Below are 115,343 nucleotides of genomic sequence, written 5' to 3'. Positions count from 1 at the left end.
GCTGGCGCAAGGGCGAAAGGCATGTGAAAGGCCGCGGACCTCGCGATACGTACGGCTGAGGAAAACTCAACCAGGACCTGGTTCTACCTATTACTTCGTGTTACAGTTAAAACTCGCTAGTGAGTGAACTGTGTCACAAGGCTGTCGTTCCATCCCGATCGGCAGGCATGAAGGAGTAGCTAGATGTCGCAGAAGATATCGACACCCGCTTCGTCGTTCGCCGAGCCGGATCACATCCTGTTGCAGGCTCGCAATGTCGAGTTCGACTGGTCCGATCTGCCCATGCACTGGATTCCGGGCGATCCGTTCAGCACACACGTTCTCAACGTGCTTCACCTCCTCCTCCCAGCCGGTGAGGAGTGGTTTGTCGAGACCTTCAAGGAAGCTCTTCCTCTGATCGAGGACGAGAAACTCCGTGAAGACGTCGTCGGATTCATCGGCCAAGAGGCGATGCACTCCAACGCGCACTCGGGCGTCCTCGTCCATCTGAAGGAAAACGGCCTGGATCCGACGCCGTACACCCAGCAGATGGAGTGGGCATTCTCGAAACTGCTCGGACCGCGCCCGATGACGGGACTGCGCGCCGAGAATCACCTGGTGGAGCGTCTGGCTATCATCGCGGCCATCGAACACATCACTGCTTTCCTCGGCGACTGGGTGCTCAACGCCAAGGGGCTCGACAAAGCCGGCATGCACCCGACCATGCTTGATCTTCTTCGCTGGCACGGCGCCGAAGAAGTCGAACACCGCGCCGTCGCGTACGACGTGATGCGCTACTTCGACAAGCGTGAGACCCGGCGGATCCGTACCCAGATCCTCGTCACGCCCGCAATCGTGTGGCTGTGGATTCGTGGAACCCGGTTCTTGATGCGCAACGATCCCGAGCTTGCCGCTCAGGCTCCCAGCCGTCGACGACCCCACCTGTCCGATTTCATCGCGGCCGGAAAGCGTGGCACAGTTCCCACGTCGTTCGAGCTGGTCAAGCGGATGTCGACGTACTTCAGCAAGTCCTATCACCCCAGTAACGAGGGCTCGACCGCCCAGGCGGTGCAGTACCTGGCGTCGTCACCCGCAGCTCAGGCGGCTGCACGGTGATTTCACTCTCGAGGGTCAAGGACGTCATCTCCGGGCACGACGGGTTGCCGCGTTTTCCGGCGCCACCCGATTTGTCCGGAAAGAACCGTCCCGACCGCGCCATGCGCATCACGGAGTTATTGGCGGACAAGTACCTTCGGGTGTTGACGGCCTACGACTACAACCCCGAGATCGCTGGCCACAACCCCGACACGGCCATGAACATGGTGGTCAGTACGCGTGAGGTGGTGGCGACCGACGAGAACGTCGTTCGCCTGCGCTTCGAATCCGCCGACGGTTCACCGATTCCGCCGTGGCATCCGGGTTCGCACCTGGACTTCCATCTACCTTCGGGTCTGCGGCGTCAGTATTCGCTGTGCGGCGACCCTGCCGATCGCACGGGATACAGCGTCGCGGTTCGTCGGATCCCCGACGGCGGTGGCGGTTCCATCGAGATGCACGCTCTCCAGCCGGGTGAGCACGTCACGGTACGCGGCCCTCGCAACGGATTTCCCTTTGTGGGTGAAGGCAGTGCACTGTTTGTTGCCGGCGGTATCGGTATCACGCCGATCATCGCAATGGTCCGTGCGGCAAGAGAATTGGGAATGGACTGGTACTTCGTGTACTCGGGCCGCTCTCGTGAATCCATGCCGTTCCTCGACGAGATCGCGAGCTGGGAACCTGAGCGTGTCTTCGTGCGCCCGGACGACGAGTTCGGATTGCCCACCACCGCAGACCTTCTCGGACGAGCGCCGGTCGGCGGCGCCGTGTACTGCTGCGGCCCGACGCCGATGCTCGACGCCGTTCGCCGCGGATTCCGCGATACACCCTCCACCGCTTTGCATTTCGAGCGGTTCGGGGCTCCGCCGGTGATCGACGGCAAGGAATTCGAAGTGCAGCTTGTCAATTCGGGACAGGTGCTCACCGTGCCCGCCGACGAGTCCGCGCTCGACGTCATCAAGAAGGCATTGCCCGGTGTCGGGTACTCGTGTCAGCAGGGTTTCTGCGGAACCTGTCGTGTGAAGGTACTCGCGGGCAAGCCCGATCACCGCGAAAGGCGTCTGACCGACACCGAACAGGAAACGGAGATGCTCATCTGCGTATCCCGTTCCGACGGTGGACGTCTCGTTCTCGATCTCTAGATATTCCCGACTCCGAAGGGTTCGACAATGTCGAAGCACTCTCCTGTCCATGCCGTGACCGCGCGTCGCGTGACCAACGGTTCCGTCAGCCTGGCAGTGTTCGAGCAGGGCAAGGCAGACGGCGAGACCATCGTCCTGGTGCATGGTTGGCCCGACACCCATGAATTGTGGAACCGCATCGTGCCTTTGCTGGCAGACGACTTCCGCGTCGTCAGCTACGACAGCCGCGGGGCCGGTGAGAGCACGATCCCCTCGAGGGTGCAGGACTACCAACTGAGCGCACTGGCCGGCGATCTTTTTGCCGTCATCGACGCGGTCAGCCCGGGCAAGCCGGTGCACGTCCTGGCACATGACTGGGGATCCGTGGAAACGTGGGAAGCGGTCTGCGAGCCGGGTGCCGAAGAGAAGATCGCGTCGTTCTCGTCCATCTCGGGCCCCAATCTCGATCATCTCGGCAAGTGGATCCGGGCGAGCGTGTCCAAGCGTCGTTTCCTCGGCCCAGCGGCGCAGGGAATTGCGTCGGCCTACACCGTTCTGTTCCAGATTCCCGGGCTGTGTACCCTCCCGTTGCGTCTGTGGTTCTCCAAGCACTGGCCGGCATTTCTGGGCTTCTTCGACGGTCTGGACCCCCGTGTGGTCAACACCGCGCCCACCATCGCCGACGACATGGTGAACGGACTCAAGCTTTATCGCGCGAACATCCGGCCGTCTCTCGGCAAGCCGCGGGATCGGTACACGGACGTGCCTGTTCAGCTCATTCTGAACAAGTACGACAAAGCCGTTCGTCCGGTGGGATACGAAGACACCGAAAAATGGGTCTCCGACCTGCAGCGACGTGAAATTGCCGCGGGACACTGGTCGCCGTTTTCACATCCGAGCGAGGTTGCCGAACATGCGCGGGCATTTATCGCGAGCCTGAGAGAGCGTCGCTCGGAGAAGCAAAGTTCCTAGCGTTTCACCTTCAGGGGATCGTAAAAATTCGTCTGCGGCGCAGCCAGGGGTGTCATTGGCCGCTTCTAGTCGGTGCTTACCAGTAAGATGGTCAACGGTAACTAGCGGCAACATTCTCGAACCCGCTCCGACGACACCCGCAAGGGCTTGCTGACGGCTGCGCTCGAGTATTGACGGAGAAGGAGAGCTACCCACCCGTGGCTGCCCAGAAGTCAGATACAAGCACTTCCAGCAAGGACTACAACGCGTCGTCCATCACCGTCCTCGAAGGACTCGAGGCGGTACGTAAGCGTCCAGGCATGTACATCGGTTCCACCGGTGAACGCGGCCTGCACCACCTCATTTGGGAGGTCGTCGACAACTCGGTCGACGAAGCGATGGCCGGACACGCCACCAAGGTCGAGGTCACCCTCCTCGAAGACGGCGGAATCCGCGTCATCGACGACGGCCGCGGCATCCCGGTCGGCATGCACGCCTCCGGAGTACCCACCGTCGAGGTCGTGCTGACCCAGCTGCACGCCGGCGGCAAGTTCGACTCCGACTCCTACGCCGTCTCAGGTGGTCTGCACGGCGTCGGTATCTCGGTGGTCAACGCGCTCTCCACCCGGCTCGACGTCGACATCAAGGTCGACGGCTACCGGTGGCAGCAGACGTACACCGATTCCAAGCCGGGAGAGCTCGTACAGGGCGACCCGACGAAGGAGACCGGCACCACCGTCAGTTTCTGGGCTGATCCCGAGATCTTCGAGACCACCCGCTACAACTTCGAGACCGTTGCGCGTCGTCTGCAGGAAATGGCCTTCCTCAACAAGGGCCTGACCATCACGCTGACCGACGAGCGCGCCGAGGTCATCGACGACGAAGCTGCCGAGGTAGCCGAGGCTCCCAAGTCTGCTGCCGAAGAAGCCGAAGAAGCTGCTCAGGCAGCGCCGCGTAAGTCCAAGACCCGTATCTACCACTACCCCGGTGGACTCGAGGACTACGTCCGGCACATCAACAAGAGCAAGACCCCGATCCACAACTCGGTCGTGGGATTCACCGCCAAGGGCACCGGCCACGAGCTCGAGGTCGCAATGCAGTGGAACTCCGGCTACTCGGAGTCCGTGCACACCTTCGCCAACACGATCAACACCCACGAGGGTGGTACCCACGAAGAGGGCTTCCGCGCCGCACTGACCGCAACGGTCAACAAGTACGCGCTCGAAAAGAAGCTGCTCAAGGACAAGGATCCCAAGCTCACCGGTGACGACATCCGTGAAGGACTCGCGGCCATCATCTCGGTGAAGGTCGGTGAACCCCAGTTCGAGGGTCAGACCAAGACCAAGCTCGGCAACACCGAGGTCAAGTCCTTCGTACAAAAGGCGTGCAACGAGCACCTCGCGCACTGGTTCGAGGCGAACCCCGCCGACGCGAAAACCATTGTGAACAAGGCTGTTTCGTCGGCGCAGGCCCGCGTTGCCGCACGTAAGGCGCGTGAGCTGGTCCGTCGCAAGAGTGCGACCGACCTCGGTGGCCTGCCAGGCAAGCTCGCCGATTGCCGCTCCAACGATCCGGAGAAGTCCGAGATCTACATCGTGGAGGGCGACTCCGCAGGCGGCTCGGCCAAGTCCGGCCGAGACTCGATGTACCAGGCGATCCTCCCGCTTCGCGGAAAGATCATCAACGTCGAGAAGGCGCGTATCGATCGCGTCCTCAAGAACACCGAAGTCCAGTCGATCATCACCGCGTTCGGCACGGGCATCCACGACGAGTTCGACATCGCCAAGCTGCGCTATCACAAGATCGTGCTCATGGCCGACGCCGACGTCGACGGTCAGCACATCGCAACGCTGCTGCTCACGCTGCTGTTCCGCTTCATGCGGCCGCTCGTCGAGCACGGCAAGGTCTACCTCGCGCAGCCGCCGCTGTACAAGCTCAAGTGGCAGAAGGGTGCGCAGCCGGAATTCGCGTACTCCGACCGCGAGCGCGACGCGATGGTCAAGGCAGGCCTCGAGTCCGGCAAGAAGATCAACAAGGACGACGGCATCCAGCGCTACAAAGGCCTCGGCGAGATGAACGCCAAGGAGCTGTGGGAAACCACGATGGACCCGACGGTGCGCGTTCTGCGTCTCGTCACGCTCGACGACGCGGCTGCTGCCGACGAGCTGTTCAGCGTGCTGATGGGCGAAGACGTCGAAGCACGACGCAGCTTCATCACCCGCAATGCCCGGGACGTTCGTTTCCTCGACGTGTAGGCCTGCGGCCCTGTGAGCGGTTGCGGAGTCCCCGGACTCCTTTTCCGCGCACAGGGGCTTGCCCCCTCTTTTAAGAAAGTGAGCTCATGACCGACACCACGTTGCCACCGGACGGTCCGCAACACGACCGGATCGAACCGGTCGACATCCAGCAGGAAATGCAGAACAGCTACATCGACTACGCCATGAGCGTCATCGTCGGTCGCGCTCTGCCGGATGTCCGCGACGGACTCAAGCCGGTGCACCGCCGCGTGCTCTACGCGATGTACGACAACGGATATCGCCCGGACCGCGGATACGTGAAGTCTGCCCGTCCGGTCGCCGAGACCATGGGTAACTACCACCCCCACGGCGACTCCTCGATCTACGACACGTTGGTCCGTATGGCCCAGCCGTGGTCACTGCGTTACCCGCTCGTCGACGGTCAGGGAAACTTCGGATCCCGCGGCAACGACGGCGCAGCCGCCATGCGTTACACCGAGTGCAGGCTCACGCCGCTCGCGATGGAAATGCTGCGCGAAATCGACCACGAGACAGTCGATTTCACCCCGAACTACGACGGCAAGACGCAGGAACCGACGGTTCTGCCCAGCCGTATCCCGAACCTTCTGATCAACGGTTCCAACGGCATCGCCGTCGGTATGGCCACCAACATTCCGCCGCACAACCTGCGTGAAGTTGCCGAGGCCATCTACTGGGCGCTCGAGAACTTCGAGGCGGACGAGGAAGCCACCCTCGCGGCCGTCATGGAGCGCATCAAGGGACCCGACTTCCCGACGCACGGGCTCATCGTCGGTGGACAGGGCATCCAGGATGCCTACACCACCGGCCGTGGCTCCGTCCGTATGCGCGGCGTCGTCGAGATCGAGGAAGATGCCAAGGGCCGCACCACGATCGTCATCACCGAGCTGCCCTACCAGGTCAACCCGGACAACCTGATCACCTCCATCGCGGAGCAGGTTCGTGACGCGAAGATCGGTGGCATCTCCGACATCCACGACGAGTCCTCGGACCGCGTCGGCATGCGCATCGTCGTCACCGTCAAGCGTGACGCCGTTGCCAAGGTCGTGCTGAACAACCTTTACAAGCACACCCAGCTGCAGACCAGCTTCGGCTGCAACATGCTCTCCATCGTCGACGGAGTGCCGCGCACGCTGCGCCTCGACCAGATGATCCGTCTGTACACGACGCATCAGCTCGAGGTCATCGTTCGTCGTACCAGGTACCTGCTTCGCAAGGCACAGGAGCGCGCCCACATCCTGCGCGGTCTGGTCAAGGCGCTCGACGCTCTGGACGAGGTCATCGCCTTGATCCGTGCGTCGCAGACCGTCGACATCGCTCGCGCCGGATTGATGGAACTCCTCGACGTCGACGAGATCCAGGCCGACGCCATCCTCGGCATGCAGCTGCGTCGTCTGGCCGCCCTCGAGCGTCAGAAGATCGTCGACGAGTTGGCCGAGATCGAACTCGAAATCGCGGACCTCGAAGACATTCTGGCTCGCCCGGAGCGTCAGCGCGCGATCGTTCGTGACGAGCTCAAGGAAATCGTCGACAAGTACGGCGACGACCGTCGTACCCGCATCATCGCCGCCGACGGAGACGTCAACGACGAGGATCTGATCGCCCGCGAAGACGTCGTCGTCACGATCACCGAGACCGGCTACGCCAAGCGCACCAAGACCGATCTCTACCGATCGCAGAAGCGCGGCGGCAAGGGTGTTCAGGGTGCCGGCCTCAAGCAGGACGACATCGTCTCGCACTTCTTCGTCACCTCGACGCACGACTGGCTGCTGTTCTTCACCACGAAGGGCCGCGTCTACCGCGCGAAGGCTTACGAGCTGCCCGAGGCGAGCCGTACCGCTCGCGGTCAGCACGTTGCCAACCTCCTGGCCTTCCAGCCGGACGAGCGCATCCAGTCCGTCATCCAGATCAAGACGTACGAAGACGCGCCATACCTGGTGCTCGCCACACGCAACGGTCTGGTCAAGAAGTCCAAGCTCACCGACTTCGACTCCAACCGCAGCGGTGGCATCGTCGCCATCAACCTGCGCGGTGAAGACGAACTGGTCGGCGCTGTTCTCTGCTCCGCCGACGACGACCTGCTCCTGGTCTCGGCACAGGGCCAGTCGATCCGCTTCTCGGCCACCGACGAGGCACTGCGTCCGATGGGCCGCGCCACTTCCGGTGTCCAGGGCATGCGTTTCAACGGTGACGACGAGCTGCTCTCGCTCAACGTCGTTCGTGAAGGAACGTTCCTCCTGGTCGCCACCTCGGGCGGTTACTCCAAGCGAACCGGCATGGAGGATTACCCGGTGCAGGGTCGCGGCGGCAAGGGCGTGCTCACGATTCAGTACGACAAGAAACGTGGCACTCTGGTCGGTGCGCTCATCGTCGACGACGACGACGAGCTGTACGCGATCACCTCGGGCGGCGGCGTCATCAGGACGGCTGCCAAGCAGGTTCGTAAGGCGGGACGCCAGACCAAGGGCGTGCGTCTGATGAACCTCGGCGAAGGCGACACACTGCTCGCGATTGCGCGCAACGCCGACGAGCCCGAAGAGCTCGCTGCAGAGACCACCGACAACGCAGACAATGCCGATGGAGCTAAGGAGTCCTAGTGAGCACTCCCAACCAGCCGGGCAGTGACCAGAAGAGTGAAAGCACTTCAGGTTCGACGCCACCGAAGCCGGAGCAGGCAACTGCTCCGGCGGGGCCGCAGACCTCGAAACCTGCAGCTCCAGCGGACGACGGACCCAAAGCTTCCGAGGCAGCTCCGGCGCCCAAGGCACCGGAGCCGCCTCGCGGCCCGTCGGATTCGGTCCAGAAACCGGCGGCTGCGGCTCCCGACGCCGCGGGTGCGGCCAAGGGTCAGGCTCCTTCCGTTCCTTCTGTGGCTCCGGCTGCGCCGGTAACTCCGGCGAAGGGTGATGGTCAGGCTCCGCCGCAACCGGTTGCCAATCAGGCTCGTGGCAGCCAGGCACCGCCGTGGCAACGGGGACCCCAGCCGTCAGGCCAGCCTCAGGGGCAGCCATCTCAGGCGCCGAAGGCTCCTGCTCAGAACCCGAGTGCTCAGAACCCCGCTGTTCAGAACCCGGGCAAGGCTCCGGCACCGCAGAATCAGGTTCCGCAAAGTCAGCCGCAGACCAACATCACGCGCCCGGCCGGCGCTGGTGCTCCTGCGGGTCGACCGGCAGCTCCTGCTGGGGGTAAGCCGCCTGCGGGTCCGCAGCGTCCTGCAGCGGCCGGCCCGGCACAGGGTGGTCCGGTACAGGGTGGTCCGGCCAAAAACCCAGCGCAGGGTGGTGCGCCGAAGGGACAGCCACAGGCGGGTCGCCCCGCTGCCGGTGCACAGACAGGTCGTCCTGCCGGCAACCCGTCGGCGCGTCCTGTCGTGACAGGAACGGCAGCTGCCGCAGCTACCGGTGGCGTCGCCGGCGCAGCGGCAGCCAAGGCTGTTGCACCCTCGGGCGCAAATCCCAAGGCTGCAAATGCCACGGTCGCCAATCCCACCGTCGCTAATCCGAAAGCAAAAGCCGCCGCGATCGACGGGCCGACTCGGCACATCGATCGCAAGGATCTGCCGAAGGACATGCCTGACCTCTCCGAGGCCAAGCATCCGTTGCCTGCTGCGGTGAAGGGTGAGAAAACTCACGCCGTATCGGCTTCGGTCGTGGACGGTGCGCCACTGCGCGCAACGGTCCAGATCCGTCGTATCGACCCGTGGTCCACGCTCAAGATCACGTCGGTGATCTCGGTGTCGCTGTTCTTCGTGTGGATGGTGGCCGTCGGACTGCTCTACGTCGTTCTCGACGGCATGGGCGTCTGGGATCGCCTGAACAACGCGTTCACCGACATCGTTGCCGACGGCGGCTCCGACGGTCTGGTGACGGCCGGCCAAGTGTTCGGCTACGCCGCGCTGATCGGTATCGCGAACATGGTGCTTTTCACGGCACTCGTCACGATCGGATCGTTCATCTACAACCTCTGCAGCGACCTGGTTGGTGGCGTCGAGGTAACTCTCGCCGACCGCGACTGACCTGCGAAAACATTGCTCCGCCGGGCCCGTTTTGGTGTCAGCGGCCCGGTGGGGTAATCTTTGGAATCGGTTCAGGGGCCTATAGCTCAGGTGGTTAGAGCGCTTTACTGATAATGAAGAGGTCGGAGGTTCAAGTCCTCCTAGGCCCACTCCCATGTGCCGAAGAAGGGTTGCTGGAATGAAGGTTTTCCTGCTTGTCGGGGCCGGAATTCTGGTAGCTCTCGGGGTCACCAAGCTGATCAAAAGTCAGCGCGGAGACAAGGTTTGGCACGATTTGGAAACAGGATAGAACCTAGGTACTCTGACTCCGGTCAGAAAACCGAACGGGGCCTTAGCTCAGTTGGTAGAGCGCTGCCTTTGCAAGGCAGATGTCAGGAGTTCGAATCTCCTAGGCTCCACAGTAAGAAAACACCCTCCCGGGATCCGGGAGGGTGTTTTTGTATGCCGATGTGCCGATGTCCGGCCAGCCGGTGCCCGACTCGTGGCCCTCCCCTTTTGAGCGAACGGCACTTTCGGCGCACTGAAGGCGATGAACATGCCGTTCGCTCGGAGTGGGGTGGCCAGAACAGCGCCCACTATGGACCGTTCGTCCCGAATTCTCCGGAAAGTCTAGTGGTCATAACCAGCCGGGCGTAGCGTGAGGAGAACCCAATTTCAGGAGGTTCGTAGTGCTTCACAACGACATTCCCAGCCACGGTGAAATTGCCGCACTCGCGGAGGTGGAAGGGCCCACCTGCATCACCATCGTGACTCCGACTGAAGATGCGCCGCAGGATCATGACAAAGCGCGCATCGCCTTCAAGGACCAGGTCCGCTCGGCACTCGCATCGGTGGAGGATCCGGCCGAGCGCAAGCTGTTCGAGGCCGAATACGCAGAGCTCGACGACGACGACGATTTCTGGCGCTTCCAGTCGCGCTCATTGGTCACGTACGCGACGCCGGAGCGTCTGGTGACCTTCCGCCTGCCCAACCGTCTGCAGGCGCTCGAAACGGTCAGCGATCGGTTTCATCTCAAGCCACTGCTCCGTTCGGTGACCTTCCCCCAGACGGCGTTTGTTCTCGCTCTCGCCGAAGGTTCGGTGCGATTGATCGAGATCGCCGCCGATCAACCGGCCGACGAGGTTCGTGTTCAGGGAATGCCGAAGAACGCTGCCGATCACGCGGGTAAGTCCTCGATCAACAGCCGAACTGAAGCCGGTCGGCTCTCGGGTTCGGACAGCCGAAAGCTGCGCGTCAATCAGTACGCCCGCGCAGTCGATCACGAGGTCCGTGGTGTCCTCGCCGGCCGTGACGTCCCCTTGATCCTGGCCGCTGCGGAACCCATCGCGTCGGTGTATCGCTCCGTGAATTCGTACCGCCACCTGGTCGACAAAACCGTCGAGGGAAACCCGGAAGCCTTGTCGACGCAGGAGGTGGCGGACGGTTCGCGTCCGGCGCTCGACGATTTCCACGCCGAGCAGTTGGCGGCGGTGCGGGACACCTTCAATGTGCGCACCGAACAGGGACGCACTCAAACCGACGTCGCCGACGTGGCAACGGCCGCGACGTACGGACAGGTCGACACCGTTTTCATCGACATCGATTCCGTAGTACCTGGAAGTCTCGATCCCCAGACGGGCGCTCTCACGACCGGTGAGTCGACCAACGGAAGCACATACGGGGTCGTCGACGAGATCGCTCGTCGCGCGCTCCTGACGGGTGCTCGGGTCCTCGCCGTTCGCGCCGAGGACATTCCGGGCGGCGGCGCAGTTGCCGCGATTTTGCGCTTCGCCCCGTAAACAGACTGGACGCGTGTGCGCTTCGTGACCTGATTCGGGCACGGGGCGCATACGATTCCGGCATGAAACGTGTGTGGGAACGGCTGCGCCTCTACTGCAAGACGCTGCACCCGGTCGGGCTTGCCTTTGCTCTGGTCTTCTTCACCTGGTCGATGAGTCCTTCCCTGTTGCCGCGCGCCTGGTACTTGCAGGGCGTTGCGACGGGCATCTCGCTCGCGATGGGATACGGCGTCGGCGTGACGGTTGCCTGGATGATCCGCAAGTGCGGCGTCGAACCGCAGTGGTCGGATCGCACCAAGAAGATCGGCTGGCGAGTCTTGTTGGCCGCGGCCGTCATTCTGGTTCCGACGTTCTTGGTCCTCGGTTCGTGGTGGCAGCAGATCGTTCGCGATCTTGTCGAAGCTCCTCGCACCAATCAGGCGAATTACCTTCTGGTGCTGCTGATTGCGCTCGGAATCTGGTTCATCCTGCTCGAGGCAGGCCGTGGTCTTCGTTTCACCACCAACAAGCTCACCGCCGTCGCACTTCGGTTCGTTCCCCTCGAAGCGGCGAAGGTCGGCAGCTTGATCGTCATCTTCGCCCTCGGCATCTTCATTGTGAACGGTGCGCTGTACAACGGGTTGATTGCCTTCGCGAACTGGAGTTTCTCCGGTGCGGATCACGAAACACCGGACGGCATCGAACAACCCTTGATCGCTGAGCGCAGTGGTTCACCGATGTCCGCGGAGGCCTGGGATTCGCTCGGCCAGGAGGGGCGCACCTTCATGGGCAGCGGTCCCACCGCGGCCGAGATCACCGCATTGACCGGACGTGAAGCGAAGCAACCGATCCGGGTGTACGCCGGACGCGAATCCTCGGACTCGATCAACGGTGTCGCACAGCGGGTCGTCGACGAGTTGGAGCGCACCGGCGGATTCGACCGCGGAACCCTCGCAGTTGTCACGACCACCGGCCGCGGTTGGGTGAACGAGGACGTCGCGTCGGCGTTCGAGTACGTCGAGGGCGGGGACACGGCGATCGCGTCGATGCAGTACTCGTTCCTTCCGAGTCCGTTGGCCTTCATCGCCGACCGTGAGACGCCGATGATTGCCGGTCGCGCACTCTTCAACGCGGTGTACGCCAAGTGGATCGACCTGCCCGTGGAGACGCGACCCGAGCTGGTTGTCTTCGGTGAGAGCCTCGGCTCCTACGGTGGCCAGGCCGCATTTGCCGGCGCTCAGGACATGATGACGCGCGTCGACGGCGCGCTGTGGGTCGGAACCCCCAACTTCACTGCTCAGTGGCAGGAAATCACGGACAGCCGCGACTCGGGCTCACCGGAGATCCTGCCGGTGATCGACGGTGGCCAGGCGATTCGGTTTGCCGGTGATCCGGAAGATCTGGAGCTGAAGTCCGACTGGGACGACGATCGCATCGTGTACTGGCAGCACGCCAGCGACCCGATCACATGGTGGTCCTTCGACCTGCTGCTCAACAAGCCGGATTGGCTCAAGGAACCGCTGGGTCGCGACGTGGATCCGGGAATGACGTGGGTACCTCTCGTGACCTTCTGGCAGGTAACCCTCGACATGGTCTTCTCGGCTGACGTCCCGTCCGGGCACGGTCACAATTACGGCGAGGATGCAGCGGACATGTGGGCCAAGATCCTGCACCCCGAGGCGTGGACCTCGGCTGATACCGACAAGCTTCGTTCGCTGCTGACCTCCAATCTGGAGCCCACGAAGTAGTCGTAAACGGTTGTAAGTCAGCCTGTTAAGGCGAAAACCTCACGAAAAAGTGTTACGTGAGGTATGTGTTACTCTGCGTTCGCTGTGTGCCAAGCCACAGCGCAAGCGAGCGTGGGGAGATCGAAACGTGAAGAGCAGAGCATGGTGGGCGGCCGGGGTTTCCGTCGCGGCACTGGTCATGGGTGCTGTGACGGCCCCTGCCGCAATGGCGGAGCCGGCGGATTTCTACACGCCGCCGTCGGAGCTTCCGGCAGGTGCCAACGGAGATCTCATCAAGAGTGAGCCGTCACCACTGCTGCTGAGCGTGCCCGGATCGAACGGTGCGTGGCCGGCAGCCGCCACCAAGATCATGTACCGAAGCGAGGACGCCAAGGGTGCTCCCGTTGCAGTGACGGGGACCTACCTCGAACCGTCGAACCCGTGGACCGGGCAGGGGGCGCGTCCACTGGTTGCCGCAGCGGTAGGAACGCATGGGCAGGGCGATCAATGCGCACCGTCCAAACTGTTCAACACCGGTATCGAGTACCAGTTCCCGACGGACGTCATGGTCGGCTACGAGTCCATCTGGGTGAACACGCTGCTGCTCAACGGCATCGCCGTCGTAGTCACCGATTACGAGGGCCTCGGAACTCCGGGCGATCACACCTACGTCAACCGCGAAGCCGAAGCGCACGCGGTTCTGGACTCGGTGCGTGCCGCTCAGCAGCTCCCGAACACGGGCATTCCCGCCGACGGCCCCGTCGGACTGTGGGGTTACTCGCAAGGTGGTGGAGCTGCCGCTGCCGCAACGGAATTGAAGCCGTCGTATGCTCCCGAGATTGATCTCAAGGGAACGTACGCAGGTGCACCGCCCGCCGATCTGGCGGCGACGCTGCAGCAGGTCGACGGCACGTTCCTCACCGGAGTGATCGGCTACGCGCTCAACGGGATCCTTGCGCAGTACCCCGAGGTTCAGCCGCTGCTCGACGCCGAGATCAACGATCGCGGCCGACAGATGTTGGCCGCCACCAAGAACCAGTGCGTCGCCGAAAGTGGATTGCAGTTCGGCTTCCAGCAGTCGTCGAGCTTCACCAATTCCGGTGAATCACTCTCCGCAGTTCTGGCGCGTCTACCCATGGCGCAGGCAATCCTCGACGAGCAGAAGATCGGCAAGCTGACGCCGGAGTCGCCCGTGCTCATTCAGCATGGCCGCTCCGATGACATCGTTCCGTTCGGCCAGGGACAGCAACTGGCGCGAGACTGGTGCGGCAAGGGTGCGACGGTGCAGTTCTCCGTCAACGAACTGCCCCCGATCATTCCGGGCATGGCAATCAATCATGCGACGCCGTACCTGGTGGGTACACCCGAATCCGTCGGGTACATGATCGATCGCTTCAACAACGTCCCGGCACCGTCCAACTGCTGAACGTGAACATCGAAAAGCCCCGGAACACAATCTGTTCCGGGGCTTTTCGTGTGTCGACTAAGCGGTCTTCTCGGCCGAGTTCTCTTCGAGCCGAGGGGGTGCGGAAGCGACCGGCGGATGCTCGCGTCGGCGGCTCTTGAAGAACACCGCGCCACCGATCACCGCAACACCGGCGATGACGAACACGGCGACGCGCTTGCGGCCGCGAGGCTTCTCGGTGCGTTCCGCGGACTTCGTGGGGATAGCCTTTGCGCGCTCGACGCCCTTCTTGGCGAGGACCTTGCCCTGACGACCCAGGAACAACCCGACCTGCCCGGCACCGCGAGCGACCGACGTCGCGACCACCGCGGCGATGCGGCGAGCGTTGTCGGCTGCCTCGGACTCCTTGATACGAGCCGCTGTCTCTTCGAGGTAGGCGGCAGTCTCGTCGAAGGTGTCCTCGACGCGGGCGCGCGCGTGATCGAAGGTGTCGGGCAACTGCGTGCTGAGGGACTCGGTCACTCGTGTCATGACTTCACTGTGCCATAACAGTGAGGCGGGGACAGGGAGAGTTTTGCGGGGCGACATCCGCGAGAACGCCGGCAATGGCACGATGGTGGTGTGACTTCAACTCATCAGACCGCAACCGCAACGCTGCACACGAACCGCGGCGACATCAAGATCGCTCTGTTCGGCAACCATGCGCCGAAGACCGTCGAGAACTTCGTCGGCCTCGCCGACGGCTCGAAGGAGTACACCACCGCAAACGCCGCCGGCACCAAGACCGGCCCGTTCTACGACGGTGCCATCTTCCACCGCGTCATCGACGGCTTCATGATCCAGGGTGGCGACCCCACCGGAACCGGCACCGGCGGCCCGGGCTACAAGTTCGGTGACGAGTTCCACCCGGAACTGCAGTTCGACCGCTCCTACCTGCTGGCCATGGCCAACGCAGGCCCGGGAACCAACGGCTCGCAGTTCTTCATCACCACCGGCCCGACGCCGCACCTGAACCGTCGCCACACCATCTTCGGTGAGGTTCTCGACGACGATTCCAAGAAGGTTGTCGACGCTATCTCCTCCACCGCCGTCGATCGTGGCGATCGTCCGGTCGAGCCCGTCGTGATCAACAGCATCACCATCTCCTGAACAGGTAAAACAAGCAGATGACGAACCCCGGTTGGGGCGGCGGTGCGAGTGAGGGCATCCCGCCCCAACCGCGGTGCGTCCGCCATCCAGATCGACCCACCGCACTTTCCTGCAATCGTTGTGGACGTCCGGCGTGCCCGGACTGCCTCCGCGAGGCGGCGGTGGGATACCAATGTGTTGACTGTGTAGCTGCCGGCCAACGCGATGTCCGCCCCGTTCGGGGCGTCGCCGGAAACACCGTGAGCCCCACCCGCGCGGTCCCGGTCGTGACGTACACCTTGATGGGGCTCAACGTCCTGGCGTTCCTCGCCACCTTCGCGCAGTCGCGAAGCATCATGAACAATCAGGTCGGCTCGTCGATCTTCGCGAACTGGGCACTCAATCCGGGTCTGGTCGCCAGCGGTGACTGGTTCCGGCTCATCGGCTCCGGGTTCTTGCACTTCGGCATCTTGCACCTCGCGGTCAACATGTACGCCCTCTACATCCTGGGGCGCGACACCGAAATCGTGATGGGCCGCTCCCGGTACATCGGCATCTACCTGGTTTCGCTCCTCGGCGGATCTGCATCCGTGATGGCGTTCCAGCCGGTGTTCTCCTCGCTCACGGCCCTGTCCTGGACCGCTGGAGCGTCGGGTGCAATCTTCGGCATCATGGGCGCACAGGCCGTCCTTCTACTGCGTTTGCGTCGAAGCCCGGTCCCGATCATCTCGGTGATCGCGATCAATGTGATCATCAGCATTTCGCTGCCCGGGATCTCGTTCTGGGGTCACGCGGGAGGTCTGGTGGCAGGTGCCGCAACGGCCGCTGCCTTCCTGTACGCCCCACAGTGGTTGGGCGCCGGTGAGAACCGCGTGAAAGCAGTGCGGATCGGCTGGATCGCTTTTGGTGCCGTCACTGTGGTGACAATCGGAGTCATCGTGCTCCGCGTCGTCCAACTGCGCGAACAGCTGGGAATCAGTTAGCAAGAATCAGCCGCCGATGATGGACTCGCAGGCGAACGTGATCTCGAAGCTCGACGTCTCCATCGGGTTGCCCTTGTCCCGGGCGCCGATTCCCTCGCCCGTCACCACGAAGGTATTGCCGTCCTGCTTGGCACTGGCAGATCCGCCAGGCAGACCCGGCGCGAATCCGGCGGTGTACGGCAGACCGTTCGATCCACCCTCGCTTCCGGCGATTCCAGCAGTCTGAACCGTGCCGGATTCATCGATGATGGCTGAGACGGTCAACATGCCGTAGGTGGCATTTTCCGCGTCGAGCAGTGTCATAACTGTCGTGCCGCCGTCCTTTGCGCACTTCGTTCCGAATTTGGCGTCGAGCGTCTTCCCGCCGACGGTGGCCGAGGAAGTAGCGGACGAGGCGCCGGCAGCGCTCTTGTCGGAGTCGGTCTTGTCGGAGTCGCTGCCGCAGGCGGAGGCGAATAGTGCGACCGCCGCGATGGTGGCAGCGACTGCGGTGGAGGACCGGCGGGTCATCGTGGTCCGAACCATCTTCGTCATGTTCTGTCCTTCATGTCACGCGGTGCGTCCGCACTTGCTCTGGCTATTTCGCCGATAACACTAGCCAGTGACTCGGTGCTCGTAGCGCTAAACCCCCAGCTCAGGCGGGTTTGTCGCCTTCGACTGTTCAGGGACGTTCGTCAGGCTGCTGCGGGTCATTCGCCGGATCGTTGGGAGTAAATGCACATGCAGGGACGGCTTCTGTAGAGATTGTCCACATAGGTTGGGCTCGGTGGTGCTTCTACTGTGGCTTGAGTCACTTCGTAGATAGCAACGCTGACCTTTTCCGAGGAGTACCCCTGCCATGACCTCCACCGATAGCACCACCACTGACGGTGGGGTTGCGCCGAGCGAGATCGAATCTCGCGTGGTGAAGAAGGTAGCGCGCCGGCTGATTCCCTTCCTGATCCTGCTCTATTTCGTGAACTATCTGGATCGTACGAACATCGCCTTCGCGAAGCTCACCATGAGCGCCGACCTCGGTATGACGGAGACAATGTTCGGGCTCGCCTCCGGACTCTTCTTTGTCGGCTATCTGCTGTTCGAGGTGCCGAGCAACCTGGCCCTGCACCGCTTCGGCGCCCGGCTGTGGATCGCGCGGATCATGCTCACCTGGGGAATCCTCGCCGCTGCGCTGGCATTCGTGCCCAACGTGGGCAGCCTCTATTTCCTGCGCATTCTGCTGGGAATCGCCGAGGCCGGCTTCTTCCCCGGAGTTCTTCTCTACCTGACCTTCTGGTTCCCGAAGAAGTACCGCGTACGCCTGATGGGCTTGTTCCTGCTGACACTTCCGCTCTCGTCGGCGCTCGGTGCCCCGCTCTCGGCTGCCATCATCCAGTACGGCGACGGCCTGTTCGGGTTGGCCGGATGGCGCGTGATGTACCTGATCGAGGGTCTGCCCGCCGTGATCTTGGCGTTTGTCGTCTGGTTCTACCTCACCGACCGTCCCGCCGACGCGAAGTGGTTGACCCTCGAGGAGCGCACCTGGCTGATGAAGTCCATGGCCGACGAGGAGAAAGAACTCGGCGACGCCGGTCACCAGTCCGCCGGCAAGACCCTGCGCGATCCCCGCGTCATCGGTTTCGGTCTGGTCTACTTCGGAATCACCTACGGCCTTTACGCTTTGAGCTTCTTCCTGCCCAGCATCGTCGCGGGATTCAAGCAGACGTTCAACACCGATTTCTCGCTCGTCGAGACAGGCCTGATCGTGGCCGTCCCCTACGCGATCGGCGCTGTCGCGATGGTGCTGTGGAGCCGCCATTCCGACAAGACCGGTGAACGGATGTGGCACGTTGCAGCCCCGACGCTCCTGGGTGCAGTATCCATTCCGATTGCGCTGTACCTGGATTCACCGTTCACCGTCATGATTGCGGTCTCGCTCACCGCCGTCGGCGTGCTCTGTGCGCTCCCCGTCTTCTGGTACCTGCCCACCACGTTCCTGACGGGTGCCAGTGCGGCCGCGGGCATCGCCATGATCAACTCGATCGGCAACGCGTCGGGCTTCGGTGCTCCGTACATCACCGGCTGGCTCACCGATGTGACCGGAAATGCCAAGGCAGGCCTGTGGGTGGTGGGCGCCGTGATGCTCTGTGCCGCAATTCTTGTGGTGTCGCTGGCCAAGCGATCGAGCAAGACCGCTCAGATCTGACCTAGTTTTCCCGCACTGGCACGAAGCCGGATCAGGAGCGCAAGATCGAGCGCCTGGTCCGGCTGACGCCACTGCGTACCGATCAATCGGTCGATCGATTCGAGGCGTTGGTACAGAGTGTTGGCGTGAATCGCGAGCGCGGTGGCGGTCGCAGAATGTTTGCAATTGTGCGACAGGTACGACGCGAGGGTGTCCAGAAGTGGAACGCCGCGTCGTTGCTCCTCCTCGAGGAGAGGACCGAGGGACCGCAGCGTCAGCGCTTCGAGTTCTTCGCGGCCGGTGCGGCTGAGGAGAATTCGGTAGATGCCGAGTGAACTTGCCGGTTCCACGTGCGAGGCCCGACCGAGAGTCTCGAGGACGTCGACGGTGTGCTGTGCCTCGACATAGGCTCGCGCCAGAGCTTCCGCTCCCACCGCGGGATCGGCGATTCCCACTGTCGGGTTCTCCGCCGGCTGCACCCACGTCGCCGCAACCTCTGCCGGTGACATTCCCGGAATCAAAGCGATGACCCGTGAACCATGCTCGGCAACAACAGTTCCTGACGGGAATGCAATTTCCTCGATACTGCGACGCGTACGGTCTACGGCGTCGGCCGGGCGGGCCACCACGACGGTGTACGAGCGGTCGGGGTTGAGTCCGGCCAGGCGGAACTGACCGGTGACTTCGGCCGGCGTCGGCGCTGGCCTGGTGATCAGATCGACCAGAAATGCATCGCGTGCCCGACGGGTAGCTTCCCTGGCCGCCCGTTCGCCCACCAGCGCAAGCGCAATGGCCGGGGCTGACCTTTCGAGTGCCAATCTCATGGCGGCGGTGGGTTCCTGGCGCGAGAGCAGGAACAGAACTCCGAGTTGGTCACCGGCACTGCGTACTTCGGTAGCGAACAGGAACTGCTCACCGACGATCAGCGTCACCTCCTGCTCGCGTCGGTCAGCGGCAAAGATGTCGAAGACCCGGTTGACGCTCTCGCTCACCCGTTGCAGTCCCGGTGGGATCTCCGACGTTCCGGTCACGAAAAACACCGGTGAACCCGTCGACGCGGAGGTTTCTTCCACGAGTTCGCGAACACCGCCGCCGCGCAGGACAACTTGTGTGAGCGATCGGTCCCAGGTCAGGGTCTGTTCGAGAAGTGCTGTGCGCTCGGCAAGTTCGGTGTTCGCTGCATTCACTTCTGCAACCGTCGCGCGATAGCGTTCGAGAGAGCGGGCATTCTCGATCGCCACCGAGGCATGAGCTGCGAGAGCGGACAGCAACGCAACTTCCTCGTTGCCGAATCGGCGCTCTTGACGTTTGCACGCGCACAGGGCACCCAGGATCTTGCCGTTCAATGTCAGCGGCACGGCCAACAGGCCGCGCATGTTCTCGGCTCGCGCTGCGTCGTCGGCGGGCCCGATGTGTGCAAACGAGGGATCGTTGCGGTAGTCGGGAGACCAAGCAGGAGAAGAATTCTCGACCACACGACCGATGAGGCCTTCTCGGAACGGAACCGTGAGGCCGAGCAGTTGCGAGGTGTACGCCCCGCTGGTGACTTCGATGATCAGGATGTCGTCGTGGATCAGTGCGAGGTACGAAAGATCTACGCCGAGTAGCCGTTTGGCCTGGTCCACGATCTCCTGCAGAAGGGCGTGGTGATCGTGCATCGTGGTCAGCAGCGACGCGATGTCGTTGAGTGCGCCCAGCTCGGTGGCACGTTGTCGGCGCTGAGCCAGGAGACTACGCAGTTGGAGTGCGGATCGGGCTTCTCGCTCGATTTCGGCAGCGGCCTCGGGGGCTGACCCGGCGGCCAACTGATCGCGGTGTTCGATCAGTTCCTCGGTGGATGCCTCGGCCAGGAGAAGCTGTAGCCAGTTCTCGTGCATCCGCACTCCCTTGTCAGGCCAACTTGTCAGGCCAACGATGAGTATGGAGAGAATGTCCATACGGTTTCCGGTTTCTCGGAGTAAATCTACATGGGGTGGTGTAGCCGCCGTCACTATCGTGGAGGCATGACACTCCTCGAGGCGCTCGGCTCGCAGATCGATGCGGATCGACTGATCACCGACCCCGACATCATGGCGAGCTACATCCACGACGACGCCGAGTGGGCTCCCTACGAGATGCCCGTAGCGGTGGTCCGTCCGCGCACAGCCGAGCAGGTACAGACAGTTGTGCAGGCGTGCATCGCCCACGGTGCGCCCGTCGTCACGCGCGGCGCAGGCACCGGTCTGTCGGGTGGAGCCAACGCAGTCGCCGGCGGCGTCGTGATCGCCTTCGACGCGATGAACGCCATCAAGGAGATCAACACCCTCGAGCGTTTGGCCGTGGTCGAACCCGGAGTGGTCAACGATCACCTCCGCGACGCGTGCGCCGAGCACGGCCTCTGGTATCCGCCCGATCCGGCGAGCGCACCCTGGTCGACGATCGGCGGCAACGTCGCGACCAATGCCGGGGGCCTGTGTTGCGTCAAGTACGGCGTCACCAAGGACTACGTGCTGGGCATGCAGGTGGTTACCGGAACCGGTGAGCTGGTTCGGCTCGGGCGTCGAACTGCCAAGGGAGTGGCTGGGTTTGATCTCTCCGCGCTCATGGTCGGCTCCGAAGGCACTCTCGGGGTGATCACCGAGGTGACCGTCAAGCTACGTCCTCAGCGCGATCCCGAGCGCACCATCGTCGGATACTTCGACTCCATCGTTGCTGCGGGCAAGGCCGTCGAGGCCGTCGCCGCAGACGGGCTCACGCCGTCTGCCCTCGAGCTGATCGATCGACAGTGTCTGCTTGCCGTCGACGCCTGGAAGAACATGGGCCTCTCGGCCGACGCCGAGGTGGTCCTGCTCGGCCGCATCGACACACCGGGTGAGATCGGTGACGCCGAAGCCGAGCGAATGTTGGCCTGTTTCAACCGGTCCGGGGCAACCTGGAGCGCCAGATCCACCGACCAGGAGGAAGCCGACGCCCTGTTCTCCGCCCGGCGTCTGGCATACCCCGCCCTCGAGCGGCTCGGCCCGGTGCTCACCGAGGACATCTGCGTCCCCAAGGCAGCCGTCCCGGAGATGTTGGCACGGATCGAGGCCATTTCGGCCCGTCACGACACGCACATCGCGAACATCGCGCACGCGGGTGACGGCAACCTGCATCCGCTGCTGATCACGCCACACGACGACGAAGCGGCGCGGAGGCGTGCTCAGGCGGCTTTTGCCGAGATCATCGACAATGCCCTCGAGTTGGGCGGAACCGTCACCGGTGAACACGGCGTCGGCCTACTGAAAATGGGTGGCCTGGCGCAAGAACTGTCACCGGCAGTCGTCGCGATGCATCATGCAATCAAGGGCGCACTCGACCCTCACGGAATCATGAACCCGGGCAAGGTGATTTGAAAGGCCGGGTGATCTGAAAGACTGGCTCCGTAACCGAATCGGTTTCCGGAGTTACGCCGTCGAAATGACGAGTTCCTACGCTCGAGTTGAACCGTTTGGCGAACTCGACGTATGGAGTGATGAATGTTCTCTTCCGATTTGACGCTGGCAAGTGTTGTTCCGCGGCGCGTGGACACGGTCGAGGCCGTCCGGGCGGCAATCGCGCTGGACGGCGCCGCGGTCTTCGGTGGGCTGCACACCGAGGAAGATGCCATTGCGTTCGCGTCGAAGTTGCTCGGTGAGAAGTGCATTCGCGTCGGCCGCCAGTTCGAGGCGAGCGCCAAAAGTCAGGATGCCGAAGCCGCTGTCGTCGACACCCAACCGGTGGACGAACGCGGGCGCAAGCGCTCGTTCGGTATCTCCGGCGAGCGGATGACCGCCCACAACGATGGTTTTGCTTTCGGCGATTACGCTCCCGATTACCTGTTTCTGTGGTGCAAGCGCCCGGCGTACCCGAGTGGCGGCGACTCGTTTCTCATCGACGCGGTCAAACTGACGCGAGTGCTCGCCTTCGATCCCGCAACAGCGGAGCTGGCCGAATTCTGTTGGAGCACAGACATCGACCATTCGGAACCGAACTTCCCGCAGAGCACATTTGCGCCGATCGCCCGGACGGTGCCGAGTGGACGCAACCAGGTTCGGTACCACCCGTACCTCGCGCCGATCGCCGGTGAATCGGAAGAAGCGCAGTGGCCGCTGGTGAAGCAGTGGAGTGAGGCCGTGATTTATGTGCGCGACAGCGGGCCGATGTTCCGTGCCGAAGCCGGCGAGATGATCTGCATCGACAACTACCGGGTGCTTCACGGCCGCGACGGGTACACCGACCCCGGCCGCGAGCTGTACTCGATCTGGGGATGGTCGAGCGACGCCGTCGCGGTGCCGCAGCAGGCTCTCGACATCGTGCAGCCGGACCTCGCGGCACTGGCCATGTAACCCGCGCTTACTTCTCGGGCGGCACCAAACCGTGGACGGTAAGCACGTCCAGGACGTCCTCCGGCGTCGTACCGAGATCCCAGCGTCCGAAGATCAACAGCTTCTCCGTGTCGGTGGGCCGGTCGACGATGTCGATCTCGAGCATCGGGACGCGTCGACCCAGACGCGGGTAGCGGACGAGACGCACGCGGTCGATCTGTTCGCGGGTGAACGTGTGCCGGGCGCGCAGTCGCTGTACCGCGATCGACTTGGTTCCCGCGTTGTCGATCACCGCCAGGCGGGGGCGCTGACGCAGGGCAAGGCCGCCCATCACGAACAGCCCGATCACCGCGAGGGCGAGCAGGAAGCGTCCGGCAGGCTCCGTGGGCGCGATTATCGAGGCGATCGCGAGGGCAATTCCGCCGCCGAACATCGCGTAGACAACACCCATCGGAGTGGCCCACGAGACGACCTCGGTGGCGTTGTCACGAGGCTGTGGATGAAATTCATCCTCGAGCATGTGGATAACTTCCTAGGTTGTCCACAGGAGTTATCCACAATGGGGATGAATGACACCCATGTAATTGAGAGACGGTCACGATCCGAGCCGAATTAGATAATCGCTGGTCAGCGCCATCTCATGGTCATCACAAGGCCCACAACCATGAAACCGAAGCCGACGAGGAAGTTATAGTTTCCCAAGTCGTTCATCCACGTGATCGAATCCGCGGCCAAGTAGTACACAATCAGCCACGCCAGGCCGAGAAGCATGAATCCGAGCATCACGGAGACGTACAACGTGCTCGACGGACCCATCTTCACCTTCACCGGAGTGCGGTTTGCTGGGTTGACTGTGTAGTCGTTCTTCTTACGGACCTTCGACTTGGGCATGGCGTCCTCGCTCTACGGTGTGACCTGCATGTGTTACCTACACGCTAACGTAGCTGTGTCCAGTTGGTCACCGGCCGACCTGCACAATCCGGGAGGAGCCACGTGTCTTCGGGTGAATCTTCACGAACCGTCTGGCACATCGGTGTTCTTGCCGTCTGCCTGGTAGCCGGTCTGATGGTCGCTACGGCGCAGAGATCCGCCGAGGAAAATCAGCTTCAGGTCACCGAAAGCACCAGGCTCTCGGATCTGGTCCGCAGCGCCCAGGCCAATGCCGAAAAAGTTTCGGCCGACCGGGACGAACTTGCCGCTCAGCTCGATTCGTTGCAGGAAGACGCCGCTCGGTCCGACGCCGGCGTGGCCGCCGCTCTCGGTGACATCAAGAACATCTCCGCCGACGCGGGACTGACGGAGATGACCGGCCCCGGCGTCGTGGTCACCATGACGGACGCCCCGCGCAACGCCGACGGCAAGTATCCGGTCGACGCCACCCCGGACGACCTCGTCGTGCATCAGCAGGACGTCCAGAGCGTGCTGAACGCACTGTGGGCCGGCGGGGCCGAAGCGGTGGGCATGCAGGACCAACGGATCATCAGTACGTCGGCGCCGCGGTGCATCGGAAACACCCTCCTTCTTCACGGCCGTACATACAGCCCGCCGTACGTGATGAGTGCGATCGGCGATGTTGCGCGCCTCGAGGCGGCACTCGCTGCCGAACCGGGCATTCGGATCTACAAGCAGTACGCGACCCGCTTCGGCCTCGGGTACACGCAGGCGACGCCGTCGCAGATCACGGTCCCCGCCTATACCGGCGGATAGCACGGGCGTTTACCCTGCTCTCATGAGGATTCTCGTCGTCGATAACTACGACAGCTTTGTGTTCAACCTGGTGCAGTACCTCGGCCAGCTCGGAACCGAAGCCGTGGTCTGGCGCAACGACGATCCACAACTGACGGCAGACCTCGAGGGTGCAGTAGCTCAGTTCGACGGCATTCTCCTGAGTCCGGGCCCCGGAACTCCGCAGCGCGCGGGAGCGACGATGGATCTGGTGAAGGTCTGCGCCGACACCAAGACCCCGCTGCTCGGCGTCTGCCTCGGACATCAGGCGATCGGTGCGGCTTTCGGCGGAACCGTCGACCGCGCGCCCGAACTGCTTCACGGCAAGACGAGTCTGGTTCACCACAAGGACGTCGGCGTCCTGGCCGGGCTGCCCGATCCGTTCACCGCTACCCGCTACCACTCGCTGACGGTTCTCGAGGACACCATTCCCGAGGAACTCGAGGTGACCGCACGCACCGAGAGCGGCGTCGTGATGGCGATGCGTCACCGCGAACTGCCGATTCACGGCGTCCAGTTCCACCCGGAGTCCGTACTCACTCAGGGTGGGCACCGGATGCTCGCGAACTGGCTCGCAGTGTGCGGTGAGGCGCCCCCGGAAGGGCTCGTCGCAGCCCTCGAGGCCGAGGTCGCGTCGGCGCTCGGTGGCGCATTGCCCGCAATTCTCTGACACCTGTCCACAAAAAAAGTGCCTCCCGGAAATCTCCGGGAGGCACTTTTTCACTTTGCTAGCGGCCGGGGATTCCGAGCGCTCCGACGCTGACGGTGATGACCGCGTCCTTGGAGATCTCCGAGCCCGGAGGCTGCGTCTGCGAGACGATCTTGCCCACCATTTCCGGGGTGAGCGTCGTGCTCTGGTTCTGCACCAGCTGCGATGCAGTTCCCGCCCAGCCGGCTGCGCGAAGCGTGGTCAACGCCTCGGACACCGTTTTGTTGGTGAGATCAGGCATCGCGACCTGGTTGCCGTTGGACACCCGCAGCGTCACGGTCGAACCCTTGGTGGCCGACGTGCCGCCGGTCGGATCGGTCGAAACGACCTGTCCCTTCGGCAGTCCCGAATCGATCTCCGTGATCTGGACGACGAACCCGGCACCTTCGATGTTGGGCCTCGCCACCTCTTCACGCTGACCGGTCACATCCGGGACACGAACCTGCTCCGGACCGGTGCCGACAGTGATCGAGACTGCGGAATCGAGAACAACCGACACTCCGACGGCCGGGTCCTGATTGACGATCTTGTCGACCTCGGCAATGGTCGACGCGGCCTTGCCGATGGTCGGATCAAGTCGGAGACCAACGGAGTTGAGCTTCTTCTCGGCGTCGTCCTGGCTCAGGCCGGTCAGGCGTGGGATCGCGACCTGCTCGGGTCCGGTGGACACGTCGATGGTGACGGTGCTGCCCTTCTCGATGCGCACCCCGGCAACCGGACGCGTCGTGATGACGTTTCCGGCAGCGATCACCTTGTCCGTCTTCTGCTGACGCTCCACCTGGAATCCGGCGTTGGTCAGCGTCGCCTCGGCGACGTCGGCGGGCTGGTTGGTCAGGTCACCCGGAACGGTCACCATCTCGACCTTCGGCGAGTTCACCCGAATGAGGAAGAACGTCACCAGACCGATCACCAGAAGCGCCGCGATGCCCATCAGGGCGTAGCGTCCGCCCTTCTTCTTGGCAGGCGGCTCGGCGGCGCGAGTTGTCCTCGCAGGAACCGGCTCGACCGGATCGGGAGCAGTGCGGTAGTTCCCGGTGTCGGAGCCGACGGCGCCGAGGATGGTGGTGCGGTCCTCGTCGTTCATCACCATCGGCGCACTCGGACGCTGACCGCCCAGAACGCGTACCAAGTCGCTGCGCATGTCGCCGGCGCTCTGGTAGCGGTTGGCCGGGTTCTTGCTCATCGCCTTGAGAATGATCGAATCCAGCTCGCGCGGAATGTCGGGATTGATCTCCGACGGCGTCTGCGGATCCTCACGAACATGCTGGTACGCCACGGCGACCGGTGAATCACCCTTGAACGGCGGCTCGCCCGTCAGAATCTCGAACAGCACACAACCGAGTGAGTAGACGTCCGAACGTGCGTCCACCTGCTCACCTCGCGCCTGCTCCGGCGAGAGGTACTGAGCGGTGCCGATCACGGCGGCCGTCTGCGTCATCGGGCTCGACGCGTCGGAAATGGCACGGGCGATACCGAAGTCCATCACCTTCACGGCGCCGGCACGGTTGATCATGATGTTGGCGGGCTTGACGTCGCGGTGCACGATGCCGTTGCGGTGGCTGAAGTCCAAAGCGGCGCACACGTCCGCGATCACTTCCATCGCCTTGCGCGGAGTCATCGGCCCGGTGCTGCGCACGATGTCACGCAACGTGTCGCCGTCGACGTACTCCATGACGATGTACGGCAGCGGCCCGGCGTCGGTCTCGGCTTCACCGGTGTCGTAGACGGCCACGATCGCCGGATGGTTCAGCGCGGCAGCGTTCTGCGCCTCACGACGGAACCGCAAGTAGAACGTGGGATCGCGCGCGAGGTCTGCACGCAGCACCTTGATCGCGACGTCGCGGCTGAGTCGGAGGTCGCGCGCCAGGTGAACCTCGGACATTCCGCCGAAGCCGAGAATCTCACCCAGCTCGTAGCGGGAGGAGAGATTGCGGGGTGTCGTCATTGGTCTTGTCCTAGCGGTTCTTCAGCGTCTCCGGGATCCGCCAACGGCTCAGTGGTCGTTGTGGTCGTCGTTGTCGTCGTGGTGGTGGTTGTGGTCGTCGGAGTTGTTGTTGTCGTGGTCGGAGTTGTCGTTGTGGTTGTCGGCTCGGTCGTGGTTGTCGTCGGCCGAGTCGTCGTTGTTGTCGGCTCGGTGGTCGTCGTCGTCGGCCGAGTCGTCGTCGTGGTGGGCTTGGTCGTCGTCGTGGTCGGCAACGTCGTGGACGTGACGACGGGCGGCGTCGGGTCGCTCGGACCGTCGGTTGCGATCCAGACTCCGCCGATGATCAACGCCAACAAGATCAATCCGCCGCCGGCCCATGCGACGGCCTTCTGCCCACTGGTCATTCCGCCGGCTGCCGCGTCGTCCGCGACAGCTGCGCCCGTCACCGGGCCCGCGTACGTCGGCGGCATGACCTGCGTGGCACCCGTAGCCGGCAACGCGCTCGCGGCACCGGTGGCGAGCAGACCGGGCGGCGGTGGACGCCTCCCTGCCCGAACGGCTGCAACGGCGTCGGCGAACTCGCCGCCACTGGCGTAGCGGCCGGCCGGATCCTTGGTCAACGTGATGTCGATGAGCTCGCGGATATTCGGCGGTAGGTCGGCCGGCATCGGCGCCGGGGTTTCCTGCACGTGCTTCATCGCGACGGTGAGCGCGCCGTCACCGGTGAACGGGCGTCGACCCGAAAGTGCTTCGTATCCGACGATTCCCAGCGAGTACACGTCACTCGCCGCGGTCGCGTCCTGACCGAGGGCCTGCTCGGGCGCGATGTACTGGGCGGTGCCCATCACCATTCCCGTGCGTGTGACGGGCGAGTTCTCGACGGCCTTGGCGATGCCGAAGTCCGTGATCTTCACCTGGCCCGTCGGCGTGATGAGGATGTTGCCCGGCTTCACGTCGCGGTGCACGACACCGGCGTCGTGTGCGACCTGCAGGGCGCGGCCGGTCTGCTCGAGCATGTCGAGGGCATGCGGAACCGCCAGGCGGCCGACGCGTGCCAGGACGGCGTTGAGCGGCTCACCGTTGACGAGTTCCATCACCAGGTACGCCGTGGAATCGCCCGAGCTGTCACGGGTCTCGCCGTAGTCGTAGATTCCGGCGATACCGGGATGGTTGAGCTGCGCGGTGGTGCGGGCCTCGAAGCGGAAGCGCTCCAAGAACTCCGGATCGGAAGAGAACTCGGACTTGAGTACCTTGACGGCGACGCGACGGTTGAGCCGGGAGTCGGTGGCTTCCCACACCTGACCCATCCCACCGGTGGCGATGAGACGGATCAATCGGTAACGATCGGCGATCAAAGCGCCGTTGTTCAACGCCACGGTTCAGCCCCCTTGGATTCCGGCTGCGATGACTGCACGACCGATCGGCGCAGCAACCGAGCCACCGGTAGCGGCAAGTCCGCGGTCACCACCGTTCTCGACGATGACGGCCACGGCGACCGTCGGATTCTGCGCCGGTGCAAAAGCGATGTACCAGGCGTGCGGCGGAGTTTCCCGCGGGTTCACGCCGTGCTCGGCGGTACCGGTCTTGGACGCGATCTGAACCCCGGGGATCTTGCCGTCGCCGCCTGTGAAGTTCTCCGAGCCGATCATCAGATCAGTCAGCGTTGCGGCCACTGCCGGCGAGATGGCCTGACCCATCGACACCGGTGACGGCGTACTGAGATCGGTCAGATCCGGTGCCTGCAACTGGGAGATCAGGTTGGGCTGCATCCGCACACCGCCGTTGGCGACGGTCGCGGCGATCACTGCATTCTCGAGCGGGGTCACCGCGACGTCGCGCTGGCCGATACTGGTCTGGCCGAGAGCCGCGTCGTCGGAGATGTCGCCGACGGTGCTGTCCGCAACCGGCAGCGGGATCGCCGGAGTGTTGGGCCCGATGCCGAAAGCGCTGGCCTCGTCCTTGATGGCGTCCGCGCCGTCCTTGATGCCCAGTTCGACGAAAGCCGTGTTGCACGAGCGCGCAAACGCGTCGCGCAACGACGCCGTCGGGTTGGGGCCGCAGGTGCTGCCGTTGTAGTTCTCGAGGGTCGTGCTGGTGCCGGGCAGCGTGATCTGCGGAGCCGCGGTCAGCTGGTCGTCCGGCGTCGCACCGTTGCCAAGAGCTGCGGCCGTGGTGAGCACCTTGAACGTCGAGCCGGGTGGGTAGGTCTGCGAGATCGCGCGGTTGACCAGCGGATCGTTGGGATCGGCATTGAGCTCGTCCCACGCCTTCGTGGTTTCGGCGCCGTCGTGGCTGGCAAGCAGGTTCGGGTCGTAGCTCGGCGTGCTGACCATCGTCAGGATGCGTCCGGTGCTCGGCTCGATGGCGACGACGGAACCGGTGTAACCCTTGCTGGTCAGCTGGTCGTACGCCACCTGCTGCATGGCCGGATTGAGCGTCGTGACGACGTTGCCGCCGCGCGGATCGCGTCCGGACACCAGGTCGAAGAAGCGCTGACTGAACAACCGGTTGTCCGAGCCGTTGAGAATCGGATCCTCGGTGCGCTCGAGGCCGGCGCTGCCGTACTGCATCGAGTAGAAGCCCGTGACCGGTGCGTACGGGTACGGATTCGGATACTCGCGCAGGTACTTGTACCGGTCGTCGGTGGCGCGGGAGGCGGCAAGCACCTGACCGGAAGCCGAGATCTGACCTCGCTGGCGTGAGTACTCGTCGAGCAGCACCCGCGAGTTGCGCGGGTCGGCTCGCAGGTCGTCAGCCTTGATGACCTGTACGTACGTGGCGTTGGCGAGGAGCGCGACGACCATCACCATGACGGCCATCGCGACGCGGCGCAGTGGAGTGTTCATACGCGCGGCATCATCTCGGTATTGGCGTCAGCGATTGGGGGCGGACCTTTCTTCTTCGTCACTACCGGCGCCCGAGCCGCGTCCGAGATCCGGACGAGGATGGCCAGCAGTAGGTAGTTCGCGAGCAGCGACGAGCCGCCGTACGACATGAACGGTGTTGTCAGACCCGTTAGCGGGATCAGCTTGGTGACGCCGCCGACGACAACGAAGATCTGGATCGCGATGGTGAACGACAGACCGGCGGCGAGCAGTTTGCCGAAGCTGTCGCGCACTGCCAACGCCGTACGCAGGCCGCGCACGATGAGAAGCAGGAACAGCATCAGCACAGCGGCCAGGCCGATCAAACCGAGTTCTTCGCCGATGGTCGCGATGATGAAGTCCGTCTTCGCGAACGGCACCTGGTTGGGTCGGCCACTGCCAAGACCTGTTCCGGCGATACCACCGGTGGCCAGGCCGAACAGCGATTGCGAGATCTGATAACCGGTGTTGGCGTAGTCGCCGAGCGGGTCCAGCCAGGTGTCGACGCGCACGCGTACGTGGCCGAACATCTTGTAGGCGAAGAAGAATCCGATGGCGAGCAGTCCGCCGCCGATCACCAGCCAGCCCACACGTTCGGTCGCGATGTAGAGCATCACCAGCACGGTGCTGAAGAGCAGCAACGACGTACCGAGGTCCGTTTCGAAGACGAGCACGCCCACCGAGACGATCCAGGCGAGCAGGATCGGGCCGAGGTCGCGGGCACGCGGAAAGTCCATGCCCAGGAAGTGTTTACCGGCCGAGGTGAACAGGTCGCGCTTGGCGACGAGCACGGAGGCGAAGAAGATGATGAGCAGGATCTTCGCGAACTCGCCTGGCTGAATGCTGAATCCGGGCAGGCGAATCCAGATCTTCGCGCCGTTCACGCTCGAGAACTTCGCCGGCAAAATCGCGGGAATCGCCAGGAACACCAGGCCCGCGAGGCCGAGCGTGTAGCTGAATCGCGCCATCAGGCGGTAGTCCTTCAAGAACACGAGCAGCAGCACGAAACCGGTGATCGCCAATGCAGTCCACATGACCTGCTGGTTCGCATCCGGTGACGGTGCCTCGACGCCGTTGTAGAGCGCTGTCTGTTCGTCGGCGAGGTCGAGTCGGTGGATGAGCACCAACCCGAGGCCGTTGAGCAGGGCGACGATCGGCAGCAACAGCGGATCGGCGTACGGCGCATACCGTCGAATTGCCAAGTGCGCGATCAGGAACAAGCCCGTGTACGCGAGTGCGTACTTGGCGAGGTCCAGCGTGATCTTCTGTTCCTGGCTCGCCTCGACGAGCAGAAGCGAGACCGTCGTGATGATGACGGCAAAGCCCAGGAGCAGCAGCTCCACGTTTCGGCGGGTCGACTGGACCGGCGCCGGGGCAAAACCTCCGGGCGGACTCGGAAAAGCCGTCCCCGCAGCTGCGTTGGACGACATCAGTTGACCGTCCTGCAAGTCTGACCGGGAATGTCGGTCGGCGTAGGCGTAGTCGTGGGTGCTGCCGTCGTCGGCGTGGCCGGCTCAGCGGGCGGCGCAGGAGCCGGAGTGGTCTCCGGTGCAGGCGGGGGAGTGGGCGCGGCCGTCGTCGTCGGCACCGGCTCACAACGAGGCAGCAGATCGCCGCCGATGAGACGGATCATCTGGCTCTGCGCATCTTCACGCTTGCCGGACGGCAGCCCGGCGCGCACCTGCTCCTGCGCAGACGGCTGCAGATCGGTGACCTCGAGGATGTTGCAGTTGCTGGGAATCGCGTCGGGGGAGACGAGGGTCAGGACGTCGTCGTCGCCGACGCAACCCACCAGATCCGCGTCTTGCAGCGAGTAGCCGAGCACCGAACCGGGGATTCCGCGCAACACCGTCACGCGGCCGTTGTCTTCGCCGACGTAGTAGTTGTTGCGGATGACGGCGCGGCCGATCACTGCGCCGACGCCGACCAGCGCGATCAGCACCACGGCGAGGACCACCCACCACAACCGGTTCCGCTTCTTCTTCGGTTCCGGTTCGGGCTGGGAGACAACTCGCTTGGGCGTCGCGCGCGGCGGACGCATGGCAGCGGCGCGGCCGGCAGCGGTGTTGGGGGGAGGGGCGTCCTCTTCCTCTTCCGTCGACGCGGCGCCCGCGACGATGGGATGTGACTGGCCGTAGTCGAGGTCGATGACATCGGCGACGACGACGGTGACGTTGTCGGGACCGCCGCTGCGCAGCGCCAATTCGATGAGACGGTCGGCGCACTGCTCCTGCGAGCCTTCGCGCATCGTGTTCTCGATGGTCTCGTCGCTGACCACATCGGAGAGGCCGTCGGAGCAGAGCAGGTAGCGATCGCCGGCGCGGGCTTCGCGCACGGTGAGCGTCGGCTCGATCTCGTTGCCGGTCAACGCCCGCATGATCAGGGATCGCTGCGGGTGCGTGTGTGCCTGTTCGGCGGTGATCCTGCCCTCGTCGACCAACGACTGCACGAACGTGTCGTCGCGGGTGATCTGCGTCAGGTGGTCGTCGCGCAGAAGGTAGGCGCGCGAGTCGCCGATGTGCACGAGACCGAGCTTGCTGCCGGAGAAGAGGATCGCGGTGAGCGTGGTGCCCATGCCGTCGAGTTCGGGTTCTTCCTCGACGTGATCGGCGATGGAATCGTTGCCCTCACGGGTGGCTGCCTCGAGCTTGCCGAGCAGATCCTCGCCGGGCTCGTCGTCGTCGAGATGCGCCAGAGCGGCAATCATCAACTGCGACGCGACCTCACCGGCCGCGTGTCCGCCCATACCGTCGGCCAAAGCCAGCAGGCGTGCACCGGCGTACACGGAATCTTCGTTGTTGGAGCGCACGAGACCGCGGTCGCTGCGCGCCGCGTAGCGGAGAACAAGGGTCACGGGCGTAGCTCGATTACCGTCTTGCCGACGCGAACCGGAGTGCCCAGCGGGACGCGCACCGCAGTGGTGACCTTGGCGCGGTCCAGATAGGTGCCATTGGTCGAACCGAGATCCTCGACGTACCAGTCAGCGCCACGCTGCGAGAGCCGCGCATGGCGCGTCGACGCGTAATCGTCGGTGAGAACGAGCGTCGAATCGTCGGCGCGGCCGATCATGACCGGCTGAGAACCCAGGGTGATGCGGGTACCGGCGAGGGCGCCCTGCGTGACCACTAGGTACCGAGGCACCTTCGCCTTGCCCAGCGAGGGCAGGACCTTTCCGGCGCGGGTGTACCGCGGCGGAACCCTGACCCCGGAGCCGGCATAGATGTCGGAGCGGAGAGTGCGGAGGACTGCCCAGACGAACAGCCACAGTAGGAGCAGGAAGCCCGCCCGTGTGAGTTGCAGAATCAGGCCCTGCACGGCTGTCCACCTCCTTCTATGGCTCGAGCCCCGCCGCAGCGGGGTTCGAGCATTGTCGACTGGCAGCATCATAGGGGGCTCTGGGCCCCGAAGATCACGATACTGACAGCCGCGTGACGGCGGCGCGCCGACGGACCGCCGAATGTTCGATTGTTATCGGAAAAATCCTGGCGTCCGTTTCTCAGCTCAGAGAATGCGAACCAGAATCTCCGAGTGACCTGCGCGAATGATATCGCCGTCCGCCAGCTGCCAGTCCTGGACCGGTGCGCCGTTGACGGTGGTGCCGTTCGTGGATCCCAAATCGGACAGCATCGCGGTGCGGCCGTCCCAACGGATGTCGATGTGGCGACGTGAGACGCCGGTGTCCGGGAGGCGGAACTGAGCTTCCTGGCCACGGCCGATGACATTGCTGCCGTCGCGAAGCTGGAAATGCCGTCCGCTGCCGTCCTCGAGCTGGAGAGTTGCCGTCAGGCTCTGGGCCGTCGGTGCGTAACCGCCCTGCGGCTGGGCATAGCCCTGCTGCGGGTAGGCCTGCGTCTGCTCGAAGTTGCCGCCCTGCTCGTAGCCGGCCTGCTCGTACGGCTGCTGTGTGTACGCCTGCTGGTCGTAGCCGCCCTGCTGGTAGCTCTGCTGGTCGTAGCCCGGCTGATCGTAGGACTGTCCGTTGTAGGGCTGCTGGTAACCCTGCTGGTCGTAGCCGCCCTGCTGGTAGCCCTGCTGGTCGTACCCACCCTGGTACGCCTGCTGGCCGTAGCCCTGCTGGTCGTACGGCTGCTGCTGGTAACCCTGCTGGTCGTAGCCGCCGCCCTGCTGGTCATAGCTCTGCTGGTCGTAGCCGGCCTGCTCGTACGGCTGCTGCTGGTTCGGGTACGCCTGCTGGTCGTAGCCACCCTGCTGCTGGTTGTAGCCCTGCTGGTCGTCGCCCGTGCGGTAACCGTCGCCGCGGTCGTAACCGTTCTGGTACGGCGCTTCCTGGCCCTGCGGAGCGGCGTAACCGCCGTCGTCGTGGGAGTACCCGTTCCGTGCCGGCTGCTGCGGTTCGGGCTGGCGACCCGCCGGTTCGCGGCTTGGTTCGTAGCCTGAGTTCTGCGTCATGGGGCCGGCTCCTGGTTGTGACGGGACTGGATTGGAAACAGGGGGAACAATCGGTGCGGGTCGCTGAGGCGGCCGTTGTGGAGGCCGCGACGAAACCTGCGGAACATGCGACGGCGGCGATGCCTGCTCGGCGTCACCATCCGGGTCGACGGTTCCGCGGGTGCGGAACTGACCGGTGTGGAGCGTAGGCGAAGGCTCGAAAGTGACCGAGATGTCGCCATACGTCTGCCAACCCTGATCGCGGATGAAATCCTGCAGGTGTCGGCTGAAAGCTTTTGTCGTCAGTTCGCGATCAGCTGCCAACTCTTCGTGATCGGAGTTGTTGATTGTGATCACGTAGTTGTTGGGGGCGAGAAGGATTCCGCCGCCGAGGTGCTCGACGCGGTCACGTGCCTCCTGCTGGAGCGCCGCCTCTACTTCCTGCGGCACAACACCACCACCGAAGACCCGCGCGAATGCGTCGCCGACAGCTCCTTGGAGCTTTCGTTCGAAACGCTGCACGATGCCCATCGGGCCCTCCTCTCGCCTCGCATCTACGACGGCAAAATGCTCGGCAAGTAGCGCCGGCACCGCCTTGTCGCGTGTCGTCCAAACTGCTGTACAGGTTCCACGGTACTGTCAAATGTCGCTTCGGCAGTACCTGGCCGCTGTTTCAGCATGGTATCGGTTCTGGGCTTTCGGGTGCTCGGTGTTCATCGATTCGTGCCCTGAACTGCACGAATAGAACTTTCAAAGTTTGTCGTGATAATGTTTCGGCGTTGCTCGGGCGAGTGGCGGAATGGCAGACGCGCTGGCTTCAGGTGCCAGTGTCCTTCGGGACGTGGGGGTTCAAGTCCCCCTTCGCCCACCACAAGACGAGGCTACAAACTCTAGCGAGTTCGTAGCCTCGTTTTTGTTGTCGGCTATCTGGCCGCAGCCTGAATGAAGCTCAGAACGAAGTCCAGTGCGGTGCCTGCAAACGAGTCGTTGACGGGTTGAGTGGCCGCGGCGGGCGCAGTGATCTGAGGGTTCATCATCCCTGGCGGCAGTGTGCCGGGTGGGAGATTGATGATGGCGTTGATGTCGTAGATGGTGTTGTCGGGACCGTTGGTCACCGAGAACGAGATACTGCCGAAGTCGACGACCGGAGTGTCGGCTGATGCGGTACCGACTGCACTGCCGAAGGTGATCGCGGCAGCGAGCGCGCCGACGCCGAGGGCTGCGGTGGTTCGGGACAAACGAGTAGGCGTTGCGGGTCCATTCACAGATGTGCTCCCTTTCGTGGTGACAGCATCCGTGCACGGGATGCCAAGCAGCCAGGAGATTGCAACCACTATCGAGGAAGATAACGGACATTCACCTCGTGGCGGGGTGGTTCGGCACGAAGTCCTTCGTCGTTCTGGAGCTATCGGGATGGGGGTTGCAGCCTGATCACCGTTGCAGGACTTCACAATGATGTGTTTTGTAGTCACCGCTTTGATCGCGGTTCGCCTACCATGTGCGACGGCTAAAGGGGACTACGAGAGCGTCGATCCGTATCCCCTTGGCGTACAACTAAGTCGGGTTCCTCGGCAGAAGACCGTGAGACGTCTGGGCGTCGAAGATGGAGTGGGGTCGGAAGAAAGACCCCGAGACCAGCAAGAACGCCGCCGACCGCACCACCATCGGCTAGCATGCGAAAGTCCATAACGGCTTCATCGCGGCTGTGATCTACGGGGGCCTACCGCAGGTCGCCGATTGCACGTGACGTGGCCTCGTCCGAGGCAGGCCCAGGGAGCATCGCGCCAGCGAAGTCGACGGCTGGACACGCAGAGGGAGATCTCAGCCTGCCCAGGATTGTCGCAGGCTACCGATAGTCTTGGTGCTGTTCTGAAGACAGGAAGGGAGGCCTTGCACCACGTGACTGACGAAGCGCAATCGCGCTATGCATTGTCGTTCACCAGTGGTGGCCTCCTCGCCCGCGAGGGTGTGTCCGTCGCAGCGATATACCTTGAGTCTCGCGACTGGCAGGCGGCCCGTGTCCGAGTTGTCGACGGCAACTTGTTGCAGGCTCGCACTACCTCATCGCTTGGCAGGGTCTCCCGCGAGACCGTTCAGCGGCTCGCTGCGCTCGGCGATGACGAGATCGAACTGCTTGTCGAAGGCAGTCCGTCGGAGCAGCACCATCTGATGTGGGCTGCGGCTTGCCGCCGCTACGCGCTGATCGGCGACTTCGCCGAAGAGGTGCTGCGCGAGCGATTCCTCCTGATGACGCCGACGCTCGACGCCGAGGACTTCAACCGGTTCATCACCGGTAAGAGCCTGTGGCACCCCGAGCTCGACGGTCTGAAGCCGTCGACGAGACAGAAGCTTCGGCAGACGTTGTTCCGGATGCTCCGCGAGGCAGGTCTGTACACCGACGCCGGCCACATCATCCCCGCCGTGATCTCCGGGCGCGTCATCGAGGTCCTGGACCGTCGCACAACCAGCGACCTCCGATTCTTCCCGACGGTCACACCATTCACATCCTCAGGCAACCAGGTGCAGCGATGAGAACAACCCAGCGGAACCTCACTCACGAAGAGAAGCACGTATATGACGTGTTGCGTAGCGGCCGGTTCCTGAAGATGGAGGGCCTCTCCAAGGAAGTTCCCTTCTTCATCTACCACTTTCCACCTGCCTGGACCCTCGACGTCGACGGCATGCGCGACCGGGTCACCACGAAGCTCCAGAGCGATGACGGAATCAGTGTGATCGAGATCAACCTGTACGACCTTGCCGTCGAACTCCTCAACGAACGAGGCGTCTGGGACAGAGTTCTCCAAGCGGAGTCGACGATGGACAAGGCCGACTTCCGAGACATGCTTCAGGGCATGCTCGACCCGCACGATCACCTCGCCCCGGCGATCCGAGCTCGGCTCGACACTGAGCCGGGAACTGAACCGAACGCAACCGTGGTCTTCCTCACCGGGATCGGTGAGGTGTTTCCGATTATCCGTACACACACGGTGCTGGAGAACTTGCAGAGCGTGGTCGTGGGTCGCCCGATGTTGGCGTGGTTCCCGGGCACGTACGAGTTCACCCGGTCGACCGGGCACCAGCTCCGCGCATTGAACCTTGACGCGAGCGACAGCTATTACCGGGCCAAGGACATCCTCGAGCAGGAGACATAAGCATGACCGTGATCAATGAGATCTTCGCCAAGCCGATCGACCGCTCGATTGAGGGCGTCATTAAGGCTGACGACACCTCCCAACTCGCCACTGAGGTGGAGGAGTATGTCCTCACCAACGAGGCCGCCAAGGGCGTCGAGCAGGTGCTGGAGGCGTACACGAACTACACCAACGCCAACGGCGTGTGGATTTCCGGTTTCTTCGGCTCCGGTAAGTCGCACCTGTTGAAGATGCTGGCCCACCTGCTCGGCGACATCGACGGCCACGACTACCCGCGCACCGAGGTCTGCACCCAGTTCCGGACAAAGGCCGACGACGCGTTCCTGCCGGCGTTGATCGACAAGGCCGAACGAATCGAAGCAAAGAGCCTGCTGTTCAACATCGACCAGAAGGCCACCCTGATCTCGAAGGACCAGAACGACGCCCTGCTGAAGGTGTTCGTGAAGATCTTTGACGAGTCCCGCGGCTACTACGGCAACCAAGGACACATCGCCCGCTTTGAACGCGACCTCGACTTCCGTGACCAGTACGTGGCCTTCCAGGAAGCCTTCGAACAGATTGCGGGAATCCCCTGGTCACAGGGACGCGAGCAAACGGCCCTTGAAGCAGGCAACATTGACAAGGCCTTTGCCGAGGTTAATGGCTCCGAGAGCCTCGGCATCATCCGCCAATACAGTGCGAACTACTCGGTTTCGATCGAAGATTTTGCCGGTGAGGTTGCCGCATGGCTTGACCAACAGCCTGACGGCTACCGGTTGAATTTCTTCGTCGACGAGGTCGGCCAGTTCATCGGCACCCACACCCAACTCATGCTCAACCTCCAGACCATCGCCGAATCGCTCGCTACCAAATGCCAGGGGCGGGCGTGGATCTTCGTGACCTCCCAGGAGGACATGGAGAAGGTCGGCGGCGACCGCACCAAACAGCAGGCCAACGACTTCTCCAAGATCCAGGCGCGCTTCAAGAACCGGCTCAAACTCACCAGCCAGGACGTCGAGGAGGTCATCCGTAAGCGTCTCCTGGCCAAGGCCGATGGTGCGAGCACTGAGATCGAGGCGATCTACGACGCGGAGCATGCGAACTTCAAGACCCTGTTCGACTTCGTCGAGGGCCGCCACTATCCGAACTACCGCGACGAGCGGCACTTCGTCGGCACCTACCCGTTTGTGGGCTACCAGTTCCCGCTTTTCCAGGCCGCGATCGAGTCGATCAGCGACCACAACATCTTCGAGGGCCGCAACAGCTCGGTCGGTGAGCGTTCCATGCTCGGCGTCGTTCAGGAAGTCGCCACCGGCCTTGCTGACCAGCCGCTCGGCACCCTCGCATCCTTCGACCAGATGTTCGAGGGCATCCGGGCATCGTTGAAGGCCGCGAATCAGCGCGCGATCTTGGGCGCCGAAAACGCCTGCGACGGCGGCAAGCTCAGCCAGCTTGCGGTGCGGTTGCTCAAAGCGCTGTTCCTGGTGAAGTACGTCGACAGCTTCAAGGCCACGCCCCGCAACCTCACTGTGCTGGTCTACGACCGCTTCGGTACCGATCTGACCCAGCTCGGCAAAGATGTCATCGAGGCGCTGAACACACTGGAGGCGCAGACCTACATTCAGCGCAATGGCGACCTGTACGACTACCTGACCAATGAAGAGCAGAAGATTGAGCAGGAAATCAAGGACGTCGACATCGACAGCTCCGAGGCCTCCGCGAAGCTCAACAAGCTGCTCGCCGAGTCGGTCATCAAGACCACGAAGGCCACTGCCAAGAACGGCCAGAACTTTCCGTTCGGCTACAAGCTCGACGGCGTGCCCTACGGCAAGCAGTACGAGCTGTCGCTGCATTTCATCAGCCCCGAGACAGATTTCAGTCTGGAGCAGATCAAGATGCAAAGCGCGGGGCTCGACGAGCTCCGAGTCGCACTCCCGGCGGAAGCGAACCGAATCCTCGCCGACCTGCGCCTGCTCCTGAAGACCGAGAAGTACGTCAAGCGCGCGCAGGGGTCTAGCCGCACCGCGATCGAGACCAGGATCCTCAGCGAGAAGGGCACCCAGAATGCCGAGCGGGAGAAGGAAATCGTCGAACGTCTGCGGGCAGCGGTCGGGGCATCGACCCTGATCCACAACGCCGGGGTCCTCGACGTGACCGCTACGGATGCGCAGACTCGCATCAACGACGGCTTCGGTAAGGTCATCGCCGCCACCTACACCAACCTCAGCATGCTCGGCGGTAAGACCTTCAGCGAGCAGAGCCTAAGCGGACTGGTGAACCCGGCCGAGGGCATGTTTGAGGAGACCCGCAGCATCCTCGATGTTCCAGCAGGCGACCTGCTCGGGCATCTGGAGATGCGCGGAAAGCGGCACGAGATGGTCACGATGAAGCAACTCATCGAGCGTTACACCACCAAGCCGTACGGCTGGGACCAGTGGTCCATCGCGGCCATGGTGGCCTATCTCGCAGGGCAGACCAAGATCGAGATCCAGGTCGACGGCAAGACAATCGCCCGGACGGAGATCGCCGGGGCGTTGCGTAACACCCAGCGCTACCCAAAACTGATCGTCGCCCCGCAACGCGTCTACGACCAGAAGATCGTGAACCTGTTCCGCAAGTTCGTCATCGACTTCACCGACGACGGCGGAATTACGAAAGATGCCGCCGAACTCGGCCGCGTCGGCAAGGAGCACCTCGAAGCCAAACTCGCCGAGCTGAAGGCACTGCGCTCAGGCGCCGCCACCTACCCGTTCATCGACCAGCTCGACGAACCGATCGGGCTGCTCGCGGAGCTGAGTAGCAATCCGCCGGCTTGGTTCGTCGAATATTTCGCCGGTGCCGACGACCTGCTCGATGCCAAGGACAACGTGATCGATCCGATTAAGTCGTTCCTCAACGGAAATCAGCGCAGCATCTACGACGATGCTCGTTCGTTCATGCTGACACATAGCACCAACATCGCCTACCTACCCGCCGGAGTCGCCGACGGAATCGAGACTGCCCTCGAAGACACCCAGATCTTTCGCGGCAATAAGACCAAGAAGCTTGGCAGTGTGGTCACGGCTGTCAGGGAACAACTCGATAGCGTGGTTGCTGCTGAACGGGCCGCAGCGACAGCCAAGATCGACGACTACTGGAAGCAGGTTCCGATCAGTGCGGCGTATGCGGCCGCGACGGAGGTGGCTCGGCAGTCGGTGACCCGCAAGACCGAGCAGATGCTGGCGCGCGTCCAGCAGGAGATGCAGATCCCTACGATCCGTCACCTTGCTGCACAGTTCGACGACACGACCTATCCCGCGATCCTCGACGAGCTCGAAGCCGCGAAAGCTGCGCTGACTCCGGAACCGGAAGTTTCGGGCGACGACGAACCGAAGGCTCCCAGGCCCCCGACACCTCCGGCGAAGCAGAGCATTTCGATCAGGAAACTCTCGCTGCCGGGGGCTGGTGAGGTGCTCGAAACCGAGGCTGAGGTCGACGCCTATCTGGATCAACTTCGCGCGACCTTGCTTGCGACGATCAACAACAACAAGCGCATCACCCTGTAGTGCCCAAAAGCCCTTGAGGACACGAGTTTAAGGACAGCATGGATACCAAGCCGTTGGAGAGTTTCGCGAAGGCCGCCAGGCGCGAACTGATCGTCGCCGTCGAGGCGCGGGTTTCGACGGTGCTCGCCGCCGGGTCCGTCGCGCGTAGCGAGCGCAGCGAGACGGTGCGCCTTCTCGAGTCGGTGATCGCTGACCACGGTCGTGCGCACGTGATCGACAGGGTCGCCTACACCTGGTTCAACCGTCTCATCGCGCTGCGGTTCATGGACGCCCGCGGCTACACTGCCGCCGGGGTCGTCTCGCCGGCATCGGGCCATGCCCACGGCCAGCCAGAGATCATGGCTGACGCGAAACGCGGCGACGTCGACACCGAGGTCGTTACCAATGTGGGCGCTCACGAGGCGATCATGGGTCTGCTGGACGGTACCCGCCGCAGCACCGACGCCGAGGGCGAGGCCTATGCACTGTTGCTCACCGAGTATTGCCGGCATTGGCACAAGACGATGCCGTTCATGTTCGAGGCCGAAGGTGCATACACCGAGTTGCTCGTGCCCGCAGGCCTGCTCGCTGATGGAGCCTTGCTGTCCCGCGCTCGAGAGGTGCTCACCGAGGATGTCTGTGACGACGTCGAGGTGATCGGCTGGCTCTACCAGTTCTACATTTCCGAGCGGAAAGTCGAAGTCTTCGCCGGGTTCAAGAAGAATAAGAAGGCCGGCGCCGACGAGATTCCTGCTGCCACACAGCTTTTCACCCCGCACTGGATTGTCCGCTACCTCCTCGAGAATTCGCTCGGTCGACTTTGGATGCTCAATCGGCCAGCCTCGCGATTGGTCGACCAGATGGACTACTACATCGCTCCCGTGGACAAGGAGACTGACTTTCTGAAGGTTTCGGGGCCGGAGGAGTTGACGGTGATCGACCCAGCCTGCGGCTCGGGCCACATGCTCACCTACGCCTTCGATCTGCTGTATTCGATCTATGAGGAGGAGGGCTATGCACCGTTAGAGATCCCGAGCCTGATCCTGACCCACAACATCCACGGAACCGAGATTGATCCCCGCGCCGGGGCGCTCGCGGCATTCGCACTCACAATGAAGGCGCGAGCGAAGGATCGCCGCTACTTCATGCGTTCGGGAGCGCAACCGAAGATCTGTGTAATCGAGCCGATCTCATTCGCACCAGATGAGCTGGACCTATTTGTCACGAAGAATGGGGACAGCGATGCTGAAGAAGCGTTCTGGAATCAGTTCCGTGATGCCGACACGTTGGGCTCGCTGATCCAGTCGGACGCAGATGCGACGAAGGAAGCCGGAGCGGTCTTGGCCGGGCTGAATGACCTGGAAGGGACGCTGTACTACGACACGCTGGTCCGTGCGCGTAAGGCTGTTACACAGGCAGACGTGCTGAGTCGCAAGTACTCGGTGGTCACGGCGAATCCGCCGTACGGCGGCCTTGGGAATCTGGCGGGTAGCCTGGCATCTTGGGCTAGGAAAACATACCCAGTAACCAAGACTGACTTGTATTCGATGTTCATTGAACGCTCCCTCCTCCTGGTAGTTCCACATGGACTTGTGGCCATGGTCACGATGCAGAGCTGGATGTCTCTCCGCTACTTCGAAGGATTGCGAGCCGAGATCCTCGAGGAACAACACCTGGTCTCTATGGCACATTTTGGTACGCGAGCCTTCGACAGTATTGGCGGAGAAGTGGTCGGTACGACGGCCTTCGTCATCGCGCGACAGGTTTCCTCACGCGCTTCACGTGCTTCGTTCATGCGGCTCGTTGCGGGCCGATCGGAGGCAGTCAAGGCGCAGAAGCTTCGAGAGATCGCGGCGGGGGATACGACCGACCACTACGTGCTTGAGTTGGCGCACCTTACGCGAGTTCCAGGAAAGGCATTCGTATATTGGGCCACCAACCGCGACTTTGAGTTGTTCGAGACTTTCGAGGCAGTCGGGGATCACGTCGAGACTCGAGTGGGTTTGATCACAGGCGATAACGACTCTTTCCTTCGTCGATGGCATGAAGTCTCGCTCGGCGGAATCGAATTTGAGGCTCGTCAGGATGCGTTATCACGCTGTCGCTGGTTCCCGTATGTGAAGGGTGGCGAGTACCGGCGGTGGGCCGGAAACTACGAGTTTGTCGTAAATTGGTATAATGATGGAACAGAAGTGAAGTCCAACGTCGATCTTGAAACAGGGCGGATGCGGGCGCACAACTTCAACGGAGAGTTTGCTTTCCGCGAGGGTTTCACCTGGTCGGGAATCTCAAGCAATGGTTTTGCTGTACGAGATGTGCCAACTGGATTCATGTTTGACACGAAGGGCCCTATGGGATTCCCGGTCAAGCCGACCGAACTTCGTCAGCTTCAGGGACTGCTCAACAGCGCAGTCGCAGTTCATTTCATGCGAATGCTCGCGCCAACGTTGGACTTTAACCTTGGTCACGTAATGAGCATTCCCTTCTCGACGGCTCTCCCTGCCGAGTTTGCCTCATGGGCAGAGGAGTGTGTGTCGCTCGCGTGGCGAGACTGGGATCTCCGTGAAACCGCGTGGGGATTCAAACAATCTCCGCTGGTGTCGCTAGACGCACAAGGCAGAATTGAAGACTATCTGGATCTGCACGTCCAGGCATGCCAGACAGCTGTGTCTCGAATGCGCAAGCTAGAGATGGCGCTCAACCAGTGTGCTCTTAAGGCCTATGGCCTTGCCGACCTCCCAGATTCGAGTGTCCTCAACTACGAGATCACACTAGATGCAGCTGGAGTCGACGAACCCGGCTTTGCGCGCAGCGCCGTGGGAGATCTGATCTCGTACGCGGTCGGCTGCATATTTGGCCGCTACAGCCTCGATGAGTCAGGTCTGATTCTCGCCGATCAGGGCGCGACGCTCCAAGACTACCTCGCGAAGGTTTCGAATGGTTCGATCATCGACGTGACGTTCATTCCAGACGCGGACAATGTGATCCCGTTTGTCGACGACGGCTGGTTCGAAGACGATATCGTCGAACGCTTCCGACAGTTCCTGAAGGCTGCGTTCGGCACAGAACACTTCGAGGAGAACCTACGGTTCGTGGAGGAGTCGCTGGGGGTAAAGATGCTGCGCGACTACTTCATTACGAAGTCGGGTAAGTCGAAGTTCTACGATGATCACATCAAGCGCTACAAGAAGCGCCCTATCTACTGGATGTTCTCCAGCCCCAAGGGGTCGTTCAACGCGCTGATCTACTTGCACCGCTACACGCCGTCGACAGTCTCGACCGTGCTCAACGAGTACCTGCGAGAGTACGAAAACAAGCTGCAGAAGGCATTCGAACGTGCAGAGACGGCAGCCGCGGGCGGCACATCGGCGAAGGACCAGAAGGAAGCTGACCGGCTGCGCAAGGTACTCGCCGAGTTGCGTGACTACGAGCACGACGTGCTCTATCCGCTCGCCACCCAGCAGGTCGAGATCGACCTCGATGACGGCGTCAAGGTGAACTACCCGAAGTTCTACCCGGCTGTGAAGAAGATCGTTGGCCTTGAGGCCAGCGATGGGTAAGGAGTCGCACGTGCGCGCTCGGACCGGCTCGTGATGACTAGGACGATGAATGAGTAAGACCCTCACGATCGAGGACCACCTTGCCAATCGGTTCGACTCCAAGCGCATCGTCGTATGGCACGATCCCGACGGCGGCTACGCCGCCGGGATCGACGAGCTCGTACCGAGCGACGTGACGGTGCTGCACCTAGCCGATGACGAATTCGCAGTCAAACATCGGGTGCTGCGGGAAGAACCGACGGCGAAGTTCTTGATCTACCGATCCGGCAGCGTGCCCGAAGGTGTCGGGAACTGGTTGCTCGACATTGAACTCGCCTACGGACCGGTGTTCACTGCAGACCGTGACGCGTTGATGAGGGTCGACCTCGGGCTCACAGCGCCTGGCTCCGACGAGTTGATTGCCAGGTATCAGTCGTTCTTCAATGACGTGAAGCTGGTAGCGGGGCTCAGATCGCTGCCGTTGAACGGCGGCGACCTGACGGTGGTGCAGGCGCAGATGTGCGCCGTCCTTCTGAACCAGAAGGAACATAGCTTCTCCGAACTCACCCGCACGATGCTGATTCAGCACGCCGACGGCGAAACCACCGGATTCGATGCGCTTGCCTCCCATGGCCTCGCGGACTTCTACTGGGCTGGAGCTTTCGGCATCTACGGGTTCACCTCGCAGACGCCGACGATGGCTGGGTTTGTGCTGTGGATGTTTCAGCGCGCGGTCGACGGGTTCGCAGTCGCCGAGTCGAACAAGGCACGAAACCTGTCGCTCGACTTCCGCGGTTTCCGTGACTCCAAGCGCAGCAGTGCAGCGATGAAATCACTGGCCCGAACCGTCGAGGGTAACCTCGACTACACCGATCATATGAGTGAGATCGGTTGGGAGACACTGAAGGACACGGACATCTTCGACGCCGGCGAGCGTGAGGTGATCCGGCGTCTGGTGGAGGGGATCAGTGCGCAGACGATGCCGTATCGCGACATCGCAGATGCGATCAGCGCCAGACGTCGCGACAGTTTCTGGTTCGACGACTACGCGACCCTGTATGAAGGGCTGAGCGCTGCAGCCGAACTGATTCCGGCGATCCGGACCGCCGTGTTCGACTTCAGCAGCTTCGACGAGGGACTGACACGGTACCGCGATGAGTGGTTCCGCATCGACCAGCGCTATCGCCAGTTCACCCAGGCGTACCTCACCGCTGAGTTCAAGCAGCCGATCGAGGCACTGGCAGGCCTGGTCGAAAATGCGTATGTCACCAATTTTCTGGCTCCGCTCGGAGTGGCATGGCAGCAGCAAGTCGATACGGTCACGCAGTGGCGCACCTTTGATACGACCTCGCAAACCTCGTTCTACGACCACTACGTCGCCCCGATCCTCAAAGGTCGCAAGAAGGCCGTCGTGATAGTCTCCGACGCACTCCGCTACGAGGTCGCCGACGAGCTGAGTACCAGGATCCGCGGTGAGAACAAGTTCTCCGCCACCATCGAAGCCATGCTCGGCGTCCTGCCCTCGTATACCCAACTCGGGATGGCAGCACTGCTCCCACACACCACACTCGCGCATTCCTCAGACGGCGACCCGGTGCTGGTCGACGGGCAGAAGTCCGACGGCACCGCTAACCGCAACAAAATCCTCAGCGCAGTCGGTGGGACGGCGATCCAGGCGAGAGATTTCATCGAGATGAAGCCGGCCGATCGTCGTGACCTGTACTCGTCGAATCAGGTGCTGTACGTCTACCACGACACGATCGATGCGACCGGGGACAAAGCCGTCTCCGAGCACCGAACCTTCACGGCGGCAGCGGACGCGGTCCGCGAACTGATCGACATCGTCAAAAAGCTCGCGAGCGCGAACGCGACGAACATCATCGTCACCGCCGATCACGGGTTCCTCTATCAGCGTTCCAAACTGGCGGAGCAGTTCAACCTCACGGTGAAACCGCAAGGTGAGCAGATCGTAAAATCAACGCGTCGCTACGTGCTGGGGCGAGGTTTGAAGAAGGACACAGCGTTCACAACTTTTCAGCCCGACCAGGTGGGACTGTCGAGCGACCTGGAAGTGCAGATCCCGAACTCGATCCAGCGGATCGTGCAGCCCGGAGCCGGATACCAGTTCGTGCACGGCGGCGCCTCCCTGCAGGAGATCGTGGTGCCGGTGATCCAGATCAACAAGAGGCGCAGCGACACCGTCGAGCCTGTGAACGTCGACATCCACCCCGAGTCGGATCGGATCACCACGGGGCAGATCGTCGTCAAGCTGTACCAATCGGCCAAGGTTGAGCCGCACAAACCCGCGCGGCGGCTGCGTGCCGGTCTCTACTTCGGAGACACACTCATTTCCAACGAGCAGGAGATGACTTTCGACTCGAGCAGTGATGCGGGACGCGATCGATTCCAAAGCGTGACACTGCTTCTCAGTAGGAACGCGGACGAGGCTAACAACCACAGCGTCGAATTCCGGCTCTTACAGCCGATCGAGGGTACCGCGCAGTGGAAGAAGTACAAGAGCGCGCCGTACACGGTCAAACGTGCCTTCGCCAGTGACGATGGATGGGATTTCTGATGAGTGACCACATCGACCTGACAGAGGTGGCCCTCCGCGAGCAGACTCCCGCGGAGGATCCTGCTAGTGCTGTGGCCGAGCTGACAGCGTTGGACCGCAAGATCAACGCGCATTTCCCGGGTGCTGTCGTGCGCAAGGACCTCGTCAAGACGGTCAAAGGCAACGCGATCGTGCCGTCGTACGTGCTGGAGTACCTGCTCGGGCAGTTCGCCGCGTCCGACGACGAGGCGACGATCCAGGAGGGCATCGAGAAGGTGCGCCGGATCCTTGCCGAGCACTACGTGCACCGCAACGAGTCGGAGCTGGTGAAGTCGAAGATTCGCGAGAAGGGTCGCTTCCGGATCATCGACCGGGTCAGCGTGACGTTGAACGAGAAGGACGACGTCTATCAGGCGACGTTCGCGAACGTCGGCATCAGCGGGGTTCTCGTGGATTCGAGCACGGTGACCGCGAACCAGAAACTGCTGGTGGGCGGCGTGTGGTGCCTGTGCGACATCGAGTACTTGCACAGTGACGACACCCGTGCGGTGCCCTGGATTCTGGGTCGATTGCAGCCGATCCAGATGTCGAGTTTCGACTACGCCGGGTATCTCAAGGCCCGGGCCGAGTTCACTACCGATGAATGGGTAGACCTCCTGATCCAGTCAATCGGCTTCAACCCCGAGATGTTCGGACGTCGCGCGAAACTACTTCAGTTGATCCGGCTGATCCCGTTTGTGGAACGTAACTACAATCTCGTCGAATTGGGCCCGAAGGGCACCGGCAAATCGCACATCTACTCTGAGTTCTCGCCCCACGGCATGTTGATTTCCGGCGGTGAGATCACCGTGCCGAAACTGTTCGTGAACAACGCCAACGGGAAGATCGGCCTCGTCGGCTACTGGGACGTCGTCGCGTTCGACGAGTTCGCGGGCAAGAAGAAGCGCACCGACAAGGCGCTGGTCGACATCATGAAGAACTACATGGCGAACAAGTCCTTCTCCCGCGGTGTCGAGACGCTCGGCGCGGAGGCCTCCATGGTGTTCGTCGGCAACACCTCGCACACCGTTCCGTACATGCTCAAACACTCCGACCTCTTCGACGAGCTCCCCGAGAGCTACCACGACTCGGCCTACCTCGACCGCCTGCATTTCTACATCCCTGGTTGGGAAATTGACACGATCCGCGGCGAGATGTTCTCCAGCGGTTACGGTTTCGTCGTCGACTACATCGCCGAAGTCCTCAAGTCGATGCGAAATCTCGACTACTCCGATCGTTACCAGCAGTACTACACACTCGGCTCCGACATCTCCACTCGCGACCGAGACGGCATCCACAAGACCTTCTCCGGTCTGATGAAGCTGCTCTACCCGCACGAGCAGGCCACCGCCCAGGAGATCGAAGAGATCTTGCGCTTCGCGATCGAGGGCCGCAAGCGCGTCAAGGACCAGATCCTGCGCATGGACGCCACTATGGCAACGGTGAAGTTCGGGTACCAATCGCTCGCGGGTGAGTGGACCGCTGTCACGGCACTGGAGGAAGACGAGTACCCCCGGCATTACTACCGCGATCGACCAGACGCTGTCGAGGAGATCGAGGACCTTGTCGGTCCGGCCCAACCTGTGGTGGGTGCGGCCGGCTCGGAGAATGCGGTCGTCTCCGTCCCGATAAAGGAGGAGTTGTATCAAGGACACCGAGATTTCATCGAAAATCAACGCGGCGTCTCCTACGAAACACTCCTTATGCCGTACTTGCGCGGCGCGTCCGAGATCGAGTTGCACGACCCGTACATCCGGATGAACCACCAGGGTCGGAATCTCGTCGAGTTACTGGCCTTGATCGCCTCGGCCAAAGACCCCGCCGACGAGGTGACATTCAAGCTCTACACCCTGCTCGAGACCGACCCTGAGTATCAGAAGAGACAGTTGCAGATGATCGGCCAGATCATTCAGGGGGCTGCCCAACAGGGCATCAAGCTTGACGTGTCTAAGGACCCTGGCGGTCATGATCGCTGGATCCGCACGAACAACGGATGGCGCATCAACCTCGGCCGGGGCCTCGACATCTTTCAGAAGCAAGAAGGCGGCTGGTTCGACTTCGGCAGTACGCGGCAGGAGTTCCGTCAGGCCAGGGCATTCGGCGTGACGTATATCCGGGAAGCGAATTGACGGGGGACGTCGACGGACGTGAACCTGCCGACGTCGCCCGTGACTGAATGGTCGAGAGGCGCATCGTCATCGGATGACGGAGTCGAAGGTCTCCGCGGCTAACGATGATCACGACGGGTGCCCTCGCTGCGTTGAAAATCGATCGGAATTCGACACTTTCCCGAAGATTACGTATCGCCAGCTCGTTCCCAAGTCGAGATGTCGAGAACTCGTGTCGACAATCTATGTCGAATAACCTATCTTATTCAGCTTTTCGACAGGCTTGGAATATATCTGGATGCCCACCAGAGGATGGCGACGATGGCGGATGCGGCATGGGGTGGTTGCGGGGGGTTGCGGGCTGGAGTGTTGCTTCGAGTCTGGTGAGGCGTTCTTCGAGGACGCCGGCGATGGCGAGCAGTCCGAGCAGGGTGGGTTCGGCGATGTCGCTGCCGTGCTGGGCGTGACCGAGCAAGGTGGTGCGCAGGAGTGAAATCATGGGGGTGGCCGAGGATGCAGTGAGATCCGAGTTCTGGTCTCCGCAGCGGGTTTCTCTTCGTGCCGTCGAGAACCCGTGTGCAGAACGTACGTCGAATATCGTGTCCATCAGTGTCGGACGGTACTCGAGTGCTGATGCGGAAAAACGTACAGTCAAACCACAGGACCTACTCAGTGAATGAGTGGATCAAAGTTGGGCGAGAGTGTCGAGACCGCCCCGGAAGTGCAGCTCCAAAGTGCTCAGGACTGGTCGGGCTTTCGCTGGGCGTGACATCAGTTGTCGAGTATTTCGCGGCATTGTTCCGGGGTGTTGCCTTGCTGTAGGCAATTCGACCACAGGACCTGGGGATGGTTCGGCGGATTCGTTACTGTCGGCGTGCTTGTCGTGGTCCGAGGAGCGCCAGCTGTTGGCGGTGCATCGGTCATTCCGGCTTCGGCCCGAGGGTCGGGGAAGGTCATTCCGAGTGAGTTGGTGCACGTAGTTCCGTCGCAGGATCCTCCGTTGGCGGTGATTTCGCTGACCCGGTTCATGGCTGCGGGGCCGGCGCATTCGTCCGTCCAACCGTATGTTCCGTCCGTGAACGCGGTGTTCGGACCGGGCGACGTGCAGTAGTCGATGTGCTTGGTCACCACCGGCGTTGGCGTGTCGATGAATGTTGCCTCAGCGGTGGGCGGTTCGACGATGGTTTCCGTCGTGGGTTCCACAATCGTGGCACTGGAAACCGGTGTGAGCGTCCCTGACGAGCTCGGCGCCGTGGCGGTCGCAGTTGCTCTCTCATACGAGGCAGGTTCGGTAGACGAGCCCTGGTCGCTGCACGCACTGAGCGCGAGAAGGAGGATCGGCGCTGCTAGCCAGGCCTTTTTCATTTTCATTGCGATCGCTTCATTCTGTGGACGGGTCGGCGTGTGGTGGCAGAGCTAGGACGGGTGTCAGCGGCGCATTTCTGCGTACGCCTGGCGCCGCAGCTGTCGAAGTTGCCGCCCATCGGCCAGTTGCCAGTCCCTCCAACCGTGCCGTTGCCGGCCCATGATGTCCGTCAACGGCGCCGAGGGTGGCCCGTAGCGTTTCCCGTCGACTTCGAGGGCCCCGTCCCGCGTGATCGTTGCGACGTAGGTGAGCCCGCGGCCGCCGTCGTGATACGTCAGCTGGTCGCCGACCTGTAGATGGCCGAAGAGCATGAGCTGCAAGATGTCATCGTCGTAAGCGATCGGGGCGGAAGACGGCATGATTCGATCGGGTTGGTTTGTGAGCATTGAGGATTCGGATGTCGAATCGTCGCCGTCGCACGAGTTCGGATTCGGCTCGTCAGGTTGTGTGGTTGCGGTGACTGCACCCTCGACATGATGTTCCGTTGTGGGTGTCGGTATCTCGGCTTTGTCTGCTTGTTGGTTTCCCGAACCCACGAGGTTTCCGATCCCGCGGCCCAATCGACCGAGTCCGGATCCGACTCCTGAGACGCCGGCACCGATCGCTTTGCCAGCCGCGCCGGCGACAGCGCTGCCTGCGGACGCTGCCCGACTTCCGACTTCCGCCAGGGCGTCGACGACGCTGGGACTCTCGTGTTCGGTCCAGCCCATGACCTGACTGCCGCGTGCCTGCGCGAAGTTGTCGAGGTCGTCTTTGAGGGTGACGATGTCGTGTTTGAGGTTGTGGGCGGCGCCCCACCGGAACCCGTCGAGTCGGTGCATTTTTGCGAAGTTCGAGAGTTCCGACCGCGCGTGCAGCAGCAGTTCGCCGTCGCGTTCGAAATGCTCTGCCAATAGTGTGCGTGCGTCGTCGAGCACCATCTGCAGATGTTGCGGTTCGGTGGCCTGCACGCGGGCGATCCGGAGTCGTTGCCACAGATAAAGCGATTGCTCACTGACCACTAACAGGTGCAGGGTTTCGCCGAGCCGGTTCTCTTCGATTGCGCGGCGGAGGTAGTCGGCGCGGTCCTGGACCGGGCGAGTGGCATCGAACCCGGCCAAGGTGCGTTTGACGTGTTCTCGGAGTCGTTCGATCGTCATACTCAGGGTGGGGCGGAGACCGGCTACAGATTCCCAGTCCGTGGTCGGGAGTGCTCCGTGTTCGTCGAGTGTGGTGACGAGCCGATCCAGGGTTGCGAAGTGCCCGACCACGTCACCGACACGGGAAGCTTGGGCGAGGACGAGGACTTGTTCGACCTTGCCCTCGACGCGGGCGATCGATTCGTTCACCGATGCGATGGCCGCCGAGAGTGCGACCTGCACTGCGATGAGTTGGAAGGACAATGCTTGGGTGGGGCCGAGGGACACTTTCTGCCATTGCAGTTGGTGACGGAACTTCCCTGCTTGGTCGACGACGGTCATTCGGAAGAAGCCGTTGTCACCGGGCAACGCTTTGTACGTGTTCAACGCCTGGACGCTGTTCGGGGACAACCGCACGAACTGACCGGCCTGGGCGGCAACAGATTTCGCTCCGACGGCAGCGGCGGCGACATTGGCCATCGAGGTTTTGCTGACTCCGGACACGGTGAGTGCTTCGCCGGCGATGTCGGTCAGGCGAGCGAGGTATCCGGCTACGACCTCCGGGTCCCCGGCAACGAGGATGCCTTCTGGTTCGACGGACACGGCGAGTTCGCTGCCGGAGTCGGTGCTGGCGAACAGGTCCATTGCAGCAGTGCCTGATCGAGTGGACTCTGACGGTGAACTGCTCGAGGAGGGCGTCTCGTTCATCGATGTCCGCTTTCTGCTGGTGTGATGGTTTCCGGTGGAAAGCATCCTGGCGATGTCGGTGATGGCACCGTCGGATCGTTTCCGTCCGCCGGGCGATTTCGCGCAGACCGCACGGAATGGCACCCTGCCACGTCCGGTGCAGCAGTGGCTCACCGCGAGTGGATGGACTGTACTGCCTGAGCTGCGGTGCCCGGACCGCACCTGGTAATTCGTCGGGACCAATGCGGCTGCGACCCTCGGGTCCTCGAACGTCGGCGAGTGGGCTGGCGATGGTGCGTCGCCGGAGCTCGTATTCGCTGCGGTTGCTGTGGTGGGTTCCCGACCATGTGTACGCGAGAGACCTTGTCCGGCCAGGGCCACGGCGTGGCTTGCATACTTATCGGGCTGGGGCAGGTGAGCGTCAATGAACGCTCGCCTGCCCCAGGGTTGTATCGGGGCGTTCAGATCTGGTTGATCCACCCGATGCGTGAGCTGTCGAAGGAGAGCAGTGTTTCCATAAGCACTACGTACTGTCCGGAGGCTGCCGGATCGTCGAAACAAACGTCGCCCGCGACCCGACCTCCGGGAGCCAACTCACCCGATTCCAGCGTGGAGCGGTCGGAGACGAACGTCGCGTCTTTTGAGACACCGTTAGGATCCTGCAATTTCCAATCCAAGTAACCATTGAAACGTTGCTGCTTGTCAGTGCCGTTGACGACGGTGACGTTCGTGCATAGAAGAGGACCACCGTATGAACGCTCTGCCGACTCCAGAGGTGCAGCAGTGATTTGAACGCCCTTTTTATCGACGGTAGCTCCCGCGTCGGCGCCGGTGTCCTTGCTCGTCTTTCCTGGGAAATCCAGGCTGGCTGCGCTGTCGGAATCCGCAGAACTTGATCCGTTGTTGTCCACTACTGTCGCTGGCTCGTCACCCCCACCAGCGACTGCGGCCACGCAACCTGCGAACAACAATGCAACGATCGCCAGGATGATCCACAAACCCCATCGCTTCTTCTTTGGCGGTTGCGGCGGCTGTCCGTATGGCTGCTGCGGCATCCCGTAGTGCGGGGGTTGTTGTCCGTATGGCTGCTGCGGCATCCCGTACTGAGGGGGTTGTTGTCCGTACGGCTGCTGCGGCGCTTTTTGTGGGTCGCTGCTGTTAGCTGGGTTGTTCGGGTCGGGATTCATGTGTCCTTCTTCTTATTTGTTCGCAGAGTTCGCTCGCAGCTCCCTTGCGGTTTAAAATTCGATTAGTTCTACCATCGCGATGCGACAAATACCTCTTTTGGTCCCAAAATTACGTTTCTCGAAAAGAATGGTGACACCGATTGGAACTTTCGGTTGCGCTGGTCACTGACACGACATCACCTCTCTGGCCCCTCCGTCGGTTGAACCGCTACTCGGCGCCAGGACCTGGGCCAAGCACACCCGAACATCGAATCCGAATATGCGTGGGCATACCGCCGGGCAACGCGCGACAGTCGTTATCCCGGGTAGGCGCTGCGCCGCGCCGCCCGGACTTCCGGTCGTAACCTGCCACGGTCCGGCACGTCGATTCCCGCCCCACGTGACTGTCGACGGTGGATCCAGATGAAATTCACTGTGGAAACAGCGATCTCAATCAGTGCCGGTCGTACCCGATTGTCCCAGCGATTGCGCTTGTCGACGACGGGGATCGCTGAGTGCAAAGGAACCTGAATCTGCCACCGAAGTTGAAAATAGAGTTTGTGCGGTTCGGATCCGTCGATAAATTCGTGTCGGAAAACTATGTCAGGTCGCTGTGTATCGTGAGGTTTTCGACGACGGACAGTCGGTTAGCTTGGCCGTACCGACAGGGCCTCCGCTATGCAGAAGAGGGCCGCACCCTTGCGGTGCGGCCCTCTTCTTGTGTCACTGATTAGACAGCGCGCACATCGGTGGCCTGAGGACCCTTCTGGCCCTGGCCAACCTCGAACTCCACACGCTGGTTCTCGTCGAGCGACTTGTAGCCGTTGCCCGAGATTTCAGAGTAATGAACGAACACGTCCGGTGCTCCGTCGTCGGGAGCGATGAAACCAAAGCCCTTTTCGCCGTTGAACCACTTCACGATGCCCTGTGCCATACCGATACTCCCTACACACTTGATCCGGGTTTCACATCGAAGTCCCGATCTCGTTTCCCATCCTTGCATGCCCGGCCACGACAGCCTCGCTACAGAGCATCGATAGGTAGTGCGGTCGAGACCTGCAGTCCGACAGAGCAGGAAGGCGATGAAAATGCCCGCTGGCCGGGTGGTTTCGATGTGGATTCGGGTTGCGGCCAACCTGCATTCGCCGGTCTGCTGGAACGAACCGGTGCTCGGATCGGGTCGATTCGGGTGCAGTGCTGCAGCCTGAGGTGATTGCTTCCGGTGCAGCTTGACAGGGACGGCCATCGTACGGCGGTGTCGCCGCGTTCGTTCGGAGCCGGGAGTTTTTCGAGGGAGCGTGCGCTGAAACTTCTGTCGAAAACCTCAAACAGGCGTAGTTTTCGACACATGCTGTTCGGTTACGTGCGGGTCTCGACCGCAGACCAGAATCCTGCCCATCAGATCGATGCCCTGACGCGGGCGGGGATCGACGCCGCAAACATCCACACCGACCACGCGGGTGGTGCGAAAGCATCGAGACCGCAACTCGACGCGGTGCTGACCCGTCTACGTAGCGGTGACACGTTGGTGATCACCCGACTGGATCGGTTGGGGCGTTCGGTGTTGCATCTGATCACCCTCGGTTCCGATTTACGCGAGCGGGGAATCGGATTGAAGGTCCTCGAGCAGGGCATCGACACCGCCACCGCGGAAGGGCGAGCGATGTTCGGGATGCTCTCCGTACTCGCCGAACTCCAACGTGAGCTGATCGTTGCCAACACCCGCGACGGATTGGCCGCAGCGCGCGCCCGAGGCCGTACCGGCGGCCGTCCGTCGAAACTGTCCGGCGATCAGATCGTGCTCGCCCAGCAGCTCTATGACGCGGGGGAGAAGACGGTGGCACAGATCGCGGCGATGTTGAATGTTCCCCGCACTACTGTCTACGGACACCTGAACAAGCGCACACGGGCGGCGAGTGCGTCGACTGATCCGGTGAGCACGGTAGCTGCGGTCCCTGTTGCGCCGGCGCAAACGTCGCGGATCTGCCAGTCCTGCGGGTACGAGCCGAGCACCAGAGCCGAAGCAGCCCATCAACGCGGCGACCTGGCCGTGATCTGGCTGCATCCTCATACCGACAATCCGGCCGATCCTGGTTCGGTGATCGCCCGATCGCATTGCCATCAGTGCGAGCCGGGGCCGACGGCGTTCGATGTCGCATGCACGGTGTGCGGCGACGGACCAATCCTCGCCGGCGATTTCGCACAGACCGCACGCAGTGGCGCCCTGCCGGATCCGGTGCAGCAGTGGATCACCGCGAGTGGATGGACTGTACTGCCTGAGCTGCGATGCCCGGATCACACCTGAAAATTCGTCGGGACCCGTGAGTACTGTGCACTGATGCAGACAGTATGGACAGTGACGGACAACTCCGCTCGCGAGCTTCGCGATTCGCGACTTGCCGCTGACTTCATCACCCTTGAGATCGACGGAATCAATCCCGATCCAGTGATGCGATGGGCCGAGTTGCGTTCAGTGCTCCGACATCTCGAAGATCACGCGGGCCGCGTTTTCACCACCGCGGAGGCGGCATCGGAGGCACTGTTCGACGATGGCGGCGGCTTCGGTATTTCATCGGTTCTCCGAGCAGGGGTCCTGGACCAACTCCATACCCAGCAGATCGTCGGCGAGTACGTGTTACCGCCGAGAATGGCGCCGGGAGTCACCGAGAAACTCGGTGTCTACGTCTACGCGCTGATCGATCCACGAGATCGCTCCATCTTCTACGTCGGTAAAGGAGTCGGAGATCGCGTCTACAGCCACGTCTGGTCCGCAATGGGAGCCACTGACCTCATCGAAGACGGAATCGAACGCGAAGCCCGCGCAGTGAAATCGGCAAAGAACCAACGCATTCGAGATATCTATCAGTCGGGCAAAACAGTCGAACACGTCATCCTGCGGCATCGGATCGAACCCGACGCGACAGCCGACAAGAGCGCATACGCCATCGAGCAAACCTTGATCGATGCGCTCCGCCTGATAGAAGCGCCGACGGGTACGGCAGTGTTGGCGAACATCGCGGGCGGTCACACCACCACAGAGTGGGGCGTGATCCCGCTACCGGAACTGATCAGGCGTTACGCCGCGGCCGCGGCGCCTGAGATCGAACGGCCGTTCGTTGTTCTCATTGTCAACGCGGCACTGAACCCAGACAACTCCAAGGAGCAGATTTACGAAGAAGGTCGAGGCTGGTGGCACGCCGGCCCGGTTATTCGCAACACAGCGAATGTTCCGATTTTCTTCGTTGCCGCAGACATCGTCCGAGCGGTGTATAGGGCTTCTAGTTGGGAACAGAGCGGGCAGGGCGGAGCGTGGCGGTTCTCCGGCCCGGCGGATCCGGAACTGGAAACCCGCTACGTCGGAACCAGTGTCGCGGAGCTGAAGAAGGCTCGGCGGACTAGGCGATGGCGTCAACATGGTTGGCATCCCTACCCGGTGGAGTGAAAACGCTGCCCGCACATTCGTCGAGTTCTGCTTGCGGCACCGAGCCCCTGGGTCGCCGATAACATAGATTATGTCAGATGAACCGCGAGAGATGCTGCACAGCAATGGTTTACGCTGTTGCGGGGATCTCGATCGCTACCAAGTCGAGTCCCGTAGCCGCCGCTGAGTGATGCGCTGGTCGATGTCCTCTTTCTCGGTCGAACGCGGTTCGGGCAACATTGGCGTGATTCTGCACGCCGGGGACGCCGGTGAGTGGACTGGCGAACTTGCAGAACCTGCGCAGTGCCGTTCATACAGAGCGAGTGCACTGTACGTCTCACAGACGGCCGGTGGGCGGACCGGGATCACAGTAGGAGGTGTGCCCTGCGGGACTGTCAGCCGTTTGTTTATCGGCGTTTACTCGTTCCGGGCAGACCGCCGGAAACGACGGAGCGGATCCCTCCGGCCGGGGCCGGCCTTCCGCAATGCGGAACTTTCTTCGCAACAGGAAGAGGCTTCGGACCTAGCCGCACGTACAACTGCCGGCGCAGTCGACGAGCTTCGGCAACCAGTTCGCGCTCACGCTCGGAGAGTGGACGAGCAGATGCGACGTCGGTCGCCGTTCGTAAGAACTGCTCCACCTGCTTCAACTCGGCACGTGCAACCCTCTGGCGTTTGCTTTCACTTGGCGGCTCTACCGAATTTTGCTTCTTCCGTCGTCGGCCCATATCGGATGCTCTCATACCTCTCTGACACCTTGGGCCAGCTTGCATTGCGTATAGCTGCGCCGGCATCGCGAGAAGTATCAAATCAATTCGCCAATGCCGCAGGCGTATCGCGAAGGACGTTGACTTGCCAGCAGAAATGATGAAGGTGCGGCAAGGTAAGTTTTCGGCGAACCCAGTGGACCACTGATCAGAACGAGGAAGTGACGTACGTGGCTAAAGATGGTTGGGAATTTTGGCGGGTCAGCAATGCGTCGAGCGGCGCACTGGAATGGCTCGCCGTCACGCGACCGGGCGCACGCGCTGCGATCGACCGCGAAAAAGTGTGGACGCTGCTGCCGAAAAGCCGCATGTTCATCGCAAACTGGTTCCTGACCGCCGACTTCGGACGAGAAGACGACGCGAACGAATGGGTGTACGAGAACATCGACTCCACCGAAGCACGGGAGGTCGCACTGGAGGTACCGGAGCCATCGACCGCGATCGTGACCCGATTGACCCACCCCGAGTCGTCCCTAACACTGAATCAGATCGATCGGCACCCCGTGGACAAACTCCTAGGCAAGCGAGTAGCAGACAAACTCGAGAACTGTAACTGACCTACCGGCGAACCGTCCGCCGCGGACGAACCCCGGTCATTTACCGCCCATCACACCAAAATTCAGGAAGAGTGCGGTACCTCGTTGAAACATTCGACTTCCAGACCCGTACCGCCCCTCAGTCTCGTGATATCAGTGCAACTCTTGATATCAGTGCAAACCAACTGATGGTTTGATTTCTGAAATATTCCACGCTGACAATCCGGCTGTATCGAGGGCGGGATTGGTGGCGATTAAGCGAAGTCAGAACTGACTCCACCATGTGGCAAATGCGTTCCAGGCTGTGCTGACCCACCCCCAGACGGGAGGCATGACAAACAGGTCAGGTAAGTATCCGATCATCGTTGGTCTCCTCAGAGTGGATTCCACCAGGCGGCCAGTGGCAGCAAGAATGCGTACCAGAACAGCACTTCTTCGGGAAAATCAGGTAGGCGTCCGATCATGCATCTCTCCTCCCCCCGACTTACTTCGTTCATCGCGCCTGATAGTGGTGCGTTACAGTGCCGGTTCTGGACAAGGGAAGTCTTCCGGCCAAAGAACACGCCACAGCGAAATCACCGCCCTACTCGGCGACAGGCGCACCTAGAGGTTCGGCCGTCAGGAACTAGGGACATCATCACTGTCGGACCCCGAACTATTCTTGGAACCGCGACGAGCAGCAGGTCGCCACTCTGACCTGACCGCAGCGAAAGCTGAAGTCCTGACCTGCACAAACCGTGCAGATCGGTCTACGTGGCGACCTAATCCTCATGACGACTGCTGGGCAGATCTGCCGCGAAACACGGTGGCGAGACCCGCCAGTGCTTTGTTGTGAGGAGTGCCTCGCACGTCGTTGTCGGGGCACATCGCACCGTCGCCGCCCGCTCACTCCACCTGGTTTCGGCCGGAACAGCGGCGCATTCGAGATCGACGAGCACCGAAGAAGGTCTCGTGCTGTGCCCGCCGAGTACGAATGGGAGAGCACTCGACGGGTTCTAGCGGCTCGATTCAGCACAGAACCGGACCACTTCCGAGTGTCCTCTCTTTGCGGTGACCGCGGTGTGCCGGTTTCTTCGAGCGCTTCTCAGCCGAGTGAAACCATGAGGTCCGGCCTTGTGCAGGTTCTCACTGTGGACATGGGTAAGGAGTACTTCCGCAACGATGTGAACCTTCTTGTTCATGTCAGGATGACGGCCGCGTTCATGTCAGGATGACGGCATGGACAGTGCAGAGGTCCCGTGTCGATCCTACGACCCGGATTTGTGGTTCTCGTCGGTCCGCAGCGAACTGTCGACTGCAATAGCGTTGTGCCGCAAATGCTCTCACCTTCATCAGTGTTTGACGGGTGCGCTCGACCGGCAGGAAGCGGCTGGGATCTGGGGTGGCCGACATATCGTCGAGGGGAAAATTGCGACCCTTCCGGGGACGACACGCCGCTACTCCGCCGGACGGCTCCGGTTCCATGCCCCTTCGAAAGCGCCTTAGAGACCTCCGGACCAAGGGCAGCGTCCTTGTGAAGCACTAAGGCTGGCAACGCCACGAAGGTTGTCCCAGCAGTTGCCGGTGAACGCGCTCTACCGGTTCGGTCAGGGGACCGTCCAGGCACCACCACCGGGCTGAATCATCACTGCCGGATAATTCGGCGGCCCGGTCGGCACTGTGACGGCGGCGACCACGATGCCCGCCCCTGTCTGGGCCTCGACGCTCGGATATCCGAGGTACGCGATGCCCGCCGCTCCGGTGGAGATGTTTCGCCAGTGAATGAAGACGCAGCAGTAGCGGTCTGCGATGAATCGGGTGACGCCCGGCGCCGCCGGATCGGTACTGGCGGTGACGTACATGGCGCCCACAGAAGGGAGGCCGGTCGCACTGACCGATGCCCCCACGACAGGAACGGGGAAGACGGTGTCGGTCGGTGCGGCAGCGGCAGGTTGTGCGCCGAAGAGCAGCGCGACCCCGATGCCGGCGACGATCGATGTTCGCCGTAAGCCATGGTGTGATCTCATCGCGTACCCCTGTCTTTGGGATGGGATACCCGGCTTCAGCGCAGTTAACAGAGACGACGACCGGTAGAGGCTGCCACCGAAGTGGCGAGCGACGCAGAGCTGCCAAACTAACTCACGATCTGGATCCACCTGACCGGCGGCCGGACACCTTCAGTGTCCCCCGAAATGAACTCCGCTGCGCTCCGTTCTGAGAAAAGCATTGATTGTTTTCACTTCTGGCTTTCCGATTCTCGTCGGCGGTGACCTGCGCACAACCCCTGGCGGCGCAAGCGCCGGCCGGTGGCTCCGAGAAATTTTCGCCACTCGCACGCTCCCACCAAAATTTTCTCGGCCCGGGGGTGGCACCCCGGCCCCTCATACCGACGCGATTCTCCTTTGCCAGAAGGCGAAAAAAATTGGCGGGGCACGAGGTCCGGTCACTTTCACAGCAAGGGGAACGACATGCAGAACATCCGTTTGAGGACCGCCACCGACGTCTTGGCCGCAATCCCGGCTTTGCTCGGATTCGTCCCCGCCAATTCCGTCGTGATGATCGCTCTCACCGGATCACCGGCCACCCTCGCGTTCGTTGCGCGCACCGATGTCATCGGTGCCGACGCGGCAGCCGACTACAGCACAGCACTCGAGCAAGCCGCAGCCACATCCGTTATCTGGGTTGTCATCGGCGCCGGTCCGGTAGCCGCCGCCGGACTCGATCAGATCGCGGCGGCGCAGCGAGAGCTCGACAGCATGGGAATCCGCAGCATCCGCACTCTTGTCGCGGAATCCGTCGCGGTCGGAGCGGGGTGGTTCGACACCAACGGCGAGGCGCCTGACCAGCAATGCATGTTCTGCGTCTGATGCCAATAGTTGCTCTGTCGCGGGTTCGCTTCGGCCACTGGGCCGGGCATCTGCGTTTCGTCCGTGTTGGCCGGCTGGGTCAGGGACTCCTCCGAAGGCGTTTGTCTGAAATGTCGTCCCCATCGGGGACGCCTCAACCCCGCGCCTTCAGCGCCGCCCGCGCGGCATTGAACCCACCCATCCCGTGGACCCCGCCGCCCGGGGGAGTCGCGGACGAGCAGAGGTACACGCCCGGAACCCCGGTGGCATAGGGGTCGAGCCCGAACCGGGGGCGCGCGATGATCTGCCGCGCAGTGTTCGCACCCGCGGAGATGTCGCCGCCCACGTAGTTGGGGTTGTACGCCTGCATCTGCGGCACATTGCGCACGTGGACGCCCACGATCCGGTCCCGGAATCCCGGCGCAAACCGCTCGATCTGACGCGTCACCGCATCGGTAGCGTCACCCGGATAGCCATGCGGCACATGCGCATACGCCCACACGGGATGGATGTCTCCGACGGAACGGGAAGGGTCGGCCAAGAACTGCTGGCCCAACAGAATGAAGGGCTTGTCCGGCATCTGACCCTGAACGGTCTGACGCTCGACAGCAGCAGTCTCCGAAATCGTCCCGGACAGATGCAGGGTGCCGGCCTTGCGGGCATGCGGATTCGTCCACGGCACGACGCTCCCGTCGGAATCGCCACGCACGGCGTAGTCGACCTTGTAGGCAGCGGTGCCGTAGCGGAATTTGCGGTAGGCCCGGGCAATGCGGTCGGGCTGCCGACCGTCGAGCAGACGACCGGCCGCATCGGGGGCGATGTCGAGCATGACGATGTCGTAATCGGCGATCTGGGAGTAGTTGGTCACCCAGTTCCCGGTTTCGATAGTGCCACCGAGGCTGCGCAGAATCGAGGCGAGCGCCGCAGCAATTGACCCCGAACCACCTTGTGCCACAGGCCAACCGTGAGCATGGGCTCCAGCAGTGAGCATCGAGCCGACAGCACTGGAGAGTGGAAGGGTCAGCGTCCCGAACATGTGCGCCGCGACGCCACCGAACAGCGCCCGCGCCTGTGGGGTCTTGAACATCCGAGCGAAACCCGTCGCGGGAAGCAGAGCGCCCGTCCCGAAACGGGCGAGCATCAGCGGGTGCTTCGGAACGTGCACGATCGGCTTGAAGACGTCCTGCACCAACTCGTCGAAGTTCTCGGAGAGGTATCCGAAGACGTCGAGCCACCTCTTACCGTCGACACCCAGTCCCTCAGCGGTCCGGTTGATGTCGCGCCAGAGAACCCCGGCGGTGCCGTCGTCGAGTGGATGGACCAGATCGATCTCGGGCCACCGCCACGTCAGGCCATGCTTGGCGAGTCCGAATTCGCGGTCGAGTTCCTTGAAGTAAGGAGAAGCCAAAGCGGTGGGATGGAAGGCGGAGCAATCGTCGTGGACGAGTCCGTCGACTATGTATTCGCTACTGCGGGTGCCACCGCCGATCTTGTCCGCACCCTCGATGACATGGACGTCGATTCCGGCGCGGGCGAGTTCGATCGCCGCCGCGAGACCGTTGGGGCCACTGCCCACCACTACTGCTGTTGTCATTTGCTCTTCGCCACCCGTCTTCTCAGGTGTGAGCCTACGGAAATTACAGCGATGGCATTCTGCGAGCAAACAATTCAGGCCTAGACCTTGGTTGATCGATCAACTTTTGTTACAGTTCGAGGCGCACTGGCCGCAGCTGATTCTTATCGCTGCGGCCAGTTGTTGCATTCATCGCCCATCGCGCCTGTTTCCTGCGGATTCGGTATCCTGTGAATCGGAACTTCTCTGCACAGACGCAGCTCCGAAATCTGTCGAGGGGCCTTCTGGCTCCCTGCATCGCCGCAGTTCAGAGCAATTATAGGGCTACCTTAGTTGCGCCCGTGCCGGGGTTCTGAATTATCGTTTTCGTTACACGGTTGACTCACAAAAGTTTCAACCGACCGAAGACTCACGTCGCCGGGTGCCAGAACGCACACCATCGCGTCTGCGCAGGGCGGCTACTTCGGTGGTACCGAACACATCGTCGTGTCGGTGCTTTGAAGGACTTGCATTGCAAGTTGATGGCCATCAGCGCTGCTGGTCGTCGGTGCATCTTTATGGCATACGAAGGCTGGGTATGAAGCAACTTCCAGGCCCCCAGGGCCTCTATCACCCGTCCAATGAGCACGACTCCTGTGGAGTCGCATTTGTTGTCGACATGCATGGTCGCCGCAGCAGGGACATCGTCGAAAAGGCGATCACCGCTCTGGTCAACCTCGAGCATCGCGGCGCTGCCGGATCAGAACCCAACACGGGTGACGGTGCGGGCATTCTGCTGCAGGTTCCCGACAAGTTCTTCCGAGCTGTCGTGGACTTCGCGCTGCCCGCCGAAGGCGCATACGCAACCGGTATCGCATTCCTCCCGCAGGGCGATGCCGATGCACACGAGGCTGCTGCTGCAGTCGAGAAGATCGTCGTCGAAGAGGGCCTGAAGGTTCTCGGCTGGCGCGAGGTCGGAACAGACGACTCCTCGCTTGGCGCACTGGCGCGCGACGCGATGCCGACGTTCCGTCAGATCTTCATCGGCTCCGAGGATGACAAGTACACCGGCATGGACCTCGAGCGTCGTGCATACGTGGTGCGTAAGCGCACCGAGCACGAACTCGGCTCCGAAGGCGCCGGCAAGGGTGGCCCGGGTAGCGAGACCGTGTACTTCCCCAGCCTGTCCGGCCAGACGTTCGTCTACAAGGGCATGCTCACCACCCCGCAGCTCAAGGGTTTCTACCTCGACCTGCAGGACGATCGTGTCGAGAGCGCACTTGGCCTGGTCCACTCGCGCTTCTCCACCAACACGTTCCCGTCGTGGCCGCTGGCGCACCCGTTCCGCCGGGTCGCTCACAACGGTGAGATCAACACCGTCACCGGCAACGAGAACTGGATGCGCGCTCGCGAGTCCCTCATCGACAGCGACGTCTTCGGTGGCCGCGAGAACCTGGACAAGATCTTCCCGATCTGCACCCAGGGCGCCAGTGACACCGCTCGTTTCGACGAGGTGCTCGAGATGCTGCACCTCGCCGGCCGCAGCCTGCCGCACGCAGTTCTCATGATGATCCCGGAAGCCTGGGAGAAGCACGAGAGCATGGACCCCGCTCGTCGGGCGTTCTACGAGTACCACTCGGCTCTCATGGAGCCCTGGGACGGACCGGCGTCGGTGTGCTTCACCGACGGCACCGTCATCGGCGCCGTGCTGGACCGCAACGGTCTGCGTCCGTCGCGTCTGTGGATCACCGAAGACGGCCTCGTCGTCATGGCGTCGGAGGTCGGCGTTCTGCCGATCGATCCGTCCACCGTGGTCCGCAAGGTCCGCCTCCAGCCCGGCCGCATGTTCCTCGTGGACACCGCGCAGGGCCGGGTCATCAGCGACGACGAACTCAAGTCCGAACTCGCTGCCGAGCACCCGTACCAGCAGTGGATCGACGAAGGTCTGATCCACATGGACGACCTGCCGGACCGCCCGTACACGTACATGTCGCACGAGCGCGTCGTGCTGCGTCAGCAGCTCTTCGGTTTCACCAGCGAAGAGGTCAACCTGCTGGTCAAGCCGATGGCACTCTCCGGTGCCGAGGCACTGGGCTCGATGGGTACCGACACTCCGATCGCCGTGCTCTCGTCACGTCCCCGGATGCTGTTCGACTACTTCTCGCAGCTCTTCGCTCAGGTCACCAACCCGCCTCTCGACGCGATTCGTGAAGAGGTTGTCACCAGCCTCGGCGCGACCATCGGCCCCGAGGGCGACCTGCTGCACCCGAATGCGGACTCCTGCAAGCAGATTGCGCTCCCGCAGCCGATCCTGCACAACGACGACCTTTCGAAGCTCGTTCACGTCAACGACGACGGCGAATTCCCGGGCTTCCGCAGTGTCGTGATCCGCGGCCTGTACCCCGTCAAGGAAGGCGGCGACGGTATCCGTCGTGCGCTCGAGGGCATCAAGTACCAGGTCTCGCAGGCAATCGAGGGTGGCGCACGCATCGTCGTGCTCTCGGACCGCGAGTCCACCGAGGATTACGCGCCGATCCCGTCGCTGCTCCTCACCTCAGCCGTGCACCACCACCTGGTTCGTGAGAAGTCGCGCACCAAGGTCGGTCTCATCGTCGAGGCCGGCGACGCCCGCGAGGTGCACCACATGGCGCTCCTCATCGGCTTCGGTGCCGCAGCGGTCAACCCGTACATGGCTTTCGAGACCATCGACGAGTTCCTGCAGAACAAGGAACTCGAGGGCCTGACCCTCGAGAAGGGCATCGCGAACTACATCAAGGCAGCCGGCAAGGGTGTCCTGAAGGTGATGTCCAAGATGGGCATCTCGACGCTCGCGTCGTACACCGGTGCTCAGCTGTTCCAGGTCATCGGCCTCTCGCAGGAGCTGACGGACGAGTACTTCACCGGTCTGCAGTCGCAGCTCGGTGGCATCGGCCTCGACCAGATCGCAGCCGACGTCGAAGCGCGTCACCGCATCGCGTACCTCGATCGCCCCGAAGAGCGCGCTCACCGCGAGCTCGAGGTCGGCGGCGAGTACCAGTGGCGTCGTGAAGGCGAGTACCACCTGTTCAACCCGGACACGGTCTTCAAGCTCCAGCACGCAACTCGCACAGGTCAGTACGAGGTGTTCAAGGAGTACACGACAATGGTCAACGACCAGTCGGAGCGCCTTGCCGCTCTGCGTGGTCTGTTCGACTTCAACATCGGCAAGCGGCCGTCGATCTCGATCGACGAGGTCGAGCCGGCCAGCGAGATCGTCAAGCGTTTCTCGACGGGTGCGATGAGCTACGGCTCCATCTCCGCCGAGGCTCACGAGACTCTCGCCATCGCGATGAACCGTCTGGGCGCCCGCTCCAATTCCGGTGAGGGCGGCGAACATCCGTCGCGCTTCACGCCGGACGAGAACGGCGATCTGCGTCGCAGTGCCATCAAGCAGGTCGCGTCGGGACGCTTCGGCGTCACCTCGCACTACCTGAGCAACTGCACCGACATCCAGATCAAGATGGCGCAGGGAGCCAAGCCCGGTGAGGGCGGCCAGCTTCCGGCTCACAAGGTGTACCCGTGGGTGGCCGAGGTTCGGCACTCCACGCCTGGCGTCGGGCTGATTTCGCCGCCGCCGCACCACGACATCTACTCGATCGAGGATCTCGCTCAGCTGATCCACGACCTGAAGAACGCCAACCCGCAGGCCCGCATCCACGTGAAGCTGGTCTCCGAGGTCGGCGTCGGAACCGTCGCGGCCGGTGTCTCCAAGGCACACGCCGACGTCGTTCTGATCTCCGGTCACGACGGTGGCACCGGTGCCACCCCGCTGACCTCCGTCAAGCACGCGGGCGCACCGTGGGAGCTCGGCCTCGCCGAGACCCAGCAGACGTTGCTGCTCAACGGTCTTCGTGACCGCATCGTCGTGCAGGTCGACGGCCAGCTCAAGACGGGTCGCGACGTCGTCGTCGCTGCCCTGCTCGGCGGCGAGGAGTTCGGTTTCGCCACCGCACCGCTGGTGGTCTCGGGCTGCATCATGATGCGCGTCTGCCACCTCGACACCTGCCCCGTCGGTGTCGCGACGCAGAACCCGTTGCTGCGTCAGCGTTTCAGTGGCAAGCCGGAATTCGTCGAGAACTTCTTCATGTTCATCGCCGAAGAGGTTCGCGAGCTCCTCGCGGAACTCGGTTTCCGCACGCTGCTCGAAGCAGTCGGCCAGGTCGACATGCTGGACACCACGCGCGCTCTCGATCACTGGAAGGGAAGCAAGGCAGGCAATCTCGATCTGTCGCCGATCCTGACCCAGGTCGAGTCCGCGTTCATGGACCAGGACGTCCACTGCACCGGAACGCAGGATCACGGTCTGGACAAGGCACTCGATCAGCAGTTGATCGTCTCGGCCCGCAACGCACTCGACAAGGGTGAGGCGGTCTCGTTCGAGTCCGCGATCACCAACGTCAACCGCACGGTCGGCACCATGCTCGGCCACGAGGTCACCAAGGCGTTCGGTGGAGAGGGCTTGCCCGAGGGCACCATCGACATCACGTTCACCGGTTCCGCCGGTAACAGCTTCGGTGCTTTCGTGCCCAGCGGTATGACCCTGCGCCTGCACGGCGACGCCAACGACTTCGTCGGCAAGGGTCTCTCGGGTGGACGCATCGTCGTACGCCCGCCGCTCGATGCAGCGGAAGGCTTTGTCGCCGAGGACAACATCATCGGTGGCAACGTCATCCTGTTCGGCGCCACCAGCGGCGAGGCTCTGCTTCGCGGTGTCGTCGGCGAACGCTTCGCAGTCCGTAACTCCGGCGCCACTGCCGTCGTCGAGGGTGTGGGCGATCATGGTTGCGAGTACATGACGGGTGGAAAGGTGGTCATCCTCGGAGCCACCGGACGTAACTTCGGCGCCGGCATGTCCGGTGGCGTCGCGTACATCTACAACCCCGACAAGGCATTCGAGAAGAACCTCAACACCGAACTGGTGGACCTCGAGGATCTTTCGGGCGACGACTTCACCTGGTTGAAGAGCGTCATCGAACGTCATCGCGACGAAACCGGCTCCGAGGTTGCCACGCGCATCCTCGGCGACTGGTCGCAGCAGGTGGGTCACTTCGCAAAGGTGATGCCCCGCGACTACAAGAAGGTTCTTTTGGCCATCGCGGCCGCAGAGAAGGATGGCAAGAACGTGGACGAGGCAGTTATGGAGGCAGCTCGTGGGTGATCCAAGCGGCTTCCTGAAGCACACGTCGCGCGAACTTCCGGTTCGCCGGCCGGTGCCGTTGCGCCTGCTCGACTGGAAAGAGGTCTACGAGGAGTTCCCGAAGGAAACCCTCCAGACCCAGGCCAGCCGTTGCATGGACTGCGGAATTCCTTTCTGTCACAACGGTTGCCCTCTCGGAAACTTGATTCCCGAGTGGAACGACCTGGTCTTCAAGGACCACTGGCACGACGCCATCGAGCGTCTGCACGCGACCAACAACTTCCCGGAGTTCACCGGTCGTCTGTGCCCCGCACCCTGTGAGGCGTCCTGTGTCCTGGGCATCAACCAGGATCCGGTCACCATCAAGCAGGTCGAGGTCGAGATCATCGACAAGGCCTTCGACGAAGGGTGGGTCAAGCCGGTTCGCGCCGCGCATGCCACCAACAAGAGGGTCGCAGTTGTCGGCAGTGGTCCGGCCGGTCTGGCTGCAGCGCAGCAGCTGACCCGCGCCGGTCACGCAGTGACGGTCTTCGAGCGGGCAGACCGCATCGGCGGCCTGCTGCGCTACGGCATCCCCGAGTTCAAGATGGAGAAGCGGCACATCGACCGCCGTCTCGAGCAGATGGAAGCCGAAGGCACCGTCTTCAAGACCAACGTCAATGTCGGCGTGGACATCACCGCGGACGAGCTGCGCGAGCAGTTCGACGCAGTGGTTCTGGCCGGCGGCGCCACCGCAGCTCGCGATCTGCCGATCCCGGGCCGCGAACTGGACGGCATCCACCAGGCGATGGAGTTCCTGCCGATCGCCAACCGCGTGCAGTTGGGTGACCTCGACGCTCCCACCATCACCGCTGAGGGCAAGAAGGTTGTCATCATCGGCGGCGGCGACACCGGAGCGGACTGCCTCGGCACCTCGCACCGTCAGGGCGCAGCCAGCGTGCACCAGTTCGAGATCATGCCGCGTCCGCCGGAGACTCGCGCCGAGCAAACTCCGTGGCCGACGTACCCGCTCATGTTCCGCGTGGCTTCGGCTCACGAGGAAGGCGGCGAGCGTCTGTTCTCCGTCAACACCGAGAACTTCGTCGGTGAAAACGGCAAGGTCACCGGACTCAAGGCTCACGAGGTCGAGATGAAGTCGGGTCGTTTCGAGAAGGTCGAGGGCTCGGACTTCGAGCTCGAAGCCGATCTCGTGCTCCTGGCAATGGGCTTCGTCGGTCCCGAGAAGCCGGGTCTGCTCACCGATCTCGGTGTCGACTTGAACGAGCGCGGCAACGTCGCCCGCACGTCGAAGTGGAACACCAACGTCGACGGCGTGTTTGTGGCCGGCGACATGGGCCGCGGGCAGTCCCTGATCGTCTGGGCCATCGCCGAGGGACGTTCCGCAGCAGCCGCTGTGGACACCTACCTCGAGGGTGTCACCGCCCTTCCGTCACCGATCCACCCGACAGCGGCTCCGCAGCGCTAGAGGCTCTTACAAAGCCGCACCCCATCGCATTCGGTGGGGTGCGGCTTTGTTTCTGCAAGTAGTTCGCACGATCTGTAACAAACCTTCATCAATCGTGCATCGGACAGACACAACGTCCAGACAGTATGATTCCGGAGCATCGATAGTGGTGTATGGGTTGCTTAAGTTAAATCAGGGGAGTTTCATGCGTGCGAGGCGTCTCGTTGCGGTGTTGTCGGCACTAGCTGCGGCAGTAGTGGTACCGGTTGTCAGTTCTCCCGTGGCGTCGGCTGATCCCTGCCCCGGTCTGTACGTCGTGGCCATTCCTGGAACCTGGGAGCCTTCGGGTACTTCTCCCGGTGCCGGCATGCTTGCCCCGGTCACCAACGGCCTTCCCGGTTCCGTACGCACCGATTACGTCACGTACTCGGCAACGGCCTTCCCGTGGGAGTCCAACGTCTACGCCAAGTCGAAGCAGCAGGCAGTCGACAACGCCCGCGGCATGATCGCCGCGATGGCCGCCTCGTGCGGTGACACCCGCTTCGCGATCGTCGGATACAGCCAGGGCGCCGACGCGGCAGGCGATCTCGCAGCCGAGATCGGAACCGGCATCGGCGTTGTTCCCCCGACTCGCGTCGAGGGCGTCGGCCTCCTGTCCGATCCCCGCCGCTCCGAGTCAGACGTCCTGATCGGACCTGCTGTCGGAGGCAACGGAGCCAGCGGCGCTCGCATCGGTGGATTCGGTTGGCTGTCAGGCAAAACGGTGACGCTGTGCGCCGTCGGTGATCTGTACTGCTCGACGCCCAAGGACGATTTCGTGATGCGTCTGGCCGGGTTCATGGCTCAGGTTTCCGACCCCACTCCGGCAAACGCTCTCTCGCTGCGCGACGAGGCCGCCGTGATCGTCAACGATCTGGTCACTGCAGGCGGACTCCCCGCACTGATGGCTCAGCTCGATCCAGGCGCGAACTCCCGGCGCGTCGATCAACTGGTCGCCTTCTACGGCTCGCAGGTTCACACCGACTACACGCGTTACGTTGTTGACGGCGCAGGCAATTCGGCCACATCCTGGCTGCACAACTGGTTGGCCGGCAAGGCCTGATCAGCAGTACGTCTGCTCCGCGGTGTCGACGTAGATCTCGGCGATCCGCTGCGAAGACATCGGCGTGATCTGTGAGTACACCTCGCCGACGGAGTTGAACTCCGCCAGCACCTCGGACCGCGGCATGCCGTCGGCCAGAGCCTTGCAGGTGCCGTCGGCGTAGAGGATCTCGGCGGAATCCATTCCGGCGGGCGGGATCCCGGCCAGACGTAGTGCAGCGATGTACCGCTGTCCCTTCTCGCCTGCGTTCGCGACGATCTCGTCCGGTGAGCGTGCGTCGATCGGTGCGTTCGCCGGTGGCGCTACCTGTGGCGCTACCGGAAGCGACACCTGCGGGGGCGTCGATTCGACGACGCTCGGCGCTGCTTCCGCAGGTTCGGCGAGTGGGCTGGTCGGCAATTCGGGGAGCGAACTGGGAGCAGTCGAACTCGACGTTGCCGCCACCGTGGTGCTGGTGGCAGCAGAAGTGGATTCCGCTGCGTCGCTGTCGGATTGGCTGCTGCAGCCGCTGAGGAGTAGGCCCGCTGCCGCGACGCAGAGGACCAGTCTGTTCGTGTTCATCACCCGTGAGTGTTACACACCGTACCGCTTAGTTTGTCCGTTTTAAGGAAACTCCCTTTTGCCCTGTTTTTAAGTCGAAGTCCTGTGATATACATCTGTTCAGTTGTTACTTGTGAGTAGGAGCACACCGCAAGACCTTGTCGGCGGCGGTCGAAACACAAGCAATGACTGCGAGTTTCGTCCCCCATCACATAAACGGCAGGGAGAAATCAGTGCAGAAATCTAACAAGAACGGCAACAGACGTCTCGGCACGCGCGTGGCCGTTATTGCAGGTACCGCAGGTGCAGTGCTGGCTTTTGCAGCGCCGATGGCCTCGGCTCAGGACCCGGTCGACAATTCGGTACCGGGCGCCGCAGTGTGTCCGGCTACTGCCGAATCCTGTGTGTCGGTAGTGGTTCAGAGCGGAACCTTCGACAACAACGGCTTCAACCTCCCGATCGGAAAAGGCGACATGATCATCGCCGCCGAGGCCGGCTCCGGTGAAGGTGAGTCCACCGTTCTTCTCCCGCGCGACGACGGACACAACGGTGTCTACTCCAAGCCGCTGACGGTTCCCGGCGGCGTTCTGGGAATCGATCTTCCGTTCGGCAATCTCTTCGGCCTGGCCGCAGTAACGGCCGAGGTGGAGGCAACGGCTGCGCCGACTCTCAACGGAATCATCACCGACATGGATCTGAGCATCCCGGTGCGGATGAAGATCAACAACGCGTTCCTCGGTGACAACTGCTACCTGGGTTCCGCGGCGGCACCGGTGAATCTCCGTCTCGCGCCTGACCCGTCAGTAGTACCGACCTACACGGTGCTTCCGTCGACTGCGCTGAAGGTGAGCCCGGTCGGGAACGAGGCCACCGGCTTCGCGCTGCCCGCTGCCAGTGGTTGCGGACCGTTCGGAGTGCTGAATCCGATCGTCAACTGGCGAGCAAAGGTGCCGGCCACTTCCGGAACCTCGCTCAGCACGATCTCCGACGCCTACCTGTATCCGGGCGGGCTCACCGGTAGCGATCCTCTCGACGATCTCGGTGGCGGAACAGGATCCAGTGGCTCGAGCGGTTCGTCCGGAAGCTCCGGTTCCTAGAAACTCGGATGCCTAGACGCAGCGGTGGTGACGGAATGTCACCACCGCTGCGGCGTCCGACCTGTAATAACCTGTGCCTCAGGGTGGGCGAAGGCGGCACTCCATCAGGAGAACCTGCGCGGCCACGAAATCACAGGGGAGTCCTCAAACATGTTTCGAGACAGCGTTCTTGCCGGTCCGGTCCTGCGTCGGGGTGTGACGGCACTGGCAGTTGCTGCCGCAGCCACCATGTTTGTCGGCACCGCAGCGACGGCGGAGCCGGCAGCAGTTGTCGGTGAGGTGTCCGCGGACTCCATCGCGGCAGCCCGTGCGCAGGCCATCGGAACGACGGTCACCGTCGTGGGAACCGCGACTACGCCGTCCGGAGTGTTCGAATCCAGCTTCTACGACAAGGGCTTTGGTCTCCAGAGCGGCAATTCGGGCATTTACATCAGCGATCCGAACAACTCCGGGATTGCTCTCGGCGATCAGGTTCAGGTCACCGGAGTCCTCGCGGATCAGGAAGGCCTGCTCGTCGTCCGCCCGACTGCCATCGAGGTAATCGGCACGACCACTCAGATCAGCCCGGCGCGATTGCCCCTCAATGCAATCGGTGAGGGCAGCGAGGGTCGTCTCGTGACGGTGTCCGGGATCGTGAGCGGACCCGTCGTCGACGATCTGCCGTACGGCCACAAGATCCTGGTGTCCGGCGTCGACGGAAACACCGTCATCTTCGTCAACACCCAGACCGGAATTGACGTCGACGCCATTGCAGTCGGACGCCCGATCACCGTCACCGGTTTCAGTGGCCAGTACGCCAGCACCTACGAGGTTCTTCCCCGTTCGGAAGCCGATGTGCAGCAGGGTTTCACGGGCAGCCTGAGTTTCGGAAGCTGACCTAGATCTCGAACCGAGCTCCGACGCGCATCGACCCGGGAGACAACCGGCTGATTGTGCGTCCGAGCTTGGCTTCGACGGTCACGGGCACCACGGCCTTGTTCGTGCGAACTGCTTTCACGATGGCACTGGCCACCCGGTCGCGGGTGAAGTTGCGCTTGCGGTAGAAGTTGTCGACCTTGGTCTGATTCTCGAGTTGTTCCTCGGCGGTGGTCCCGGCGAACTCGGTGGTCTTGAGGATGTTCGTGTGCACGAGGCCGGGGCAGATGGTGCTGACGCCGATGCCGTGTGGAAGCAGCTCTGCCCGTAGGCAATCCGAGAGCATGAATACCGCTGCCTTGCTTGTCGAATACGCGGTGAGGGCCTTCTGGGGTGTGTAGGCGGCGGCCGAGGACAGGTTGACGACGTGTCCGCCGGTTCCGCGATCGATCATCATCGGGGTGAATGCCCGGCAGCCGTAGACAACTCCCCAGAAGTTGATGTCCATGACGCGCTCGAACTGGCGCTGCTCGGTGTCGGCGAATGTGCCGGAGAACCCGATTCCAGCGTTGTTGACGACGATGTCCGGCACGCCGTGATGCGCCGCGACTGTCTCCGCGAATCGGATCACGGCCTGTTCGTCGGACACGTCGACCTGGTAGGCGTGCGAACCGCCACCGAACACCGCTTCGGCTCCGCTGGCCTGAGTGGGTGTGTTGATGAGTGCCGCAGTGTCCTGCGCGCTTTCGAGGTTGATGTCGGAGACGACGACGATAGCTCCCTGGGCCGCGAAGGCGAGGGCCGTTTCACGCCCGATGCCGCTGCCTGCACCGGTGACAACTACGAGCGTGCCGGTGAGGTCGCGTAGTCGACGCTGCAACTTCGTGCCGCGTCGCCAGCCGGTGACGTCCTTCAGTAGCCCCATTGGTTGCCCTTTTCGTGTGTACGTTTGCGGCGTGTGTCTCTAGCTGACTTCCCCTCTGCGAAAGGTATCCGATGAGGGAGCTTCGTGTCGTACGAGTCGTTAGAGTGCGCACATCTGCAGGCTGCACTGGCCGCGGCTGCCCACTCCTCGACGGTGCTCCGGCAGTTCACCCGTTGAGGACACTCGAATCGGAATGAATTCCTGACCTTCGCTAACGGCCTGACCTGCAAATGTCGCTCGAAAACTGAACAATCTTCTCGCTACATTCCACTGAGCGGGACCTGCAACTAATCCCTGTGCCTTACGTCACAAACTGTCTCGACAATGCTTCACATCACAGTTTCTGACCTGGAGGTTTTGAATGAGTCGCAGTTCTCGGCGCGGTCACCGCAAGGTTGCCGCCGTCGCGCTGGCTGTCTCCGCCGGCCTGTTCGTCTCGTCGTGCGCTGACAGCGGGAACGGGGGCGGGAGCGGCGACGCACCGGATTCCGGTTCGGGGTTGTCCATCGGCCCGGTCAACGAGCAGTCCGGCGAGGGTGACGCGGTCAAGGGCGGCACGCTCACGTTCAGCGGGTACTCCGCTGTCACGAATCTCGACCCCGCGAAGACTCAGATCGCCGGTTCGGTCGCCGGTTCGGAGCTGGGCGCCATCTACGACACCCTGCTGCGCTACGACCCGGCGTCGAAGGAATTTGTTCCGAAACTCGCGGAGTCGATGGAACCGAGTTCCGATTTCAAGACGTGGACCCTCGAACTGCGCGACGGTGTGAAGTTCAGCGACGGGACGCCGGTGGATTCGGCGGCCGTGTCAGCGAGCCTCAATCGCTACGTCACCAACAAGGGGCCGCAGTCGAGCCTGTACGCGTCGAAGATTGCGTCGGTCGACACCCCGGACGCGTCGACGGTCGTCTTCAATCTTGTCGACCCGTGGACCGGTATCGAGTCACTGCTCTCCACCGGACCCGGCATGATCGTCGCGCCGAGCGCCCAGCAGGGCGATCAGTTCACCCCGATCGGCGCGGGCGCGTTCACCCTCGAGAAGTTCGCTCCCAACGAGGAATTGATCCTCGACGCTCGGGAAGACTACTTCGACGGTGCCCCGAACGTGGACAAGCTGCGGTTGATCAGCATCGTCGGTTCACAGTCCACCACCGAATCCCTCAAGAGCGGCGGCACCGACGTCGCGTACATGCGTTCGCTTCCGAACGTCCTGGATCTGATCGACTCCGGCTACCCGGGCTTCGTCGACATCCCGTCGCTGTCGTACCTCTCGCTCGTCAACACGGCTCCCGGTCGTCCCGGTGCCGACGTGCGGGTGCGTCAGGCATTGGCGCTCGCGACCGATCCCGTCGCTCTCGACAATCGCCTCAACGAAGGTAAGGGTCTGCCCGGCCAGGTCATCTTCCAGGACACCTCTCGCTGGCACAACGACGTCGCTCCGATCGGCGTAGACACCGCCAAGGCGAAGCAGCTTCTCGACGAGGCCAAGGCCGACGGTTTCGACGGCAAGATCACATACCTGACGCTGCAGGAGAATTCGGCGCAGGCGATGGCTCTGGCGTTGCAGTCGATGGCCAACGCCGTCGGTTTCGATTTCCAGATCGAGTACGTCAACTCGGTTGCCGACGTCGTCAAGCGTTTGTACGCCGACCGCGACTTCGACATGGCAACAGGTTCGGCCAATCTTGCGGAAGCCGATCCGTTCGAGCGTCTGTACTCGAACCTCAAGTCCGGTGGACGAAACAACGCCACGAGCTTCTCCGATCCGGAGATCGATTCGCTGCTCGACCAGTTGGGTGTAGCGACGTCGAACGACGCGAAGATCGAGGTGCTAGCCAAGATCCAGGAGCGCGCCAATGAGGTTGTGCCGTGGCAGGTTTACGGCAACACTCCGTGGCTCGGTGTGTGGGGACAGAATGTCCACGGCATTCAGCAGAGCCTGGACGGAATCATGTTCTTCGACAAGGCCTGGAAGAACTGAAGGCCTCTGAAGAACTGAAGAACTGATCAGACCCGAGAAGCGTCCCCGCGGGGACGCTTCTCGGCATCAGAGAGTGTGACCGATCAAGAAGTGAGATCGAGGGCGGCGCGAACGATGCTGTCGGAGTCGAGGCCGTGGTACCGGTAGACGTCTTCGAGTGAACCGACCTGACCGAACCGGCTCACTCCGAGCGCAGCACCCGGGACATTGTTGATTCCCGTCAGGAACGCGAGGGTGTGCGGGTGCCCGTCGAGAACGGTGACCATCGGCGCGGACCGGCTACTCGGGAAGATCTGATCCAGGATCCACGACGGACCGTCCGCGAGACCGCGCCGAGACTGGAGTGCTTCGAAGAGCAATCCGGGGCTGGTCACGCACACGACGTCGGCGGAAATGCCTTGCTCGCCCAGTCTTTCGGCGGCGACAAGTGTTTCGGTGACGGTGGCACCCATGCCGACCAGGGTGATGGCCGGATCAGGGTTGTGCCGCAGCGTGTACGCGCCGGCCACCACCTGACGTCGGCGGCGTTCTCGCGCAGCCGGATCGGTCGGCACCGCGGCCAAGGCCTGATCGACCGGACGGGTCGACAGACGCAGATAAGAAGAGCTGCCGTCTGGTCGGCCGAGGCGTCCGATGCTGTCGAGGAGCGTCCACTCCACGTCGACGGCGAATGCCGGTTCGAAACTGACGCATCCCGGCTGTTCGAGTCCGATGGATGGGGTCTTGATCGACTGGTGCGCACCGCCTTCGGCTGCCAGGGTGACGCCCGACGGAGTGCCGACCATGATCGACTGTCCACCGGCGTAGATGCCGTACGACCACGGTTCGAGAGCCCGCTCGATGAAGGGGTCGTACATCACGCCGATCGGGAAGAGCGGCTGGCCCCAGCGACTCCAGGTTGCACCGAGTTCGCCCATCAGTCCGACCAGGTTGGTCTCGGCGATACCGAGTTCCATGTGCTGACCGGTGGGCTTCTCACGCCAGTGCATGATCGTTTCGGCGTCGTCGGCAAACCAGTTGTGCCGCTCGTTGGGGGACCACACCCCGACCTTGTTCAGCCACCCTGCCAGGTTGGTGGTGGAACTGACGTCCGGGCTCAGTGTGACAACACGTTTCGCGGCGTCCGGCGCCTCTCGGCTGAGGTCGAGTAGCACCCGGCCGAGAGCTGCCTGAGTGGTGGATGTGCCGGAGGGGGTACGGCCGATGTCTTTCGGAACTGCCGGGGGCATCAGATGCTCCACCTTCGGGCGAGCCAGGCGCTCAGCGGTTTCGGCGCAGATGCGGCCAGACGGGCCGTCCGCCTCGAACCGTTCCCAGGGCTTCGACGGATCCATGCCGAGTTCCGCCGCCAGAATCTCGTACTGCTCGGTGGTGAGCAGCGACGAGTGGTTCTGCGGATGGCCCTGCGTCGGCAGGCCCCGGCCCTTGATCGTGTACGCGATGATCACGGTGGGACGGGTGTCGTCGATCTGCGCGTACGCCTCTCGCAGAGCGTCGAGGTCGTGGCCACCGAGATTGCGGATGGCCTCGAGCACCGTGGCGTCGTCGAGGTCGTTGATCAGCGACGTGATCGCGTCGGCGTCCGCCGCGTCGCCAGGCAGCCTCAGACGGACCTCGTCGGCCGTGCATCGCAGCAGACGCTGATACTCCGGATTCGGCATGTCCAGGATTCGTTCGCGCAACGCGGTGCCGCCCGGCCGGGTGAACAGTGATTCCAGGAGCGCGCCGAATTTCACGGTGATGACCTGCCAGCCGGCGCCCGAGAACATGCGTTCCAGGCGGGTTGCCGCGATGTTCGGCACCACCCGATCGAGCGATTGGCGGTTGAGGTCGACGATCCACACGATCTCACCCAGTTCGGCGACCGAATGATCGAGAACTGCTTCCCACACAGCGCCCTCGTCGAGTTCGGCATCACCGACAAGGGAGTACTGACGCCCGGTTCCGGCGCCGCCGAGGGAGGCGTCGACGTATCGGCGTGCGATGGCGCCCCAGATGGGAGCCGTCGCACCGATTCCCACAGATCCGGTCGAATAGTCCACCGGATCGGGATCTTTTGATCGACTCGGGTAGCTCTGCAGGCCCCCGAACTCGCGCAGCGTTGTCAGGTACGACTCGTCGAGTTCACCGAGCAGATAGTTGATGCCGTGGAGCACCGGAGCCGCGTGCGGCTTGACGGAAACCCGGTCGCCGGAACGAAGTTGGCCGAACCACAGCGACGTCATGATCGAGACCATCGACGCGCACGAGGCCTGGTGGCCGCCGACTTTGAGCCCACTGGGATTCGGACGGACACGGTTGGCGTGATGGATCATCGCGGTCGACAACCACAGAACACGCTTCTCGATCTCCGCCAGTGGATCGGGAGCGTTCTGGTTGATGCTGGGGCTGTTCACGGCCGGTCCTGCCTTCAATAGTTGACATCGATCGCCACACCGCCTGTACCCCAGATCATGGGGCCGACGATGTGGTTGTGATGTTTGGCAGGACTTCCTGAGGCCGAACCGTTCGGCGCGGCAAAGTCCAGCCGCACCTGTCGATCTGTTGTGCAGATTCTGCGTCAAAGTCCATCATCGGCATACAGATTGGGCAATAGCTACCCAGTGGATTGAGCAATGTGCGCAACACCGAGGCCTGTGCGCCGTGCGAGGTGGGCACTATGCGCAGTGCACTGCGAGTCGTGCGCGCTCAATCCATCAGATCGTGGACGTAGCACCAGCGCCAGGATTCGCCGGGCTCGTGCGAGCGCATGACCGGGTGCGCGGTGTCGCGGTAGTGGTTGGTCGCGTGCTGATGGGGGCTGGAATCGCAGCACCCGACGTGGCCGCAGGACAGGCACATGCGCAGGTGAGACCAGTTATCCTCGCCCAACTCGGCGCACTCCTGGCAGACGCCGGGCGTCAGCGCCGCCGGGTCCGTTTCGGGCCCATTGGTTAGTTCCTCGCAACCGGTCGGAGCGGGTGCGGGCTGCTGTGTGCGAGCTGCTGCTCGCTTCAGGATTTTCTTCATCGCCTTCCATACTGCATGCTGCCAGAGTGAACGGCATATTACTGGGGGTTGTAGTAGCGGCGTTGCTGGTGGCGGCGGTCGCGCGAAGGTTCGGATTGTCTTCGCCGCTGATCCTTGTTCTGGTCGGTTTGATCGCCTGCCAGATACCCGGTGTTCCGGAGTTGGAGCTCGATCCGGACCTCGTCCTGTTCGTCGTGTTGCCTCCACTTCTGTACTCGGCGGCGCTGGACAGTTCATACCTGGCACTGCGGTCCAATCTGCGTCCGATCGGATTTCTCGCAGTGGGGCTGCCCCTGGCGACGACGGCAGCGGTGGGCTTTGTCGCCTACCTGATCGTGCCGGAGTTCTCGATTGCGGCCGCACTGGTTCTCGGCGCCATCGTGGCGCCGCCGGACGCGGTGTCCGCGAGCGCAATCGGACGCAAGCTCGGTCTGCCGCGCCGAATCATGACCCTGCTGGGCGGGGAGAGCCTGCTCAACGACGCCACCGCTCTGACTGCCTACAAGGTCGCTCTCGCGGCGGCGGTGGGTACCGGTGCGACACTGATCGGCGGCTTCGAGACCTTCCTCGTCGCAGCGGTCGGTGGAACGGTGATCGGCCTCGCGGTGGGCTTTGTCATCTCGAAGGTTCGCGGCAAACTCCAGGATCCGGTGATGGAGAGTGGAATCGGATTGGTGGTGCCGTTCTTCACCTACCTGGCTGCTGAAGAGGTCCACGCGTCGGGCGTCATCGCGGTCGTCGTGGCCGGATTGTTCCTCGGCCAGCGCTCCACGCGCGCGAGTTATGCGACGCGCTTGCAGGACACGGCAGTGTGGAAGGCCGTCGACCTGATCCTGGAGTCCTTCGTCTTCCTGTTGATCGGGCTCCAATTGCCCAGTGTTGTCAACGGATTGCAGGGGTACAGCACCTCGATCGTCGTCTGGGCGTCGATTGCTGTGCTCGTGACCGTCGTGGTGGTGCGGATCGCCTGGGTGTTCCCGTTCACGTACGTACCGCGTTGGCTGTCGCCCCGTATCCGAGCGAGGGAGCCGGAGATTTCGGCGCGGGCAGTGTTCGTCGTGTCGTGGGCCGGTATGCGAGGGGTCGTGTCGCTGGCTGCTGCCTTCGCCATTCCGTTGACGGTCAACAGTGGTGAAGACTTCCCAGGCCGTTCGCTGATCCTGTTCCTGACGTTTGTCGTCGTGGTCGGCACGCTGCTGCTGCACGGCCTGACGTTGCCGTGGGTCATCCGTGTCCTCGGTGTGCAAGGAAACGAGGAGCAGTCCGACGCACGCGCCGAGGCGGCGGCTCAGGACAAGGCTGCGCGCGCCGCTGCGGCGCGTCTGGACGAATTGGTCGGAGCCGACGCCGACGACGTCCCTCAGGTCCGCAATCGCGCCGCAGACATCTTGCGAAGCTGGAACACCCACCGTGCGAACTCGGCGTGGGAGCGACTGGGACGCAGCGACGAGGATCTGGGGGAGAGCCCGTCGAACGCCTTCCGCTCGCTGCGCCTCGAGATGATCGATGCCGAGCGAGGTGTGTTCATCGCCGAGCGCGATGCCGGCCGGATCGACGACGAGGTTCTCCGCAAGGTACTTCGAGAGCTCGATCTCGAGGAAGCCACGCTCGACCGGGACTAGACCGGCTGGTCTGATGTCGGTGAGGGTAATCGCTGGCCAGGGTCGGTTTACCTGGCCGTTGAGGCCTGCAACTTAACCGATTCCACTGAGCGAGACTCGATCCAATTTTCTGTGCCTCCCGTCACAGACTGTTTCGTGTTCAACATCACGTCACGGTCTTACCCCGCCTTGGAGGCATTCGAATGAGTCGTAGTTCCCGCCGCGGAAGTCGCAGATTGGCTGCGGCTGCGCTGGCGATCACCGCAAGTATGTTCCTGGCGTCGTGCGCCGACAACGGCTCGAGCAATGGCGGCGGCGAATCCGCTGATTCCGGTTCCTCGCTGAAGATCGGCATGGTCAACGAGCAGGCCGACCCCGGCACTCCCACCAAGGGCGGCACGCTGACGTTCAGCGGCTACTCGGCGGTCACGACTCTCGATCCCGCGAAGGCTCAGGTTGCCGGCGCCACCGGCGGCAGCGAGCTCAGCGCCATCTACGACGTGCTCATGCGCTACGACCCCATCGGGCAGAAGTTCGAGCCCAAGCTCGCCCAGTCGCTCGAAGCGAGTTCGGACAGCAAGACCTGGACGCTGAAGCTCCGCGACGGTGTGAAATTCAGCGACGGAACAGCTTTCGATTCCAAGGCAGTGGCGGACAGTATCAACCGCTACGTCACCAACAAGGGACCGCAGTCGAGCCTGTGGGCTTCCAAGGTTGCCTCGATCGACACCCCCGACGCGACGACCGTCGTCTTCAACCTCGTTGATCCGTGGACGGGCATCCAGTCGATGCTCGCTACCGGACCCGGCATGATCGTCGCCCCGAGCGCGCAGCAGGGTGACCAGTTCACCCCGATCGGTGCGGGCGCGTTCACTCTCGAGAAGTTCGCTCCCAACGAGGAACTGCTGTTGGCTGCTCGCCCCGACTACTACGACGGCGCGCCGAACATCGACAAGCTCAAGCTGATCAGCATCGTCGGCGCTCAGCCCACCGCTGAAGCCCTCAAGACGGGCGGCATCGACGCCGCGTACATGCGTACGCTCACCCCGATCCTGGATCTGATCGAGTCGGGCTACCCCGGCTTCGTCGACATCCCGTCGCTCGGTTACATCGCGAACGTGAACATGGCCCCGGGTCGCCCGGGCTCGGATGTTCGTGTCCGCCAGGCGATGGCGCTTGCCGTCGATCCGGAAACGCTCAACACCCGCGTCAACAACGGCAAGGGACTGCCCGGCCAGGAGATCTTCCAGGACACCTCGCGCTGGCACAACGACGTCGCACCGATCGGTGTCGATCCCGCCAAGGCGAAGGAACTGCTCGATCAGGCGAAGGCCGACGGCTACGACGGAAAGATCACCTTCCTCTCCATCCAGGAACCGTCCGCCCAGGCAACGGCTCTGGCCATCCAGGCAATGCTCAATGCTGTCGGATTCGACGCTCAGATCGAATACGTCACCGGTGCAGGTGATCTGGTCAAGCGGATGTATGCCGATCACGACTACGACATGAGCACCGCAGCACTGAGCCTCGCCGAGGCCGATCCCTACGAGCGTCTGTACACGGGTATCAAGTCCGGCGGCCGTAACAACGCGACCGGCTACTCCGACGCCGAAATGGACGCTCTCCTGGACAAGTTGGGCGTCGCAACCACCGACGACGACAAGAAGGCAGTCCTGGCACAGATTCAGGAACGCGCCAACGAGACCGTCCCGTGGCAGGTGTGGGGCAACGTCGCCGCACTCGACGTCTGGAACCAGAACGTTCACGGTCTCGAGCAGAGCCTCGACGGAATCGTGCTCTTCGACGGAGCCTGGAAGTCCTAGAGAGCCTGAAGTCCTGGAGAGCTTGAACCGAGACCTGAAATCAGAGGAACTGCTGTGTATTGCGAGCTCGCTGTCCGAAGGAGACGAAATCGATGAACATCGGCGCAATAGGTAAGAAATTGGGCCAGCTCGTCATTGTGATCCTGATCGTCAGCTTCGGAACCTTCGTGCTGGCATCACTGATCCCCGGCGATCCTGCTGTCTCCGTTCTCGGTGAAGGCCGAACGCCCGCCGAGTACGAGGAAGTTCGGCAGCAGCTCGGGCTCAACGATCCACTCCTGGTTCGCTATTGGGACTGGCTGACCAGCGCTCTCCAGGGCGACCTCGGTAATTCGCTTGTTCCCCCGCAGCAGGACGTTCTGACTGCGATCGGCTCGGCACTGCCCGTCAGCGTTCAGTTGGCCGTGATGGGTCTGGTCATCGCACTCGTCGTCGCCGTGCCGCTCGCACTCTGGTCGGCGCACCACGAAGGCGGCGTCATCGACCGCGTCATCAGCGCCGCGACGTTCGGTGTTCTTTCCGTCCCGAGCTTCCTCGCCGGTCTGTTGCTGATCATGGTCACCGTCAACTGGCTCGGCTGGTTCCCGCGATCACAGTGGGTGCGCATCGGGGACAGCCTCTCCGGAAACCTCTCACATGCAATACTTCCCGCGATCACCATCAGCCTCCTCGAGATGGCGATGTTCACTCGCGTTCTCCGATCCGATCTGGTGACGACGCTCCGTGAGGATTACATCCTCGCGTCGAAGGCGAAGGGAATGCCCACGCTGCGGGTGCTTTTCAGTGACGCGCTTCGCCCGTCGTCGTTCTCGCTCATCACGATGATGGGTCTGGCTCTCGGCGGCATGATCGGCAGCACCGTGATCGTCGAGACGCTCTTCTCGTTGCCCGGAATGGGCACGCTCATCGTCCGCGCAGCGCAGCAAGGTGATTCGCCGATGCTGCTTGGCGCGGTGGTCGTGATCGCGGTCATCTACGTCCTCGTCAACAGTGCGATCGATGTTCTGTACACCTATCTTGACCCGAGGAGTCGTCGTGTCCATGTCTGAAGTGACGCCAGACGGAGCGGCCCCGTCGCCGGCCCCGTCCGAGGTGATGACATACCGGCAGCAGACAGTCCTGCTGGCTCCCGGTCCCGTCGAGACGTTGGAACAGCCCAAGAATCTGGTCCTGATCGGATCGATTCTCACGGTGATCGGCGTTGCGCTGCTCGGCACCGCACTCTTCGGTTCGGCCATCATGATGACCGTCCGCATCGTGCTCGCGCTCGTTGCCCTGGTTTTCCTCTTCAAGGGTCTCGGCAAACTCGGTACGTCCAAGTGGGGCAGTCAGTTCGATCTCTCGTACTGGTTGGCGTGCATCTGGCTGGCCGCGCTGATCCTGGCCGCGATCTTCGCACCGCTGCTGCCGCTCGGTGAGTACAAGGACACCGTCAAGACCTTGGCCGAGCCGGGCTTCGCCTCGCCGAGCCTGCTCTCCGATCACCCGTTGGGTACCAACAACTTCGGTCTCGACCTGCTTGCCCGCGCTTTGTTCGGTGCCAGGGCATCCTTGACCGTGGCCATCTGTGCCGTACTGATCGGCATGATCATCGGCGGCACCATCGGCGTCATGGCCGGTTACTTCCGCGGCAAGGTCGACGCAGTCGTCGGAATCCTGACCAACTCGCTGCTGGCCATTCCTTCTCTGGTGCTGTTGATCGCACTGGCCGCGGTGCTCACGTCGAACCTGCGCAACATCACCCTCGCACTCTCGATTCTCTGCATTCCCAGCATGGTTCGAATCGCCAGGGCCAACACCATCGTCGTCGCCCAACGGGAGTTCGTGCTTGCCGCGCGGGCCATGGGCGCCACCAAATGGCGCGTCATCTGGCGCGAGTTGGTTCCCAACGTCCTCGTTCCGGTCGCCGCGCTCGGCCTTGTGGCCGTCTCCGGCCTGATTGTCGCGGAAGCATCACTCAGCTTCCTCGGACTCGGTATCGCACAACCTGATCCGACCTGGGGCAACATGATTGCGGAAGGCCAGGGCGGGATCGTGGAGAAGCATCCGTTCATCGTTCTGGTTCCCGGCGTCTTCCTCTTCCTGACGGTGTTCTCCTTCAACCTCATCGGCGAGAAGTATCGGAGTAAGCTGTGACCACTTCAGTTCAGAACGGCGTTCCGCTACTGCAGGCGGACAACATCAGGACCGTATTCGCCACTCCGCGTGGCCAGTTGCGAGCAGTCGACGGTGTCTCGATCCACGTTTCCGCCGGTGAAACTCTCGGTATCGTGGGTGAATCCGGTTCCGGCAAGTCGGTTCTCGGACGCACCATCATGGGTCTGCTGCAGAAGGGTCCGGCTCTGGACATCAGCGGGACGGTGACGTTTGCCGGCCGCGACATGTCGACCATGAAGAAGTCGGAGATGAAGCACTTCTGGGGACCCGAGATCGCCATGGTCTTCCAGGATCCGATGACCTCGCTCAATCCGTTCAAGCGCATCGGTACCCACATCACCGAATCCTTGAAGTTCCACCTGGGTCTGAAGAAGGACGCGGCCCGCGATCGCGCTGCGGAACTCCTGTCGATGGTGGGTATCCCCGAGCCCAAGCGTCGGCTCGATCAGTACCCCCACGAACTTTCGGGCGGTATGCGTCAGCGTGTGGTCATCGCGATGGCCCTGGCCTGCGAGCCGAAACTGCTGATCGCGGACGAGCCGACCACAGCTCTCGACGTGACCGTGCAGAAGCAGATCCTCGACCTGCTCGCCTCGCTCAACGACAAGCTCAACATGGCCGTCATCCTGATCAGCCACGACCTCGGTGTGGTCTCGGGACGATCGGATCGCGTCGCCGTCATGTACGCCGGGTCCGTCGTGGAAACGTCGGCCACCGAGGAGTTGTTCACTCGTCCGCGCCACCCGTACACCGAAGCGCTTATGGCCGCGATTCCGCGACTCGAATCGCCGACGCACACAGTGCTGCAGACAATTCCGGGTGGACTCCCGGACATGACGAAGCCGATCACCGGTTGCCGCTTCGCCGCTCGCTGCCGGTACGCACAGGACGACTGCCTGACCGGCGAACCGGCTCTGGCTCCCGGTGGCCTGGGAGACAACACAACCGAAAGCCACACGTTCGCGTGTCACTACCCGGTCGACACCCCTGAAGGCACAACGGCATTGGTCGCCAACGAGAAGGCCGGCACTACCGCAGCGGGCCTGACGCTCGCGGTGAAGGAGATGGTCTGATGACTGCAGCAACCGAAACCAGAAAGCCCGAGACGGTGGACGCGGCCCTGACGGTCGAGGACCTGGTCGTCGAATTCAACGTCGGCAAGGGGCAGACCGTTCACGCTGTGTCTGGGATCAGCTTCACCGTCGCTCCGGGTGAAACCTTGGGCGTTGTCGGTGAATCCGGCTGTGGCAAGTCCACAGCGGGCCGGGCGATCATGCAGTTGCCCTCACCGACGTCGGGCTCCATTCGCCTCGGAGAGACGGAAATGACAGAACTGGGCGCGGAAGAACTGCGTCGCAGCCGCACGCAGTTGCAGATGATCTTCCAGGACCCGATCTCCTCCCTGAACCCTCGTCGCAAGGTCAAGGCTCTCATCACCGAGGGTCCGTCGATCTGGGGCGGAAAAGACAAGGCTGCCATCGAAGCTCGGGCACGCGAGGTTCTTGCCGAGGTCGGGTTGGACCCGGACATGGTGTGGGACCGAACCCCGCGCGAACTCTCGGGCGGACAGTGCCAGCGTGTGTGCATCGCCCGCGCGTTGATGCTGGACCCCAAGGTCCTGATCTGTGACGAGCCGGTCTCGAGCCTCGACGTCTCCGTGCAGGCGCAGATTCTGAACCTGCTCGAGGATGCGAAGAAGCGTCACGGGCTGTCTTTGCTGTTCATCGCTCACAACATGGCCGTCGTGAAGAACATCAGTGACCGCGTGATGATCATGTACTTGGGCCGCGTCTGCGAAATCGTTCCCGCAGAAGACATGCAGAACCGTGCGCTGCACCCGTACACGCAGCTACTGCTGTCGTCGATTCCCGATCCTGATGCCACCGTCACCGCAGCGCAGAACGTCGAGCAGAAGGTCATCGAGCTGCCGTCGCCGCTCAATCCGCCCAGCGGCTGCCGGTTCCGTACTCGGTGCCCGCTGGCCACGGATCTCTGCGCCGAGGAAGTTCCCGAACTTCGTCTCGTCCAGGGCGGTCATCAGGTGGCGTGCCACAACGTGTGACTACACGCGAAGCATGTTGCGTACGTGACCGGTTTCGTTGATCGACCCGACCCTGCGGCTTCCGTCCCGGGAAACAAGAATTCGCGTGACGGACACGTACTCGATCGGGAAGGTCAACGGACGCTCCAGCCCGAGTAGTTCCTGCAGAACGATATTGATGACGCCGCCGTGGCAGAAGATCGCCACGGTGGCGTTGTTGTCGGTTGCGGCGACGACGTCGTCGATCGCACCGAGGACTCGCGCACGAAAAGCGTCGCCGTCCACCGACTCGGGTAGCCATCCGGCCTTGATGCGCGCATACGTTTCCGGTGCGCGTTCCAAGACCTCGTGCATCGGGATGTAGTGGGGCTGCTCGTAGTCGTACTCCGCCAGACCCTCGAGCTGGGTGACCGGAAGATCCAATGCCTGCGCTACCGGGTCCGCAGTCTCGAGTGCGCGCTTCTGCGGGCTACTGAAGAGCCCGGTGATCCGGTAGGGGGCCAAAGCCGCAGGCAGCCGAAGTGCCTGCACGCGACCGGCGTCGGTCAGTGAGGGATCGGCGAAGCCTTCGGTGACCTCGGCCAGTTCGGGGAGCGCGTGTCGGATCAGGAGTAGTTGCACCCACGTCACCTTGCCATGTACAGATCGACGGCCACCACGAGGTTTCGGCCTTCGCGTTTCGCCTGGTACATGGCGGTGTCGGCGATGTCGAGCAGAGCGTCCATCTCGGCCATTGCCTGATCTACCCAGGCGACTCCGATACTGACCGTTCCGGCGAAGCCGCGGATGGATCGGGAGTGCGCCTCCTGCCTCTGTCTGATGCGTTCTGCCAGGGCAATTGCTTCCTCGAATGTGCAGTCGGCGGCGGCGACGGCAAATTCCTCACCGCCAAGGCGACCGGACAGTCCCAGTCCTTCGGTAGTGGCGAGGAGGGTGTTTCCGAACTGTTCGAGGACCGAATCTCCGGTGAGGTGGCCGAGGTTGTCGTTGATCGATTTGAAGTGGTCGAGATCGAGCATCATGACGGCGATCGATTTTCGCGCTGTGTGTTGGGTGTCGAGGAGTTCTTGCGACTGGGTCCAGAATGCATGTCGGCTCAGCGTTCCGGTCAGGGCGTCGCATTCGGCGATGCGTTGGAGTTCACGTTCAGCGCGTCGCTGTGCGCCCGTGGCGACGGCTACGGCGATGGGGGAGAGCGCCATCAAGATGACGGAGATTCTGGTGGTTACACCTTCGCTGAGCAGATGAACCGGATCGGCCAGGGCCAACCGCCCCTGGCCGGCCATGATCAGCGCCCACGCGCTCCACCCAGCCGCGAGGAGCGAAGTGCTGAACAGCGAGACGCGCATCGCGCACCACAAGAGCGCCGGCATCGGAAGCAGCAATGCGAGGGCTCCCTGCACTTCGAGGGCCAGCGGGAGGCAGGCGAGGAGGGCTGCCAGCGGCAGAAGGATCTGGGCGACCCGTCGAAGTCGCAGATTCTGCCGCACGGACGGCCCGAACGTACGACGGACGTGGTCGAACGGAGGTGCGGAAAGAAGGATGGGCAGCACGATCAGATAGGTGCACAGGTCGGCGAAGAACCAACCCACCAATTCCGTTCCCGCACCGCTTCCTTCGTGGAGTTGAGTGCGCAGCGCGCTCGCGGACCCAGCCGTGAACGACGCCAGAACCGAGACGACGAAGATTCTGGTCGTGTACTTGGTCTCGGAGATCCGCCGCGGAAAACAGCCGAGCAAGTTCGCGGCGATCAATCCTGTCGTGACGCCGACCAGATTGATCGCATTCAGTTCGAAGGCCCTCTGCACGGGGCTTCCGGTCGCAAGATCCGCCGTCAGCAGCGCGGCGCCGCCGACAGCGAGTCCGATCGGCGCAAACGAGCGTGGGTTACGAAGGAGAATGCCCAGAAGGATCGCGTTGGCGGGCCAGAAGGTCGACAGAAACCCGGGCGGACGGGCGGCGATGCCGGCGAGGGCGACAACGAGTATGGCGACGAAGATCAGCGACGAGCGCACCCGGGTTGTCGAACGATCCATGGCCAGCCTGTCGTAGAAAGCAGAAGCTGTCCGAGCCTAGCAATGATCCGGCTACTGTCCGAGTTGTACGTTGAAGTGTCATTCCCGAGGGTTCGGCTGCGTGAGGCGCCGAATCAAGTTCGCCAACTCCTCGGGCTGATCGATCATCGCGTGGTGATGCGCCGGGCGCAGGACGTGAAAACTCCCGCCGAGGTAGGTGGCGAGTTTCTGCTGCTTTGCCATCCAGGCGATGGACCAGGGAGTGGTGTGGCCAGTGTGTGCGGCAACGACGCTGAGGTCGATGTCGGGCAGTGGATGCTTGCTCGAGCGTCGTAAAGCGGTGAGCTCCAGCGCCATATCGGTGTACGCGACGTATTCGATCATCGCCGCCTCCAGATAATGAGGTTCGCGGTAGATCTTCCTGACCCATTCGAGGGTGGCTTCGGACGACCCGCTCGGCGGCACGGACTGGTTGAGGATCTTGCGCGTCGTGGTGCCGAGGAGTCGTTGGAGCCCGGTGGTGCTGAACGAAGCCGCGGCGGCCCGGGAGGCGATCAGCAGCAGGTCGCGGGGGAAAAGACGTTTCGGTTCTTTCTCGGCACTGGAATCGAGGAGCAGCATCCCCGCCGCCCGATCGGGGAACAGTCGCGCGAAGCCTTCGGCATAGAAGCCGGCGATGGAGTGGCCGACGACGACGGCCGGCCGTGCCAATCCCAGAGTGTCGAGCACGTCGCGGATCCGCTGAGCTTCGCCGCGGACGGTCGGCACTTCGGAAGACGGCTCGCTGAGTCCGAAGCCCGGGCGATCGAAGCGGACGACGGTGTGGTCCGACTGGAGATGACGCGCGCAGTCATCCCAGTCGAACCAGTTGCCCGCCAGTCCGCCGCACAGGACGACGACGGGACCGTCGCCCTCGGCAAGAACATGAAGTCGGCTCTCGCCGACCTGCAAGATCTCGCCCGGTGGTTTCACGTGGAACAATTCCGGCACGTGAGAATCCGGACTACTGACGCGGTTTCGCGAGGGGGAAGGCCAGCGTCTCGCGGATGCTGCCGCCCGTGATCAGCATGACGATTCGGTCGACGCCCATCCCGAGACCACCCGTCGGCGGCATCGCGTGTTCGAGGGCCTGAAGGAAGTCCTCGTCCAATTCCATCGCTTCTGGATCACCGCCGGCCGCGAGCATCGACTGCTCGGTGAGCCGGTTGCGCTGATCCACGGGGTCGGTCAACTCGCTGTACGCGGTTCCCAGTTCGACACCCCACGCCACGAGGTCCCACTTCTCGGCGACGCCGGGGATGCTGCGATGCGGCCGGGTGAGCGGAGACATCGAGGTGGGGAAGTTGGTGTAGAACGTCGGGAACTCCGTGTAGTCCTCGACCAGGTGCTCGTACATCTCCTGCGCGATGGCGCCGGTATCCCAGCTGGACTGGTACGGAATCTCGTTGGCGTCGCACAGCTTCTGCAGGTCTTCGAGACTCGTCTCGGGGGAGACGTCGACACCAAGCTTTTCGGCGACGGCGCCGTGCATCGTCTTCACCGGCCACTCGCCGGAGATGTCGACCTCGACCAATTCGCCGTCCGGGCCGGGTCGCATGATGATTTCGCGCCCGAACGCTGCGACGGCCGCCGCCTGGATGAGCTCGCGGCACATCCGCATCATGCCCTCGTAGTCGCTGTGCGCCTCGTAGGCCTCGAGGATCGTGAATTCGGGATTGTGTTTGAAGTCGACGCCCTCGTTACGGAACACGCGGCCGATCTCGAACACCTTCTCCATACCCGCGACGCACAACCGCTTGAGGTACAGCTCGGGTGCGATGCGGAGATAGAGGTCGAGGTTGTAAGCGTTGATGTGTGTCAGGAACGGAGCGGCGTTCGCGCCGCCGTGCACCTGCTGCAGGATCGGGGTCTCGACTTCGAGGTATCCGCGACCACCGAGTGAATCGCGCAGCGACTTCACTACGGCGCTTCGGGCCTCGAGCAGTTCGCGGGCCTTCGGGTTGAGGGCGATGTCGAGGTACCGCTGGCGGACTCGGGTCTCGGGATCCGAGAGGCCCTTCCACTTGTCCGGCAGCGGGTGCAGGCACTTGCCGTTCATGCGCCACTCGGCGGCGATGAGCGACAGCTCGCCCTTGCGGCTACGCCCGATGGTTCCGCTCACTTCGATCAGGTCGCCGAGATCGAACTCGGCGGCGAACTCCGCCAGCTTCTCCCGGCCGACGTTGTCCTGGTCGACCAGGACCTGGATGTCGCCGGACCAGTCGCGCACGTCCGTGAACACGACTCCGCCGTAGTCGCGAACCCTCAGCAGGCGTCCCGCGATGCGTACGCGGGTGCCCTCCGGCGACTTCGCTGCGGCTGCGATCGTATGCGTCGGCGGGTAGGCGACGGGGTAGGCGGCGATTCCTTCGTCGGCCAGTTGCGCGAGTTTGTTCATGCGCACGCGGACCTGCTCGGGTCGACGCGGACCGTTGGTCGTGAACGACGGCGCCGAGTCCGGCGGACTGCCGTCGGCGTGCAGTCCTTCGGAAGTCACCAGAGCTGCCGGCACCGCCGCATGTGTTCCGGTGTGCTTGACGACCTGGCTCGACTTGCGCCCGAAACTGGGCAGAACCACAAAGCCTTCGGCGATGGCCGACGCGAATCCGACGCGTGGAAGCTCACGGTTGTCCTCGAAGCAGAGAAAGCGCGGCTCCCAATCCGGCTGGTACTTCACGTTGGAGCGGTACAGCGCTTCGAGCTGCCACCAGCGGGAGAAGAAGACGAGCACCGAGCGCCAGATGCGGAGGATCGGGCCGGCGCCGATGCGCGAACCTTCCTCGAACACCGAGCGGAAGACGGCGAAGTTGAGCGAGACCCGCACGACGCCGATCTCGTCCGAACGTGTGGCCAACTCCGAGACCATCAATTCGACGACACCGTTGGGCGCCGTCGGCTTGCGACGCATCAGGTCGAGCGAAACGCCGTTCGGTCCCCACGGCACGAGCGAAAGCATGCCGACGACGCTTTCGTCCTCCGTGCCTTCGCCCATGACGGCTTCGACGAGGAGGCAGTCGCCGTCGAGGTGATCGCCCAGTCGGCCGAGTGCCATGGAGAAGCCGCGCTCGGTGTCGGTGTCACGCCAGTCGTCCGCGCGGATGATGACGGCCGCCATGTCCTCCGGCGGGATGTCGCGATGGCGTCGCATCCGCACGGTGACGCCGTGGCGCCTGACGCGGGTGACGGCCTGGCGCACCGGGCGCATGTCGCGTCCGTTGAGGTTGAACTCGCGGGTGCGCAGGATCGCTTCGTCGCCGAGTTGCAGGACGCTCAAGCCTGCCTTCTTGTACGCCGTCGCCCCGGTTTCGCTGGCGCCCATAACGGCTGTCGCCCAGCCGTACTGCGAGGCCAGGTCCTGCCACGCTTCGATGGCGTGCGGCCACGCTTCGGGATCGCCGATGGGATCACCACTGGCGAGGCAGACGCCGATTTCGACGCGGTAGGTGATCGCGGCCTTGCCGCTCGGCGCGAAGATGACGGCCTTGTCGCGGCGGGTGGCGAAGTAAGCGAGGGAGTCGTCGGCGCCGAAGTTCTGGATCAACCCGCGGATCGCGGACTCGTCGTTGCCGGTGAGGGCGTTGTTGGAGCGTTGCGCGCGGAAGAGCGTCATAACCGCGGCGAGTAGTGCGATGGCGCCGAGGAGACCGAGGACCGTGTTGACGAAGACGCGTGGGTGGCCGTCGAACACCTCGTTGTCGACCGAAGCCGCCGCGGTGACGCGGTTCAGGGCCCAGAGGAATCGCTGGTTCTGCGGCAGGTCGCCCGGGAAGAGTTCGACAAGGCCCCAACCGATCACGGTCGCGACGGCCATGCCGCCGATCAGTACGCCGAGCGCTTTCCAACCGGCGCCGCGTCGTACGCGTGTGTAGAACTCGGGCCTCGCGGCGATGAGGATTCCGATCACGACAAGCAAAACGACAGCGGCGACGGCGTTGTTCGGGTTCTTGTCGACGATCGTGGAGGCGATGTTGGTGAGGGTGATCAGCGCGAGGTAGATCGTCAGCAGCCACCAGGCGATGCGCTTGCGACTCGCGAGGGCCGCGGCGAGCAGGGCGACGACGAGCGCCCACGACAGGCTCGTATCCGGTGCGTCGAAGTAGTAGCTGTCGATGTATTCGCGTGGGACGCGGAGGATGTGCCGCAGAACCGGCGAGATGCTCCACAGGAACACCAGTACGGAGAAGACTCCGAGGATCAATCCCGAGATATGGGGAACCTGGCTGAACCGCCCTTTGCGGAATCGCCGCGCCTGGCGCGGATTTTCGGGTGGCGATTCCACCAGCTCTGCAGTGGTGTCCGATACCTCGGTCAATGGTGCCATCGAGCTTCCTCTCCTACCGGTCGATCAGATCCTCACGCTAAGTGTGGTCTGTCGTGTCCAGTTTTGTGGGAGGAGGAAGATGATTGACATGACCGACAACATTCCAGCAGTACCCATCCGCGACGAAATGATTCGGCTCGGTCAGTTTCTCAAGCTCGCGAACCTCATCGAATCGGGCGCGGAGGCCAAGGAAGTGATCGCCGACGGCATGGTTTCGGTCAACGGTGAGGTCGAAGATCGTCGGGGCCGCCAGCTTCGTGACGGCGATGTCGTCGAGATCGGCGGGATGGCCGCCAAAGTGGAAGCCCCCGCCTGATCCCGCGACTTCTGACTAGCTTTCGCGAACGACGACGCCGTCCTGGTCGCTGTAGACGATCTCGCCGGGGTTGAAGGTGACTCCGCCGATTTCGATCGGCACGTTCTTCTCGCCCGAACCGGTCTGGGTGCTCTTGCGCGGGTTGGTGCCCAGCGCCTTGACGCCGATGTCGAGGGTGCGCAGGATCGCCGAGTCGCGGACAGCTCCGTTGACGATGACTCCGGCCCAGCCGTTGTCGACGCCGCGGCCGGCGATGATGTCGCCGACCAGGGCGGTGTGGATGCTCGCGTCACCGTCGACGACGAGGACTCCACCGTTGCCCGGTTCGCTGAGGGTCTGCTTCACGAGCAGGTTGTCCTGGAAGCACTTGATGGTGGTGATGGGGCCGGCAAACACTTCACGTCCACCGAACTGGGTGAACTGCGTGTCGCAGCTACGGATGTCGGGTCCGATCTCGTCGGCAAGGTCAGCGGTCGCTACAGGCTCGGTCATGCCCCACAGGATAGTCGGCGGGGCTCGGGCCTAGTGGGCCTCGGGGAGGGTTCTCAGGCCAGTACGCCTGACGTGGGGGACGTCTGCGAGTTACGCGACGGCTTGATCGAAAACCTTTCAGCACCACGCGCCATCCGGTAGACATCGACGGTGGACACTTCGCGTTGGTACCGATCGTTCGCGGAAGTGGAGGCTCGAGGGAACTCTGCGATCTACGAGGAATGGGGCACCGGCGTATCGGAGGATCCAGCAGTCCTCGCTCTGATAGATCGGCTACCAGAACCCCGCAGGCAACCCAACCTGATATTCGGGGCGTGCCGTCACCTCGGTGCCCCGGTCGCGCCGTATGCGTTGTTTCGCCGGTGGCTGAGCGACAACTGGTCCGAGGTGGAACAACTCGCGCAGACCAGGACTACACAGACGAATGAAGCTGGCCGCTCTGCCGTGTTGCTTCCCGTCCTCGGGTTGTTGAAGGGCCCGCTCTCCCTCATCGAAGTCGGTGCTTCGGCGGGCCTGTGCCTTTACCCTGACCGCTACAGCTTTCTCTACGACGGCACAAAGTATCTGCATCCAGTCGATGGTCCGTCCACCGTTCTGCTGGAGTGTGCGACGACCGGCAGTCCACCAATTCCGGAGAGAGTCCCAGACGTGGTGTACCGGGCGGGCATCGACCTGAACCCACTCGATGTAGGCAACACCGACGACATGAGATGGTTGGAGAGTCTTGTGTGGCCGGAACAGGACCACCGCCGGCGGCGATTGCGCGACGCAGCGGCACTCGCTCGTGTGGATCCGCCTCATCTGGTTCGCGGAGATCTCACGTCGGCTGTTGCCGATCTGGTCCGGCGTGCGCCACAGAACACAACGGTCGTGGTCTATCACAGTGCAGTCCTCAACTATCTGACCCTCACTGCCAGAGAGGAATTCGCAGAAACTGTTCGTGCTTTGCCATGCCACTGGATAGCCAACGAAGGTCTTGGGGTTCTGCCCGAAGTCGATGCCAAGTTGACGGCATCACCAGAGTCGCGCCGTGGCAAATTTGTTGTCTCTCTTGACGGCACACCCCGCGGGCTAGCTGGTGGCCATGGGCAGTCCCTCGACTGGTTAGACCAAACCCGCACGGCGCCAGCAGGTTAGGTGCTGGGAAGTATGCCGTTCAGCACTATGTCGGCGAGAGAATCGGCAAACGGTCCCGGGTCCGAGACGTCACGAACCGACAGCGCGAAGATGGCCGCGCCCGCCATGATGTCGAGAAGAGCGTCGGCGTCGACGCCGCTTCGGATGTCGCCGCGCTCCCTCGCCGCCTCCAGTCGACGGTTCAGCTCGACTCTGACTCCGGCCAGTTGCCGCACCACTAGAACGTCGCGCAATTCCGCGTTTGTTCGCACCTCGCTCATGAGCCCGGGCGCCGCGGCCCGGGTGGCAGGAGCGGCGAACAGTGCCACCGCGCCCTGCACAAGCGCGCGAATCTGATCCGCGATCGTGCCCTCGGTGCCGAGTTCGGTGTCGATGTCCGCGCCTTGTTCGATGTCGAGCACCGGGTAGATCGCGTCGTTGACGATGTGTGCCTTCGACGGCCACCGACGGTAGATGGCCGGACGCCCCACTCCGGCACGCGTGGCGATGGCGTCGATGGACGTGCCCGCATACCCCTTTTCTTCCAACAGTTGCCTGGTCGCGTCCAGTACTGCGTCGTCGATTGCAGGGTTTCGCTGCGGGCCCAGGCGGTGCTGAGTTTCGGAATCTTTGGACATTTTGGGCAAATCCCTTGCGGTATCGCTGTGATGGCCGTTACATTCTGTCACGGCTTTAGTCGATACATATTGTATCGACTATCGGCACGTGCGCATCGGCGCCACCGAACCACGAGGAGTGGTGATGAACCTTCGAACCGAAACAGAAACCTCAGGCGAAGATCCCGACTACGCCGAATTCGCCAGGCCCGGCGAATCCCGCAATGACCCGGCCGAGATGCGACGCAGCCTCGAAGGCTGGCTCGCGAGCGTGCTGTGGCGAGGCTCGAAACCTTCCGTGACCTCGGTCGAGGTGCCCGCCGCGAACGGCATGTCCAACGAGACCGTGCTGTTCGATGCGACGTGGATCGAGGACGGGATTCGAGCCGAGCATCGCCTGGTCGCCCGCATCGCCCCGCGAGACAGTGCGGTACCGATCTTCCCGTCGTACAACCTGGACCAGCAGTTTCGGGTCATGAGCGCTGTCGCAGCTCACACGTCGGTGCCGATCCCGCGGGTCTACTGGTCCGAGAGCAACCCGGACGCGCTCGGCGGCGAGTTCTTCGTGATGGAACGGCGCGAGGGCGAAATCCCGCCAGACGTCATGCCGTACACGTTCGGATCCTGGCTCTCGGAGGCTTCAGCGGACGACTGTTCTCGACTCCAGCAGTCATCGGTCCAGGTGCTGGCGGAGTTGCACGCTATGGCCGATCCACACCTCGCTCTCCCCGAGTTGTGTCGCGATGGTGCCGAACCGACTGGGGCAGAAGCTCTTCGCGCGCACCTCGAGGACCAGCGACGCTATTACGAGTGGGCAACAGCCGACGGACCAGGATCTCCGTTGATCGAGCGCGGCTTCGACTGGATCGAAGCGAACTTTCCCGCCGATGCCGGTTCCGCAGTGCTCTGCTGGGGTGACTCGCGGATCGGAAATGTCATCTACCGCGACTTCGAACCAGCGGCGGTCCTCGACTGGGAGATGGCCACACTGGGGCCGCGTGAACTGGACCTCGGCTGGATGATCTTCCAGCACAGGTTCTTCGAGGATCTCGCTGCCATGGCCGGACTCCCCGGAATGCCGGATTTCCTTCGTCGCGAGGCCGTGGCAGAGGTCTACGGCTCGCTTTCCGGCCACCAGGTTGCGGATCTAGATTTCTACATCGTGTACGCCGCGCTGCGGCATGCGGTGATCATGTTCCGAGTCCAAAGTCGCGCAGTGGCTTTCGGTCAGGCGGAATTCCCCGACAACCCGGACGAGATGATCCTGCACCACAAGACACTCGAAGCCATGCTCGACGGCACCTATTGGGAATCGCTCGCTACAGCCACGCTCACAACAGCGTCGGTCGCAACAGGAGATGCACGATGACACTGTCCCCGCTCGACGACTACCCGGTACATCAGATCGCCGAGACCATCCGCCACGTGGGCACCTCGGATCGAAACTTCTACGACCGCTACTACTTCAACTGCCATGCAGGCGTCGACGGCGACAGCGAGCCGCTGTTTCTCATCATCGGTCTCGGTCAGTACCCCAATCTTGGTGTGTGCGACGGCTTTGCGGTTCTTCGGCGCGGCGACGACCACTTCGTCTTCCGGGCATCCCGCGCCTTGGGTTACGATCGTATGGACCTCTCAGTAGGCCCGTTGAGGATCGAGATCATCGAGGGTCTGCACCGTCTGCGGGTGGTGTTGGACCCGAGTCCCGAAGCGCCGGACCTGAGCTTCGACCTCACCTTCGAGTCCGACGGCCCCGCCAATCTCGAGGCCAGACATTTCCATCGCCAGCTCGAACGAGTCACCTTCGACACCCAACGATTCGTGCAGACCGGAACATGGTCCGGATCCCTGACCGTCGACGGCGACGTCATCCCGGTCACCCCGGAGACGTGGCGGGGTAATCGCGATCGATCCTGGGGTGTTCGACCGGTCGGCGAGGCGGAACCTCCTGGACGCAAGGCGGATCCGTCGATCGCCGGTAGTCAGAACTTCTTCTGGATCTACTCGATCATGCAATTCGGGGACTTCACCGTCGTCACGGTCGTTCAAGAGGATCAGCAGGGACGCCGAATTCTGGAGGATGCGACACGCGTCTGGGCGGATCGTTCGCGCGAGCCGGAGTGGTTGGGTCGACCGGACCACCAGCTCACCTTCATTTCCGGCACCCGCGAGGTGAAGAGCGGAACTCTGTACTTCCGGCGTCCCGGTGCACCAGGAGAATCCGACCACATCCTGGAGATAACCTGCGAACCGATTCTGCCCAACTACATCGGTGTCGGTACGGGCTACGGACTCGAGCAGGATTGGCGCCACGGGATGTGGCAGGGCGAACTGGTGGTTCAGGGCCTGCGAGAGAAGGTTTCGGACATCGAACCGTGGAAGAAGATGCTGTGCCCGGTCGACAACTTGGCCCGGTTCACCCTTGTAGGAGACGGCGTAACTCGCACCGGGACAGGACTGTTCGAGGTAGCAGTCATCGGACCCCATCAGCGATACGGGTTCACCGGAATCGGTGACGTCGCACCGTAACTCCAGCTCACCAAACCACAAATCCCAAACTACAGCGAGAGGTACTGCCACATGTCCACACGCTCACGAATATTGTTCGCTCGCACTGCGAAGGCCGCCGCACTTGTTGTCACCGGAGGCCTGTTGTTTGCCGCTCCCGCCACGGCCGTCCCGCTCGACTTGGGCTCTCTCAACACGGGATCGGTCGATCTCGGCTCGCTCGATCCTGTGCTCGCGCCGACACCGAACTTGGCCTCCGTGGCCAACTTTCGCGACGTCGCCGGCAATGACGGTAGGGGATACGCCACCGTCGACGGCTCGCACCTCAAGCGCGGCGTCATCTACCGGTCCAATGCGCTGACCGCGACCAGCGACGCAGACAAGGCGACGCTCACCGGCCTCGGACTTGCCGACGCCTATGACCTCCGCGGTTCAACCGAGATCTCCAACCCATTCATCGGTGGCGCGGACAAGCTCCCGGACGGTGTGACGTACACGAACATCCCCATCGAGTTCAAGGATCTCACTCAGCTCGCCACAACGATCAAGTCGCCGGAAGAGGCCAAGCAGTTCTTGGTCGACACCAACCGCAGTTTTGTCACCGACCCTGTGCGCCGCGCCGGCTTCAAGCAGGTTCTCTCGGACATCGCTGCTGGTGACGGGGTGCAGTTGTTCCATTGCACTTCAGGCAAGGACCGCACGGGTTGGACCGCGATGTTGCTGCAGACCATCGCGGGTGTCCCCGCCCAGACGATCATGGACGACTATCTGTTGAGCAACACCTACCTTCAGGCGACCAACGAGAAGATCCTTGCGCAGATCTCTCAGGCTCTGAGCCCGCAGGTAGCGACCAATCTCGAGCCGGCCCTCGGTGTCGATGCGTCGTACCTGGAAGCTGGACTCGCGCAGATAGCCAGCGATTACGGAACCGTCGACGGTTATCTCACCGAAGGTCTCGGACTCACTGCGGACACGATCGCACTTCTGAAGGCCAAGCTCGTCGACTAGTTGCGCGCCGCTAAAACGCTTGAACGAACGAGTACCAGTCGCCGTCGAACTCCTGGTATCCGATCTCGCCGTCGCGGCGGGGCTTGCCGAGATATGGTGCGCCGTCGGGTAAGTACGCCAGTCCGATCGAATCGATCAGACCGCCCTCGATGTGGAAGCGGCACCCGTTGCCGACGGGCCAGACCTGCAGGACCCGGTAGACGCCAATTGTTCGGTTGTCCAACGACTTCTGGCAATCCGCGGCCACTGCTTCGAGCGAATCTTTCGACAATGCAAACGCAACACGCGAGGGGACGGACAAGGTCACGAGCGCGCCGGTGACGAGGACTATCACCGGCGCGATCGTGCTCAAACGCAGGGTTTTGTACTTCATCCAGCCAATCAGGCTGAGTATCAACCACACTCCACCCAAACCGAGTAACACTGAGGCGGCGAGCGCAAAGAATGGAAAGTACACAACCGGCGGCATAAAGGACCACACGATGACGCCGCATGTGAGAGCGACAAGCACTGCGATGACAACTGCCATCACCTTCCACCAGGATGCCGGACCTCCGCGCTCAGTTGTCGGATCACCGTCAGTCATCGGACAACCCTTGCACAAGGCAGTAATTGTGGGGTGGCAACGAATGGAATTGTTGCCGCTGGTTTACGTCGAGGCCGTCGTGCGTTGATCCGAGAGTTGGTCACTTTCAGCGCCGGCTATCTCTCTGATGCCGGAGGGTATGGTCGGATTGTGAACCAGGATCTGATCATTCGCCGCTACCTACCCTCGGATGAGGATGTGGTCGTCGACCTGTGGTCGCGCGCTGCCCGTGAAGCCCATCCATTCCTTGCAGGCGAGGGGACCGGTGAGCGGGAGCAGAAGATGCGAGAGGTCTATCTGATTCAGGCCGACAATTGGGTGGCTGAGCACAACTCCGAAGTTGTCGGCCTGTTGGGAATGATCGGCTCCGAGATCGGGGGACTGTTCGTCGCGCCGGCGTCGCAAGGGTTGGGCGTCGGTCGGGCGTTGGTGGAACACGCCACAACCATGCACGGCGAGGTGACACTCGAGGTTTACACCCTCAACGATCGCGCCCGCAGGTTCTATGCGCTGATGGAGTTCGAAGAAGAGGGGCGCCGACTCGACGCCGAGACAAACCATGAATTGATCACCCTGCGTCGTACTGGTCGCGACTCCTCCCAAGCGCCGGCATGAGAAATACGGATCAGCCCAGCACGGGCCTGACATTGTGCACAGATCTGACGGCTACCGATTGGCTGGTCGATCAGGATTTGCCTTGGTATCAGTTGGCTGGGCGCGGCCCGATCGGATTTCCGAAGTATGCGCGCCTGCGGTTCATCCCAGATCCGAGCTTTCCCGGTCAGAAATCCAATGATGTCGATTTCGATCAAACCGGGCCGGAAGAGAAAGTGCTGATCGGCTTCGCCCTGGATGTGTTGTCCACTTACACAACCACACCCGACGAGTGCTATTTCTGTATGTGGACCGGGTGGGGGTCGGCAGTCGGTGATGACGTTCCGCGGTTCGAGATCCCCAATCGTGACTACTGGCTCTTCCGTGGAACGCTGGCCGACTACGCCGATTGGAGCGTGGAGAACTCAGCTCGTTGGCCGTGGGGTTCTTCCCCTGATCCGGCCTTCATCTGGCCGGCGGATCATGCATGGTGCATAACCAATGATGTCGACCCACATTTCGCGATCATCGCCGCCCCTGAGGAAGCGATCATTCGAATTGTGGCCGATTCGCGGATCGATGCCGTCCTCGACGACCCGGATATCGTTCCGCCGTATTGGCACTGACGACCGATCACGGCCAAGTCTCGAGTTCGACTACCAGCGTGTTCCAGCGGACGCCGAAATTTGTGGGGACCCGACCCGTCTCGCAGTACACCGTCGGCCCGTCGAAGACGACGTTGAAGAGACCGGAATGAATTGTCGTCAAGAGTGTTTCGTGTTGCACGAGGTGGCCGGGCCGCGCTTTCACCCGTACGCGCCCGGTGGGCTGAGTGCGGTATTGCGTCCAGAGGTAGCGATCCCACACCAGGCAACCTCTCAACCGCACCTCGCCGACGCTTCCGACATCGTCGCCGATCAGTGTCGTAAATCCGTGTCCGAGATGGGCTATGTGCTCAGTGCGGCCGTCGATTGTCACGGTCGCGATGCGTGCATCGATTTCGCAGCACACCTCGGCAGGAAGGTCCAACATTTCGGGACTGGCCCAGTAGGTCGTCGGTTCGCAAGTATCGCCAGGCATGGGGGTGTCGCGCCACGGTTCGAGATCCTCGAGCATCCAGAGTTGCGCCACCGTGCAAGTATCCCAACGCGTCTACGCTTGGGCTTGCTGGTCTGCCTGCAGGTGCTTGACCGGGCATCCCGTGGGGAAGGTGCCGAGGTCTTCGACCTTGTAACCGCTCGGGTAGCTGCGAATGTTGGGCAGCTCGCGGGCGAATTTCCGCTTCGTGCGCACCGGGAAGAAACGCAGCAGACGCGCGCGGACTTTCAGCGCGCCGCGCGAGACGACGCGCATCGCGGTGCTCGGGTGCTTGTAGTGGAAGGCGTCGAGTAGGTGATCGTCCATGAGGGCGAACGCGAATCCCTTGACCAGAGCCTTCGGCGCCAGGTTGTTGGGCGGGAAGGTGCACATCAGGTCGAGGGTGGAATCAGCGACGGCCCGCGCTCCGGAGTCGAATGAAAAGTGTTCGCGCTCATAGTCGTCGAGAAGTTTGACGAACCCCTCGTAGGTGTCCGGCGTGTCCTTGATGTTCATGTACCGACCCAGGTGGCGGTAATAGTTCGTCGACCCGACGATCTCGTTGTCGGTCATCTTCCGCCAGCCGTACTCGTCGAGCCATCTGACCGGCGTGACGACAAAGGTGGCCAGAACGTAGAGCATGTCGTCGTTGGAGATGTCGTACGAACCGTGCATCTGATTCATACGACGCACGCTCTTGCGGCCTTCGGTGCTGCTGAGGCCGTGCTCGAGGATGGCGTCGAGGATCAGGCTGGTGTCGTCGTAGCGCTTCTGAACCTTGTCGGTGAACTCCCCGGTGGAGAAGAGAAGTTTGCCGATCGAGGGAACGGCGTACGTGCGAAAAAGGGCGAAGCTGAGCGCCTGATTGATGTCCCAGGGAAACTCTTGCGCCGCGAGAATGCGCGACATCTCTTCGTAATCGGTTTCGGGATCGAGTCGATCCGTGCGACTGCGGAGGTCGTAGCGCTTCATCTGAACACTCCCTGGGACTGGTCTGCGCGCTGCAGAGGTAGGTGTGAGCTGCACCACCGACTGTAGTTCTGACAACACGCGTTGTCTAGGGGTGTGAATAGTCGACTTTCCATCGTTTCGGGCGTTGTACCAGGGGTATCCGGAAAGTGTTGTCGACCCGAGGAGCAGCTATGAGCGTCACACGCACGGCCGGGGTTTTTGCGGCCATCGGATTACCGATTGCCGCGAGCGTCATGTTCGCCGGAGTCGCCTCGGCTGATCCGCCCCACCCTTTCGGCGGCGCAGCCGTCACCATCGGGTGCCCGAATCAGGGGTCACTGGCCTCGTTGACCGGGCTCACCGGCCAGTCCGGACCAGAGTCCAATCCGCCCATCGCCAAGGGTGATATTCGCTTCGATTCGTTCCCGGCAGCTGCGCCCATTCCGGCGGCGGGTCAGGTGACCGTTGCGTGGGTCAACACCGACACGGGTAAGTCCGGAATCGTCGACCTGGTAGGGGCGTACCCGTATCTCTCTGCGACGGTGAATACCGGCGTCGGCAATGTCGTTGCGACGGCGTTCGGTTCGATCAATTGGGGCAGTAGTCCCATCTGCCAGTCGAATCCGACGATCGGCAGGTTCATAGCCTGATCTTCGGCCCCTGATCGTCACAGCCTGAACGGGCACAGGGTTGGCGGTATCGCGTGATTATCTGTCATCTCGGAGATACCGCCGTGTCCGTCCCATCCCATATTCTGAAACGTGTTAGTTGAAAGCATATTTCAGGGATGGAAAAGGTGGCGACGTGAACGGGTCGAGCGCGCGTCAGTTGATGAGCCAGATGCTCGTCGAAAAACGAAACAGTCTTGCGCCCGAAAAGGTCGGCATGCGCTGCGAGGGTGCTCGCCGTATGCACGGACTCAGTCGGCGTGATGTCGCGCAGATTGCCGACATCAGTTTCAATCATTATCAGCGGCTGGAACAGGGTACGTCCGTTGGTGTTTCGGCTCCGGTCATCGTACGTATCTGCGACGCCTTGTTGATGGAAGACGACGAGAAGGCGCGCATGCTGGCGTTGCACCAGGCATGGGCGCGCCCTCGTCGACCGCTGGCTGGATCCCGAGTTGCCGGACCTCAGGCCGCCGGTGAAATCTCCGGTAGGCAGCGGGCCAGTTCGTCCGGCGTGTAGAAGAAACTCCCGGCGCTCACCGGAGCGCACGGGGCAGCAAATGCTGTCTCCCGCTCGTTGTAGAGCATTCGGACCAGCCGCTCACCGTCCGGTCCGGCGTAGACGTCCCACTGCACGTTGGCGGCCATCGGGCTGACATTCGCTCCGCGCCAGGGGTTGTTCGCGTAGGTGTAGAGATCACCCTCGGCCTGCGAGACGGTGCTTCCCGGCAGTTTCAGGAGCGCAGCGAAGGGGATGATCGTTTCTGCGTGTGCAAACCGGAAGTCCGCTCCCGGTATAGCGGCGTCGCCGGTGTGTTCCTGCAAGCCGCGCACGAACTCGTCGCGCAGGACGGTTGCCATCCGGTAGGTGACGTCTTCACCGGTGAAGCCAGGGCCCTTGGCGTAGAAGTCCTCGGCGTCGTTCGTGTACGCGAGCCACTGAGCGTCGTCGGAGTCGATGAACCGCTCGAAATTCCACTTGCCTTCTTCGGCCATGCCCGGAGTGATGATGTACGTGTTGTACAGCATGTACGCGGCGTCGACCTCGTTGTCGATCGTGCTGGAACCCTTGCCACGGTCGACGAGTGAGAACTCGCCCGCACTCAGCCGGTTCACGAAGTCCTCCGAGTAGAGCCTGAGCATCATGTGCCGCGAGACCTCGCGGGTGCGGGGAAGATCGGCGATCTGGTCGTCGACGGCTTTCAGTCGAGGATCCGACTCTTCGTAGTCCTTGTAGTCGGCGTTTTCATCCGAGTCGTGGAAGTAGAGAAGGTCGGCATCCGTGGTCACCGGCGCAACGTCACCGGCGACGGCCGGAAACGCACCGGTCAGGCCCTGAGCGAAGTTCTCGGCGCTGTCCACGGCACGGTCGACGCCCGACGAAGTCAAAGTGATGGTGCCCTGTTGCGCTGCGATGGCGTCGAACAATTGAGGGAGGCGCTCGGTGACGCGCGCTCCGAGCTGCCGATGTTCGGTGACCCCGAGTCCGCTGAGGTTGCCGTACCCCAGCTTCTTGTTGGCGTCCATGAGATCACGAAGCGCCGGGCCGAATTCCTTGCCGACGGGTGTCAATGCGTTCTCGGCTTCGGCGATTTCCCACAGCTGCAGGCTCAGGTCGTCGTACTTCAGGCTCGACAGTGCTCTGGAACCATGGCGCGCAACACTTTCCGTGTACACCGGGATGTATCCGGTCGGCGGCGCCTGATAGTCGGCGATGCGCTGGCCGGGAGTGTAGGGCGTCTTGGAGGTGAAACCGCCGTTGCTGACGGTCGGTGTCTCTGTCGAACCGGAACTCGAACCGGCGTCGAGCGAACCGAACGGTGACGCCGTGGCGATGGACTGGACGCTGCTGGTGACAAGCACGAGTCCGACAGCGCCGGCAGCGGCCAGCACGCCGAAGCGTGAGCTTCGCATGGTGAGTTGATCCTCTCCGTCGGTGCCGGGGTGACACGACGGAAGGAAAGTTAGAACAGCTAAGCGTCCGAATTGCACCTATTTGCCCATGTGCAGATGGACGCGGGGTTACAAGTTTCGGATCCGCCGAGCTCAGGAGGGTTTGGCGGCAATCCCGATCGACACGGAGAGCGACAACGCGATGAGGGTCATGGCCAGCCACTGGTAGCTCTTGGGCGTGGGCTGCTTCTTACGTCCGAACTTGCTCACTGATGTCTCCCGTTTGTCCGTGGGTACTCAGCACATATTACTGTTCCATTACCCCGATGGCGCGGTCGACGGGAAAAAGTGTGCGATCAGACAGGATCGGTCAAGTTGCAACAGTGACGCTACGGAGGAGCAGTGCGGTTGCGGCAACGATGATCACGTATGTCGTGACCCGATTCGAGGTGAGCAGAGAGATTCTGCGGGCGACCAATGTCCCGAGGGCGTGACCGCACAGCAACAGTGGGGACAGCGCGAGGGCTGTCAGCAGTTCGGCGCGAGTGATGCCCACCTGAAACTGCAATGCAGCCAGTGTGGCCGCGGCCATGAGGAGAAAGATCGTCGAGAGCGTCGACCGTAGTTCGGCAGCGTTCGGCGTCCGATATGTCAGTGAAAGTGGCGGGCCGGGCATGGCAGCCAGTGCGCCCATGAAGCCTGCCGCGATGCCGGCGCCGGCGAGTGCATGGCTGGTGCCGCCGAAGGACTTGCCCGTGAGGAGGGCTGCTCCCGCGGCCAATGCGACGACGGCAACCAACACGTGCACGACGGTTACCTCGACGCGGCCGAGGAACCACAGACCCGCAGCAATTCCGGGAATCATTGTGGCACTGGCGATCAGTACCGCTTTCAGGTCGCAGTGCCGGCGTTCCCGGATTGCGACCAAGCCCATGATGGGTAGCGTGAGAAGTAGAAGTGGTGCCGGAACCAGCTGTGGCGCAATCAGAATCAGGGCAGGGCCGGCGACCAGACCGAAGCCCGATCCCGTTGCCGACTGAATTGCAGACGAGCCGACGAGTACGCAGGCGACCAGGATAAGAATCACATTCCCATTCTCTGGGCAGTCTGGCACTGCCGGAAGATCCAGATCGTGCAAGCATTGAGGGGGCCAGTACCAGGAGGAACCGCAGTTGAGATCACACGAGAATTTGGATGATTTTCTAGCGGGCCGGTCGGCGTATCTCGATGCAGACACCACGATGCCGATGTACCGCCGCGTGCGCGCGATGATCGAAGATCTCCTTGCCCGAGGAGTATTCGACGGCGGACGGCCTATGCCGTCGACGCGGTACCTCTCCCAGGAACTCGGGGTCTCACGTAACACCGTTGCTGCCGCATACGACGAGTTGATTGCGCTCGGTGTGATCGAGAGCAGGCCTCGCAGTGGGCTTTACGCGGCAACGCCGCTGACACGCGCCGCGGCCGAGTCCGTCTCGTCGGCCGAACCCGTCGATTGGTCCACGTTGCTCCGACCCCGTGAGAGCGTCGAATTCACTCGTACTCTCGGGCATCCCGACGCTTTCGACTACCCGTACCCGTTCATCAGCTCCCAGCCCGAATTGCGTTCCTTCCCCGTGCGCGGTTGGTTGCGCGCCGCGAGTGAGGCAATGACCGGGCCGCATCTGCGATACAGCGTCCGTGACGCCGTCGATCAAGATGATCCGTTGCTCGTCGAGGCGCTCCGCAAGGAGATCCTGCCGTCGCGAGGAATCGAAGCGAGTTCCGACGAGATTTTGGTGACCAGCGGCACCCAGCAAGGGCTTTCGCTGATCGCCGATGTTCTGCTCGGGTCGGGCAAGATAATGGGTTTTGAGAACCCCGGATACCTCGATGCGATGCACATCTTCAAGCGCTCCGGTGTGGAATTGTCCCCGGTCCCGGTGGACGGTAGGGGGGCGGTGTTCGATCGATCGACGGTGTTCGATGCCATGTACCTCACACCGAGCCACCACCACCCCACCAACGTCACGCTGAGTCTGCCGCGCCGGAAGCTACTTCTCGAATTGCTCGAAGAGAGAAACGGTTTCGTGATCGAGGACGACTACGACAGTGAATTCCGCTTTCGCGGTCGGCCGACCCCCTCGCTGAAATCGATCGGAGACAACCGTCGAGTCATCTACCTCGGATCCTTCTCGAAATTTCTCTCGGCGGGTCTTCGGATCGGTTACATCGTCGCCGATGCTCCAGTCATTGCCGCACTTCGGGCCGAGCGTCATCATCGAACCAAACACCTGCCCGGTCACATCCAGCGCTCGCTCGCGCTTTTCATCACCTCGGGGGACTACCACAAGGTTCTGCGCTCGCACCGTCGTCGACTCAAGCAGAATTGGGAGATCATCACCGAGTCGATCAACACGTACATGCCACGTGTGGAAGCATCATCGTTTCCTCCGGGCGGTGTCAGTGTCTGGTACACCGGCCCGGAGGATCTCGACGCTGCAGAGTTGACCGAAAGGGCAGCGAAGCAGGGGATTCTTGTTGCTGACGGATCGCGATACTTCTTTCCCGGCACCGGCTCGCACAATTGCTTGCGGCTGGGCTTCGGTTCGATAGCCCAGCAGTCGATCGAGCCCGGCATCGCCCTGCTCGGGGGTATTGCTCATCGAATGCTCGACGAGACTCGCCGAATCAGTGGGTGAGGCCCCTGGCTCGGTGTGCTCTGGCAACCCGGCCGACCGCGAGAGCCATCGCGGCGCGTCTGAGTGTGGATCCGGTAGTCGCAGCCTGATCGAGTACCGACGACCACGCTGCGGTCATTCGATCATCCAGTCCACGCTCGACGTCGGAGAGCGTCCACCAGTAACCTTGTTGTGCCTGAACCCATTCGAAATACGAGACCACAACTCCTCCGGCATTTGCGAGGATATCCGGCACCACAAGCACTCCGGATCGTTCGAGGATCCTGTCCGCCTCGGCCGTGGTCGGTCCGTTTGCGCCCTCCACGATGATGCGAGCACACACCCGAGATGCATTGTCGGCATTGACAACGCCCTCGACTGCCGCCGGCACCAACAGGTCGACATCCAGTTCGAGTACCGCCGCCGGATCAATCGGGAGTCCTCCACCGAACGCCGCAACTGTGCCACGTTCTTCGGAATGTGCCCGCAGACGCGACAAGTCGAGACCGTCGGCGTTGTGCACTGCGCCGAATCTGTCACTGACGGAGATGATTCGAACCCCCGCCTCGGCAAGGTAGTCTGCGGCATCCGCGCCGACTTTGCCGTATCCCTGAACGACTGCCGTCGCCGAGGACGGTGCAATGCCTTCTTTCGCCAAAGCCAACAGCGAGATGTGAGCGACGCCGCGAGAAGTGGACGTCCGTCGGCCGAGCGAGCCGCCGAGATCAAGGGGCTTGCCTGTCACAACGCCCGGGACACCACGACCCCGAGTTGCGGAATATGCGTCCATCATCCAGGCCATGGTCTGCTCGTCGGTGCCGACGTCCGGAGCGGGAATATCGTTGTCCGGCCCTATGACGGGTGAGATTCCCTGGGTGTACGTCCGGGTGAGACGTTCGAGTTCGGCGGGGGACAGTGTCCGGGGATCGACGTCGACTCCGCCTTTCGCCCCGCCGTAGGGGATGTCGAGAAGCGCACACTTCCATGTCATCCACATCGCCAGAGCACGGACTTCGTCCAGATTTACCTCGGAGCTGTATCGGATCCCACCCTTGGCCGGCCCGCGGGCGATGCTGTGCTGCACCCGGTATCCGGTGAAGACCTCCACGTCGCCGTTGTCGCGGACAAGAGGAACGCTGACGGTCGTTTCACGCCTGGCAGCGCCGAGGATGCGGTGCAAACCTTCGGGGTAGCCCAGGACTGCCACTGCCTCCGCGAGTTGAACACGCGCGTCGTCGAGCGCATTCGCCTGAACTGTCGGCACTGTCACCGGGGGCCGTCGTAGTAGGAATCGGCTACGTCCAGCGCAGTGTCGAGCATGGCAAGCGCAGCGTCGACTTGTGCGGGGGTCACGGTGCACGGCGGGACCACGTGGATGCGGTGGTAGTTGTTGAAGACCAGCAGCCCCGCCTCCCGCGCCGCTGTCATGGTCCGACCGATCGCAGCGTTGGTGCCGCCGTACGGGGACAGTGGTTCGCGTGTCTCACGGTTCGTGACGAGATCGAGTGCCCAGAAGACTCCGAGACCTCGGACGTCTCCGACGCTCGGGTGTTTGTCAGTGAGAGCAGCGAGCCCCGGACCGAGTGACGTGCGGCCGATGAACTCGGCATTCTCGACTATGCGTTCCTCGTGCATCGTCGTGATGGTGGCCACGGCGGCGGCGCAGGCGAGCGGGTGGCCGGAGTACGTCATGCCGCCGGGGTACGGACGCTCGGCAAACGAGTTGTAGATCTTCTCACCGACGATGACTCCACCGAGGGGCACGTAGCCGGAGTTCACTCCCTTGGCGAAGGTGATGAGATCGGGGACGACATCGTAGTGGTCGATTGCCAGCCAGGCTCCCGTGCGACCGAAGCCGGACATGACTTCGTCACAAATCATGACGATGCCGTATCGGTCGCAGATGTCCCGGACACCCTTCAGGTATCCGGGCGGTGGCGGCATGATGCCGGACGTGCCGGGAACCGATTCGACGATGATTGCTGCAAACGCTGACGGACCTTCGAATCGGATCAGAGTTTCGAGGTGCTCCAGTGCGCGCTCGGACTCCTGTTGCTCCGTCTCGGAACGAAACTCGGACCGATAGAGAAACGGTCCGTGAAAGTGGACAGCTCCTGAGTTGCCGTAGTCGTTCGGCCAGCGACGGTGATCGCCGGAGAGATTGATAGTCTCCGCCGTCGCACCGTGGTAGGAGCGGTACGCCGAGAGAATCTTGTATCGACCGGTGTGGAGGCGCGCCATGCGGATTGCGTGCTCGTTGGAATCCGCACCGCCACTGGTGAAGAAGACTCGATCCATCCCCTCGGGGGAGATCTCGGCGATCAGTCGCGCCGCTTCGGACCGAGCCTCGTTCGCGTGAGCAGGTGCGATGGTGCACAATTTCGCTGCCTGTTCCTGGACGGCGGCGACAACCTTCGGGTGCTGATGTCCTACGTTGGTGTAGACGAGTTGCGAGGAGAAGTCGAGATATTCCTTGCCTTCGCCATCCCAGAGGTAGCAACCTTCACTACGTTCGACAACCATGGGTTGCAACGACTTCTGAGCCGACCACGAGTGGAAGACATGCGCTCGATCCAGTTCGTAGGTCCGTTGTGACGTGCTGAGTGCGGGAGCTGCCATGGCAGAAACCTCCTGATCGAGGGTTGAACTTCTTCAGTCCACTCAATGATGGAGAACAGTGGTGGCCCGTCGCCAGATCCAGATCGGACGCGATCTGGAGGGGCCAGTTACACAGAGGAACCATCGCGTTAACACGAGTCGAGTACGTTACGACTGGCCCGAGAAAATGACCCTGCAGGTGGCACTGGAGCAGGTGCCAGATTATGAGCAGACTGGTGAGCAGTTCATTCGATGCCGATGGGAATCTCCCAGGGCATGAACAACATTCACCAGCAGGATTCTGCAGCATCATTCTCGAAGGAGTTCCCCACTATGTCCGTCATGAAGACTCCAGTAGCTGTGGTCACCGGGGCCAGCAGTGGCATCGGCGCGGCGACGGTTCGGCACCTCGTCAAGGAGGGATTCGATGTGGTGATGGGTGCGCGCAGGATGGATCGGCTAGAGGAGTTGGCGGCCGAAACGGGCGCTCGCGCTCTACCTCTCGACGTGACCGACGTCGCCTCGGTTGATGCTTTCTGCAACCTGATCGAGCGCTGTGACGTGTTGGTCAACAATGCCGGTGGCGCGCTCGGCGCAGACAGTATCGCCGATACCGACGAGGCGGACTGGACCGCGATGTTCGATGTGAATGTCCTGGGTGTCCTGCGCGTCACGCAACGGTTGCTGCCACGGTTACGTGAGAGCGGGAACGCCACCGTCGTGAGTATCGGATCGATCGCCGGCCGCGAGCCGTATCTGGGAGGGGGAGGGTACAACGCTGCGAAACATGCTGTGACAGCACTCACTCGGGTGTTGCGACTCGAACTTCTCGGAGAGCCGATCCGTGTCTGTCAGATCGATCCGGGCATGGTGGAGACGGAGTTCAGCATGGTGCGCTTCGGCGGTGACAAGGAGCGTGCCGCCGCCGTGTACGCCGGCGCCGATCCACTGACCGCCGACGATATCGCGGATTGCGTTGCTTGGGTCGTCACTCGCCCGAGTCGGGTCAACGTCGACTCGATGCTTGTACTGGCCCGCGATCAGACCTCGGCTCAGCGAGTACACAGGAGGACCGCATGACCACCACCAGTTCCCCGCCGACCGCGGTGGCGCCGTCGTTGGAGACCGGGAGGCCTGATCGAACACCCCTGCGCAGAAAAAGACACCTGTCGTCGAAGCGATTGCGGTCCATCGGTGTTCGTGTAGTTGCGTTGCTCGTCTTTCTGGTTCTGTGGTGGGGAATCACTGCTGCCGGTGTGATCGACGAATTGTTCCTCCCGTCACCGAAGTCGGTATGGGACGCGTTCGTCAGAGCCAACACGTGGCACCAGATTGCGCCCGGTGTGGATCGTGAAGTCCTCGGTGAGCAGAACTACTTCCTGTGGGAGCATCTGATCGCGAGCGGCCAACGGATCGCTGCCGGAGTCGGTGCGGCCGTGATTGTCGGCCCCCTCATCGGTTTCGCCATGGGGATGTCTGCGCCGATACGCACCTTCGTCGAGCCGTACTTGAACTTTCTTCGTGCATTGCCCCCACTCGGCTACATCGGATTGCTCATCGTTTGGTTCGGTATCGGTGACACTTCGAAGATCTGGCTCCTGTTCCTGGCTGCATTCCCTCCGATAGCCATCGCCACGTTGAACGGAGTCACCTCGGTCAAGGTCGACCAGATCAATGCGGCAAAAGCATTGGGTGCAAGCCGAACCCAGGTTCTGACCAACGTGGTCTTTCCATCGACGCTGCCGGAAGTGATCAACGGCATCCGTATTGCAGTCGGATTCGCGTGGACCACTGTGGTGGCAGCCGAACTCAACAACGGTATTCCGGGCATCGGCGGACTGGCCTATCTGGCCGGAACTCAGCTCGATACGCCGTTGACCATCGCCTGCATCATCGTCATCGGTTGTGCTGCGCTCGTTCTCGACTCTGTGATCAAAGCGATCGGAACAGTCGTGGCGCCATGGAAAGGTAAGGCATGAAAATCAATTCGAGAAAGCTTGTCATCGCCGTCATCGCGTCCGGAACTCTGGGCATGAGCCTGACTGCGTGCGTGGAGACGGGGCGCGGTGAGATGAGTCGATCGACGGGTGCCACGACCAGTTGCCCCGTGACAGTGAACGAGTCGATCACGACTACCGCGCGGATCGGCTACCAGGACATCCCGAACGGCGATCTGATCGTCAAGGATCAAGGTTTGCTGGAAGCCTGCATGCCCAATGCCGATATCACTTGGAGCAAGTTCAGTTCGGGGCAAGACGTCGTCCAAGCCTTCGGTTCTGGCAGCCTCGATCTCGGAACACTCGGTTCGAGTCCCGCTACCATGGCCTTGTCGTCGCCGCTGAACATTCCGATGCAAGTGATATGGATTCAGGATGTGATCGGGAAAGCGGAGTCTCTGGTGGTCAGGGATCCGTCGATCACCACGCTGGAAGGGTTGCGCGGCAAAAAGATCGCAACACCTTTCGGCAGCACCTCTCATTACAGTCTGCTGGCCGCGCTCGGCGCCGCGAACATGTCGGCTGACGTCACTTTGATGAGCATGAAGCCGGATGCGATGCTCGGCGCCTGGCAGGGCGGCCAGATCGATGCGGCGTGGGTCTGGGACCCGACATTGTCGAAGTTGACAATAGACGGTCGCGTCATCCTGAGTAGTGGGGATGTGGCGAAACAGGGCGCACCCACCTTCGATCTTTCGGGAGCCACAACGGCTTTCACTACATCGAACCCCGAGTTCATGGAGATGTGGACGAAGTTGCAGGACTTTGCGGTCGGACGGATCAACGCCGATCCCACCGCAGCAGCCGTCTCGATGTCTGCACAGCTCGGCATCGCACCGGACGTGATCATTCCTCAGCTCGTGGGGTACACATATCTTTCGGCTGCAGAGCAGGCCGGCCCGGACTATCTCGGTGGGGCTTTTGCGCAGAGTTTGGCAGGAACAGCGGAGTTCCTTCTACAGCAGGGCAATATCGATGCGGTCAGCACGCCCGGCAAGTATGCAGACGGAATCTTCAACGATGCGGTCGCGAAGGTGGGACAGTCATGACAACGGAAGGTACGGACCTCAGTACTCGAGTAGTTCTCACAGAGGTGCGCAAGGAATACGTCACCTCCGACGAAACGGTCGTCGCCCTCTCGTCGACGAGTTTGACCTTCGAGCCCGAGGAATTCGTATGTGTCGTAGGTCCTTCCGGTTGCGGTAAGACTACGCTGCTCCAGATGCTGGCTGGGTTCCAGACGCCCACCGAGGGAACCATCATGGTGGGAAACACCCACATCAAAGGCCCGGACCCGGACCGTGGTGTGGTGTTTCAGCATTCGAATCTGTATCCATGGTTGTCGGTGCGGGGAAACGTCGAGTTCGGGCTCAAGATGAGGGGTGTTCCGCGCCGCGAACGCGCTGACGAAGCCGAACGTATGTTGGAGCTCGTCGGCCTGGAGCAGTACGGAAACCGAAAGCCGTACCAGCTGTCGGGTGGTCAGCAGCAGCGATGCCAGATTGCGCGCGTCCTGATCACCGACCCACGAATCATTCTGATGGACGAGCCTTTCGGCGCTCTCGACGCTATGACACGCGAGAGGCTGCAACTGGAACTGCTCGAGTTGTGGCGTGAGCGTCGCAAGACGGTTTTCTTTGTCACGCACAGTGTCGAGGAGGCGATTTTCCTCGGCACGCGGGTCATCGTGATGGGAGCGCGCCCTGGACGGGTGATCTACGACCGCAAGGTGTGGTTCAAGAAAGGCAGCCCTCGGTCGACCGACACCGAAATCCGCTCGACGCCGGAATTCGTCGCCATGCGAGACGAAGTAGCGGCCAAGATCTACGAAGCACAGGGATTGATCGGCGCCACGGTTGCGCTCCACTGAACGTGAGGATTTTGTAAATGAAAGATGTTCGGAAGAAACGATTTACCCGTACCGCCGGCTGCATCGTCGCCTTGGGTGCGATGGTCTCCATGGTGGCGTGCTCCAACGCGAACGCCGAGGGGTCTCTCTCGTTCGGAGAAGAGCCGCCTGCACCGCTGTCGCCGGGAACATTGGTCACGTCGCACGACTTGACGGAATCGGCCGCATTGCCAAGCGCAGCAAAGAACCAGCGCGTCACTTATATATCCCAAAGTGCCTCCGGCGAAGCCATTCTGGTATCGGGAGTGGTCGCCATCCCCAAGACGCCGGCTCCGGTTGGAGGCTGGCCGGTCGTCAGTTGGGCGCATGGAACCACCGGCGTAGCCGATGCGTGCGCACCTTCCGCTGATACGCCGAACGGACCGGTCCACGACTACCTCTCGGTGGTCGATCAGACCCTTGACCGGTGGGTCGAAAACGGTTACGTCGTGGTGCAGACGGACTACGAGGGCCTGGGCACACCCGGCGGTCATCCGTACATGAACGGAACCAGTGAAGCCAATGCCGTAACCGACATCGTTCGCGCTGCGCGTCAGATCGACGAGCACGTCGGCAAGGACTGGTTTGCCATGGGCCACAGCCAAGGCGGGCAAGCTGTGGTCTTCACCTCGGCTATCGGCAAGGACCGAGCACCTGAGCTGAACTTGAAGGGTGCGGTGTCGATCGCTCCAGGGAACGGAACCGCGCAGATTCCGGAACTGGTCGCGTCCGGTAATCAATCTATGGCAGGTGGAGTGCCATTCGTTCCGATCATTCTTCTCGGAGTCCAGGCAGTCGATCCGTCGGTCGTCCCCGAGCAACTTCTCTCGGATCAAGCGCAACCGCTGCTCGAGGCAGCGCGGACTGGTTGCCTGGCGGCGGTGAGAGCAGTGCCGCCGGTTCCCGTCGACCAGATCTTTCGTGAGGGCGCAGACCTGACAGCTCTAACGGCGAACTTGAACGAACAGGAATTGACGACTGTTGCGCCAAAGGTGCCGACGCTGTTCGCGCAGGGGACGGCTGACGTTCTGGTGTCGGTGGCCAGTACCACCGGCGCGGTAGAGGATTTCTGCGCCAAAGGGTCGGCTGTCGAATTCAAGACCTATGAGGGCGCCGACCACCGTGGCGCAATCGCGGCTTCCTACGAAGACGCGAAGGACTTCACGAGCAGGATCCTCGCGGGTGGTCGCGTGACGCCAGGTACTTGCTGAACGACATGTCGGAGGGCGGGCGAGCCTGGAGGCCCGCCCGCCTTCGTCGTCAAGAGGTCGTGCGCAGCTCCCGTCGCAAGATCTTGCCCGTGACGGTCTTGGGCAGTTCCTCCACCAGCACCACGGAGCGTGGGTACTTGTACGCCGCCATCCGCTGCTTGCAGTGATCGATC

General features: G+C 62.4%; 93 protein-coding genes and 3 tRNA genes (2 of these 96 only partly in view). 58 read left to right on the top strand and 38 right to left on the bottom strand.

From position 1 onward, the window contains the following. The 12 genes from B0E55_RS07240 to B0E55_RS07185 form a co-directional block, all read left to right on the top strand. Window positions 1-59 carry the final stretch of a DUF721 family protein gene (locus B0E55_RS07240; protein WP_003942471.1) on the top strand. 487 nt of this gene lie to the left of the window's left edge, so the window shows 59 of its 546 coding nt (coding positions 488-546); its start codon lies beyond the left edge, outside the window; the stop codon is at window positions 57-59. A gap of 124 nt (window positions 60-183) precedes the next feature. Then, window positions 184-1,095: a metal-dependent hydrolase gene (locus tag B0E55_RS07235; protein ID WP_007729174.1), complete on the top strand. Its 912-nt coding sequence runs from the start codon at window positions 184-186 to the stop codon at window positions 1,093-1,095. Next, a complete protein-coding gene (locus tag B0E55_RS07230; RefSeq protein WP_080909435.1) occupies window positions 1,095-2,216 on the top strand; it encodes a PDR/VanB family oxidoreductase in 1,122 nt (373 codons plus the stop codon). The genes B0E55_RS07235 and B0E55_RS07230 overlap by 1 nt, the downstream gene beginning before the upstream one ends. A 27-nt stretch (window positions 2,217-2,243) precedes the next feature. After that, complete coding sequence (locus B0E55_RS07225; protein WP_020967979.1) at window positions 2,244-3,167, top strand: alpha/beta fold hydrolase; 924 nt, start codon at window positions 2,244-2,246, stop codon at window positions 3,165-3,167. A 197-nt stretch (window positions 3,168-3,364) separates the two neighbouring features. After that, window positions 3,365-5,401, top strand: coding sequence for a DNA topoisomerase (ATP-hydrolyzing) subunit B (gene gyrB, locus B0E55_RS07220; protein WP_003942515.1), 2,037 nt, complete (start codon window positions 3,365-3,367; stop codon window positions 5,399-5,401). Window positions 5,402-5,487: 86 nt separating this feature from the next. Continuing rightward, on the top strand, window positions 5,488-8,019 hold the full coding sequence (gene gyrA / locus B0E55_RS07215; RefSeq protein ID WP_019746215.1) for a DNA gyrase subunit A: 2,532 nt from the start codon (window positions 5,488-5,490) through the stop codon (window positions 8,017-8,019). Continuing rightward, window positions 8,019-9,437: a DUF3566 domain-containing protein gene (locus B0E55_RS07210; protein ID WP_080909373.1), complete on the top strand. Its 1,419-nt coding sequence runs from the start codon at window positions 8,019-8,021 to the stop codon at window positions 9,435-9,437. Before gyrA ends, B0E55_RS07210 begins: the two co-directional genes overlap by 1 nt. 75 nt (window positions 9,438-9,512) lie before the next feature. Then, window positions 9,513-9,586, top strand: a tRNA-Ile gene (locus B0E55_RS07205). Between the two features lie 176 nt (window positions 9,587-9,762). After that, window positions 9,763-9,835 (top strand) — tRNA-Ala (locus B0E55_RS07200). Window positions 9,836-10,105: 270 nt separating this feature from the next. Beyond that, a complete protein-coding gene (locus B0E55_RS07195) occupies window positions 10,106-11,215 on the top strand; it encodes a baeRF11 domain-containing protein (protein ID WP_003942559.1) in 1,110 nt (369 codons plus the stop codon). Between the two features lie 62 nt (window positions 11,216-11,277). Next, entirely contained in the window at window positions 11,278-12,942 is a 1,665-nt protein-coding gene (locus B0E55_RS07190) for an alpha/beta hydrolase (protein ID WP_020905614.1), read from the top strand. Between the two features lie 127 nt (window positions 12,943-13,069). After that, a complete protein-coding gene (locus B0E55_RS07185) occupies window positions 13,070-14,347 on the top strand; it encodes a lipase family protein (RefSeq protein ID WP_080909372.1) in 1,278 nt (425 codons plus the stop codon). A gap of 57 nt (window positions 14,348-14,404) precedes the next feature. Here B0E55_RS07185 and B0E55_RS07180 read toward each other — a convergent pair whose 3' ends face one another. Further along, window positions 14,405-14,857 carry a hypothetical protein gene (locus B0E55_RS07180; RefSeq protein ID WP_019746221.1) on the bottom strand — a complete coding sequence of 151 codons (453 nt, stop codon included), beginning with the start codon at window positions 14,855-14,857 and terminating at the stop codon, window positions 14,405-14,407. 90 nt (window positions 14,858-14,947) lie between these two features. Here B0E55_RS07180 and B0E55_RS07175 point away from each other — a divergent pair, with 90 nt between their 5' ends. Both B0E55_RS07175 and B0E55_RS07165 read left to right on the top strand, forming a co-directional pair. Beyond that, complete coding sequence (locus B0E55_RS07175; RefSeq protein ID WP_007729190.1) at window positions 14,948-15,475, top strand: peptidylprolyl isomerase; 528 nt, start codon at window positions 14,948-14,950, stop codon at window positions 15,473-15,475. Window positions 15,476-15,492: 17 nt separating this feature from the next. Beyond that, on the top strand, window positions 15,493-16,437 hold the full coding sequence (locus B0E55_RS07165; RefSeq protein WP_042453365.1) for a rhomboid family intramembrane serine protease: 945 nt from the start codon (window positions 15,493-15,495) through the stop codon (window positions 16,435-16,437). 6 nt (window positions 16,438-16,443) lie between these two features. Here the strand turns inward: B0E55_RS07165 and B0E55_RS07160 are convergent, their stop codons facing one another. Then, complete coding sequence (locus B0E55_RS07160; protein ID WP_080909371.1) at window positions 16,444-16,971, bottom strand: lipoprotein LpqH; 528 nt, start codon at window positions 16,969-16,971, stop codon at window positions 16,444-16,446. A gap of 304 nt (window positions 16,972-17,275) precedes the next feature. Between B0E55_RS07160 and B0E55_RS07155 the strand changes: the two genes are divergently transcribed. Then, the gene (locus B0E55_RS07155; RefSeq protein WP_080909370.1) at window positions 17,276-18,619 is read left to right on the top strand and encodes an MFS transporter; all 1,344 of its coding nucleotides are present in this window, start codon (window positions 17,276-17,278) and stop codon (window positions 18,617-18,619) included. Here B0E55_RS07155 and B0E55_RS07150 read toward each other — a convergent pair. Continuing rightward, window positions 18,610-20,475, bottom strand: a complete 1,866-nt coding sequence (locus B0E55_RS07150) for a helix-turn-helix domain-containing protein (protein ID WP_080909434.1) — start codon at window positions 20,473-20,475, stop codon at window positions 18,610-18,612. The genes B0E55_RS07155 and B0E55_RS07150 overlap by 10 nt on opposite strands. A gap of 126 nt (window positions 20,476-20,601) precedes the next feature. Here B0E55_RS07150 and B0E55_RS07145 point away from each other — a divergent pair, with 126 nt between their 5' ends. Together B0E55_RS07145 and B0E55_RS07140 are read left to right on the top strand one after the other, a co-directional pair. After that, window positions 20,602-21,969 (top strand): FAD-binding oxidoreductase, encoded by a 1,368-nt coding sequence (locus B0E55_RS07145; RefSeq protein WP_024487653.1) that lies wholly within the window; start codon window positions 20,602-20,604, stop codon window positions 21,967-21,969. 123 nt (window positions 21,970-22,092) lie between these two features. Then, window positions 22,093-22,941 carry a TauD/TfdA family dioxygenase gene (locus B0E55_RS07140; RefSeq protein WP_080909369.1) on the top strand — a complete coding sequence of 283 codons (849 nt, stop codon included), beginning with the start codon at window positions 22,093-22,095 and terminating at the stop codon, window positions 22,939-22,941. A 7-nt stretch (window positions 22,942-22,948) separates the two neighbouring features. Here the strand turns inward: B0E55_RS07140 and B0E55_RS07135 are convergent, their stop codons facing one another. After that, window positions 22,949-23,440, bottom strand: coding sequence for a PH domain-containing protein (locus B0E55_RS07135; RefSeq protein ID WP_020905623.1), 492 nt, complete (start codon window positions 23,438-23,440; stop codon window positions 22,949-22,951). Window positions 23,441-23,547: 107 nt separating this feature from the next. Continuing rightward, complete coding sequence (gene crgA, locus B0E55_RS07130) at window positions 23,548-23,811, bottom strand: cell division protein CrgA (protein ID WP_019746229.1); 264 nt, start codon at window positions 23,809-23,811, stop codon at window positions 23,548-23,550. Window positions 23,812-23,913: 102 nt separating this feature from the next. On the opposite strand from crgA, the gene B0E55_RS07125 reads away from it, so the two are divergent. Then, entirely contained in the window at window positions 23,914-24,627 is a 714-nt protein-coding gene (locus tag B0E55_RS07125; RefSeq protein WP_020967993.1) for a DUF881 domain-containing protein, read from the top strand. 22 nt (window positions 24,628-24,649) lie between these two features. Then, on the top strand, window positions 24,650-25,315 hold the full coding sequence (locus B0E55_RS07120) for an aminodeoxychorismate/anthranilate synthase component II (protein WP_080909368.1): 666 nt from the start codon (window positions 24,650-24,652) through the stop codon (window positions 25,313-25,315). Between the two features lie 58 nt (window positions 25,316-25,373). On the opposite strand, the gene pknB is transcribed toward B0E55_RS07120, so the two are convergent. From pknB to B0E55_RS07085, 7 genes are all read right to left on the bottom strand, one after another. Beyond that, the gene (gene pknB, locus B0E55_RS07115) at window positions 25,374-27,299 is read right to left on the bottom strand and encodes a Stk1 family PASTA domain-containing Ser/Thr kinase (RefSeq protein WP_019746231.1); all 1,926 of its coding nucleotides are present in this window, start codon (window positions 27,297-27,299) and stop codon (window positions 25,374-25,376) included. Further along, on the bottom strand, window positions 27,296-28,654 hold the full coding sequence (locus B0E55_RS07110) for a protein kinase domain-containing protein (protein ID WP_019746232.1): 1,359 nt from the start codon (window positions 28,652-28,654) through the stop codon (window positions 27,296-27,298). Before B0E55_RS07110 ends, pknB begins: the two co-directional genes overlap by 4 nt. Window positions 28,655-28,657: 3 nt before the next feature. Continuing rightward, window positions 28,658-30,124 carry a peptidoglycan D,D-transpeptidase FtsI family protein gene (locus B0E55_RS07105; protein ID WP_007735774.1) on the bottom strand — a complete coding sequence of 489 codons (1,467 nt, stop codon included), beginning with the start codon at window positions 30,122-30,124 and terminating at the stop codon, window positions 28,658-28,660. Further along, window positions 30,121-31,572, bottom strand: coding sequence for an FtsW/RodA/SpoVE family cell cycle protein (locus tag B0E55_RS07100; RefSeq protein WP_003943414.1), 1,452 nt, complete (start codon window positions 31,570-31,572; stop codon window positions 30,121-30,123). Before B0E55_RS07100 ends, B0E55_RS07105 begins: the two co-directional genes overlap by 4 nt. Continuing rightward, complete coding sequence (locus B0E55_RS07095; RefSeq protein ID WP_003943416.1) at window positions 31,572-32,996, bottom strand: PP2C family protein-serine/threonine phosphatase; 1,425 nt, start codon at window positions 32,994-32,996, stop codon at window positions 31,572-31,574. Before B0E55_RS07095 ends, B0E55_RS07100 begins: the two co-directional genes overlap by 1 nt. After that, window positions 32,993-33,457, bottom strand: coding sequence for an FHA domain-containing protein FhaB/FipA (locus B0E55_RS07090; protein ID WP_003943418.1), 465 nt, complete (start codon window positions 33,455-33,457; stop codon window positions 32,993-32,995). Before B0E55_RS07090 ends, B0E55_RS07095 begins: the two co-directional genes overlap by 4 nt. A gap of 186 nt (window positions 33,458-33,643) precedes the next feature. After that, complete coding sequence (locus tag B0E55_RS07085) at window positions 33,644-35,062, bottom strand: DUF3662 and FHA domain-containing protein (protein WP_021332622.1); 1,419 nt, start codon at window positions 35,060-35,062, stop codon at window positions 33,644-33,646. 254 nt (window positions 35,063-35,316) lie between these two features. On the opposite strand from B0E55_RS07085, the gene B0E55_RS07080 reads away from it, so the two are divergent. Then, window positions 35,317-35,402 (top strand) — tRNA-Leu (locus tag B0E55_RS07080). 52 nt (window positions 35,403-35,454) lie between these two features. Here B0E55_RS07080 and B0E55_RS07075 read toward each other — a convergent pair. Continuing rightward, window positions 35,455-35,796 carry a hypothetical protein gene (locus B0E55_RS07075; protein ID WP_080909433.1) on the bottom strand — a complete coding sequence of 114 codons (342 nt, stop codon included), beginning with the start codon at window positions 35,794-35,796 and terminating at the stop codon, window positions 35,455-35,457. A gap of 634 nt (window positions 35,797-36,430) precedes the next feature. Between B0E55_RS07075 and B0E55_RS07070 the strand changes: the two genes are divergently transcribed. Genes B0E55_RS07070 through brxL form a run of 6 tightly spaced genes read left to right on the top strand, consistent with a single transcriptional unit; the run spans window position 36,431 to window position 49,447 of the window. Beyond that, window positions 36,431-37,063, top strand: coding sequence for a DUF1819 family protein (locus B0E55_RS07070; RefSeq protein ID WP_080909367.1), 633 nt, complete (start codon window positions 36,431-36,433; stop codon window positions 37,061-37,063). Further along, a complete protein-coding gene (locus B0E55_RS07065) occupies window positions 37,060-37,683 on the top strand; it encodes a DUF1788 domain-containing protein (protein WP_080909366.1) in 624 nt (207 codons plus the stop codon). The genes B0E55_RS07070 and B0E55_RS07065 overlap by 4 nt, the downstream gene beginning before the upstream one ends. Before the next feature lie 2 nt (window positions 37,684-37,685). Next, window positions 37,686-41,207: a BREX system P-loop protein BrxC gene (gene brxC, locus B0E55_RS07060; RefSeq protein WP_080909365.1), complete on the top strand. Its 3,522-nt coding sequence runs from the start codon at window positions 37,686-37,688 to the stop codon at window positions 41,205-41,207. A gap of 38 nt (window positions 41,208-41,245) precedes the next feature. Next, window positions 41,246-44,746 carry a BREX-1 system adenine-specific DNA-methyltransferase PglX gene (gene pglX, locus B0E55_RS07055; protein WP_080909364.1) on the top strand — a complete coding sequence of 1,167 codons (3,501 nt, stop codon included), beginning with the start codon at window positions 41,246-41,248 and terminating at the stop codon, window positions 44,744-44,746. Window positions 44,747-44,795: 49 nt separating this feature from the next. Next, window positions 44,796-47,300 (top strand): BREX-1 system phosphatase PglZ type A, encoded by a 2,505-nt coding sequence (gene pglZ / locus B0E55_RS07050; protein ID WP_080909363.1) that lies wholly within the window; start codon window positions 44,796-44,798, stop codon window positions 47,298-47,300. After that, window positions 47,300-49,447, top strand: a complete 2,148-nt coding sequence (gene brxL / locus B0E55_RS07045; RefSeq protein WP_080909432.1) for a BREX system Lon protease-like protein BrxL — start codon at window positions 47,300-47,302, stop codon at window positions 49,445-49,447. The genes pglZ and brxL overlap by 1 nt, the downstream gene beginning before the upstream one ends. 241 nt (window positions 49,448-49,688) lie before the next feature. Here the strand turns inward: brxL and B0E55_RS07040 are convergent, their stop codons facing one another. The 5 genes from B0E55_RS07040 to B0E55_RS07015 form a co-directional block, all read right to left on the bottom strand. Continuing rightward, window positions 49,689-50,033: a hypothetical protein gene (locus tag B0E55_RS07040; protein ID WP_080909362.1), complete on the bottom strand. Its 345-nt coding sequence runs from the start codon at window positions 50,031-50,033 to the stop codon at window positions 49,689-49,691. 164 nt (window positions 50,034-50,197) lie between these two features. Then, window positions 50,198-50,797, bottom strand: a complete 600-nt coding sequence (locus B0E55_RS07035; protein ID WP_198538399.1) for a hypothetical protein — start codon at window positions 50,795-50,797, stop codon at window positions 50,198-50,200. A gap of 57 nt (window positions 50,798-50,854) precedes the next feature. Beyond that, window positions 50,855-52,618, bottom strand: coding sequence for a DUF4357 domain-containing protein (locus B0E55_RS07025; protein WP_133053404.1), 1,764 nt, complete (start codon window positions 52,616-52,618; stop codon window positions 50,855-50,857). Between the two features lie 440 nt (window positions 52,619-53,058). Further along, window positions 53,059-53,784 carry a DUF4352 domain-containing protein gene (locus tag B0E55_RS07020; RefSeq protein ID WP_080909359.1) on the bottom strand — a complete coding sequence of 242 codons (726 nt, stop codon included), beginning with the start codon at window positions 53,782-53,784 and terminating at the stop codon, window positions 53,059-53,061. 709 nt (window positions 53,785-54,493) lie between these two features. Further along, a complete protein-coding gene (locus B0E55_RS07015) occupies window positions 54,494-54,697 on the bottom strand; it encodes a cold-shock protein (protein ID WP_080909431.1) in 204 nt (67 codons plus the stop codon). Between the two features lie 414 nt (window positions 54,698-55,111). Here B0E55_RS07015 and B0E55_RS07010 point away from each other — a divergent pair, with 414 nt between their 5' ends. The 4 genes from B0E55_RS07010 (at window position 55,112) to B0E55_RS32605 (ending at window position 59,972) form a co-directional block, all read left to right on the top strand. Further along, window positions 55,112-56,068, top strand: a complete 957-nt coding sequence (locus tag B0E55_RS07010) for a recombinase family protein (RefSeq protein ID WP_080909358.1) — start codon at window positions 55,112-55,114, stop codon at window positions 56,066-56,068. Window positions 56,069-56,101: 33 nt separating this feature from the next. Next, window positions 56,102-57,205, top strand: a complete 1,104-nt coding sequence (locus tag B0E55_RS07005; protein WP_080909357.1) for a GIY-YIG nuclease family protein — start codon at window positions 56,102-56,104, stop codon at window positions 57,203-57,205. A gap of 916 nt (window positions 57,206-58,121) precedes the next feature. Next, window positions 58,122-58,508, top strand: a complete 387-nt coding sequence (locus B0E55_RS07000; RefSeq protein WP_080909430.1) for a hypothetical protein — start codon at window positions 58,122-58,124, stop codon at window positions 58,506-58,508. A 1,197-nt stretch (window positions 58,509-59,705) separates the two neighbouring features. Further along, window positions 59,706-59,972 (top strand): WhiB family transcriptional regulator, encoded by a 267-nt coding sequence (locus B0E55_RS32605; RefSeq protein WP_080909356.1) that lies wholly within the window; start codon window positions 59,706-59,708, stop codon window positions 59,970-59,972. 101 nt (window positions 59,973-60,073) lie between these two features. On the opposite strand, the gene B0E55_RS06990 is transcribed toward B0E55_RS32605, so the two are convergent. Further along, entirely contained in the window at window positions 60,074-60,493 is a 420-nt protein-coding gene (locus tag B0E55_RS06990) for a hypothetical protein (RefSeq protein ID WP_080909355.1), read from the bottom strand. Window positions 60,494-60,934: 441 nt separating this feature from the next. On the opposite strand from B0E55_RS06990, the gene B0E55_RS31880 reads away from it, so the two are divergent. After that, a complete protein-coding gene (locus B0E55_RS31880) occupies window positions 60,935-61,333 on the top strand; it encodes a DUF4192 family protein (protein WP_080909354.1) in 399 nt (132 codons plus the stop codon). A 133-nt stretch (window positions 61,334-61,466) separates the two neighbouring features. Here B0E55_RS31880 and B0E55_RS06980 read toward each other — a convergent pair whose 3' ends face one another. After that, window positions 61,467-62,906, bottom strand: a complete 1,440-nt coding sequence (locus B0E55_RS06980; protein WP_080909353.1) for a phytoene desaturase family protein — start codon at window positions 62,904-62,906, stop codon at window positions 61,467-61,469. 556 nt (window positions 62,907-63,462) lie between these two features. On the opposite strand from B0E55_RS06980, the gene gltB reads away from it, so the two are divergent. The 3 genes from gltB (at window position 63,463) to B0E55_RS06965 (ending at window position 70,586) form a co-directional block, all read left to right on the top strand. Then, the gene (gene gltB / locus B0E55_RS06975; RefSeq protein ID WP_080909352.1) at window positions 63,463-68,061 is read left to right on the top strand and encodes a glutamate synthase large subunit; all 4,599 of its coding nucleotides are present in this window, start codon (window positions 63,463-63,465) and stop codon (window positions 68,059-68,061) included. Continuing rightward, a complete protein-coding gene (locus tag B0E55_RS06970) occupies window positions 68,054-69,505 on the top strand; it encodes a glutamate synthase subunit beta (protein ID WP_020968013.1) in 1,452 nt (483 codons plus the stop codon). The genes gltB and B0E55_RS06970 overlap by 8 nt, the downstream gene beginning before the upstream one ends. 184 nt (window positions 69,506-69,689) lie before the next feature. Further along, window positions 69,690-70,586 carry a cutinase family protein gene (locus B0E55_RS06965; RefSeq protein ID WP_020905644.1) on the top strand — a complete coding sequence of 299 codons (897 nt, stop codon included), beginning with the start codon at window positions 69,690-69,692 and terminating at the stop codon, window positions 70,584-70,586. Here the strand turns inward: B0E55_RS06965 and B0E55_RS06960 are convergent, their stop codons facing one another. Further along, window positions 70,587-71,147, bottom strand: coding sequence for a DUF732 domain-containing protein (locus B0E55_RS06960; protein ID WP_080909351.1), 561 nt, complete (start codon window positions 71,145-71,147; stop codon window positions 70,587-70,589). A 212-nt stretch (window positions 71,148-71,359) separates the two neighbouring features. Between B0E55_RS06960 and B0E55_RS06955 the strand changes: the two genes are divergently transcribed. Together B0E55_RS06955 and B0E55_RS06950 are read left to right on the top strand one after the other, a co-directional pair. Then, on the top strand, window positions 71,360-72,223 hold the full coding sequence (locus B0E55_RS06955) for a hypothetical protein (protein WP_080909350.1): 864 nt from the start codon (window positions 71,360-71,362) through the stop codon (window positions 72,221-72,223). A 150-nt stretch (window positions 72,224-72,373) separates the two neighbouring features. Next, complete coding sequence (locus B0E55_RS06950; protein WP_080909349.1) at window positions 72,374-73,099, top strand: hypothetical protein; 726 nt, start codon at window positions 72,374-72,376, stop codon at window positions 73,097-73,099. Between the two features lies 1 nt (window position 73,100). Here B0E55_RS06950 and B0E55_RS06945 read toward each other — a convergent pair whose 3' ends face one another. Beyond that, window positions 73,101-74,003, bottom strand: a complete 903-nt coding sequence (locus B0E55_RS06945) for an SDR family NAD(P)-dependent oxidoreductase (RefSeq protein WP_080909348.1) — start codon at window positions 74,001-74,003, stop codon at window positions 73,101-73,103. Window positions 74,004-74,364: 361 nt separating this feature from the next. On the opposite strand from B0E55_RS06945, the gene B0E55_RS06940 reads away from it, so the two are divergent. Continuing rightward, entirely contained in the window at window positions 74,365-75,984 is a 1,620-nt protein-coding gene (locus B0E55_RS06940) for an ABC transporter substrate-binding protein (protein ID WP_080909347.1), read from the top strand. Window positions 75,985-76,067: 83 nt separating this feature from the next. Here B0E55_RS06940 and B0E55_RS06935 read toward each other — a convergent pair whose 3' ends face one another. Together B0E55_RS06935 and B0E55_RS06930 are read right to left on the bottom strand one after the other, a co-directional pair. After that, window positions 76,068-78,380, bottom strand: a complete 2,313-nt coding sequence (locus tag B0E55_RS06935) for a transketolase-like TK C-terminal-containing protein (protein WP_080909346.1) — start codon at window positions 78,378-78,380, stop codon at window positions 76,068-76,070. A 292-nt stretch (window positions 78,381-78,672) separates the two neighbouring features. Next, complete coding sequence (locus tag B0E55_RS06930) at window positions 78,673-78,993, bottom strand: UBP-type zinc finger domain-containing protein (protein WP_080909345.1); 321 nt, start codon at window positions 78,991-78,993, stop codon at window positions 78,673-78,675. A gap of 26 nt (window positions 78,994-79,019) precedes the next feature. On the opposite strand from B0E55_RS06930, the gene B0E55_RS06925 reads away from it, so the two are divergent. The 6 genes from B0E55_RS06925 to B0E55_RS06900 all read left to right on the top strand — a co-directional run bounded on the left by B0E55_RS06925 (window position 79,020) and on the right by B0E55_RS06900 (window position 86,636). Next, on the top strand, window positions 79,020-80,615 hold the full coding sequence (locus tag B0E55_RS06925) for a Na+/H+ antiporter (protein WP_021332637.1): 1,596 nt from the start codon (window positions 79,020-79,022) through the stop codon (window positions 80,613-80,615). Between the two features lie 182 nt (window positions 80,616-80,797). After that, window positions 80,798-82,417, top strand: coding sequence for an ABC transporter substrate-binding protein (locus B0E55_RS06920; protein WP_020968021.1), 1,620 nt, complete (start codon window positions 80,798-80,800; stop codon window positions 82,415-82,417). Window positions 82,418-82,509: 92 nt separating this feature from the next. Continuing rightward, window positions 82,510-83,466: an ABC transporter permease gene (locus B0E55_RS06915; protein WP_019746259.1), complete on the top strand. Its 957-nt coding sequence runs from the start codon at window positions 82,510-82,512 to the stop codon at window positions 83,464-83,466. Continuing rightward, entirely contained in the window at window positions 83,459-84,553 is a 1,095-nt protein-coding gene (locus B0E55_RS06910) for an ABC transporter permease (protein WP_020968023.1), read from the top strand. Before B0E55_RS06915 ends, B0E55_RS06910 begins: the two co-directional genes overlap by 8 nt. After that, a complete protein-coding gene (locus B0E55_RS06905) occupies window positions 84,550-85,647 on the top strand; it encodes an ABC transporter ATP-binding protein (protein WP_019746261.1) in 1,098 nt (365 codons plus the stop codon). The genes B0E55_RS06910 and B0E55_RS06905 overlap by 4 nt, the downstream gene beginning before the upstream one ends. Further along, the gene (locus tag B0E55_RS06900) at window positions 85,647-86,636 is read left to right on the top strand and encodes an ABC transporter ATP-binding protein (RefSeq protein WP_080909344.1); all 990 of its coding nucleotides are present in this window, start codon (window positions 85,647-85,649) and stop codon (window positions 86,634-86,636) included. The genes B0E55_RS06905 and B0E55_RS06900 overlap by 1 nt, the downstream gene beginning before the upstream one ends. On the opposite strand, the gene B0E55_RS06895 is transcribed toward B0E55_RS06900, so the two are convergent. From B0E55_RS06895 to lysX, 4 genes are all read right to left on the bottom strand, one after another. Next, window positions 86,637-87,236 carry a histidine phosphatase family protein gene (locus tag B0E55_RS06895; RefSeq protein ID WP_020968024.1) on the bottom strand — a complete coding sequence of 200 codons (600 nt, stop codon included), beginning with the start codon at window positions 87,234-87,236 and terminating at the stop codon, window positions 86,637-86,639. 5 nt (window positions 87,237-87,241) lie between these two features. Then, window positions 87,242-88,651, bottom strand: a complete 1,410-nt coding sequence (locus B0E55_RS06890; RefSeq protein ID WP_020905658.1) for a GGDEF domain-containing protein — start codon at window positions 88,649-88,651, stop codon at window positions 87,242-87,244. A 78-nt stretch (window positions 88,652-88,729) separates the two neighbouring features. Further along, window positions 88,730-89,620, bottom strand: coding sequence for an alpha/beta fold hydrolase (locus tag B0E55_RS06885; RefSeq protein ID WP_080909343.1), 891 nt, complete (start codon window positions 89,618-89,620; stop codon window positions 88,730-88,732). A 13-nt stretch (window positions 89,621-89,633) separates the two neighbouring features. Continuing rightward, on the bottom strand, window positions 89,634-92,990 hold the full coding sequence (gene lysX, locus B0E55_RS06880) for a bifunctional lysylphosphatidylglycerol synthetase/lysine--tRNA ligase LysX (RefSeq protein WP_047889516.1): 3,357 nt from the start codon (window positions 92,988-92,990) through the stop codon (window positions 89,634-89,636). A gap of 88 nt (window positions 92,991-93,078) precedes the next feature. On the opposite strand from lysX, the gene B0E55_RS06875 reads away from it, so the two are divergent. Beyond that, window positions 93,079-93,306 carry an RNA-binding S4 domain-containing protein gene (locus B0E55_RS06875; RefSeq protein WP_003943569.1) on the top strand — a complete coding sequence of 76 codons (228 nt, stop codon included), beginning with the start codon at window positions 93,079-93,081 and terminating at the stop codon, window positions 93,304-93,306. A gap of 15 nt (window positions 93,307-93,321) precedes the next feature. On the opposite strand, the gene rraA is transcribed toward B0E55_RS06875, so the two are convergent. Further along, window positions 93,322-93,798 (bottom strand): ribonuclease E activity regulator RraA, encoded by a 477-nt coding sequence (gene rraA, locus B0E55_RS06870; RefSeq protein ID WP_003943552.1) that lies wholly within the window; start codon window positions 93,796-93,798, stop codon window positions 93,322-93,324. Window positions 93,799-93,948: 150 nt separating this feature from the next. Between rraA and B0E55_RS06865 the strand changes: the two genes are divergently transcribed. Continuing rightward, a complete protein-coding gene (locus B0E55_RS06865) occupies window positions 93,949-94,935 on the top strand; it encodes a DUF2332 domain-containing protein (protein WP_080909342.1) in 987 nt (328 codons plus the stop codon). Here the strand turns inward: B0E55_RS06865 and B0E55_RS06860 are convergent. Then, entirely contained in the window at window positions 94,932-95,552 is a 621-nt protein-coding gene (locus B0E55_RS06860; RefSeq protein ID WP_080909341.1) for a TetR/AcrR family transcriptional regulator, read from the bottom strand. The genes B0E55_RS06865 and B0E55_RS06860 overlap by 4 nt on opposite strands. Before the next feature lie 124 nt (window positions 95,553-95,676). Between B0E55_RS06860 and B0E55_RS06855 the strand changes: the two genes are divergently transcribed. The 3 genes from B0E55_RS06855 to B0E55_RS06845 are packed head-to-tail and all read left to right on the top strand — an operon-like array spanning window position 95,677 to window position 99,047. Then, window positions 95,677-96,900, top strand: a complete 1,224-nt coding sequence (locus tag B0E55_RS06855; RefSeq protein WP_080909429.1) for a phosphotransferase family protein — start codon at window positions 95,677-95,679, stop codon at window positions 96,898-96,900. Next, window positions 96,897-98,060, top strand: a complete 1,164-nt coding sequence (locus B0E55_RS06850) for a hypothetical protein (RefSeq protein WP_080909340.1) — start codon at window positions 96,897-96,899, stop codon at window positions 98,058-98,060. The genes B0E55_RS06855 and B0E55_RS06850 overlap by 4 nt, the downstream gene beginning before the upstream one ends. 51 nt (window positions 98,061-98,111) lie before the next feature. Further along, window positions 98,112-99,047: a tyrosine-protein phosphatase gene (locus tag B0E55_RS06845; RefSeq protein ID WP_080909339.1), complete on the top strand. Its 936-nt coding sequence runs from the start codon at window positions 98,112-98,114 to the stop codon at window positions 99,045-99,047. A gap of 10 nt (window positions 99,048-99,057) precedes the next feature. Here the strand turns inward: B0E55_RS06845 and B0E55_RS06840 are convergent, their stop codons facing one another. Then, a complete protein-coding gene (locus B0E55_RS06840) occupies window positions 99,058-99,633 on the bottom strand; it encodes a hypothetical protein (protein ID WP_241896027.1) in 576 nt (191 codons plus the stop codon). 150 nt (window positions 99,634-99,783) lie between these two features. Here B0E55_RS06840 and B0E55_RS06835 point away from each other — a divergent pair, with 150 nt between their 5' ends. Then, the gene (locus B0E55_RS06835) at window positions 99,784-100,248 is read left to right on the top strand and encodes a GNAT family N-acetyltransferase (protein ID WP_021332653.1); all 465 of its coding nucleotides are present in this window, start codon (window positions 99,784-99,786) and stop codon (window positions 100,246-100,248) included. Continuing rightward, the gene (locus B0E55_RS06830) at window positions 100,245-100,853 is read left to right on the top strand and encodes a hypothetical protein (RefSeq protein ID WP_042950232.1); all 609 of its coding nucleotides are present in this window, start codon (window positions 100,245-100,247) and stop codon (window positions 100,851-100,853) included. Before B0E55_RS06835 ends, B0E55_RS06830 begins: the two co-directional genes overlap by 4 nt. Before the next feature lie 7 nt (window positions 100,854-100,860). Here B0E55_RS06830 and B0E55_RS06825 read toward each other — a convergent pair whose 3' ends face one another. Continuing rightward, window positions 100,861-101,358: a hypothetical protein gene (locus B0E55_RS06825; protein ID WP_080909338.1), complete on the bottom strand. Its 498-nt coding sequence runs from the start codon at window positions 101,356-101,358 to the stop codon at window positions 100,861-100,863. 21 nt (window positions 101,359-101,379) lie between these two features. Then, window positions 101,380-102,276, bottom strand: coding sequence for an oxygenase MpaB family protein (locus B0E55_RS06820; RefSeq protein ID WP_029537326.1), 897 nt, complete (start codon window positions 102,274-102,276; stop codon window positions 101,380-101,382). 170 nt (window positions 102,277-102,446) lie between these two features. On the opposite strand from B0E55_RS06820, the gene B0E55_RS06815 reads away from it, so the two are divergent. Continuing rightward, window positions 102,447-102,905 carry a hypothetical protein gene (locus B0E55_RS06815; RefSeq protein WP_019746277.1) on the top strand — a complete coding sequence of 153 codons (459 nt, stop codon included), beginning with the start codon at window positions 102,447-102,449 and terminating at the stop codon, window positions 102,903-102,905. 154 nt (window positions 102,906-103,059) lie between these two features. Continuing rightward, on the top strand, window positions 103,060-103,443 hold the full coding sequence (locus tag B0E55_RS06810; RefSeq protein WP_070796722.1) for a helix-turn-helix domain-containing protein: 384 nt from the start codon (window positions 103,060-103,062) through the stop codon (window positions 103,441-103,443). Here B0E55_RS06810 and B0E55_RS06805 read toward each other — a convergent pair. Together B0E55_RS06805 and B0E55_RS06800 are read right to left on the bottom strand one after the other, a co-directional pair. After that, window positions 103,389-104,837, bottom strand: coding sequence for a histidine-type phosphatase (locus B0E55_RS06805; protein WP_080909337.1), 1,449 nt, complete (start codon window positions 104,835-104,837; stop codon window positions 103,389-103,391). The two genes, B0E55_RS06810 and B0E55_RS06805, sit on opposite strands and share 55 nt — an antisense overlap. Before the next feature lie 349 nt (window positions 104,838-105,186). After that, window positions 105,187-105,903, bottom strand: coding sequence for a TSUP family transporter (locus B0E55_RS06800; protein ID WP_047889332.1), 717 nt, complete (start codon window positions 105,901-105,903; stop codon window positions 105,187-105,189). Between the two features lie 103 nt (window positions 105,904-106,006). Here B0E55_RS06800 and pdxR point away from each other — a divergent pair, with 103 nt between their 5' ends. Further along, window positions 106,007-107,497 (top strand): MocR-like pyridoxine biosynthesis transcription factor PdxR, encoded by a 1,491-nt coding sequence (pdxR, locus tag B0E55_RS06795; RefSeq protein ID WP_157902070.1) that lies wholly within the window; start codon window positions 106,007-106,009, stop codon window positions 107,495-107,497. Here pdxR and B0E55_RS06790 read toward each other — a convergent pair. Both B0E55_RS06790 and B0E55_RS06785 read right to left on the bottom strand, forming a co-directional pair. Continuing rightward, window positions 107,487-108,746 (bottom strand): Glu/Leu/Phe/Val family dehydrogenase, encoded by a 1,260-nt coding sequence (locus B0E55_RS06790; RefSeq protein WP_047889334.1) that lies wholly within the window; start codon window positions 108,744-108,746, stop codon window positions 107,487-107,489. The two genes, pdxR and B0E55_RS06790, sit on opposite strands and share 11 nt — an antisense overlap. Continuing rightward, complete coding sequence (locus B0E55_RS06785; protein ID WP_047889335.1) at window positions 108,743-110,095, bottom strand: aspartate aminotransferase family protein; 1,353 nt, start codon at window positions 110,093-110,095, stop codon at window positions 108,743-108,745. Before B0E55_RS06785 ends, B0E55_RS06790 begins: the two co-directional genes overlap by 4 nt. A gap of 321 nt (window positions 110,096-110,416) precedes the next feature. On the opposite strand from B0E55_RS06785, the gene B0E55_RS06780 reads away from it, so the two are divergent. From B0E55_RS06780 to B0E55_RS06760, 5 genes are read left to right on the top strand one after another with little or no spacing between them, the layout of a single operon-like run. Next, window positions 110,417-111,154: an SDR family NAD(P)-dependent oxidoreductase gene (locus tag B0E55_RS06780; RefSeq protein ID WP_080909426.1), complete on the top strand. Its 738-nt coding sequence runs from the start codon at window positions 110,417-110,419 to the stop codon at window positions 111,152-111,154. Further along, on the top strand, window positions 111,151-112,053 hold the full coding sequence (locus B0E55_RS06775; protein ID WP_080909336.1) for an ABC transporter permease: 903 nt from the start codon (window positions 111,151-111,153) through the stop codon (window positions 112,051-112,053). The genes B0E55_RS06780 and B0E55_RS06775 overlap by 4 nt, the downstream gene beginning before the upstream one ends. Next, complete coding sequence (locus tag B0E55_RS06770; RefSeq protein WP_080909335.1) at window positions 112,050-113,120, top strand: taurine ABC transporter substrate-binding protein; 1,071 nt, start codon at window positions 112,050-112,052, stop codon at window positions 113,118-113,120. The genes B0E55_RS06775 and B0E55_RS06770 overlap by 4 nt, the downstream gene beginning before the upstream one ends. Next, a complete protein-coding gene (locus B0E55_RS06765) occupies window positions 113,117-113,941 on the top strand; it encodes an ABC transporter ATP-binding protein (protein WP_047889337.1) in 825 nt (274 codons plus the stop codon). Before B0E55_RS06770 ends, B0E55_RS06765 begins: the two co-directional genes overlap by 4 nt. 17 nt (window positions 113,942-113,958) lie before the next feature. After that, on the top strand, window positions 113,959-115,170 hold the full coding sequence (locus B0E55_RS06760) for a lipase family protein (RefSeq protein ID WP_080909334.1): 1,212 nt from the start codon (window positions 113,959-113,961) through the stop codon (window positions 115,168-115,170). 49 nt (window positions 115,171-115,219) lie between these two features. Here the strand turns inward: B0E55_RS06760 and B0E55_RS06755 are convergent, their stop codons facing one another. After that, a protein-coding gene (locus B0E55_RS06755) for a class I adenylate-forming enzyme family protein (RefSeq protein ID WP_080909333.1) crosses the window boundary here: on the bottom strand, window positions 115,220-115,343 show its final stretch. It continues 1,526 nt past the right edge of the window; only the last 124 of its 1,650 coding nucleotides appear in the window; the start codon falls outside the window, past its right edge — the gene reads right to left on this strand; its stop codon occupies window positions 115,220-115,222.

This window comes from Rhodococcus sp. 66b, assembly GCF_002076325.1.
In the GTDB taxonomy this organism is placed as follows: domain Bacteria; phylum Actinomycetota; class Actinomycetes; order Mycobacteriales; family Mycobacteriaceae; genus Rhodococcus_F; species Rhodococcus_F erythropolis.
Note: the sequence above shows the minus strand (reverse complement) of the source record. Positions and strands in the feature narration are given on the sequence as shown.

Bases quoted from the DNA above. Each gene is read 5' to 3' on its own strand.
- B0E55_RS06965 (WP_020905644.1), top strand. From the start codon at position 69,690: ATGCGTGCGAGGCGTCTCGTTGCGGTGTTGTCGGCACTAGCTGCGGCA.
- B0E55_RS06900 (WP_080909344.1), top strand. From the start codon at position 85,647: ATGACTGCAGCAACCGAAACCAGAAAGCCCGAGACGGTGGACGCGGCC.
- brxL (WP_080909432.1), top strand. From the start codon at position 47,300: ATGAGTGACCACATCGACCTGACAGAGGTGGCCCTCCGCGAGCAGACT.
- B0E55_RS06845 (WP_080909339.1), top strand. From the start codon at position 98,112: ATGTCCACACGCTCACGAATATTGTTCGCTCGCACTGCGAAGGCCGCC.
- B0E55_RS07190 (WP_020905614.1), top strand. From the start codon at position 11,278: ATGAAACGTGTGTGGGAACGGCTGCGCCTCTACTGCAAGACGCTGCAC.
- B0E55_RS06915 (WP_019746259.1), top strand. From the start codon at position 82,510: ATGAACATCGGCGCAATAGGTAAGAAATTGGGCCAGCTCGTCATTGTG.
- B0E55_RS07015 (WP_080909431.1), bottom strand. From the start codon at position 54,697: ATGGCACAGGGCATCGTGAAGTGGTTCAACGGCGAAAAGGGCTTTGGT.
- B0E55_RS07150 (WP_080909434.1), bottom strand. From the start codon at position 20,475: ATGCACGAGAACTGGCTACAGCTTCTCCTGGCCGAGGCATCCACCGAG.
- brxC (WP_080909365.1), top strand. From the start codon at position 37,686: ATGACCGTGATCAATGAGATCTTCGCCAAGCCGATCGACCGCTCGATT.
- B0E55_RS06765 (WP_047889337.1), top strand. From the start codon at position 113,117: ATGACAACGGAAGGTACGGACCTCAGTACTCGAGTAGTTCTCACAGAG.
- B0E55_RS06945 (WP_080909348.1), bottom strand. From the start codon at position 74,003: ATGGGGCTACTGAAGGACGTCACCGGCTGGCGACGCGGCACGAAGTTG.
- B0E55_RS07135 (WP_020905623.1), bottom strand. From the start codon at position 23,440: ATGCTCGAGGATGAATTTCATCCACAGCCTCGTGACAACGCCACCGAG.
- B0E55_RS07105 (WP_007735774.1), bottom strand. From the start codon at position 30,124: ATGAACACTCCACTGCGCCGCGTCGCGATGGCCGTCATGGTGATGGTC.
- B0E55_RS06980 (WP_080909353.1), bottom strand. From the start codon at position 62,906: ATGACAACAGCAGTAGTGGTGGGCAGTGGCCCCAACGGTCTCGCGGCG.
- pglX (WP_080909364.1), top strand. From the start codon at position 41,246: ATGGATACCAAGCCGTTGGAGAGTTTCGCGAAGGCCGCCAGGCGCGAA.
- B0E55_RS06855 (WP_080909429.1), top strand. From the start codon at position 95,677: ATGAACCTTCGAACCGAAACAGAAACCTCAGGCGAAGATCCCGACTAC.
- B0E55_RS06820 (WP_029537326.1), bottom strand. From the start codon at position 102,276: ATGAAGCGCTACGACCTCCGCAGTCGCACGGATCGACTCGATCCCGAA.
- B0E55_RS07100 (WP_003943414.1), bottom strand. From the start codon at position 31,572: ATGTCGTCCAACGCAGCTGCGGGGACGGCTTTTCCGAGTCCGCCCGGA.
- B0E55_RS06775 (WP_080909336.1), top strand. From the start codon at position 111,151: ATGACCACCACCAGTTCCCCGCCGACCGCGGTGGCGCCGTCGTTGGAG.
- B0E55_RS07085 (WP_021332622.1), bottom strand. From the start codon at position 35,062: ATGGGCATCGTGCAGCGTTTCGAACGAAAGCTCCAAGGAGCTGTCGGC.
- B0E55_RS06760 (WP_080909334.1), top strand. From the start codon at position 113,959: ATGAAAGATGTTCGGAAGAAACGATTTACCCGTACCGCCGGCTGCATC.
- B0E55_RS06920 (WP_020968021.1), top strand. From the start codon at position 80,798: ATGAGTCGTAGTTCCCGCCGCGGAAGTCGCAGATTGGCTGCGGCTGCG.
- B0E55_RS06780 (WP_080909426.1), top strand. From the start codon at position 110,417: ATGAAGACTCCAGTAGCTGTGGTCACCGGGGCCAGCAGTGGCATCGGC.
- B0E55_RS07040 (WP_080909362.1), bottom strand. From the start codon at position 50,033: ATGGACACGATATTCGACGTACGTTCTGCACACGGGTTCTCGACGGCA.
- B0E55_RS07065 (WP_080909366.1), top strand. From the start codon at position 37,060: ATGAGAACAACCCAGCGGAACCTCACTCACGAAGAGAAGCACGTATAT.
- B0E55_RS06930 (WP_080909345.1), bottom strand. From the start codon at position 78,993: ATGAAGAAAATCCTGAAGCGAGCAGCAGCTCGCACACAGCAGCCCGCA.
- pglZ (WP_080909363.1), top strand. From the start codon at position 44,796: ATGAGTAAGACCCTCACGATCGAGGACCACCTTGCCAATCGGTTCGAC.
- B0E55_RS07235 (WP_007729174.1), top strand. From the start codon at position 184: ATGTCGCAGAAGATATCGACACCCGCTTCGTCGTTCGCCGAGCCGGAT.
- B0E55_RS06940 (WP_080909347.1), top strand. From the start codon at position 74,365: ATGAGTCGCAGTTCTCGGCGCGGTCACCGCAAGGTTGCCGCCGTCGCG.
- B0E55_RS07035 (WP_198538399.1), bottom strand. From the start codon at position 50,797: ATGAAAATGAAAAAGGCCTGGCTAGCAGCGCCGATCCTCCTTCTCGCG.
- B0E55_RS07020 (WP_080909359.1), bottom strand. From the start codon at position 53,784: ATGAATCCCGACCCGAACAACCCAGCTAACAGCAGCGACCCACAAAAA.
- B0E55_RS06910 (WP_020968023.1), top strand. From the start codon at position 83,459: ATGTCTGAAGTGACGCCAGACGGAGCGGCCCCGTCGCCGGCCCCGTCC.
- B0E55_RS06890 (WP_020905658.1), bottom strand. From the start codon at position 88,651: ATGGATCGTTCGACAACCCGGGTGCGCTCGTCGCTGATCTTCGTCGCC.
- B0E55_RS06950 (WP_080909349.1), top strand. From the start codon at position 72,374: ATGTTTCGAGACAGCGTTCTTGCCGGTCCGGTCCTGCGTCGGGGTGTG.
- B0E55_RS06805 (WP_080909337.1), bottom strand. From the start codon at position 104,837: ATGCGAAGCTCACGCTTCGGCGTGCTGGCCGCTGCCGGCGCTGTCGGA.
- B0E55_RS06875 (WP_003943569.1), top strand. From the start codon at position 93,079: ATGACCGACAACATTCCAGCAGTACCCATCCGCGACGAAATGATTCGG.
- B0E55_RS07025 (WP_133053404.1), bottom strand. From the start codon at position 52,618: ATGAACGAGACGCCCTCCTCGAGCAGTTCACCGTCAGAGTCCACTCGA.
- B0E55_RS07180 (WP_019746221.1), bottom strand. From the start codon at position 14,857: ATGACACGAGTGACCGAGTCCCTCAGCACGCAGTTGCCCGACACCTTC.
- B0E55_RS07165 (WP_042453365.1), top strand. From the start codon at position 15,493: ATGACGAACCCCGGTTGGGGCGGCGGTGCGAGTGAGGGCATCCCGCCC.
- B0E55_RS07145 (WP_024487653.1), top strand. From the start codon at position 20,602: ATGACACTCCTCGAGGCGCTCGGCTCGCAGATCGATGCGGATCGACTG.
- B0E55_RS07160 (WP_080909371.1), bottom strand. From the start codon at position 16,971: ATGACGAAGATGGTTCGGACCACGATGACCCGCCGGTCCTCCACCGCA.
- rraA (WP_003943552.1), bottom strand. From the start codon at position 93,798: ATGACCGAGCCTGTAGCGACCGCTGACCTTGCCGACGAGATCGGACCC.
- B0E55_RS06960 (WP_080909351.1), bottom strand. From the start codon at position 71,147: ATGAACACGAACAGACTGGTCCTCTGCGTCGCGGCAGCGGGCCTACTC.
- B0E55_RS06860 (WP_080909341.1), bottom strand. From the start codon at position 95,552: ATGTCCAAAGATTCCGAAACTCAGCACCGCCTGGGCCCGCAGCGAAAC.
- B0E55_RS07005 (WP_080909357.1), top strand. From the start codon at position 56,102: ATGCAGACAGTATGGACAGTGACGGACAACTCCGCTCGCGAGCTTCGC.
- B0E55_RS07225 (WP_020967979.1), top strand. From the start codon at position 2,244: ATGTCGAAGCACTCTCCTGTCCATGCCGTGACCGCGCGTCGCGTGACC.
- B0E55_RS07155 (WP_080909370.1), top strand. From the start codon at position 17,276: ATGACCTCCACCGATAGCACCACCACTGACGGTGGGGTTGCGCCGAGC.
- B0E55_RS06770 (WP_080909335.1), top strand. From the start codon at position 112,050: ATGAAAATCAATTCGAGAAAGCTTGTCATCGCCGTCATCGCGTCCGGA.
- B0E55_RS06785 (WP_047889335.1), bottom strand. From the start codon at position 110,095: ATGGCAGCTCCCGCACTCAGCACGTCACAACGGACCTACGAACTGGAT.
- B0E55_RS32605 (WP_080909356.1), top strand. From the start codon at position 59,706: ATGGACAGTGCAGAGGTCCCGTGTCGATCCTACGACCCGGATTTGTGG.
- B0E55_RS06850 (WP_080909340.1), top strand. From the start codon at position 96,897: ATGACACTGTCCCCGCTCGACGACTACCCGGTACATCAGATCGCCGAG.
- gltB (WP_080909352.1), top strand. From the start codon at position 63,463: ATGAAGCAACTTCCAGGCCCCCAGGGCCTCTATCACCCGTCCAATGAG.
- B0E55_RS07120 (WP_080909368.1), top strand. From the start codon at position 24,650: ATGAGGATTCTCGTCGTCGATAACTACGACAGCTTTGTGTTCAACCTG.
- lysX (WP_047889516.1), bottom strand. From the start codon at position 92,990: ATGGCACCATTGACCGAGGTATCGGACACCACTGCAGAGCTGGTGGAA.
- B0E55_RS06830 (WP_042950232.1), top strand. From the start codon at position 100,245: ATGAGAAATACGGATCAGCCCAGCACGGGCCTGACATTGTGCACAGAT.
- crgA (WP_019746229.1), bottom strand. From the start codon at position 23,811: ATGCCCAAGTCGAAGGTCCGTAAGAAGAACGACTACACAGTCAACCCA.
- B0E55_RS06840 (WP_241896027.1), bottom strand. From the start codon at position 99,633: ATGACTGACGGTGATCCGACAACTGAGCGCGGAGGTCCGGCATCCTGG.
- pknB (WP_019746231.1), bottom strand. From the start codon at position 27,299: ATGACGACACCCCGCAATCTCTCCTCCCGCTACGAGCTGGGTGAGATT.
- gyrA (WP_019746215.1), top strand. From the start codon at position 5,488: ATGACCGACACCACGTTGCCACCGGACGGTCCGCAACACGACCGGATC.
- B0E55_RS06990 (WP_080909355.1), bottom strand. From the start codon at position 60,493: ATGAGATCACACCATGGCTTACGGCGAACATCGATCGTCGCCGGCATC.
- B0E55_RS31880 (WP_080909354.1), top strand. From the start codon at position 60,935: ATGCAGAACATCCGTTTGAGGACCGCCACCGACGTCTTGGCCGCAATC.
- B0E55_RS07010 (WP_080909358.1), top strand. From the start codon at position 55,112: ATGCTGTTCGGTTACGTGCGGGTCTCGACCGCAGACCAGAATCCTGCC.
- B0E55_RS06815 (WP_019746277.1), top strand. From the start codon at position 102,447: ATGAGCGTCACACGCACGGCCGGGGTTTTTGCGGCCATCGGATTACCG.
- B0E55_RS07140 (WP_080909369.1), top strand. From the start codon at position 22,093: ATGTTCTCTTCCGATTTGACGCTGGCAAGTGTTGTTCCGCGGCGCGTG.